The 111,471-nt window shown below is 69.0% G+C and carries 106 protein-coding genes and 2 pseudogenes (1 of these 108 only partly in view); 28 read left to right on the top strand and 80 right to left on the bottom strand.

The features are described 5' to 3' along the window. Positions 1–436 precede the first annotated feature (436 nt). Complete coding sequence (locus CRT23_RS07595) at positions 437–703, bottom strand: hypothetical protein (protein ID WP_103709225.1); 267 nt, start codon at positions 701–703, stop codon at positions 437–439. Between the two features lie 259 nt (positions 704–962). On the opposite strand from CRT23_RS07595, the gene CRT23_RS07600 reads away from it, so the two are divergent. Next, positions 963–1,796 carry a YdcF family protein gene (locus CRT23_RS07600; protein WP_103709226.1) on the top strand — a complete coding sequence of 278 codons (834 nt, stop codon included), beginning with the start codon at positions 963–965 and terminating at the stop codon, positions 1,794–1,796. Here the strand turns inward: CRT23_RS07600 and CRT23_RS29065 are convergent. The 13 genes from CRT23_RS29065 to CRT23_RS07665 all read right to left on the bottom strand — a co-directional run bounded on the left by CRT23_RS29065 (position 1,754) and on the right by CRT23_RS07665 (position 14,623). Then, positions 1,754–2,017: a DUF3253 domain-containing protein gene (locus tag CRT23_RS29065; protein ID WP_245436063.1), complete on the bottom strand. Its 264-nt coding sequence runs from the start codon at positions 2,015–2,017 to the stop codon at positions 1,754–1,756. The genes CRT23_RS07600 and CRT23_RS29065 overlap by 43 nt on opposite strands. 146 nt (positions 2,018–2,163) lie before the next feature. Further along, positions 2,164–2,886 carry a DUF599 domain-containing protein gene (locus tag CRT23_RS07610; protein ID WP_055953252.1) on the bottom strand — a complete coding sequence of 241 codons (723 nt, stop codon included), beginning with the start codon at positions 2,884–2,886 and terminating at the stop codon, positions 2,164–2,166. A 114-nt stretch (positions 2,887–3,000) separates the two neighbouring features. Beyond that, the gene (locus CRT23_RS07615) at positions 3,001–3,279 is read right to left on the bottom strand and encodes an acylphosphatase (RefSeq protein ID WP_103709228.1); all 279 of its coding nucleotides are present in this window, start codon (positions 3,277–3,279) and stop codon (positions 3,001–3,003) included. Positions 3,280–3,447: 168 nt separating this feature from the next. Next, positions 3,448–3,879 (bottom strand): gamma-glutamylcyclotransferase family protein, encoded by a 432-nt coding sequence (locus tag CRT23_RS07620; RefSeq protein WP_103709229.1) that lies wholly within the window; start codon positions 3,877–3,879, stop codon positions 3,448–3,450. 79 nt (positions 3,880–3,958) lie between these two features. After that, on the bottom strand, positions 3,959–5,962 hold the full coding sequence (locus CRT23_RS07625; RefSeq protein ID WP_103709230.1) for an acetyl/propionyl/methylcrotonyl-CoA carboxylase subunit alpha: 2,004 nt from the start codon (positions 5,960–5,962) through the stop codon (positions 3,959–3,961). Positions 5,963–6,161: 199 nt separating this feature from the next. Further along, complete coding sequence (locus CRT23_RS07630; protein WP_103709231.1) at positions 6,162–6,596, bottom strand: hypothetical protein; 435 nt, start codon at positions 6,594–6,596, stop codon at positions 6,162–6,164. A 258-nt stretch (positions 6,597–6,854) separates the two neighbouring features. Further along, positions 6,855–7,277: an aspartate 1-decarboxylase gene (locus tag CRT23_RS07635; RefSeq protein WP_055953239.1), complete on the bottom strand. Its 423-nt coding sequence runs from the start codon at positions 7,275–7,277 to the stop codon at positions 6,855–6,857. A gap of 163 nt (positions 7,278–7,440) precedes the next feature. After that, positions 7,441–7,785, bottom strand: coding sequence for an AraC family transcriptional regulator (locus CRT23_RS07640; protein ID WP_103709232.1), 345 nt, complete (start codon positions 7,783–7,785; stop codon positions 7,441–7,443). A gap of 131 nt (positions 7,786–7,916) precedes the next feature. Continuing rightward, positions 7,917–8,570, bottom strand: a complete 654-nt coding sequence (locus tag CRT23_RS07645; RefSeq protein WP_103709233.1) for a hypothetical protein — start codon at positions 8,568–8,570, stop codon at positions 7,917–7,919. Between the two features lie 238 nt (positions 8,571–8,808). Continuing rightward, positions 8,809–10,428 carry a porin gene (locus tag CRT23_RS07650; RefSeq protein WP_103709234.1) on the bottom strand — a complete coding sequence of 540 codons (1,620 nt, stop codon included), beginning with the start codon at positions 10,426–10,428 and terminating at the stop codon, positions 8,809–8,811. Positions 10,429–10,788: 360 nt separating this feature from the next. Then, positions 10,789–11,859 (bottom strand): ABC transporter ATP-binding protein, encoded by a 1,071-nt coding sequence (locus CRT23_RS07655; RefSeq protein ID WP_103709235.1) that lies wholly within the window; start codon positions 11,857–11,859, stop codon positions 10,789–10,791. Further along, entirely contained in the window at positions 11,852–13,522 is a 1,671-nt protein-coding gene (locus CRT23_RS07660; protein WP_103709236.1) for an iron ABC transporter permease, read from the bottom strand. Before CRT23_RS07660 ends, CRT23_RS07655 begins: the two co-directional genes overlap by 8 nt. 3 nt (positions 13,523–13,525) lie before the next feature. After that, entirely contained in the window at positions 13,526–14,623 is a 1,098-nt protein-coding gene (locus tag CRT23_RS07665) for an ABC transporter substrate-binding protein (protein WP_103709237.1), read from the bottom strand. Positions 14,624–14,776: 153 nt separating this feature from the next. Between CRT23_RS07665 and CRT23_RS07670 the strand changes: the two genes are divergently transcribed. The 3 genes and pseudogenes from CRT23_RS07670 to CRT23_RS07680 form a co-directional block, all read left to right on the top strand. Further along, positions 14,777–15,460, top strand: a complete 684-nt coding sequence (locus tag CRT23_RS07670) for a response regulator transcription factor (protein WP_055953220.1) — start codon at positions 14,777–14,779, stop codon at positions 15,458–15,460. Beyond that, complete coding sequence (locus CRT23_RS07675) at positions 15,457–16,896, top strand: sensor histidine kinase (protein WP_103709238.1); 1,440 nt, start codon at positions 15,457–15,459, stop codon at positions 16,894–16,896. The genes CRT23_RS07670 and CRT23_RS07675 overlap by 4 nt, the downstream gene beginning before the upstream one ends. Positions 16,897–17,354: 458 nt before the next feature. Beyond that, positions 17,355–20,573: pseudogene (locus CRT23_RS07680) on the top strand (5'-nucleotidase C-terminal domain-containing protein); the annotation flags it as partial. A gap of 226 nt (positions 20,574–20,799) precedes the next feature. Here CRT23_RS07680 and CRT23_RS07685 read toward each other — a convergent pair. Then, the gene (locus CRT23_RS07685) at positions 20,800–21,429 is read right to left on the bottom strand and encodes a L,D-transpeptidase (protein WP_181017285.1); all 630 of its coding nucleotides are present in this window, start codon (positions 21,427–21,429) and stop codon (positions 20,800–20,802) included. Positions 21,430–21,610: 181 nt separating this feature from the next. Here CRT23_RS07685 and CRT23_RS07690 point away from each other — a divergent pair, with 181 nt between their 5' ends. Continuing rightward, complete coding sequence (locus CRT23_RS07690) at positions 21,611–22,540, top strand: histone deacetylase family protein (RefSeq protein ID WP_103709355.1); 930 nt, start codon at positions 21,611–21,613, stop codon at positions 22,538–22,540. A gap of 29 nt (positions 22,541–22,569) precedes the next feature. Here CRT23_RS07690 and CRT23_RS07695 read toward each other — a convergent pair whose 3' ends face one another. From CRT23_RS07695 to CRT23_RS07710, 4 genes are all read right to left on the bottom strand, one after another. After that, complete coding sequence (locus CRT23_RS07695; protein ID WP_055953211.1) at positions 22,570–22,767, bottom strand: hypothetical protein; 198 nt, start codon at positions 22,765–22,767, stop codon at positions 22,570–22,572. Between the two features lie 23 nt (positions 22,768–22,790). After that, entirely contained in the window at positions 22,791–23,414 is a 624-nt protein-coding gene (locus CRT23_RS07700) for an acyl-homoserine-lactone synthase (RefSeq protein WP_103709240.1), read from the bottom strand. A 147-nt stretch (positions 23,415–23,561) separates the two neighbouring features. Continuing rightward, positions 23,562–24,296, bottom strand: a complete 735-nt coding sequence (locus tag CRT23_RS07705; protein WP_055953205.1) for an autoinducer binding domain-containing protein — start codon at positions 24,294–24,296, stop codon at positions 23,562–23,564. A gap of 96 nt (positions 24,297–24,392) precedes the next feature. Further along, positions 24,393–24,824, bottom strand: a complete 432-nt coding sequence (locus CRT23_RS07710; RefSeq protein ID WP_055953827.1) for a DUF488 domain-containing protein — start codon at positions 24,822–24,824, stop codon at positions 24,393–24,395. Positions 24,825–25,039: 215 nt separating this feature from the next. Between CRT23_RS07710 and CRT23_RS07715 the strand changes: the two genes are divergently transcribed. After that, the gene (locus CRT23_RS07715; protein WP_055953202.1) at positions 25,040–25,909 is read left to right on the top strand and encodes a GH25 family lysozyme; all 870 of its coding nucleotides are present in this window, start codon (positions 25,040–25,042) and stop codon (positions 25,907–25,909) included. Positions 25,910–25,980: 71 nt separating this feature from the next. Here the strand turns inward: CRT23_RS07715 and CRT23_RS07720 are convergent, their stop codons facing one another. From CRT23_RS07720 to CRT23_RS07745, 7 genes are all read right to left on the bottom strand, one after another. Next, a complete protein-coding gene (locus CRT23_RS07720) occupies positions 25,981–26,661 on the bottom strand; it encodes a hemolysin III family protein (protein WP_103709241.1) in 681 nt (226 codons plus the stop codon). A gap of 106 nt (positions 26,662–26,767) precedes the next feature. Next, positions 26,768–26,974, bottom strand: a complete 207-nt coding sequence (locus CRT23_RS07725; RefSeq protein ID WP_055953196.1) for a hypothetical protein — start codon at positions 26,972–26,974, stop codon at positions 26,768–26,770. 221 nt (positions 26,975–27,195) lie between these two features. Beyond that, positions 27,196–28,320 carry a COX15/CtaA family protein gene (locus CRT23_RS07730; protein WP_245436042.1) on the bottom strand — a complete coding sequence of 375 codons (1,125 nt, stop codon included), beginning with the start codon at positions 28,318–28,320 and terminating at the stop codon, positions 27,196–27,198. A 58-nt stretch (positions 28,321–28,378) separates the two neighbouring features. Further along, positions 28,379–28,531 (bottom strand): hypothetical protein, encoded by a 153-nt coding sequence (locus tag CRT23_RS28400; RefSeq protein ID WP_156375676.1) that lies wholly within the window; start codon positions 28,529–28,531, stop codon positions 28,379–28,381. A gap of 79 nt (positions 28,532–28,610) precedes the next feature. Beyond that, on the bottom strand, positions 28,611–28,892 hold the full coding sequence (locus CRT23_RS07735) for a hypothetical protein (protein WP_103709242.1): 282 nt from the start codon (positions 28,890–28,892) through the stop codon (positions 28,611–28,613). Then, positions 28,889–29,074 (bottom strand): hypothetical protein, encoded by a 186-nt coding sequence (locus CRT23_RS07740; protein WP_103709243.1) that lies wholly within the window; start codon positions 29,072–29,074, stop codon positions 28,889–28,891. The genes CRT23_RS07735 and CRT23_RS07740 overlap by 4 nt, the downstream gene beginning before the upstream one ends. 214 nt (positions 29,075–29,288) lie before the next feature. Continuing rightward, positions 29,289–31,097 carry an adenine deaminase C-terminal domain-containing protein gene (locus CRT23_RS07745; RefSeq protein ID WP_103709244.1) on the bottom strand — a complete coding sequence of 603 codons (1,809 nt, stop codon included), beginning with the start codon at positions 31,095–31,097 and terminating at the stop codon, positions 29,289–29,291. A 327-nt stretch (positions 31,098–31,424) separates the two neighbouring features. On the opposite strand from CRT23_RS07745, the gene CRT23_RS07750 reads away from it, so the two are divergent. Then, positions 31,425–31,679, top strand: a complete 255-nt coding sequence (locus tag CRT23_RS07750; protein ID WP_055953825.1) for a hypothetical protein — start codon at positions 31,425–31,427, stop codon at positions 31,677–31,679. 70 nt (positions 31,680–31,749) lie between these two features. On the opposite strand, the gene CRT23_RS07755 is transcribed toward CRT23_RS07750, so the two are convergent. The 9 genes from CRT23_RS07755 to CRT23_RS07795 form a co-directional block, all read right to left on the bottom strand. Then, complete coding sequence (locus tag CRT23_RS07755) at positions 31,750–31,965, bottom strand: alkylphosphonate utilization protein (protein WP_055953181.1); 216 nt, start codon at positions 31,963–31,965, stop codon at positions 31,750–31,752. A gap of 11 nt (positions 31,966–31,976) precedes the next feature. Continuing rightward, positions 31,977–32,180, bottom strand: a complete 204-nt coding sequence (locus CRT23_RS07760; protein ID WP_103709245.1) for a hypothetical protein — start codon at positions 32,178–32,180, stop codon at positions 31,977–31,979. Between the two features lie 93 nt (positions 32,181–32,273). Beyond that, positions 32,274–33,038, bottom strand: a complete 765-nt coding sequence (locus tag CRT23_RS07765; RefSeq protein WP_103709246.1) for an SOS response-associated peptidase — start codon at positions 33,036–33,038, stop codon at positions 32,274–32,276. A 142-nt stretch (positions 33,039–33,180) separates the two neighbouring features. Then, a complete protein-coding gene (locus CRT23_RS07770; RefSeq protein ID WP_103709247.1) occupies positions 33,181–34,869 on the bottom strand; it encodes a methyl-accepting chemotaxis protein in 1,689 nt (562 codons plus the stop codon). A 93-nt stretch (positions 34,870–34,962) separates the two neighbouring features. Then, entirely contained in the window at positions 34,963–35,967 is a 1,005-nt protein-coding gene (locus CRT23_RS07775) for a magnesium transporter CorA family protein (protein WP_055953169.1), read from the bottom strand. A gap of 10 nt (positions 35,968–35,977) precedes the next feature. Beyond that, positions 35,978–36,838, bottom strand: coding sequence for an NAD(P)-dependent oxidoreductase (locus CRT23_RS07780; protein ID WP_055953166.1), 861 nt, complete (start codon positions 36,836–36,838; stop codon positions 35,978–35,980). 3 nt (positions 36,839–36,841) lie between these two features. Continuing rightward, a complete protein-coding gene (locus tag CRT23_RS07785) occupies positions 36,842–37,660 on the bottom strand; it encodes an SDR family NAD(P)-dependent oxidoreductase (RefSeq protein ID WP_103709357.1) in 819 nt (272 codons plus the stop codon). A 53-nt stretch (positions 37,661–37,713) separates the two neighbouring features. Further along, positions 37,714–38,472: an enoyl-CoA hydratase-related protein gene (locus tag CRT23_RS07790; RefSeq protein ID WP_103709248.1), complete on the bottom strand. Its 759-nt coding sequence runs from the start codon at positions 38,470–38,472 to the stop codon at positions 37,714–37,716. Between the two features lie 61 nt (positions 38,473–38,533). Further along, on the bottom strand, positions 38,534–40,297 hold the full coding sequence (locus tag CRT23_RS07795; protein ID WP_103709249.1) for an acyl-CoA dehydrogenase: 1,764 nt from the start codon (positions 40,295–40,297) through the stop codon (positions 38,534–38,536). Between the two features lie 123 nt (positions 40,298–40,420). On the opposite strand from CRT23_RS07795, the gene CRT23_RS07800 reads away from it, so the two are divergent. Beyond that, complete coding sequence (locus tag CRT23_RS07800; protein ID WP_103709250.1) at positions 40,421–41,434, top strand: L-threonylcarbamoyladenylate synthase; 1,014 nt, start codon at positions 40,421–40,423, stop codon at positions 41,432–41,434. 199 nt (positions 41,435–41,633) lie between these two features. On the opposite strand, the gene greA is transcribed toward CRT23_RS07800, so the two are convergent. The 8 genes from greA to CRT23_RS07840 all read right to left on the bottom strand — a co-directional run bounded on the left by greA (position 41,634) and on the right by CRT23_RS07840 (position 49,344). Then, positions 41,634–42,095, bottom strand: a complete 462-nt coding sequence (gene greA / locus CRT23_RS07805) for a transcription elongation factor GreA (RefSeq protein ID WP_103709251.1) — start codon at positions 42,093–42,095, stop codon at positions 41,634–41,636. A 42-nt stretch (positions 42,096–42,137) separates the two neighbouring features. Beyond that, on the bottom strand, positions 42,138–43,124 hold the full coding sequence (locus CRT23_RS07810; protein WP_103709252.1) for an MDR family oxidoreductase: 987 nt from the start codon (positions 43,122–43,124) through the stop codon (positions 42,138–42,140). Between the two features lie 106 nt (positions 43,125–43,230). Continuing rightward, entirely contained in the window at positions 43,231–43,818 is a 588-nt protein-coding gene (locus CRT23_RS07815; protein WP_103709253.1) for a hypothetical protein, read from the bottom strand. Positions 43,819–44,011: 193 nt separating this feature from the next. Then, positions 44,012–45,019, bottom strand: a complete 1,008-nt coding sequence (locus CRT23_RS07820) for a cell wall hydrolase (protein WP_103709254.1) — start codon at positions 45,017–45,019, stop codon at positions 44,012–44,014. Positions 45,020–45,189: 170 nt separating this feature from the next. Then, the gene (locus CRT23_RS07825) at positions 45,190–45,453 is read right to left on the bottom strand and encodes a hypothetical protein (protein WP_055953142.1); all 264 of its coding nucleotides are present in this window, start codon (positions 45,451–45,453) and stop codon (positions 45,190–45,192) included. A gap of 227 nt (positions 45,454–45,680) precedes the next feature. Next, positions 45,681–48,353 carry a pyruvate, phosphate dikinase gene (gene ppdK, locus CRT23_RS07830; protein WP_103709255.1) on the bottom strand — a complete coding sequence of 891 codons (2,673 nt, stop codon included), beginning with the start codon at positions 48,351–48,353 and terminating at the stop codon, positions 45,681–45,683. A gap of 147 nt (positions 48,354–48,500) precedes the next feature. Then, positions 48,501–48,653, bottom strand: a complete 153-nt coding sequence (locus CRT23_RS07835; protein WP_103709256.1) for a DUF3096 domain-containing protein — start codon at positions 48,651–48,653, stop codon at positions 48,501–48,503. 49 nt (positions 48,654–48,702) lie between these two features. Beyond that, positions 48,703–49,344, bottom strand: a complete 642-nt coding sequence (locus tag CRT23_RS07840) for a L,D-transpeptidase (RefSeq protein WP_055953136.1) — start codon at positions 49,342–49,344, stop codon at positions 48,703–48,705. 247 nt (positions 49,345–49,591) lie between these two features. Here CRT23_RS07840 and CRT23_RS07845 point away from each other — a divergent pair, with 247 nt between their 5' ends. Then, positions 49,592–50,038, top strand: coding sequence for a VOC family protein (locus CRT23_RS07845; RefSeq protein WP_103709257.1), 447 nt, complete (start codon positions 49,592–49,594; stop codon positions 50,036–50,038). Positions 50,039–50,064: 26 nt separating this feature from the next. Here the strand turns inward: CRT23_RS07845 and CRT23_RS07850 are convergent, their stop codons facing one another. Further along, positions 50,065–50,508, bottom strand: a complete 444-nt coding sequence (locus tag CRT23_RS07850) for a cyclic nucleotide-binding domain-containing protein (protein WP_055953129.1) — start codon at positions 50,506–50,508, stop codon at positions 50,065–50,067. Positions 50,509–50,801: 293 nt separating this feature from the next. Between CRT23_RS07850 and CRT23_RS07855 the strand changes: the two genes are divergently transcribed. After that, positions 50,802–50,996 (top strand): KGG domain-containing protein, encoded by a 195-nt coding sequence (locus CRT23_RS07855; RefSeq protein WP_103709258.1) that lies wholly within the window; start codon positions 50,802–50,804, stop codon positions 50,994–50,996. Between the two features lie 126 nt (positions 50,997–51,122). Here CRT23_RS07855 and CRT23_RS07860 read toward each other — a convergent pair whose 3' ends face one another. Together CRT23_RS07860 and CRT23_RS07865 are read right to left on the bottom strand one after the other, a co-directional pair. Further along, positions 51,123–51,488 carry a hypothetical protein gene (locus tag CRT23_RS07860; protein WP_103709259.1) on the bottom strand — a complete coding sequence of 122 codons (366 nt, stop codon included), beginning with the start codon at positions 51,486–51,488 and terminating at the stop codon, positions 51,123–51,125. 455 nt (positions 51,489–51,943) lie between these two features. After that, a complete protein-coding gene (locus tag CRT23_RS07865) occupies positions 51,944–52,747 on the bottom strand; it encodes a response regulator (RefSeq protein WP_055953119.1) in 804 nt (267 codons plus the stop codon). 180 nt (positions 52,748–52,927) lie between these two features. Here CRT23_RS07865 and CRT23_RS07870 point away from each other — a divergent pair, with 180 nt between their 5' ends. Next, entirely contained in the window at positions 52,928–53,152 is a 225-nt protein-coding gene (locus CRT23_RS07870) for a NepR family anti-sigma factor (protein ID WP_146056345.1), read from the top strand. 143 nt (positions 53,153–53,295) lie between these two features. On the opposite strand, the gene CRT23_RS07875 is transcribed toward CRT23_RS07870, so the two are convergent. From CRT23_RS07875 to CRT23_RS07915, 9 genes are all read right to left on the bottom strand, one after another. Continuing rightward, positions 53,296–53,472 carry a DUF1328 domain-containing protein gene (locus CRT23_RS07875; protein ID WP_003599466.1) on the bottom strand — a complete coding sequence of 59 codons (177 nt, stop codon included), beginning with the start codon at positions 53,470–53,472 and terminating at the stop codon, positions 53,296–53,298. 180 nt (positions 53,473–53,652) lie between these two features. After that, positions 53,653–53,853 (bottom strand): hypothetical protein, encoded by a 201-nt coding sequence (locus CRT23_RS07880; protein ID WP_103709261.1) that lies wholly within the window; start codon positions 53,851–53,853, stop codon positions 53,653–53,655. 114 nt (positions 53,854–53,967) lie between these two features. Further along, entirely contained in the window at positions 53,968–55,164 is a 1,197-nt protein-coding gene (locus CRT23_RS07885; protein ID WP_103709262.1) for an alpha/beta hydrolase, read from the bottom strand. 139 nt (positions 55,165–55,303) lie between these two features. Continuing rightward, the gene (locus CRT23_RS07890; RefSeq protein ID WP_146056346.1) at positions 55,304–55,507 is read right to left on the bottom strand and encodes a hypothetical protein; all 204 of its coding nucleotides are present in this window, start codon (positions 55,505–55,507) and stop codon (positions 55,304–55,306) included. A 91-nt stretch (positions 55,508–55,598) separates the two neighbouring features. Beyond that, on the bottom strand, positions 55,599–56,039 hold the full coding sequence (locus CRT23_RS07895; protein WP_103709263.1) for a response regulator: 441 nt from the start codon (positions 56,037–56,039) through the stop codon (positions 55,599–55,601). Positions 56,040–56,193: 154 nt separating this feature from the next. After that, complete coding sequence (locus tag CRT23_RS07900; RefSeq protein WP_103709264.1) at positions 56,194–57,090, bottom strand: dienelactone hydrolase family protein; 897 nt, start codon at positions 57,088–57,090, stop codon at positions 56,194–56,196. A 97-nt stretch (positions 57,091–57,187) separates the two neighbouring features. After that, positions 57,188–57,718: a hypothetical protein gene (locus CRT23_RS07905; RefSeq protein WP_103709265.1), complete on the bottom strand. Its 531-nt coding sequence runs from the start codon at positions 57,716–57,718 to the stop codon at positions 57,188–57,190. A gap of 137 nt (positions 57,719–57,855) precedes the next feature. Next, positions 57,856–58,293 carry a DUF192 domain-containing protein gene (locus CRT23_RS07910; RefSeq protein ID WP_245436064.1) on the bottom strand — a complete coding sequence of 146 codons (438 nt, stop codon included), beginning with the start codon at positions 58,291–58,293 and terminating at the stop codon, positions 57,856–57,858. A gap of 71 nt (positions 58,294–58,364) precedes the next feature. After that, a complete protein-coding gene (locus CRT23_RS07915; protein WP_055953095.1) occupies positions 58,365–58,982 on the bottom strand; it encodes a cold-shock protein in 618 nt (205 codons plus the stop codon). 301 nt (positions 58,983–59,283) lie between these two features. Here CRT23_RS07915 and CRT23_RS07920 point away from each other — a divergent pair, with 301 nt between their 5' ends. Continuing rightward, complete coding sequence (locus CRT23_RS07920; protein ID WP_103709266.1) at positions 59,284–60,273, top strand: heparan-alpha-glucosaminide N-acetyltransferase; 990 nt, start codon at positions 59,284–59,286, stop codon at positions 60,271–60,273. A gap of 25 nt (positions 60,274–60,298) precedes the next feature. Here CRT23_RS07920 and efp read toward each other — a convergent pair whose 3' ends face one another. After that, a complete protein-coding gene (gene efp / locus CRT23_RS07925) occupies positions 60,299–60,865 on the bottom strand; it encodes an elongation factor P (protein WP_055953091.1) in 567 nt (188 codons plus the stop codon). Positions 60,866–61,047: 182 nt separating this feature from the next. On the opposite strand from efp, the gene epmA reads away from it, so the two are divergent. From epmA to CRT23_RS07940, 3 genes are all read left to right on the top strand, one after another. Beyond that, positions 61,048–62,100, top strand: coding sequence for an EF-P lysine aminoacylase EpmA (gene epmA, locus CRT23_RS07930; protein WP_103709267.1), 1,053 nt, complete (start codon positions 61,048–61,050; stop codon positions 62,098–62,100). Further along, positions 62,097–63,149: a lysine-2,3-aminomutase-like protein gene (locus CRT23_RS07935; protein ID WP_103709268.1), complete on the top strand. Its 1,053-nt coding sequence runs from the start codon at positions 62,097–62,099 to the stop codon at positions 63,147–63,149. The genes epmA and CRT23_RS07935 overlap by 4 nt, the downstream gene beginning before the upstream one ends. A 115-nt stretch (positions 63,150–63,264) precedes the next feature. Then, positions 63,265–63,714, top strand: coding sequence for a Tellurite resistance protein TerB (locus CRT23_RS07940; protein WP_103709269.1), 450 nt, complete (start codon positions 63,265–63,267; stop codon positions 63,712–63,714). 3 nt (positions 63,715–63,717) lie between these two features. Here CRT23_RS07940 and CRT23_RS07945 read toward each other — a convergent pair whose 3' ends face one another. Together CRT23_RS07945 and CRT23_RS07950 are read right to left on the bottom strand one after the other, a co-directional pair. Beyond that, positions 63,718–64,110, bottom strand: coding sequence for a phage holin family protein (locus CRT23_RS07945; protein WP_103709270.1), 393 nt, complete (start codon positions 64,108–64,110; stop codon positions 63,718–63,720). Between the two features lie 104 nt (positions 64,111–64,214). Continuing rightward, positions 64,215–65,639, bottom strand: a complete 1,425-nt coding sequence (locus CRT23_RS07950; protein WP_103709271.1) for a DEAD/DEAH box helicase family protein — start codon at positions 65,637–65,639, stop codon at positions 64,215–64,217. Positions 65,640–65,821: 182 nt separating this feature from the next. Here CRT23_RS07950 and CRT23_RS07955 point away from each other — a divergent pair, with 182 nt between their 5' ends. After that, complete coding sequence (locus CRT23_RS07955) at positions 65,822–66,463, top strand: hypothetical protein (protein ID WP_245436045.1); 642 nt, start codon at positions 65,822–65,824, stop codon at positions 66,461–66,463. 6 nt (positions 66,464–66,469) lie between these two features. On the opposite strand, the gene CRT23_RS07960 is transcribed toward CRT23_RS07955, so the two are convergent. After that, positions 66,470–68,524: a nitrate- and nitrite sensing domain-containing protein gene (locus CRT23_RS07960; protein WP_103709272.1), complete on the bottom strand. Its 2,055-nt coding sequence runs from the start codon at positions 68,522–68,524 to the stop codon at positions 66,470–66,472. A 506-nt stretch (positions 68,525–69,030) separates the two neighbouring features. On the opposite strand from CRT23_RS07960, the gene uvrA reads away from it, so the two are divergent. From uvrA to CRT23_RS07975, 3 genes are all read left to right on the top strand, one after another. Continuing rightward, a complete protein-coding gene (uvrA, locus tag CRT23_RS07965) occupies positions 69,031–72,006 on the top strand; it encodes an excinuclease ABC subunit UvrA (RefSeq protein WP_103709273.1) in 2,976 nt (991 codons plus the stop codon). A gap of 511 nt (positions 72,007–72,517) precedes the next feature. Next, complete coding sequence (locus CRT23_RS07970) at positions 72,518–73,477, top strand: transporter (protein WP_055953068.1); 960 nt, start codon at positions 72,518–72,520, stop codon at positions 73,475–73,477. 256 nt (positions 73,478–73,733) lie between these two features. Continuing rightward, positions 73,734–74,312, top strand: a complete 579-nt coding sequence (locus tag CRT23_RS07975) for a fasciclin domain-containing protein (protein ID WP_055953065.1) — start codon at positions 73,734–73,736, stop codon at positions 74,310–74,312. Between the two features lie 94 nt (positions 74,313–74,406). Here CRT23_RS07975 and hflX read toward each other — a convergent pair whose 3' ends face one another. The 4 genes from hflX to CRT23_RS07995 all read right to left on the bottom strand — a co-directional run bounded on the left by hflX (position 74,407) and on the right by CRT23_RS07995 (position 79,982). After that, entirely contained in the window at positions 74,407–75,822 is a 1,416-nt protein-coding gene (gene hflX, locus CRT23_RS07980; protein ID WP_055953062.1) for a GTPase HflX, read from the bottom strand. Between the two features lie 113 nt (positions 75,823–75,935). Further along, positions 75,936–76,190 (bottom strand): RNA chaperone Hfq, encoded by a 255-nt coding sequence (gene hfq, locus CRT23_RS07985; RefSeq protein WP_003600267.1) that lies wholly within the window; start codon positions 76,188–76,190, stop codon positions 75,936–75,938. Positions 76,191–76,344: 154 nt separating this feature from the next. Next, positions 76,345–77,715 (bottom strand): sigma-54 dependent transcriptional regulator, encoded by a 1,371-nt coding sequence (locus CRT23_RS07990; RefSeq protein ID WP_055953058.1) that lies wholly within the window; start codon positions 77,713–77,715, stop codon positions 76,345–76,347. Further along, on the bottom strand, positions 77,712–79,982 hold the full coding sequence (locus CRT23_RS07995) for a PAS domain-containing sensor histidine kinase (protein WP_245436046.1): 2,271 nt from the start codon (positions 79,980–79,982) through the stop codon (positions 77,712–77,714). The genes CRT23_RS07990 and CRT23_RS07995 overlap by 4 nt, the downstream gene beginning before the upstream one ends. A gap of 310 nt (positions 79,983–80,292) precedes the next feature. On the opposite strand from CRT23_RS07995, the gene CRT23_RS08000 reads away from it, so the two are divergent. Beyond that, a complete protein-coding gene (locus CRT23_RS08000) occupies positions 80,293–81,891 on the top strand; it encodes a gamma-glutamyltransferase family protein (RefSeq protein ID WP_103709275.1) in 1,599 nt (532 codons plus the stop codon). Positions 81,892–81,990: 99 nt separating this feature from the next. Continuing rightward, positions 81,991–83,265 (top strand): oxalate/formate MFS antiporter, encoded by a 1,275-nt coding sequence (oxlT, locus tag CRT23_RS08005; RefSeq protein ID WP_103709276.1) that lies wholly within the window; start codon positions 81,991–81,993, stop codon positions 83,263–83,265. Positions 83,266–83,463: 198 nt separating this feature from the next. Here oxlT and CRT23_RS08010 read toward each other — a convergent pair whose 3' ends face one another. Then, entirely contained in the window at positions 83,464–84,357 is an 894-nt protein-coding gene (locus tag CRT23_RS08010) for a LysR family transcriptional regulator (RefSeq protein WP_103709277.1), read from the bottom strand. 219 nt (positions 84,358–84,576) lie between these two features. Here CRT23_RS08010 and CRT23_RS08015 point away from each other — a divergent pair, with 219 nt between their 5' ends. Together CRT23_RS08015 and CRT23_RS08020 are read left to right on the top strand one after the other, a co-directional pair. After that, positions 84,577–85,047, top strand: a complete 471-nt coding sequence (locus tag CRT23_RS08015; protein WP_103709360.1) for a 2,4'-dihydroxyacetophenone dioxygenase family protein — start codon at positions 84,577–84,579, stop codon at positions 85,045–85,047. Positions 85,048–85,429: 382 nt separating this feature from the next. After that, positions 85,430–86,772, top strand: a pseudogene (locus CRT23_RS08020) (MFS transporter). A 5-nt stretch (positions 86,773–86,777) separates the two neighbouring features. Here the strand turns inward: CRT23_RS08020 and CRT23_RS08025 are convergent. From CRT23_RS08025 to dusB, 4 genes are read right to left on the bottom strand one after another with little or no spacing between them, the layout of a single operon-like run. After that, a complete protein-coding gene (locus tag CRT23_RS08025; protein ID WP_103709361.1) occupies positions 86,778–87,389 on the bottom strand; it encodes a DUF6886 family protein in 612 nt (203 codons plus the stop codon). 26 nt (positions 87,390–87,415) lie between these two features. Further along, positions 87,416–88,879, bottom strand: a complete 1,464-nt coding sequence (ntrC, locus tag CRT23_RS08030; RefSeq protein WP_103709278.1) for a nitrogen regulation protein NR(I) — start codon at positions 88,877–88,879, stop codon at positions 87,416–87,418. Positions 88,880–88,888: 9 nt separating this feature from the next. Further along, positions 88,889–90,043, bottom strand: coding sequence for an ATP-binding protein (locus CRT23_RS08035; RefSeq protein WP_245436047.1), 1,155 nt, complete (start codon positions 90,041–90,043; stop codon positions 88,889–88,891). Next, the gene (gene dusB, locus CRT23_RS08040) at positions 90,040–91,116 is read right to left on the bottom strand and encodes a tRNA dihydrouridine synthase DusB (protein ID WP_103709279.1); all 1,077 of its coding nucleotides are present in this window, start codon (positions 91,114–91,116) and stop codon (positions 90,040–90,042) included. Before dusB ends, CRT23_RS08035 begins: the two co-directional genes overlap by 4 nt. Before the next feature lie 182 nt (positions 91,117–91,298). Between dusB and CRT23_RS08045 the strand changes: the two genes are divergently transcribed. The 3 genes from CRT23_RS08045 (at position 91,299) to CRT23_RS08055 (ending at position 95,143) form a co-directional block, all read left to right on the top strand. Continuing rightward, positions 91,299–92,594 carry a bifunctional 2-C-methyl-D-erythritol 4-phosphate cytidylyltransferase/2-C-methyl-D-erythritol 2,4-cyclodiphosphate synthase gene (locus CRT23_RS08045; RefSeq protein WP_103709280.1) on the top strand — a complete coding sequence of 432 codons (1,296 nt, stop codon included), beginning with the start codon at positions 91,299–91,301 and terminating at the stop codon, positions 92,592–92,594. Next, positions 92,591–93,094 (top strand): CinA family protein, encoded by a 504-nt coding sequence (locus tag CRT23_RS08050; RefSeq protein WP_103709281.1) that lies wholly within the window; start codon positions 92,591–92,593, stop codon positions 93,092–93,094. The genes CRT23_RS08045 and CRT23_RS08050 overlap by 4 nt, the downstream gene beginning before the upstream one ends. A 261-nt stretch (positions 93,095–93,355) precedes the next feature. Beyond that, positions 93,356–95,143 (top strand): ABC transporter ATP-binding protein, encoded by a 1,788-nt coding sequence (locus tag CRT23_RS08055; RefSeq protein WP_103709282.1) that lies wholly within the window; start codon positions 93,356–93,358, stop codon positions 95,141–95,143. Between the two features lie 18 nt (positions 95,144–95,161). Here CRT23_RS08055 and CRT23_RS08060 read toward each other — a convergent pair whose 3' ends face one another. The 9 genes from CRT23_RS08060 to CRT23_RS08100 form a co-directional block, all read right to left on the bottom strand. Further along, complete coding sequence (locus CRT23_RS08060; protein ID WP_055953030.1) at positions 95,162–95,617, bottom strand: type II toxin-antitoxin system RatA family toxin; 456 nt, start codon at positions 95,615–95,617, stop codon at positions 95,162–95,164. Between the two features lie 7 nt (positions 95,618–95,624). Next, positions 95,625–96,587, bottom strand: coding sequence for a lipoyl synthase (gene lipA / locus CRT23_RS08065; protein WP_055953027.1), 963 nt, complete (start codon positions 96,585–96,587; stop codon positions 95,625–95,627). A gap of 130 nt (positions 96,588–96,717) precedes the next feature. Next, positions 96,718–97,002, bottom strand: coding sequence for a GlsB/YeaQ/YmgE family stress response membrane protein (locus tag CRT23_RS08070; protein ID WP_103709283.1), 285 nt, complete (start codon positions 97,000–97,002; stop codon positions 96,718–96,720). A 137-nt stretch (positions 97,003–97,139) separates the two neighbouring features. Beyond that, positions 97,140–98,579, bottom strand: coding sequence for a dihydrolipoyl dehydrogenase (lpdA, locus tag CRT23_RS08075; protein ID WP_103709284.1), 1,440 nt, complete (start codon positions 98,577–98,579; stop codon positions 97,140–97,142). 86 nt (positions 98,580–98,665) lie between these two features. Beyond that, positions 98,666–100,102: a pyruvate dehydrogenase complex dihydrolipoamide acetyltransferase gene (locus CRT23_RS08080; RefSeq protein ID WP_103709285.1), complete on the bottom strand. Its 1,437-nt coding sequence runs from the start codon at positions 100,100–100,102 to the stop codon at positions 98,666–98,668. Between the two features lie 46 nt (positions 100,103–100,148). After that, a complete protein-coding gene (locus CRT23_RS08085; protein ID WP_103709362.1) occupies positions 100,149–100,445 on the bottom strand; it encodes a DUF5076 domain-containing protein in 297 nt (98 codons plus the stop codon). Positions 100,446–100,504: 59 nt separating this feature from the next. Beyond that, on the bottom strand, positions 100,505–101,947 hold the full coding sequence (locus CRT23_RS08090; protein WP_103709363.1) for a pyruvate dehydrogenase complex E1 component subunit beta: 1,443 nt from the start codon (positions 101,945–101,947) through the stop codon (positions 100,505–100,507). A 100-nt stretch (positions 101,948–102,047) separates the two neighbouring features. Then, complete coding sequence (pdhA, locus tag CRT23_RS08095) at positions 102,048–103,142, bottom strand: pyruvate dehydrogenase (acetyl-transferring) E1 component subunit alpha (RefSeq protein ID WP_103709286.1); 1,095 nt, start codon at positions 103,140–103,142, stop codon at positions 102,048–102,050. A 143-nt stretch (positions 103,143–103,285) separates the two neighbouring features. Next, positions 103,286–103,597, bottom strand: a complete 312-nt coding sequence (locus tag CRT23_RS08100; protein WP_055953008.1) for a septum formation initiator family protein — start codon at positions 103,595–103,597, stop codon at positions 103,286–103,288. Positions 103,598–103,677: 80 nt separating this feature from the next. Here CRT23_RS08100 and CRT23_RS08105 point away from each other — a divergent pair, with 80 nt between their 5' ends. After that, on the top strand, positions 103,678–104,565 hold the full coding sequence (locus CRT23_RS08105) for a LysR substrate-binding domain-containing protein (protein ID WP_245436049.1): 888 nt from the start codon (positions 103,678–103,680) through the stop codon (positions 104,563–104,565). 106 nt (positions 104,566–104,671) lie between these two features. Continuing rightward, positions 104,672–105,124 (top strand): manganese-binding transcriptional regulator MntR, encoded by a 453-nt coding sequence (gene mntR, locus CRT23_RS08110; RefSeq protein ID WP_055953004.1) that lies wholly within the window; start codon positions 104,672–104,674, stop codon positions 105,122–105,124. 28 nt (positions 105,125–105,152) lie between these two features. On the opposite strand, the gene CRT23_RS08115 is transcribed toward mntR, so the two are convergent. The 3 genes in view from CRT23_RS08115 to CRT23_RS08125 are tightly spaced (each overlapping or abutting the next) and all read right to left on the bottom strand, a layout consistent with a single transcriptional unit that may run on beyond the window. Continuing rightward, entirely contained in the window at positions 105,153–106,070 is a 918-nt protein-coding gene (locus CRT23_RS08115; protein ID WP_103709287.1) for a transglutaminase family protein, read from the bottom strand. Further along, on the bottom strand, positions 106,067–108,586 hold the full coding sequence (locus tag CRT23_RS08120) for a circularly permuted type 2 ATP-grasp protein (RefSeq protein ID WP_103709288.1): 2,520 nt from the start codon (positions 108,584–108,586) through the stop codon (positions 106,067–106,069). The genes CRT23_RS08115 and CRT23_RS08120 overlap by 4 nt, the downstream gene beginning before the upstream one ends. Next, positions 108,583–111,471 carry the 3' portion of a transglutaminase family protein gene (locus CRT23_RS08125; protein ID WP_181017287.1) on the bottom strand. It continues 396 nt past the right edge of the window, so only the last 2,889 of its 3,285 coding nucleotides appear in the window; the start codon falls outside the window, past its right edge; it ends in the stop codon at positions 108,583–108,585. Before CRT23_RS08125 ends, CRT23_RS08120 begins: the two co-directional genes overlap by 4 nt.

The raw sequence follows: 111,471 nt of genomic DNA on the forward strand, positions 1-111,471 counted from the left end.
TCATCGAGGTGCAGGTCGGCTCCTACACCGGCGAGGACGACATCATCCGCGTCGAAGATGTCTACGGACGGTGAGACACGGGCGTTTCCCTGCAAGGCTCCCGAAGAGACTCTGGAACGCACACAAGGCAAGTGATCGCCTCCAACGGCGATGCGCCGCCGGCGTATCTTGACCGTCTGCGACGACAAAGCCGCCGAGAAGGGTAGTTCGGGGAGACGGACGCTAGGGCCCGATTATCCGGGGGCCTGTCGATCACGCAGGGCCTGACGCACACGCGATCGCGCGAGCAGGACGGTGCAGGGGATAATGATACACGTTATGGTCGTGAAAACGTCTTCAGGCGGCGAACCTTTGAGGGGCGCTCCGCTGGCTCAGCAGGAAGGCCACTCGTTCCTCGCCGGCTCGAGATGAGCGATTTCCGGCGTGTCGAACGTCTTCAGGTCTCGTCCGAGATGACCTCGACGGTACCCTCGACCCGCTCGATATCGAGCGAGAGATGCGCCCGGAAAAGGACCTGCGCTTCGTCGCCACGCACGATCGCCAGATAGTCCTGTCGCTCGGTCTCGATGCTGAATTCCTGTGCAATCTTGGCCATGATGCGCACGAGCTTCGTGCGCACCGCATCTTCGTCGGACAATTCGAATCCGACCTTGTCCTTGACGAAGTTGGCTCCGTCGTGGAGGTCGATGAAAAAGCGTGGCATTGACAACATTACCCGTGGGAATTTATCCCACTCCATGGAATTAAACTAGGCCGTTCGCGGACCGAGTGCAATCGGTGGTCCCTGCTTAGGTCTGCTACGAGACAGATTTGTCAGCCTCGTGGCCTGCGCGACCGAATGACAGTGTCTTGACCAGCGTCTGTCCGCTGCGAAGGTTCGTGTCATTGAGCAACGCGCGGGACAAGGCGGCGACCGTTGCGGTATCACGCCTCACCTGCCCACCCGCTCAAGTTGCCCGCGCATGTTCTTTCCCCTGTCGAAGCTGCTCTATTTTCTCGTGACGCCTTCGAACGCCCTTGCCCTCCTGGTGCTTCTCGGGATCGGATTGGCGGCAGGAGGATGGCTTCGGAGCGGCCTCTGGATCGGCGGCCTGGCTGCCCTGTTCCTTCTCATTGCCGGTCTGTCACCCTTGCCCGTCCTCATCGCCCTTCCCCTCGAGGAGCGATTTCCCGCCTTCGTCGACGATGGTGCGCCGGTGACCGGGATCATCGTTCTCGGCGGTGCCATCGAGACCCGGCTGTCGGCGGATCGCGGACAGCTCCTTCTCAATGACGCGGCCGAGCGACAGGTCGCGATGGCGGATCTGGCCCGCCGCTATCCGCAGAGCCGCCTCGTCTTCACCGGCGGCAGTGGCAGCCTCGCCGGAAGCAAAGCCTCGGAATCTGAGATTGTCGGTCGCTACGCCGACACGATGGGCCTGCCGCGCACGCGCCTGATCCTCGAGGATCGTTCGCGCAACACGCGCGAGAACGCACGCTTCACCGCCGACATGGTCAAGCCGCAGCCGGGGGAGCGCTGGCTTCTCGTCACGTCGGCTTGGCACATGCCCCGGGCGATCGGCTGTTTCCGCGAGGCCGGCTTCGGCGTCACCGCCTATCCGGTGGATTATCGCACCGGCGGTTGGGGCGACATCCTGCACGTTAACGCCTTCGCGTCCGAGGGGTTGGCTCTCCTGGACATCGTCACGAAGGAGTGGTTCGGCCTCGTCGCCTACCGGCTCAGCGGCTACACCGATGCCCTGTTGCCGGCGCCTCAGGCCTCGTCCGGCGTCGAGGCTGCGGCGCCGAGCCGGTAGATACCGCGGAAGTCATCGGGGTCCTCGACCGGCTTTCCCTTGCGCAGGATCGCCACTTCGCCGGCCTTGGTCATCCGTACGGCAATCCGACGGATCGGCTGCATCAGAGGGCTCCAGTCGTCCGGCTGCGGTCCCCCGAGTTCCCGGGCGACCTCCGACGGGCAGATGGTCTTGCCGGGGTCGCGGGCCGCGAGAAGACGCAGGATCGTCTCCGCGATCAGCGCTTCGGACGGCCCCTTGCGTTCGGGGCGACCCGTGGATTTCGGTTCCGGCTTCGCCGCGGCCTTTGGGGGAGGCGCCGGGGGCACCTTCGAGGCGGGGATCTTCGGGGAGGAGGTGCGCTGGCGCGTGGGTTTCTTGGGAATCGTCATGGCTGCCATCCCTGCCCTGTCCCGTCGTCTTCCGCCAGCAGGGCGGCGCGAATTCGCGAGGCGAATTGCCGTCGCCACATGACCAGCACCACCGCCGTGGTCGTCAGCATAAGGAGCCAGGGGCTGACGAACCAGCCGAGATAGGCCAGCGCGAAGAAGAAGGCGCGCTGGCCGCGTGCGAAGTGGCTCCCGGCGGCGATGTTCATCGCAGCCGCCTTGCGCGCCGCGCGCAGCATCTGCTCCGGCGTCGCATCCGAACCTTTCGGCGGCACCGCGCCGAGGAGGATCGCGCCGTAATTGAACAGCCGGTAAGCCCAGGAGAACTTGAAGAAGGCGTAGACGAAGACGACCGCGAGGCCCGCCACCTTGATCTCCCAGGTCAGGCGCGTGGCGATGGCGCCGAAGGGAAGCGTGCCGAACAAGGTGAGGACGTCGTCGCCTGAGCGCGACAGGGTCAGCACGCCACCGAGGGCGATGAGCGAAGTCGAGGCGAAGAAGGCGGTGCCGTTCTGGAGCGAGGCGTTGATCGTGGTGTCGACGACGCGGTTGTCGCGCCCGATGAGCTGGCGCGTCCACTCCGCCCGCTGCGCGTTCATGATCTGGCTGAGGCTGGTACGGCGCCCGCGCATGCGCGCCACTGCGATGCCGTAGCCGGCCCAGGCCGCTACGAAGTAGCTGAGGGCCGCGAGGTCGAGGTAGGAGAAGTCGGCGGTCAGCATCGCGTCCGGTCTCTCGACGACCGATCGCCGGGCGTCCCGCCCGGGCGCTAGCGCGGATGCCGACGCGCTGTCCAGACGACGAGGCATCGGACGTGTCTCACTCGGGACGAAGCGTCAGTGGATCGCGAAACCGGCCTCCTGCGGTAGACCCGTATCCTCCGTCACGGCGATATTTGTGACGCGGGCGCCGGGCGGGCCCTGCCGGCAGGCTTCGAGCATGCGCGCCACGGCGTCGGGGGCTCCGGAGAACAGCGCCTGCACGGACCCGTCCGGCCGGTTGCGGACATGCCCGGCGAGGCCCAGGCGATCCGCCTCGCCGCGTGTCCAGAACCGGTAGCCGACGCCCTGGACCCGGCCCTGGATGATCACTGCGACGGTTCGGATCTCGGGCATCGCAGTCTTCTCCTCGGTGGCATCGGTGATGGCGGGGGGGTGCGAAAGACGAGATCGCACGCCGCCGATGGAGAGGGACCTGCGCGCGCCGCATCCCGTGCGGATCCGGCCGGTGTTCGGAACTCAAAGCCGAGCCCGGGCGATCGAAGACCATCCCGGGACCGGACCTCAACCGGCGCGCCCGCGCTGCCAGGTCTGCAACTCCGCGCGATAGGCGGCCGGCAACTGTGCGGCGGAGGCGGCGGCCAGGACGGCTTCGAGGTAGCCCGGACGCGGCGCCCCCGTGGTGCTGGAGCCGCCGAGATAGATCAGCGCCCGCTTCGACCCGCCCGGCACCGAGACCGGCTGCATCGCCTTGACGTAGAGGCCGGAGGCGACGCCCTCGTAGCGGTCGAGGGCCGGGACGTCCCCGAGGGCCAAATCCCACAGTATACCATGCACGGTCGCGCGTGGGTCGCGCACCACCGAGGCGTAGCCCTCGCGCATGATGATGAACCGGTGCCGGTTGAGGCGGCCCTGCCCGATCAGGGTCGAGCGCGGGCAGCGCGCGGCCATGGCGACGGCATCCATGTTCGCGCCGTAGGCGAAGTACAGGGGCATCGGCCGGGTCCCGGGAGGCCGACCCGGAGCGCTCCGCGTCCCGGGACAGGACGCGGAGCGCTCCGGGGCCGGCGGCGCGTCAAGCGAATTCGAGGATGACCGCGTCGACCGCGAGGCTGTCGCCCTCCTTGGCGGCGATCTTGGCGACGGTGGCGTCGCGCTCGGCCCGGAGCACGTTCTCCATCTTCATCGCCTCGACGATGGCCAGGGGCTCGCCGTTCTTCACCTCCTGGCCTTCCTTGACCAGGATCGCCTTGACGAGGCCGGGCATCGGGCAGAGCACCTGCTTGCCGGAACCCACATCCTCCTTGATCGGCATCAGGGCGGCCAGGGCCGCCTCGCGCTGGGTGTAGACGCGGGCCTCGGCCGCGGCACCGGCATGCTGCAGGGCGACGCCGTTGAGGAGGCCGCGGACCTGCATCGCCACGCGGGTCCCGCCGATCTCACCCTGCCAGACGGGCTCGCCCGGGCGCCAGTCGGAGGAGACCGGCCAGGTGGTGCCGTCCGCGCCCGTGACGATCAGGGTCCCGCCGACGGCGTCGACGGTGACCGGGTAGGACTCGCCCGCCAGGACCACGACGCGGTCGCGCTCGAAATGCAGCAGGGCCGGATCGCGCATCTGGCCCGAGATGCCGCGCTTGCGCTGGTTCATCTTGTGGTCGATGGCGGCGGCGGCGGCCGCCATGCGCTGGGCGATCGCGCCCTTCGGCTCGGGGGCGACGAAGCCCTCCGGGAACTCCTCGGCGATGAAGCCGGTGGAGAGGTTGCCCGAGCGCCAGCGCGGATGCGCCATCAGGGCGGCGAGGAACGGGATGTTGTGGCGGATGCCCTCGATGGCGAAGGCGTCCAGGGCCTCGCCCTGGGATTCGATGGCCTCGGCCCGGGTCGGGGCCCAGGTGACGAGCTTGGCGATCATCGGGTCGTAGTGGATCGCGATCTCGCCGCCCTCCTCCACGCCGGTGTCGTTGCGCACGGTGGCGCCGCCGAACTGGCCCTCGGCCGGCGGCCGGTAGGTGGTGAGGCGCCCGATCGAGGGCAGGAAGTTGCGGGTCGGGTCCTCGGCGTAGACGCGGCTCTCGACGGCCCAGCCGTTCAGCCTCACGTCCGCCTGGCCGAGCGGCAGGGCCTCGCCGGCCGCGACCCGGATCATCAGCTCGACGAGATCGAGGCCGGTGATCATCTCTGTGACCGGATGCTCCACCTGCAGGCGGGTGTTCATCTCGAGGAAGTAGAACGACTTGTCCTGGCCGGCCACGAACTCGACGGTGCCGGCGGAGTCGTAGTTCACGGCCTTCGCCAGCGCGACGGCCTGCTCGCCCATCTTGCGGCGGGTGGCCTCGTCGAGGAGCGGCGACGGCGCCTCCTCGATGACCTTCTGGTTGCGGCGCTGGATCGAGCACTCGCGCTCGCCGAGATAGATCACGTTGCCGTGCTTGTCGCCGATCACCTGGATCTCGATGTGGCGCGGGTCGGTGATGAACTTCTCCACGAAGACGCGGTCGTCGCCGAAGGACGAGGCCGCCTCGGACTTGGCGCGGGCGAAGCCCTCGGCGACCTCGCCGGACGAGTGGGCGATGCGCATGCCCTTGCCGCCGCCGCCGGCGGAGGCCTTGATCATCACCGGGTAGCCGATCTCGTCCGCGATGGTGACCGCGTGTTCGGGGCTCTCGATGACGCCGAGGAAGCCCGGCACGGTGGAGACCTTCGCGGCCGAGGCGGCTTTCTTCGATTCGATCTTGTCGCCCATCGCCGCGATGGCGCCGGGGTTGGGACCGATGAAGACGATGCCGGCCGCTTCCAGGGCGCGGGGGAAGGATTCGCGCTCGGACAGGAAGCCGTAGCCCGGATGCACGGCCTGGGCGCCAGTCTGCTTGCAGGCGTCGATGATCTTGTCGATCAGAAGGTAGGACTGCGCCGCCGGGGCCGGACCGATATGCACGGCCTCGTCGGCCATGGCGACGTGCACGGCGTCGCGGTCGGCATCCGAATAGACCGCCACGGTCTTGATGCCCATGCGCCGGGCGGTCTTGATGATGCGACAGGCGATTTCGCCACGGTTCGCGATCAGGATCTTGTCGAACATCTTTCCGCGCACTCTGGTCCGTCAGGGAACATGCGGCGTCTTACAAACGCCCAAGCTCGTTCCCGTTAAAGCAGTTATGCGGCTTCGGGAAGCTGATGGATCCAGGCCAGAGGCCTGTTTATGCACGGGCACGGGGCACAATCTTACGGTGCGATGCACCATATGATTTTGAATGCGAAATATCAGGGATTGGCGGCTCTCAGGCCGCCAGCAATTCGCGGATCCGGTCGGTCTCGGCGGTGGCGCGGTTGGCCGCCAGCGCGAAGGCGATGAGGGCCTCGTCGCTGGCCTGGGCCTCGCGCACGATCTCGCGGGCGAGGCGAGCGGCAAGACGGGTCGGGCCGCTGCCGGCGCGCAGGGTGCTGACCAGCCAGGAGGCCACGCCCGCATCGATGTAGCCGGTGGGGCGCTCGCCCCAGACGGCGAAATCCACCACCGCCGCGACGAGGTAGTCGCCGAAGCTCGTATCCGCGAAGGTGACGATGCGGTCGAGGGCGATCAGCATGTCGGCCTCGTCGCGGCAAACGAAGCCGTCGGGGAGGACATCGCGCGCCAGGAACCGGACATCCTCGGCGGTGATGCAATCGGCGGCCACGATACGGTTACAGAAAACCTGAAGCGAAAGGTTGATCATCTCTTGATGCCTCCCCGGCTTTGTCTTGGCCGGTCTGTGTCTCTGTCGATGGTTCGACTATGCAGGACAGCATCGTTCAAGCGGTTAACGGGCAAATCTGAATCAATGTTCAGGTTAAAGCCTGCTCACGAATGAGCCTTTCGAAATCATGACGGTCCGGGGCCGGCAAACCCGTTCAGCGCCGCCCTCCCTGCCCCGCCCCTCCTGCCCCGCCTCGCCTCCCCGCCTCCCCGCCCGAGGGGCGAAGCGGGTGTCCGGTCAGCCCGCGAGTCCGGGCCCGAGGATCCGCATGTCGAGGCGTCCCTCGGCGTCGCGGAAGACGTCGTAGGTCACGCGATCGCTGATCGTGTTGTCGGCGCCGAAGATCAGCACCTTCGGCTTGCGCGCGATCACGTCGTCGATCGCGCCGTAGGTCGCTGAGGCGATGATGACCTCGTCGCCCACCTGGCAGGTGCGGGCGGCGGCTCCGTTCAGGATGCAGCAGCGCGATCCCGCCGCGCCGTAGAGCACGTAGGTGCTGATCCGGGCGCCCGACATCTTGTTCCAGATCTCGACGAATTCGAGGGGATCGAGTCCGACCTCCCGGCAGAACTCCGCGTCGAGGGTGATCGAGCCGTGATAGTTCAGGTCGGCACCCGTCACCCTGAGGCCGTGCAATTTGGCGCGGACGAAACTCTGCATCGGTCTGGCTCTCCCTCGTGCGGCCGCGTTGTTAGGCGGGGCCGTGCCGGGATGCCAGTTCAATTTGGGGACGTCCGGAAGGCGACGGGCGCGGGCTCGGAGCGCGGGCGCTCCCCACCCCGGTGCGCCGACCCCGCCGGAGGGCGGACCGGCCCCGGGCCGCTCAGGAGAGCCGGGACGATTCGTTCAGGCCCCGGATCCAGCCCCGCAGGCGTTCGGCTTCGAGATCCGCCCGGGGACGACCCTCCGGGGCCCGGATCTCGGCGCGAAGCTGGCCCGGCGCGAGGCCGTAAGCGTCCTTGAAGGCCCGTGAGCCGTGGCTCGGCGTGGCGAACCCGAGGGTCCAGACCAGGGTCGAGATCCGCACGTCCCCGCGACTCCGCAGGATGGCCGAGCGCAGGCGGGCCACCCGGCGGCGTACGATCTCGCGCCCGACCCCGCCGACCGGGGCGAAGGCCCGGTAGAGGGAGCTGCGGGACATGCCGGAGCCGGAGGCGACCGCGTGCACGTCGAGGTCGCGCCGCCCGAGATGCGCGTCGATGAAGAGCAGTGCACGCAGGCGCCGGGCCGCGCCTCCCGCGTCGTCGTCGCCGGCCAGCCAGGCCGGCAGGTCGCTGGCCGGGCGCAGCAGGCCGGCGATCAGACGGCTCCCGCCCCGAAGGGCCTCCGGGGTGCCCGATGCCCCCGGGCCAGCGACAGCACCGCCGCGGCGAGGGCCGGGAAGGCATCCCGCGGGAGCACCCGCCCGTGCAGGTCGCGCAGGTTCGGCACCGCCGCTTCCACCACGTCGCGCGGCAGCGAGACCGTGACGTAGTCCGCATCGTACAGGACCGTGCGCTGTGGACGCGTCGTGTCGAACAGGACGGCGTCGCCCGCGGCCAGGAGGCGCTCGGCGCCGGGAGCGCCCGCCAGCATGCGGCCCGAGCGCAGCACCTGCAGGTTGACGTGCTCGAGCGCGTCGCGCCGGACGCGCGGGGCTTCGCGCTGGTGGATGGCGCCGGCGACCTGCCGGTCGAACAGGAGCAATCCGGCGGCGCGACGGAGCCTCACGGCGGCCTGGAAGTGGTCGCCGATCCGCGAGACCGTCGAGCCGATCGCGTAGAGGTCGTGGTAGGCCGCGAAGCGGTCCGGCGCATCCCGGGTCAGCGCACTTTGGGCCAGCGCCTCTTGGGGCGGCGCCTCTTGGAGGAAGACGGCCTCGCCGACGGCAGTCCGCTCCGCGTTCGAAGCGTCGACCGGGGGCCTCCGGTGCTCCGGGGGAGGCGGCAGGCGCTCCGATGATCCTGCCCGCATCGCCCACTCCGGGCGCTCCGCGCCTGCCTTGCAGGCCGGGAGTGGCACACCTGAGGGTCGCAGGCACGCCACGTGTTCGTGATCGTCCCGGGCGGCGTCGCGTCATCCCCTTTGCGCCGAGGCAGGGGGATCGTGCGCAGGCGCGGCGGCCGCCCCGGCGCCGTCGCGGCATCCGGGACGGCCTCCGCGGCCGCGGCGCCTTCGAGGACGGCGGGGCCCGGAGGCCCCGGGGACGGCGTCAGAAGTCGCGCTGGACCCGGGCCCGGACCTGGACGGTGTCCTCGCTGGTCTTCGTCCGGATCGCGTTGACCGGATTGTTGACGAAGGCCGCGTTCTGCGCGGGGAACCGGCTCAGGTCGAGCACGCGCCCGGCGGTGACGCCGTACTGGGTGTAGATCGTCTCGACGCCGATATCGAGGTTGCGGACCGGCGACCAGATCAGGCTTCCGCCGACCACGAAGCGGTAGGTGTCCCGGAGGACCTGGCTCACCTCGAAGAATCGCGTGCCCGGGACGCCGGGTCCGGCCGCGGTGATGCCGTAAGCGGCGCCCTGCCGCGCGCGGGCGCCGTCGGCGAAGTTGATTTCGCCGTAGGAGGTGAAGAGGGCGGAGCGGAGTTCGGGCGTCCAGTAATGGAGGAACGAGGCGACGGCCGTGAACGTCGTCGAGAGTTCGAGACGGTTCGAGAATGGGTTCAGGACGGCATCGTTGAAGGACTGGTTGAAGCCCGAGCCTTGGATCGACGACGTGTTGCCGATGTAGGAGCCGGTATACGACGAGAACCCGGTATACATCCCCGCACCGTTGCCGTAGGCGGCCTGGAGGTAGAGGGCGTCGCCCGGCGCGATGAACGGCGCGTTGACCTTCACGCCGCCCTGGACGGCCCAGCCATAGGCGGTGGCGAGGCCGGGGCCGGCGACGCTGTTGGCGGCCGTCACGGCGGTGCCGAGGTTGGAGCCGGCGAAGGCCCCGGCGATCGGGTTGCCGTAGTTCAGCTCGTGGACGGCGGCCGAGAGCTGGGCCGAGCCCCAGCTCGAATCGTAGCGCAGGACGCCGACGAAATCGGGCATGCGGTTGCGCTGGACGACGTCGATGAAACCGACCCCCGTGGGCGTCCCGTTGCCGGCGAAGCCGATGAAGAGCGGGCTCGCGGCCAAGCTCGTGCCGGGCGCGTTCGCCGCCGTGAAGAGTGGGCTGCGCCGGAAGGTCGGGTCTTCCATCGACAGGGTCGCGGAGAAGCCGGTGCCGCCGAGCTTGGTGGTGTAGGCCGCAAGATTGGTCGCGTTCACGTCGGAACTCATCGAGGAGGCGATGATCTCGAAGTCGTGAGCGTAGAAATCGTAGAAGGACGAGGCCCGGCCGGCCGTGAAGCCGGCGAACTGGATGAAGGCCTTGTCGGTGTTGAAGAACTGCTGCGCGCGTCCGGCCTGGTCCTGCCCGGTCGCCGGGAAGGCGTTGCCGATGCGCTCCGTGGTCCCCGACCGCATCGTCGGGATGCCGGTGCGGCTCGCGGCCTCGAGGCGCAGGAAGGCCCGCAGGGTGCCGTAGCTGGTCTGGGTGCGCGCATCGACGTTGATGCGGGCGAGGCCGCGATAGCCCACCAGGTCGCCGGGGGTCGAGCTGCCGCTCGACGACCGGCTGTAGCTGGTCTGGTAACCGGTCTCGAAGCGGGCCCGCCCGGAGAGGCGGATGCAGGTGTCCGTGCCGGGGATGTAGAAGAAGCCGCTGCCGTAGGCGTTGCAGACGCGGACGAATTCGATCGGCGCAGACGCCTTGGCCGGAAGATCGGCCGCCCCCGCTGACGAGCAGGCGACGAGACCTGCCGCAGACGCCATCAGTGTTCGATTGAGATCTTTCATGGTGTCACCCCCCAAAGACTCGAGATGCCGTTTCGGCATGCGCCCGCGTTGCGTGCTGAGCCGAGGCTCGGCACGGACGGGCGGTTTGATTGTTTGATCAAGTCGGGATCCAGCGTTTATCCGAGCTGCATTGTCGAATTCCGGATCAATGCGATTTTTTATCAGTCTATCTCAGGAAGAGTCCAGGCTATTAGACTGATCTTCCGTGATCTCATCATAAATGCCACAGTGCAGGCGGGGATCGGATGCGGCATCGGCAGGACGCGCCGATCCGCGTCGGCGGTGCCGGCGGGTCGGTCGGATGGCAGCGTGGGGGCGCGCCGGCGTTTCCGCCGCCGCATGCCGGTGCCGTTCAGGTCATCAGAACACCCAGAGGCGGTCCGGCGGACATTCGAGCCAGTGCGTGCCGGGCGCCACCCGCTGGTGGGAGAGCACCCGCAGGCTCTGGCCCTCGCAGCGGAACAGGTGCTCGAACTGGTTGCCGAGATAGATCGAGGTCTCGTACTCGACCGGGATCCGGTTCTCGCCGGCCCCGTCGACGAGGCGCACGGCCTCGATCCGGATCACGCCCTTCGCCGCGCCGGTGGGCGCTTCCGCCGGGGCGGCGCCCGCTATCCGGTCGGTGCCCCAGAGGGCGTGCGGGCCCAGGGTGACGCGGGTGCGTCCGCTCCGGCGCTCCCTCACCCCGAGGGTCAGGGTGTTGTTGGTGCCCATGAACTCCGAGGCGAACAGCGTGGCGGGCCGCTCGTAGAGCTCCTCCGGCGCGCCGGACTGGACCAGCCGCCCGCCGTCGAGGAGCACGACCTGGTCGGCGATGGCGAGGGCCTCGCTCTGGTCGTGGGTGACGAAGACCGCGGTGATGCCCAGCCGCTTGATCAGGGCGCGGATCCAGATCCGGGCCTCCTCGCGCAGCTTGGCGTCGAGGTTCGAGAGCGGCTCGTCGAGGAGGATCACCGGCGGCTCGTAGACGAGGGCCCGGGCGATGGCGACGCGCTGCTGCTGGCCGCCCGAGAGCTGGGACGGGTAGCGCTCCCCCAGGGCGCCGAGCCCGACGCCGTCGAGGGCCGCCCGCACCTTCGTGCCGATCCCCGCCTTGCCCTCTCCGCGCAGGCGCAGGCCGTAGGCGACGTTCTCGAACACCGTGCGGTGCGGCCAGAGGGCGTAGGATTGGAACACGAAGCCGAGGTCGCGCCGCTCCGGCGGCAGGTTCACCCGGGCGGCCGCGTCGAAGACCGGGCGGCCGTCGATGCGGATCGCCCCGCGGGACGGCTCCTCCAGGCCGGCGATGGAGCGCAGCAGGGTGGTCTTGCCGCTGCCCGAGCGTCCGAGGAGGCAGACCACGGAGCCTTCCTCGGAGCGGGCGTCGATGCCCTTCAACACCTCGACGGAGCCGTAGCGGAGGTGGAGGTCTTCGATGACGAGCTTAGGCATGACGCTTGTTCCCGAGTGCGAACATCAGGCCGAGGCCGACGAGGATCAGGGCGAGGTTGACGGTGGAGAGGGCGGTGACGAGGTCGACGGCGCCGGTGCCCCAGAGGGAGACCAGGAGCGAGCCGATGACCTCCGTGCCGGGGCTGAGCAGGTAGACGCCGGTGGAGTACTCGCGCACGAAGGTCACGAAGATCAGCACCCAGGAGCCGATCAGGCCGGCCTTGATCAGCGGCAGGGTGATGTCGCGGCTGACCTGGGCGGGGCGCGCGCCCGAGACCCGGCCCGCCTCCTCCAGTTCGGGGCCGATCTGCAGCAGGGACGCGCTGACGAGGCGCATGCCGTAGGCGAGCCAGACCAGCGTGTAGGCGAGCCACAGGCTGAACAGGGTCTGGCGGAAGGGCTGCAGGACCGGCGTGAACAGGAACAGCCAGAACATCGCCAGGCCGGCGATGAGCCCCGGCATGGCCCGCGGCACCAGCACCAGGTAGTCGAGCACCGCCGTCCAGCGCGAGCGCCAGCGGTGCAGGGCGAGGTTGACGAGGGCGTAGAAGCTCACCGAGAGCGCGCCGCCGACCGTGGCGATGAGCAGGGTGTTGACGATGCCCCGGACGAGGTTGGGGTACGCCATCAGCTCGCGGAAATGCGCGGTGGTCAGGTTCTCCCAGATGCCGACGCCCTCGCCCCAGGAGGCCAGGAAGGAGCGCAGCACCAGCGCGGTCACGGGGATCACCACGGTGACGCCGAGCCAGGCCACGATCAGCCCCAGGGCCGGCCAGCGCCAGGCGCCGATGGCCAGGGGGCGCTGGGCGCTGGCCTTGCCCTTCACCGCCACGTAGCGGCTGGCGGCGGCCAGCAGCTTGCGCTGGGTGTAGACCAGGGGCAGCGTCACGAAGATGATCGCGACCACCACCACCGCCATCAGGTCGTAGGACGGCGTGCCGAGCTTGTTCGTCAGCTTGTAGAGGTAGGTCGCCAGCACGAGGATGCGCTCGGGATCGCCCAGCACCAGGGGCAGGCCGAACAGCTCGAAGCCGAGGAAGAACACCAGCGCCGAGGCGTAGAGGATGCTCGGCATGATCATGGGCAGGCTCACCGTCAGGGCGACCCGCAGGGGGCCGGCCCCGGCGGAGCGGGCCGCCTCCTCCACGTCGGAGCCGAGCGAGCGCAGGGCGGAGGACGCGTAGAGGAAGACGTGCGGGACGTGGGTGAGGCCCGCGATCAGGATCAGCGAGGTCTTGGAGTAGAGGTACCAGGGGATGCTGCCCACGAGGCCCTTCACCCAGAGGCTGACGAGCCCGACGGGGCCGAGGGCCACCACGAAGCCGAAGGCCAGCACCACCGAGGAGACGAACATCGGCACCAGAACCAGGGGCTCGATGAAGCGCTTGCCCGGCAGGTCGGTCCGCACCAGCAGGAAGGCCATCAGGCAGCCGAGCGGCACCGCGATCGCGGTCATGCCCACGGCGATGATCGCCGAGTTCAGGAAGGCCTCGCGAAAATCCTCCTCCTCGAAGAGGACGAACTCGTAGGCCTGGGTCGTCAGCGTGCTGTTCGGCTGGAAGAACGGCCCGCTGAGGAAGCTCTGGTAGACCACCAGGCTTACGGGGCCGAGGATCAGGAGCGCGGTGATCAGGACCACCGCGATGCGGAAGGCGCGCGGCATCGCTCAGTTCGCCGCCAGGGCGCGCTGCCACTGCTTCAGGAAGCGCAGACGGGTGATCTGGTCGAGATAGGTCAGGAGCTCGGGCCCGACCCGGATCGGCTTCAGGGTCACCTCGCCGGCGCCCGGGAGGCTTCTGATGCCGTGGCTCTCCTGCAGGTCGTCGCGCACCGAGGTCATGGCGTGGCGGGCGAGCTCGACCTGGCCGGCCTTCGACAGGATGAAGTCGAGGAACAGCTTGGCGCTCGCCGGGTGCCGGGCCTTGGCCGAGACGAAGGCGATGCGCGACATCACCAGGGTGTAGTCCTTCGGCAGGACGAAGCTGAGGTTCGGGTCCTTCCGGTTCCGCTGGAGGACGTAGGAGCCGATCATGTTGTAGGCGAGCGTGTGCTCGCCCGAGACCACGCGCTCGATCATCGCCCCGGTGGAGGTGTAGAACTTGGCGCTGGCCTTCCCCATCGCCTTGACCGTGTCCCAAGTCGTCGAGGGGCTGATCTGCACGTCCTGCGTGACGTAGAGGAAGCCGACGCCGGAGCGCTCCGGATCGTAGGAGGTCACCTTGCCCTTCAAGGCGTCCGGCTGCGCGGCGAGGAGCTTGGCGAAGTCCGCGTGGCTGCGCGGCACGTCCGCCTCGGGCACCAGGCGCTTGTTGTAGGCGAAGACGATCGGCTCGGCGGTGGTGCCGTAGGCCTGGTCCTTCCACTTCGCCCAGTCGGGCAGCGCGCCCTTCTCCGGCGAGGCGTAGGTCATCGCGTAGCCGTCGTTGACGAGCTTGATCTGCAGGTCCATCGCCGAAGACCAGATCAGGTCGGCAGTCGCGCCGGCGGCCGCCTCCGCCACGTAACGGCTATAGAGTTCGGTAGAATTCTGGTCGGCATACTCGACTTTCAGCTTCGGATAGAGCGCCCGAAACTGGGTGAGTAGCTCGGAAACCTCGGCTGCATCCGCCGTCGAATAGATCGACAGCGCACCTTCCTTGTTGGCGGCCTCGATCAACTCGGCATAAGCCGCCGGATAACCGGACGGGACTGTCGTCTGTGCCTGCGCCTCAGCGACGAGGCCAAGTATCGACAGCGCGAGCGACAATGCGAGCCGCTTGTTCATGGTGTGCTCCCTGGCGATGGTGCGTCTCGTTGCGCACCTGTCGACAGTTAAGGTAACCACGGGAGCTTGCATCATCCTGACACGGCCCGGCGCCGCGTCGCGAAACATAGTTCATGGCGGTCGTCGCGGCCGTCGGGGAGGTCGGGGCACTCCATGCGGATCCTCATCGTCGAGGATGACGCCGCGCTGGCCCGCGGGATCGTCTCGGCCCTGCGCCTCAGCGGCTTCGCCGTCGACCACGCGGCCCGCGGCGCGGAGGTGCTGCCCTGGCTGCGCCAGGAGGCCTACGCCCTGGTGGTGCTCGATCTCGGCCTGCCCGACCGCTCCGGCTTCGACGTCCTGCGCGAGATCCGCCGGGCCGGCCTCGCGGTCCCGGTCATGATCCTGACGGCTCGGGCGGCGGTGGCCGACCGGGTGGTGGGCCTCGATCTCGGCGCCGACGACTACCTCGCCAAGCCGTTCGATCCGGCCGAGCTCGAGGCGCGGGTCCGGGCCCTCGTCCGGCGCGGGATCGGCCAGCCCGATCCGATCCTCACTTGCGCCGACCTGGTCTACGACCGCTCGGGCCAGATCGCGACCCTCGCGGGCCGGGTCCTCCCCCTGCGCAAGCGCGAGATCGCGATCCTCGAATCGCTGATGACCCGGGTGGGCCGCGTCGTCTCCAAGGAACGCCTGACCGCGGAGGTGTTCGGCTTCGACGAGGAGATCACGCCCAACGCCGTGGAGGTCTACGTGGCGCGCCTGCGCCGGCATCTCGGCGAGACCGGTCCGCGCATCGTCACCCTGCGCGGCCTCGGCTACCTGATGGAGCCCGGGCCGCCCGGGGATGCGCGGTGAGCATCCGCTCGCTGCGCCTGCGGGTCGCCGCCTACCTCCTGATCCCGATGGCGGCCCTCGCACTGACGCTCGCGGCCGGCTCCACCTGGTTCGTGGATGCCTTCGTCACCCGCGCCTACGACCGGGTGCTGGCCGGTTCGATCCTGTCGATCGCGGAGCGGCTCTCGGTGCAGGACGGGCACGTGACCGTCGACGTGCCGGCGGCGGCCTTCGGCATGCTCTCCAACTCCGAGCGCGACAGCATCTTCTACAGCGTCACCGCCGACGGGGACTTGGTGACGGGCTACAAGGACCTGGGCCTGCCCGCGACGCTCCCGCCCCCGGAGACGCTGGCCTATCGCGACGGCATCTTCCTCGGCCAGCGCGTGCGCATCGGCCTGATGGTCAAGCCGATCTACGTCACCCGGCACACGGCCCTGGTCCAGGTCGCCGAGACCACCCACGGTCGCGACCTCCTGGTGCGCCGGATGCTCACCGCCCTGACGATCCTGGGCTCGACCCTGGCCGCCATCGGCCTCCTGCTGGTCTGGTTCGCGGTGCAGATGGGGCTGACCCCCCTCGACCGCCTGCGCCGGGAGGTGGAGCAGCGCCGCTTCGACGGCCGTGGCGCGGTGCCGGCCTTCACCGTCGCGGGGGTCCCGCAGGAGGCGCTGCCCCTGGTCGGCGCCCTCAACGAGCTCCTGCGCCAGCTCAACCACGCGCTCGCGGTGATGCGCGAGTTCACCGCCGACGCCTCGCACCAGCTGCGCACCCCCCTGGCGATCCTGAAGACGCATCTGAGCCTCCTCGACCGGCAGCCTCCGGCGAGCGCGGCCTGGTCCGCGTCGCGGGCCGATATCGACGCCGCCGTGGACCGCCTCGACCACCTCATCGCGCAGCTGCTGACCCTGGCGGCCGTGGAGGAGGGTGCGGCTCGCCGCCCCAAGCCGGACACGGTCGACGTGGCGGCCCTGGCACGCGACACCGCCGCCGACTTTGCCGGCCTGGCGCTCCGGCGGGACATCGACCTGTCCTTCGAGGCGCAGGGCCGGACCCGCGTCACCCTCGAACCGCTCCTGCTCGCGGAGCTCCTGCGCAACCTGATCGACAATGCCCTGCGCTACACCGAACCCGGCGGGCAGGTCGCCGTGACCGTCGCCACGGTGGAGGCGCGGGACGGCACCGAGATCCGCATCGCCGTAACGGATGACGGTCCCGGTATCCCGGAGGCGGAGCGCGAACGGGTCTTCGAACGCTTCCACCGCCTCGACGAGGGACGCGACACGGAGGGCAGCGGCCTCGGCCTCGCCATCGTCCGCGCGTTCTCCCGGCAACTCGGCGCCACGGTCACGCTCGGCAGCGGCCCGAACGGGCGCGGCCTGCGCGCCGACATCGCCCTGCGGTGCGCGCCCGAGCGGGACCCGCCCCTCGCGGCGACGGCGGCGAGCGGGGCGTGACCGGCGGGTCGGCTCAGGCCGGCCCACCCCGCCGTCGGTCTCGGACGCTTCCGCAGGCTGCCCGCGCAAGACCGATCGGTGTCCGGGGATGAAGGCCCGATGACCGGCCGGGATTACGGCCGGCCATGCTGTGGCGCGCGCCGGACAACCGACCCCACGATGGATCGCTGTGTTTCATCGCCCTGTCATGGGGCGGATCTATGGGCTGCCTGAGCCTGAACTGTCCCGATGCGGTCGAGCGGTTTGTCGTCCGATGCCGCCCAGCGGCAGGAGGGCGGAGCGTCGACCGTATTGCCGACGGGTCATGCGGGCTCGCGAACAGGGCGTCGGTTCCCGGCGCTTCCCTCTCCGCAGAGCGCCCGCATGCATCCGACGCCGCCGGCCTTCGCGAACGGTTCCCCGGCCCCCGCGCCGGATTGCGACCCGCTCCGCGTCGGCCCACGCCCCGGCCGGACGGCATCCCCCAGGACCAGCCCGATTTCACGACGGAGACCCCGCCGGCCATGACCTACACGCTCCAGATCCTGCACGCCTCCGACTGGGAGGCCGGCCTCCTCGCCACGCAGCGCGCGGCGAACTTCGCCGCCATCGTGGACAAGCTCGAGGACGCGACGCCGAACTCGATCACGCTCTCCACCGGCGACGGCTGGATCCCGAGCCCGTTCTTCATCGCGGGCGCCGACCCGCAGCTCGCCGCCACCTACAACGGCGTCTACAACCAGGTCTACGGTCTCACCGGCGCGGCCGCCTACACCAAGCTCGCGGCCTCGGTCGGCCGGGCGGACATCACCATCCAGAACATCATCGGCGTCCAGGCGGCGGTGTTCGGCAACCACGAGTTCGATTCCGGCCCGACCGAGGTGGCCAACATCATCGGCGCCAATCTCGGCACGGCGGCGGGCAGTGCCGACGACAGCTGGGTCGGCGCCCAGTTCCCCTACCTCTCCGCAAACCTGAATTTCTCGCGCGAGGCCGCGCTCTCGGGGCTGGTCAACCCGAACGTCTCGAACGCTACCTTCGCGCAGACGGGGCCGGCCTCGACCCAGACCGGCACCGGGGCGGACAAGATCGCCAAATCCACGATCCTGGTGGAGAACGGTGAGAAGATCGCCTTCGTGGGCGCCACCACCCAGCTCGAGCCGCTGCTGACGACCCTCGGCAACGTCACGCTGGACGGCTTCAACGGCCAGGACGACATCGCCCTGCTGGCAAGCCAGATCAACGCCGAGATCGACCGGGTGCTCGCCGCCAACCCGGACGTGAACAAGGTCATCGTCGGGACCCACCTGCAGCAACTCGCCAACGAGCAGGCCCTGGCGCCGCTCCTGCGCAACGTCGACGTGCTCATCGGCGGCGGCTCGCACACCCTGCTCGCCGATAGCGGCGACCGCCTGCTGCCCGGCGATACGGCCGGCGGCGGCTACCCGCAATTCTTCACCAATGCCAGCGGCCAGACCCTCGCCCTGGTGAACACCGCCTCCGAGTATTCCTACGTAGGCCGTCTCACCGTCACCTTCGACGACCGGGGCAACATCATCCGTGACTCGGTGAACCCGGCCACCAGCGGCGCCGTCGCGGTGGACGACACGAGCGTGGCGGGGCTCTACGGCTCGATGGCCGCCGCCTTCACGCCCGGCAGCAAGGGCTTCCTCGTCCGTGAGGTGATCGAGGGGCTCGACGCCGACAACGACGGCGTCCAGGAGACCGCCGGCATCGCCGACGTGATCCGCCAGCAGGACGGCAACATCCTCGGCCGCACCAGCGTGTACCTGGAGGGGCGGCGCGGCGAGGTCCGCACCGAGGAGACCAATCTCGGCGACCTCTCGTCGGATGCGAACCTCTGGTATGCCCAGCGGTTCGATGCCGGCGTCACCGTCTCGATCAAGAACGGGGGCGGCATCCGCGACTCGATCGGCTCCTTCTCGACCACGGGCGGCACCACCGCCGAGCTGCCCCCGGCGGCCAACCCCTCCGCGGGCAAGCAGGCCGGCGACATCTCGCAGCTCGACGTCACCAACTCCCTGCGCTTCAACAACAACCTGGCGATCACCACCGTGACGGCCGCCGAGCTGGAGCGCATCCTCGAGCACGGCGTCGCCGCGGTGGCGCCGGGAGCGACTCCGGGCCAGTTCGCCCAGGTCGGCGGGATCTCCTACAGCTTCGACGCCACGAAGCAGGCCCAGACCCTCGACGTGAACGGCGCGGTCACCCGCGAGGGCCAGCGCATCGTCAATGCGGCGATCCTCGACGCCGACGGCCGCATCCTCGACACCCTGGTACAGAACGGCCAGATCGTCGGCGATGCCGGCCGCGCCATCAAGGTCGTGACCCTCGACTTCCTCGCCACCGGCACCGCCTCGGCGCCGGGCCTCGGCGGCGACAACTATCCCTTCCCGGCCTACGGCGAGAACAAGGTCGCCCTGCGCGACGCCGCCGCGGTCTCCCTGCCCGACACCGAGACCTTCGCGGTCAAGGGCTCCGAGCAGGATGCCCTGGCCGAGTACCTGAAGGCCTTCCACGCCGTCACGCCCTACGGCACCGCCGATACCGGACCGGCCGGCGACCTGCGCATCCAGAACCTCTCCGCCCGGGCCGACACGGTGTTCCAGCGCGGAGTCGTGAAGATCGGCACGGACGGTGCCGACATCCTCCAGGGCACGCCCTTCGGCGACGTGCTGCAGGGCGGGGCCGGCGACGACACCGTGTTCAACAGCCTCGGCGACGACATCCTGATGGGCGGCGGCAAGGCCGGTGCGGTCGGCAACGACACCCTGATCTTCCAGTCGCGCCTCGCCGACGCGCAGGTGACGCAGGACGGGGCCGTCACCCTCGTCACCGGACCGGAGGGCCGCGACACGATCGGCGGCTTCGAGCGCATCCTGTTCTCGGACACGACCATCGTCCTTAACGACGGCAATCCCCTGGTGAACGACCTCTACTACCTCGCCCGGTACAAGGACGTGCTGGCGTCCGGCATGGACGCGGACGACCACTATGCCCAGTTCGGAGCCCAGGAGGGCCGCGACCCGAATGCCGTCTTCTCGACGAAGGGCTACCGCGCCGCCAACCCGGACGTGGCCGCCGCCGGCATCAACCCGCTGACGCAATACGCCGAGGCCGGCTGGAAGCAGGGCCGTGACCCGGGCGTGTCCTTCGACGACGAGGCCTATCTCGCCCGCAATCCCGACGTGAAGGCGGCCGGCGTCAACCCGCTGGCGCACTACCTCGAATTCGGTCAGGCGGAAGGCCGCGCCACCTTCGCGGCGGTGGGACGGCCCACCGACATCCAGGGTGGCTTCGACCCGGAATACTACTTCCTGGCCAACGCGGACGTGGCCGCCGCGGCGTCGGCGGCGGGCGGGGACGCCTTCGCGTTCGCCCGCCAGCACTTCGCGGCGTCGGGCTGGACGGAGGGGCGCGACCCCAACGCGATCTTCGACACCAAGGGCTACCTGGCCGCCTACGGCGACGTGGCCCGCTCAGGCATGAACCCGCTCGTCCATTACGAGACCTTCGGGTGGAAGGAAGGCCGCGACCCGGCCGCCGACTTCGACACCAAGGCGTACCTCAAGGCCTACGCGGACGTCGCCCGGGAGGGCATCGACCCGATGCAGCACTTCCTCCAGTTCGGCTTGGTGGAGAACCGCGTGGTCGTGGACGACGGCCATTTCGGCTGACGCGCGGGTCCGCCCGGAGGGGCCCATCGACAGGCGCTGCGGCCGGGCCTCGGCCGCGGCGTGGATCGCTTGGGGATGAGGCCCCGGGCGGGGAAGGCCGGACGGGCTGGCATCCTCCCCGCCCCGGCTCGGTCGCGTACCCGGTCCGGGTTCGCATCGGCCTGTGGCCGGGGGAGCGGCACGCGTCGTCGCCTGAGACCGGCGCGCGGCATGCCCCTGCGGGGTGTCAGCGCACCACCACCTTCGCGCCGATCGGCACCCGGTCGTAGAGGTCGACCACGTCGTCGTTGAGCATGCGGATGCAGCCCGAGGACACCGCCTGGCCGATCTTCTCCGGCTCGTTGGTGCCGTGGATGCGGAACAGCGTGTCCTTCTTGCCCTCCGCGAGATACAGCGCGCGGGCGCCGATCGGGCTGGTGGGGCCGCCCTCCAGGCGCTTCGGCAGGTCGGGCCGGCGGGCCAGCATCTCCGGCGGCGGGTTCCAGTCCGGCCATTCGCCCTTGCGATCGACCTCGGCCGTCCCGGCCCAGGCCATGCCGGCATGGCCGACGGCCACGGGATAGCGCACGGCCTTGCCGTCGGGCAGCACGTAGTAGAGTCGCCGCTCCTTGGTGACCACGATGACGGTTCCGGGCGCTTCCCGCGTCGGGTAGTCGACGGTGGCGCGGGCGATCTTCGGATCGACGGGGGCGGTGGGCGCGAGCTTCATCCAGGCCTTGTCGCGCTCCGGCCCGGCCAGGGGAGCGGCGGCGAGCGGTCCGATCGCCGGTCCCGTCGCCCCGGAATTGGTCTGGGTGTTGCAGGCGCCGAGCGGCAGCAACGCGCCGATCAGGAGCAGGAGGGCGGGCGCGCGCATGGGTCAGGGCCTGTCTCGACCCGCCCGTCATCGGGCGCGGTCTGATCGATTCGTGTTCAGACAGGTCTTGCACAACCCGAGCCGAGCGCGCATCCCAGCAACGTGATCACGCGTAAGATGTGATACATTGGCATCATCTGTTGTATCGAAGCGACAGGTCGGCGGCCGCAAGGGGATGATCGTGACGACGCTGTACGTGAGCCATCCGTCCGCCCTGGATCACGCGATGCCGGAGGGACATCCCGAACGCGCCGACCGGATCCGGGCGGTGGAGCGGGCCCTCGAGGACGAGCGCTTCGCCGGTCTTCTCCGGGGCCAGGCCCCGAAGGCCGAACCCTCGGTGCCCACCCTGGTCCATCCCGTACCCTACGTGCAGGCGCTCATCGAGGCGTCTCCGACGGACGGCTATGTCCAGATCGACGGCGACACCCTGCTCTCCCCCGGAACCATCGAGGCGGCCCTGCGCGGGGTCGGCGGCGCCGTGCACGCGATCGATGCCGTGATGGCGGGCGAGTGCGCCAATGCCTTCGTGGCCATGCGGCCGCCGGGCCATCATGCCGAGCGCATGACCGCGATGGGGTTCTGCGTCTTCAACAACGCCGCCATCGCGGCGCGCCACGCCCGCGAAGCCCACGGGGCGAGCCGGGTGGCGATCGTCGATTGGGACGTCCACCACGGCAACGGCACGCAGGACATCTTCTGGGACGACCGCGCGGTGATGTACGCCTCCACCCACGAGATGCCGCTGTTTCCGGGCACCGGCACGACGTCGGAGCGGGGCAACCACGACACCATCGTCAACGTGCCCCTGCGGGCGGGCGACGACGGCCCCGTCTTTCGCGAGGCCTTCGAGGCCGGCATCCTGCGCCGCCTCGACGCCTTTGCCCCCGACCTCATCATCATCTCGGCCGGCTTCGATGCCCATCACCTCGATCCGCTCGGCCATGTCGAACTCACGGAAGCGGATTTCGGCTGGGCGACCCGCCGCCTGATGGAGCTGGCCCATCGCCACGCCGGCGGGCGCGTCGTCTCGGTGCTGGAGGGCGGCTACAGCCTCAAGGGGCTCGGCCTCTCCGTCGCCGCCCACGTGGATGCCCTGATGGGGCGCTGAGCTTCCGGCGCAGGTCCACCCGTTCGCTCTCAGGCGACCGGCTCCAGGGTGAGGGCCGGATTGTCCGACGGATCCGCCATGGCGACGGCGATCTCGAACAGCAGAAGGTCGATCAGCCGCCGCATCACCGGCGTCCCGGTCTCCTCGATGACGGCGCGTGCCGCGATGCAATGGGCGGCGAGCACGTCGAGGGCTTCGCCCTTCGGCGGCGGGATCAGGGTGAGCATGGCAGGTCCTTTGCGGCCGCGCGTCAGGCGGCGAGGTAGGGGTAGGTCGGGGCGAGCACGGAGTCCGTGCGCCCCGTAAGGGTGCGCAGGCGCGCGAGGGTCCGGTCGTCGAACTCCGCGGTGGCCGCGATGATGTCCTCGCCGCTGATCGATTGCGGCAGGCCCAGCGGCCGGGCCCGGAAATGGAGCTGCACCACGTGCAGCAGGTAGAGGGTCGGCATCTGCAGCACGAGCTGGCGTACGCCGTTGGAGAGGCCCCACTCGACGATGCCCGAGAGCAGGGCGAGCGAGACCGGATTGACCGCCTTGCCGCGTCCGCGATGGGACCGGGCGACGGCCTGGCGCGTCCATTCCCAGGTGTCGTGGCCGCGGGGCAGCGCCCCCTCGCAGAGCTGGGGCAGCACGTCCGAGAGGAGGTGCGGTCGGGTCGTCGGCAGGAGCCGGCTGTAGCCGATGACCCGCCCCGCCTCGATGGCGAGGAAGTGCATCGCGTGGGCCGTGTCGAACTGGTCGATCTCGCGCCCATCGGGACGAGCGAGGTCGAGCCAGCGCTTTTCCTCCACGAAGATCTCGTGCCTCAGGCGCCAGACCTGTTCCATCTCTTCGCGGAAGCAGTATTCATTCGCGGGTGTCACGATCTGGATCATGTCGAAACCTCCGTTCCGAGGTCGCTTCTGACATGAGCGTGACAGTCACAAACCTACGGGAACCCGTAGGTGGACGCGGTGCGGCGTGCGGGATCGGCGCGGCGGACCGTGCGTGTCTCGTCGCGATGGTGCCCCGAAGGGGCCGTGTCAGGTGATCAGCCCGCGCCGCAACGCCACCGCGACCGCCTGGGTCCGGTTGGTCGTGCCGAGCTTCGTCCGGGCCGAGCGCAGGTGGAAGTCCACCCCGTGGGTCGAGATGCCCATGACCTCGCCGATCTCCCAGTCGGTCTTGCCCTCCGCCGCCCATTGCAGGGCCTCGCGCTCCCGCGGCGCAAGCTTGGCGGCCCGCGCCGCTCCGGCCGGGCCGCGCAGGCGCAGCAGGTGGCCGAAGGCGTAGGTGGCGATCAGGTGGAGCATGGGCCGATCGCCGGGATTCAGCCCGAGGCGCTCGCCCGAGAGGCTGAACCCGGCCATATCGCCGTCGAGGGTCATCAGCGGGACCGTGATCCCGTCGCGCAGCCGGAATTCGCCCGCCTCCGCCATCACGCGGCGGGCGCCGGCATCGTCGCGGAACCGCTCGCCCAGCTCGCTCCAGGCGAAGGGCGCCGTGCTGTCAACCAGGTGGCGGACCGTGGGATCGTGGAAGGCGTAGCCGCGCGTCAGGTAGCGCCGGCCCCATTCCTCCGGGAAGGTGTTGACGAGGATGTGCCCGTGCTGCTGCCGCGCCGGCGTCCCCTTCCGGGGAATGGTCCCCGCCATGGCATGGGACACGCCATGGGCGGCGAATTCCGTGACCAGCAGCCGACCCACATCGTCGGTGCTCGCGGTCCGGTCGAGCGCCCGGAGGAAGCCCAACGTCTGGTCCAGCGCCTTGCGCGTCATCGCAAATCCGACATCGTCACCCCACCGCAAGTGAAAACCGGATAACTCTAGATTGTCAACGCGCCGGTGGTGTGCGCGTGGCGAGAGCGATCGGCCTCAGCCGAACAGGTCCACGGTCGTGAAGCCCCGCGCCTGCATCCGCTCGGCGAGGACGCGGCGATGGCAGCGTGCCGGCTCACGCTCGAAGCAGAGCAGGCAGATCGGCGTGCGGTCGGCCAGGGTACAGAGTTCGTCGAGGGCGAGTCCGCCATCGGCGGTGTCGAGCACCTCCTCGCAATAAATGCGCCGCATCAGGGCCGCGTCGTCGGCGCGTGCCGCCTGCCGCCCGGCCTTCGGCGTACCGAGGCTGCGGGCATGGGCGTAGCCGATGCCGGCGTCCTCCAGGCTGGTGCGCAGGGCATTCTTGGAAAAGCCGCGCTTGCGGGAATTCGCCACGGCGCGGACATCCGCCAGGGTCCCCACCTGCGCATCCCGCAGGGCGGCGATCAGGCGCTCGGAATCGAGGCCTTCGTACCCGATGGTGAACAGAACCTTCACGGCACTCTCCTGTGTCCCAAACCCGCAGGCACGGCCTGCACTTAGGGGGTGGAGACCGTGGGGGCCAGGGTGGGCGTCCACCGGCTATGTGGCGCGCCCGACACGGCTTCCGGAAATCCGCCGCATTGCCGTCAAAGGTCTGTTAACCGCGCCCGGGCCATCCCTTAGCCATTGGTAGCGCGTAGAAGCTGGTGGGTCGGGCAACGATGCGGCTGTGGAACGGGACTGCCCCGGCACGTCAGAACGAGCGTGCGCCGCTGACCGCTTGGCGCGCCGGATTGCGGCGCGGCGCAGCGGTCGCCGTGCTATCCGCCCTGGCGGCCTGCTCGGGCACCACGGATTTCTATCCGACCAAGGGCGATGCCAAGCCCCATCCCGGCGTCGCGCGGGCCAAGCAGCACCCGGTCCAGGGCATCGACATCTCGAAGTGGCAGGGTCCCGTCGATTGGATGTCGGTGCGCGCGGCCGGCACCCAGTTCGCCTTCATCAAGGCGACCGAGGGGGGCGACCACGTCGATGAGCGGTTCCGCACGAACTGGGATGGGGCCGCGCAGGCCGGCGTGCCGCGGGGCGCCTATCACTTCGTGTTCTGGTGCCGCTCGCCGCAGGACCAGATGGCCTGGTTCAAGAAGAACGTCCCCAACGACCCGACCGCCCTCCCCCCCGTGCTCGACGTCGAGTGGAACGGCCATTCGCAGCTCTGCCCGAAGAAGCTGCCCAAGGCCCAGGCCCTGTCGATGATCCGCTACATGCTCGACGAGATGGAGCGCTACACCGGCAAGCGGCCGATCATCTACACCGACATCACCTTCCACAAGGACGTCCTCGAGGACGAACTGCCGGACTACCCGCACTGGGTCCGCTCCACGGCCGCCGAGCCGGAGCAGCGCTACGTCAAGCGCAAGTGGATGCTGTGGCAGTTCACCTCCACCGGGCGGGTGCCGGGCGTGCGCGGCGACGTCGACCGCAACGCCTTCTACGGCACCCCCGCCGAGTGGGCCTCGTTCCTGTCGACGGATTGTGACCCGCGCGAGCACCGCAACCTCGCCGACCGTGGCCTCTGCACGGACAAGTGAGGCGCAGCGATAGGGCGCGCCGGCCGTGTCCCGTCGACGCGCGATGCCCCTGCCCCGGACCGGGGCGCCCCTCAGGCGCCCGCGTTCATCACGGTGGCCATCACCGTTCCATAGTGACAGGCCGTGGCGGCGAGCACGAACGCGTGCCAGATCGCATTCTGGTACGGCAGGCTGCGCCAGACGTGGAAGATCACCCCGAGGGAGTAGAGGATGCCGCCGAACGCGAGCATCCAGAGCGCATCGCTGCTGAGCCGGCCGATCACCGCGTCGTAGGCGACGACCCCGCTCCAGCCGAGGGTGAGGTAGAGCCCGATCGACGCCCGATCGTAGCGGCCGGGCAGAAGCAGCTTGAGGGCGATGCCGATCGCCGCCACCAGCCAGACCGTGCCGAGCAGGCTCCAGGCCGGGAGACCGTCCCCGACCAGGGCCACCAGGGGCGTGTAGGTGCCGGCGATCATCAGGTAGATCAGGGCGTGGTCGGCCCGCCGCAGCAGCCACTTGCGCCGCGAGACCGGCCACATGTTGTAGGTGGCCGAGACGCCGAGCATCGAGACGAGGCCGGCCGCGTAGATCGTGACGCCGGCGCGCTCGAGAAGCGAGAGCGGCGAGAGCGCGGCGATCACCACGATGGCGATGGCACCCGCGACGCCGAGGGCGACGCCCACGACGTGCACGGCGCCATCCGCCAGGATTTCTTTCCGGGTATAGTTCCAGGTCACTCCCGATGGGCGTCCGTCGTCCGCTAAAAGCATCGCCGACCTCCGGTATTTCCGTAGAGGCTACGCTTCAACCTGTTGCCGCGTTCCCCGCGACAACTACCGAGTTGGAGCCATCAACAGGAATCTCTTCGGGCGAGGACTAGCCCGGAAGGATGTGCGGATAGCGGTTGGCGATGGCGACGGCCCAGACGGCGCCGAGCAATCCCGTCAGGCCGAGGGCCAGCCAGGCATGCTTGCCGTGGCGGCGCGTCGCAGGGGTCGGGTTCGGACGGGCGGCGGGGGGTATCCGGGTCTCGGGGGTGGTCCGCTCGGATGCGGGCGTGCGCCGGGTCTCGGTATCCTGCATGCAGGGGTCGTCCTCTCGCGGTTCAGGGGCGCCAGACACGGGGAGGCCGAGAGCCTCCGGCCGCGTCGTGACGGGGGTCGAACGTGCGGGGACCAGAGTGGTTCGTTGCAGTGCGGTCGCGATGTGGTGATCCGCACATGGCGGGCCGCGACGGCGGACGGGGCACCGGCGCGAGGCGCCGAGCCGGTCGCGCGCTCCGCCCGATCAGGCCGCCGCGTCGATCACGCCGTCCTGCCGGACAGAGATTCGTAGCCGAAGGGGGTCGACGGGCGCCCGAGGGGCGCCGCGACGTCGGAATGGGCCGCCCGCCGGGCATGAACCGTCGCCATCGTCAGCACCGCCATGGCGAAGACCTGATGGGCGAGCGCGGCCCAGAGGGGCACGGCCAGCAACAGGGTGGTGATGCCGAGGACGGCCTGGGTGAGGACGAGGGCGGCGATTCCGGTCGCCCGGCGGGCCATGCCGGAGCCCGGGCGCGCCCGGCGGGCATCGAACGCATGAACGAAGGCGACCGCCAGGAGCAGGTAGGCGGTGAGGCGGTGGTTCAGCTGTACCAGGGCGAGGTTGTCGACGAAATTCTCGATCCAGGGCGTTCCGGCGAAGAGGTCCGCGACCGGAGGGATGAGGTGCCCGTCCATGGTCGGCCAGGTGTTGTAGAGGAGGCCGGCCTTCGAGCCCGCCACGAGGCCGCCGAGGAAGATCTGCACGACGACGAGGGCCATGATGGCCAGGGCCGTCCGGCGCAGGCGGGATGGATCAGCTTCGACGGCGGTGTCCGGCGCCCGCAATCCGGCCGCGAGCCAGACCAGGCCAGCCAGGATCAGGCTCGCGGTGGTGAGATGCAGGGCGAGCTTGAGGGGCGCCACGGCCGTCATGCCGGGCTGCAGGCCGGAGGCGACCATGATCCAGCCGATCGCGCCCTGGAGGCCGCCCAGGACGCCGAGCCCGAGGAGGCCGAGGCCGAGGCGCCGGGTCAGGGCGCCGCGCCACCAGAACCAGAGCAGCGGCAGGAAGAAGACCAGGCCGACGACACGGCCCAGGAGGCGGTGGCCCCATTCCCAGGCGTACAGGACCTTGAAGTCCGACAGCCCCATGCCCTGGTTCAGGATGCGGTACTGGGGCGTATCGCGGTATTTCTCGAACTCCGCCGCCCAGGCCTCGGGCGAGACGGGCGGGATCGCCCCGGTGACCGGCCGCCACTCGGTGATGGAGAGCCCGGAACCGGTGAGGCGCGTGGCGCCGCCGACGGCCACCATGCCGACGACGAGGGCGGCCAGGACGTAGAGCCAGATCCGCACGCCCCGTTGTCCGGGAAACACGCCGGTCGCCTGTTCGCCTGCTCGCACCACGTCGTTCCTCGCATCCCGCACGGGCGCCGGACGGCGCGCCTCGGATGGATGCGGGTTAAGCGAGGTAGGCGCTGTGGGCAACGCTCAGCGACGACGCACCGCCGGGGGCCAGGGTCTCGGCATCCAGGTCGCGCTGGCGGCTGAGCGACAGCATCTCGAGCACGGCGATGACGATCCAGGGCCCCGCGATCCCGATGAAGAACGACATGCCTGCGAATCCTCCTGCGCGCCGCGCGCCACACCGAGAATAGGTGACGCACGGGGTTCGGCAAGACGAAACGCTGCCGTCAGAGGGCGGTGCGCGCCAGCTTCCAGACCAAGAAGGCCAGGACGCCCGCGCCGAGGCAGCGCCGCCAGGGATTCACGCCGCGCACGATCTCGTCGACGGCCCACCACGCCAGGGCTGCCGCACCGAGCACGCGGAGGTAGGGGCCGATCCGGCCGCCGGGACCGTCGAGCCACCCGAGCACCGCGCAGCCGATGAAGATCAGCAGCGGGGCGTTCGGCCATTGCCCGATGGTGATCGCACCGGTTCGCCGGTCGCGAAAAAACCAGTCGATCGCGTTCAGGTCGGCACCCCGCTCTCGGCCTTGCGGGCCGGGGCGCAGATCTGCGGCGACACCTTGTCGAGATGCTCGCAGGCATTGCGCAGGTACCAGGCCCGCAGGTCGGGCTGGCCCGGAGCCACGTACATGCCGACGAGCACGAAGGCGACCGCGCCGACGATGATGAGGGTGAGAAGACTACGCATCGGGGCAACTCCCAGGAGCGGTCTGGCGCCCCTTCCGTCCACCCCGCCGTCTGGGCGATCCCCGGATCGGGTGAGCCCTGGACAAAGAAACAGCCCGCGCGCCGATCACGGCATGCAGGCTGTGTAAGCTTGGGAGGATCGAGAGGCTGTTGAGACCTGCCTGACAACGGGCGGATCCCGCCGGGGTTCCCGTCCTCGGAATCGGAAAAAAGCGTCAGGCCGCCTCGAACAGCGGCACGATCCGCATTCCCGGCACCAGGACGAGCCCCTTGTCGGTGATGCGGATCTCCGGGATCACCGAGAGCGGGATCAGGTTGAAGCCCATATACGGGATGGTGCAGCCCGCCCGCATCCAGGCCTCCTTCAGAACCCGCACCTCCTCGGCCACGGCGGTGACGCGCTTGTCCGACAGCAGCCCCGCCACCGGCAGCGGCACCAGGGCGACCACGGCTCCGTCCTCGACCACGCAGACACCGCCCTGGATCGCACTGAGCGCATCGAGAGCGACGCGCATGTCGGCCTCGTTCAGACCTGCGACGATGACGTTGTGCGAATCGTGGCCGACGCTGCTCGCCACCGCGCCCCGCTTCAGTCCGAAGGCCCGCAGCAGCCCGTGGGCGACGTTGCCGGCGCGGCCGTGGCGCTCGATTACCGTCACGAAACAGAGGTCGTTGGCCGCCAGCGTCGCGGGCCAGTCGGGCCCGGGCACGAGGTCGACGACCTCGTGGGTGAGCTCGATGCCCGGCAGCGTGGTGCGGATCGCATTGATCCGACAGGGGCCCGTCGGGAGGTCCGGGGTCAGGGCCGGCAGCGGATCGGGCAGGTGCATGGTGGCGTAGGCCGGCGCCGGATAGCGGTAGGGACGCGACAGGGCGGCGTCGAGCAGGGGCGTGATCCGGCGGTTCTCGACCACGAGCGCGCCGCCGTACCAGGTGGACTGGGGGACGAGGTCGTCGTCGAGGAGGACGAGGTCGGCCCGGCGCCCGCCACCGAAGCCGCCGATCTCGCCGTCGAGGCCGTAGCGGGTGGCGGGGTGCAGCGAGCCCATCGACCAAGCCTGGACCTTCGGAATGCCCATGCGCACCGCCTCGCGCACGACCCAGTCGAGGCCGAAGGCGAGGAGGTCCTGCGCGTCGCGATCGTCGGTGCAGACGCAGATCCTCTTGGCCGCGGCGCCGTAGTCCAGGATGGTGCCGATGGCTTTCGGCAGGCTGTGCCAGGGCGTGGTCGGCGGGCCGCCGCGCAGGTAGATCCAGACGCCGGCCTCCAGCAGGTCGTCGGCGATGTCGCGATCGATCGCCTCATGGGTATCGGTGACACCGCTGGCGGCGTAGGCCGCCACGAAGTCGCGCCCGTAGATGTGCCCCGAGACCGGGCGTCCGCGCTCCAGGGCGGCCCGGATGATGGCGTGGGCACGGGGATCGCCCTCGCAGACCGCGACGAAGTCCATCTTCTCGCCGAGGCCGATCGCCTCCGGCCAGGCATCGAACAGGCTTGCAATCTTGGCGGCATCGAGGTCGCCGCCCGCGGTCTCCAGCTCGGGCGAGGTCGCCGGCACCGTGCTGGGCACCGTCAGGTAGATGTTCAGGGGCGCCGCGCGGGCATCCTCCAGCATCCAGGCGATGCCGTCGGTGTCGAGGACGTTGCCGATCTCGTGGCTGTCGCAGACGATCGTGGTGGTGCCGTTGAGGAGCGCGGCCTCGGCATAGGCACAGGCCGTGACCATGCTGCTCTCGATGTGTAGGTGCGGGTCGACGAGGCCCGGGGCCAGGAGGCCCCTGCCGAGGTCGTGCCGCGGCGCGCCGCCCCGGTAGGTCCCGGCCGGCTTCACCGCCGCGATCCGCCCGCCGGCGATCCAGACTTCGCGATCCGGCAGGATGCGCTCCGAGTAGGTCGAGAGCAGGCGGGCGCCGGTGAGGACACGGTCGGGTTCCGCCCGGCCCGAGGCCACCGCGGAGAGGTGTCGCGTCATCCGGCTCAACGGTTCGACGGAGAAGCGCGTCAGCGGTCGCGTGTCGGTCATGCGATCTCCCGGGTCCTGGGACTTGGCGTGCACCGGCGCCGCTCTGCCGGCCCAGCCGCCACGGCGGCGCACGCATCGTGCCAGACGGCGGGCGTGCCGGACAGGCGCCGCGGCTCGGCAAACAGGCGCCGCGCCTCGGTGAAACGGGTTGCCAAGCGGGAGCGGTGGCACCATCTAGGAGGCATACCGATCGCGACCCCGCGTCGCTCGATCGGAGACGGCCACGAGGCCGGGCCTGGGTGACGCCGGATGTACGCGCACCTGCCCCGCCCATTCGTGGCTGTCGGCGTCTCTTCCCCACCCCTGCAGTTCGAGCATCGTCCCGTCATGGCCAAGCGTACCAAGTCGAAACCGCAGGAGCGTGGCTCCGTCCTGTTCGACGTCGTCTATGACGACGAGTCCCGCGCCTCCAACCGGCGCGTCCCCATGGAGATCCTCGGCGGCCTCGACGGCGACGAGCCGGCCCGCCAGCTCATCGAGGATCAGGACCGTGCCATCTCGGAGAAGTCCGGCCGGCCCCTGCGGGCGATCCGCAGCCTGACCCGCTCGCCCGCCCGCGTCTCCACGGCCACGGACGAGTAGGCCCGCGCCGCACCGGCCTGTGGCGCGGGGCCGGCGAGGCCCCGCCGCAGGCCGGCTTGAGCAACCCGCCTCAGGCCTTCTTGAGGAATTCAGCCCGCAGCACGAGGCCCTTCACCTTCTCGGCGTTGCACTCGATCTCGGACGGGTCGTCGGTCAAGCGGATGTTCTTGATCAGCGTGCCGCGTTTCAGGGTCGTCGAGGTGCCCTTCACCTTCAGGTCCTTGATCAGCGTCACCGCATCGCCCTCGGCGAGCTTGGTGCCGTTCGCGTCCCGGGTCTCGTCCATGGTCCGCGCCCTCAGTTCTCGGGACGCATGTAGGGCCGGCCGGCATCCACCAGGGCCCGGTCCACGGCCTCGATCGCGAGGAGGATCCGGGTGAGATCGTCTGCTGCCGAGGGGGCCGCGACCTCGCTGCTGCCGATCCGGCGGGCGAGCGCACCGCGCTGACGGGCCAGGCTGTCCCGCGCCCGGTTCATCTGGTCGATCTCTTCCGCCGTCATGCTGTGCTCCCCTGAACGGCCCGGCAGGGCCGCGGGAGCGATGCGACCTTTGGGAGCCGAACGCAAGACGCCGTCGTCCCGCGGGGTCCGTCCTCAGAACAGAGCGCCCTGTGCATCCTCGTCGCTGGAACGCGGCTGCTCGGCGGGCGGCGCCGATCGCTCCGCCTCGCCCCTCTGCGGTCGGGCCAGAGGTTCGATCAGGTCCGGCGCGTCGATGCGGGCGTTGTTGACCCGCGCGCTGACGGGATCGAGGGTGAGCCAGTCGTCGGCACAGGGACGACACAGCCTCATCGCCTCGTCCGGCTCGGTGCCGCGTGTGTCGAGCCAGGGGCCGATCTGATCCGGCGCCAGGATCACGGGCATGCGGTCGTGCACGGCGGCCATGGTGCCGTTGGCGTCGGTGGTGACGATGGCGGCGGTGTCGACCTCCGAGCCGTCGGCGCCGAGCCAGTCCTCCCAGAGGCCCGCGAGTGCCATCGGCGCCCGGTCGGCACGGCGGATCATGAAGGGGGTCTTCGTTGCGGCCTTGCCCGTTCCCTCCCGGCGCCACTCGTAGAAGCCGTCGGCGAGGAAGACGCAGCGGCGGTGGCGCAGGGCGCCGCGGAAGGTCGGCTTCTCCCGCAGGGTTTCGGACCGGGCGTTGATGACGAGGGGGAAGTCCTTCGGGTCCTTGACCCAGCTCGGCCAGAGGCCCCAGCGCACCAGCCGGAACTGGCGTCGGCCGCCCGCGGACAAGACCACCGGTACCGGCTGCATCGGTGCCACGTTGTACCGGGGCGGAAAGTTCGGCACCTCGGGATAGCCGTAGAAGGCCCGGAAGATCTCCGGGGCCTGGGCGATGAAGAAGCGTCCACACATCCGCGGACGATCCGCAAATTCGACCCGATGGGCAAGGGACTCGTGCGGCGCGAGGGGCCTGCCGGGGTCGATGGCTCGGCGGGCCGCGGGTCCTGGGGTCGAGGCCCTCGGGAGACGGATCCCCCGGGGTGTGACGCCGGTCTCAGGCGGCGCGGACGCTCGCGAGGAAGCGGCTGACCTCCTGGCCGAGATGGTCGGACTGGCGCGAGAGGGCCGAGGCGGAGGCGAGGACCTGGCTCGCCGCGGCACCGGTCTCCTCGGCCGCCCCCGCCACACCGGCGATGTTGGCCGTGACCTCGCCCGTACCGGTAGAGGCCTGCGCGACGTTGCGGACGATCTCCTGGGTCGCCGCGCCCTGCTCCTCGACGGCCGCCGCGATGGTGGTCGCCACGGCGCTGATCTCGTCGATCCGTCCGCGGATGGCGTCGATGGCATGCACGCTCTCGGCGGTGGCGCCCTGGATCCGGGCGATCTGCGTGCTGATCTCGTCGGTGGCCCGGGCCGTCTGCCCGGCGAGTTCCTTCACCTCCGTCGCCACCACGGCGAAGCCGCGCCCCGCCTCGCCGGCGCGGGCCGCCTCGATGGTGGCGTTGAGGGCGAGGAGGTTGGTCTGGCCTGCGATATCGGAGATCAGCTTGACCACGTCGCCGATCCGCGCCGTCGCGCCGCTGAGTTCCTGCACCAGGGCGGCGGTCGTGCCGGCCTCGCGCACGGCGGCGCCGGCGAGCTCGGCCGAGCCCTGAACCTGGCGGCCGATCTCCTGCACGGAGGAGCCGAGCTCCTCGGCCGCCGCCGCCACCGTCTCGACGTTCGAGGCTGCCTCCTCGGCGGCGGCCGCCACCGATATGGAACGCCCGGCGGTCTCGCTCGCGGTGCCGCTCATGGCCTGGGCGGTGGCCTGCAACTCGCCCGCGGCCTTGCCCACGGAGGCGACGATGCCGCCCACGGCACGTTCGAAGCCATCGGCCATCTCCTGCATCGCCCGTCGGCGCTGGGCCTCGGCCCCGGCCCGGGCCAAGGCGGTGTCGTCCTCCAGGGCCTTCATGCGGACCAGGCTCTCCTTGAAGACCTGGACGGCGTCGGCGATGCGGCCGATCTCGGTGCCGGTGCCCTGGTGCGGGACCGTGACGGCGAGATCGCCGGCGGTGAGCGCCGTCATGGGTCGCACGACCGAGTCGATGCCGCGGGTGACGCTGCGGATGATCAGGGTCGCCAGCAGGACCGCGAGCACGACAGCCAGGGCGAGGGCCGCCAGAGCGATCGCTTGCGTCCGGGCCGTGAGGGCGACGCCCTCCGCCTCGGCCTGCGCAGCACCCGCGTCGTTGATCTCGATGAGCTTCTCCAGGGCGGTGGAGGCCCGCCGCCGCGGCTCGACGCCGTCGGAGAGGTAGAGTTTGTAGGCCTCGCCCTTCGGGGCCGTGTGCGCGGTGGAGACGATCCGGTCGGCCATGCCGAAGAAGGTGGTCACCTCCCGCTGGAAGACCTGAAAATGGCCACGCTCCGCGTCCGAACTGATCAGGCGCTCGTAGGCTTTCGACAGGGCCCCGATCTGCTCCCGCCGCTTGGTCATGTCGGCTTCGATCTTGGCCTGGTCGGCGGCATCCGTGGTCTGCGTCACGCGCAGCAGGCTCGTGGTGTAACGGGCCAGGGCGACGTCGATGCGACCGCTCGCCTGCACGCTTGGAAGCCAATTGTTCTGGACGGCGGTCAGTAGATCATTGATCCGTCCGACACCGGACATTCCGAGCCAGCCGATTGCGACGATGAAGACTGTAATGATCGCGAAGCTGGCTACCAACCGAGTGCGGATGGTCATGGTCTTCAAGGTCATGGAACCGCTCCAAGAGCATGCATCCGCCTTCCGGATCATGCCAAGCGCGGTTACATTGCATGAGCATCCTTAACAGGTTGCATCGAATACTCGCTACAGCCAGCGTTTCCAGCGGAAGAAAACGTACGGTAGCACGGCCGCGACGACCATCATGACGACCGCCATCGGGTATCCGAACCCCCAATCCAGTTCGGGCATGGCCTTGAAGTTCATGCCGTAGATCGAGGCGATCAGGGTCGGCGGCATGAAGACCACCGCCATGACCGAGAACAGCTTGATGATGTTGTTCTGCTCCAGGTTCACCAGCCCGAGGGTGGCGTCGAGGAGGAACTGGATCTTCGAGGACAGGAAGGTGGCGTGCTCCTCCAGGGACTGCAGGTCGCGCAGGGTGGAGCGGACATCCTCGCGCAGTTCGCGCGGTGCCTTGGCGGTGCGGTAGGTCGCCGAGAGGGAGAGCAGGATGCGCTCCATCGAGACCAGGCTCTCGCGCTGCTTCGAGATGAGGTCGCCGTGGCGCCCCAGGGCCCGGAGGGTGTCCTGCAGGGCGGTGTTGCGGGCGCTCGGGTCCTCCTTCTCCTCGAAGATCTTGCCGGAGAGGCGATCGATGCGCTCGCCCTGGAGCTGGAGCACGTCGGCCGCGCGGTCGATCACCGTCTCGATCAACCCGGCCAGGATGGTCTCGCCCGAGGGTACCGCCGACGGGCCGTTGCCCGTGGAGCGGCCGGCCCGCTGGGTATACATCCGGAAGGCCTGCGGCTCCTCGTAGCGCACCGTCACGAGGCGGTTGCCGCGCAGGATGAAGGTGATGCCGGCGAGGCCCGGCTCCTCGGACTCGCTGACCTTGCTCAGCACCCGGCCGGTCATGTAGCGCGCCCCGTCCTCGACGTAGAGGAGTTCGGAGGGCTCGATGTCCTTCATCTCCTCGCGGGTCGGCACCGAGATGCCCATGAAGACCTCGACCTTCAGGTCCTCCTCCCGGCTCGGCCGCACCATGTCGAGCCAGACGGTGTCGTCGGGGATCGGCTCCTGCAATTCGAGGGAACGGCGCTCGAGCAGGGTCTGCCCGGCGCCGGCGACCGGCTGGTGGATGAAGATCACGCGGGATGTCTCAGGCGAAGGCCCCGGGAGGCGGTGTGCTCGCATCCGGCACGAAGAAGTCCGGCGCAAGAGGGATGCCGGGTGTGACGCGGTATTTTGAAAAGTCCGTGACACCCTGCTCCGCCAGGAAGCTGTCGTCGATGAGGAAGCGGCCGGACACCGCCCGGGCGGGCAGGCAGAACAGCGCGTGGGCGGCATCGGCCAGGATCTCGGGCGTGCGGCTCGCCTGCATCAGCGCCTCGCCGCCCAGCAGGTTCTTCACCGCCGCCGTGGCGATGGTGGTGCGAGGCCAGAGGGCGTTCACCGCGATGCCCTGGCGCCGCAACTCGCCGGCGAGCCCGAGCACGCAGAGCGACATGCCGTACTTGGCGATGGAATAGGCCAAGTGCGGGGCGAACCACTGCTCGGTCATGTCGAGGGGCGGCGAGAGCATGACGATGTGCGGGTTCTCGGCCTTGGCGAGGTGCGGGATCGCGTACTTGCTGACCATGTAGGTCCCGCGCGTGTTGATGCCGTGCATCAGGTCGAAGCGCTTCATCTCGGTCTCGGGCGTCCGGGTCAGCGAGATCGCGCTGGCGTTGTTCACCACGATGTCGATGCCGCCGAAGGTCTCGGCCGTGCGGGCGATCGCCGAGGCGACGCTGTCCTCGTCGCGGACATCCACCAGGAGCGGCAGGGCCCGGCCGCCCGCCGCCTCGACGGCGGCGGCGGCGGTGTGGATCGTGCCCTCCAGCTTCGGATGCGGCGTGTCCGTCTTGGCGGCGATGGCGATGTTCGCGCCGTCGCGGGCCGCCCGCAGGGCGATCGCGAGGCCGATCCCGCGGGAGGCCCCGGTGATGAACAGGGTCTTACCGTTCAGCGATCCGCTCATGTCTCAGGTCTCCTCGGCGTTGATCTGGAACCGGGGCGGCTGCGTGCCGTCCGCATCGGTGAAGCCGTACGCGGCGGCAAGATCGCCCGCATGGAGGATCTGCCCGGCCCGGGCCGCGACCGCGGGGTCGGCGGCCAGGGCGGCGAGGGCCCGGCCGGCATAGAGCGGGCTCTCCGTCGCCCGGTCGGCGTGGCCGATGTCGATGGCGCGCTCGGTGCGCACGAAGCCGGGCGAGAGGCCCAGCGCCGTGACGCCGTGCGGCGCCAGTTCCTGGGCGCAGGCGAAGGCGAGCCGGTTCGTGGCCGCCTTGGTCAGGTCGTAGAAGATGTCGCCGAGATAGCCCGGCGCGGTGTCGAAGGAGACGAAGGCGACGAGCCCGGATCTCGCCGAGACCATCGCGGGGGCGATGGCGCGGGCGAGCAGCAGGGCCGGATAGGGGCCGCTCCCGAAGAACTCCGAGAACGGCTCGGCCGAGCGGCGCCAGAACGGCGTGCCCCAGGCGGCACCGTCGGCGTAGCGCTCGCCGTCATAGCCCTCGTTGCCGCCCCAGACGCCGGCGACGGCGACGTCGATGCGCCCGAACCGGCGCAGGATCCAGTGGACCAACGCGTCCACCGCGCGCTCGCTGGTGTGGTCGCAGAGATAGTGGTGGCCCTCGCCCCCGGCGGCATCGACGGCGCGGGCCGTGTCCTCCACGACCTCCGGCCGTCCCTCCGTGCGCGGCCCCGTCTCGCTGGACCGGGCCGTGACGATGACGGTGGCGCCCGCCTCGCCCAGGCCCCGGGCGATCCCCCGCCCCACCCCGCGCGAGGCTCCGGCCACGAGGCAGATCTTTCCGCGCAGATCGGGGTTCGGCGCGAGAACCGGGCCCGCACTCACGCCGGTTTGGCCCGGCCGAGAAAGCGCGCGAAGGCCGCCTGGGCTTCGGGCGCCCGCAGGCGCTCCTCGAAGGCGACGGCCTCGGCCTCGAGAGCGGCTTCCAGGGCGGCCTGGTCACCGCGGATCAGCGCCCGCGTCGCCTGCACGGCTCCCCGCGGAAGCCCGGAGAGGCGCGCACCCTGGGCCTGGGCATGCTCGAGGAGCAGGCCGGCCGGCATCACCGCGTTGACGAGGCCGAGGCCGAGCGCGTCGTCGGCGTCGAAGCCTTGGCTGAGGAGCAGCATCTCGGTGGCCTTCAGGAGCCCGACCCGGCGCGGGAGCAGGTAGCTCGACGCCGCCTCCGGTACGAGGCCGAGCTCTACGAAGGGCATGCGGAAGCGGGCGGCCGGGCTGGCATAGACGAGGTCGCAATGCAGGGTCAGCGTGGTGCCGATCCCCACCGCGATCCCGTCCACGGCCGCGATCATCGGCGTGCGGGTGCGGGCGAGCTGGCGGATAAATTGCAGGGCGGGCGCCTCGCGGAACGGCTTGCCGGCGCCCGCGACGAAGTCGGCGAGGTCGTTGCCGGCGCTGAAGGCGCCCGGAACCCCGGCGAACACCACGGCCCCGATCGCATCCTGCTCGTCGGCCTCCGCCAGGGCGGCGCGCATGGCATCGTACATGGCGCCCGTCAGCGCGTTCTTCTTCTCGGGCCGATCGATGCGGATGAGGCGGACGCCGTCGGCCGTATCCGCGATGGCGATGTGCTCGCTCATGGTGCCCTCCCCCCGATGATGGTCGATCGTTACGCGGCGGCCTGTCCGCAAGCCGCCCTCCTCAGCTCGCCAGGGCGAGCGCGGCGTCCTCGGTAAAGTGCCCGCCCGCCAGGATGCTCGCCTCCAGCCCCTCGGCCGCGGTGAGCAGGTTGTCGGCGAAGAAGCGCGCCAGGGCGATCCGGCCGGCATGGGCCGGGTCGGTCTCCCCCGTCTTCAGGGCCGCGTTGGCGGCGAGCGCCTGGCGGCCGAGGCAGGCGCCGCCCTGGACGAGGCCGAACAGGCGCAGGTAGGGCGTCGCCCCGGCCAGCGCCGCCTCGGGCCGGTTCGAAGCCAGGACCTTGAGCTGGAAGCTCGTCGCCCGGTCCAGGCTCGCGATCCCCGCCCGCAGCCGGGCGCCGATGTTGCCGAAGGCCGGGTCGGGATCCTTGAGGAAGCCCTCGGCGGTCCGGCGCAGGCTGGCGATCTGTGCCCGCACCGTGGCGCCCCCGTTCAGCGGCAGCTTGCGCGCGACGAGGTCGATGGCCTGGATGCCGTTGGTGCCCTCGTAGATGCCGAGGATGCGGGCGTCGCGCATGTGCTGCGCGGCGCCGGTCTCCTCCACGAAGCCCATGCCGCCATGCACCTGGACGCCCAGCGAGGTCACCTCGTTGGCGATGTCGGTGGAGAAGGCCTTGGCGACGGGGGTCAGCAGGGAGGCGCGGTCGTGAGCCGCCTGCCCCTCCGGGCCCTCCGCTGCGTCCAGGGCCGCGGCGGTGAGGTAGCAGATGCCGCGGGCGGCCTGGGTGAAGGCCTTCATGGTCAGCAGCATGCGCTGCACGTCCGCATGGGCGAGGATGGGGCTCGTCTCGGGGGCGCCCGGGGCCTTGCCCTGGCGCCGGTCGCGGGCATAGCCCAGCGCCTGCTGGTAGGCGCGCTCCGCGATGCCGACACCCTGCAGGCCGACATTGAGCCGGGCCGAGTTCATCATCGTGAACATGCAGGCGAGGCCACGATTCTCTTCACCGATGAGCCAGCCGATGGCGCCACCGTCGTCGCCGAAGGCCATGGAGCAGGTGGGGGAGCCGTGGATGCCGAGCTTGTGCTCGATGCCGGAGCAACGCAGGTCGTTGCGGCTGCCGTCCGGCAACACCTTCGGAACGAGGAACAGCGAGATGCCGCGGGTGCCGGCCGGCGCATCCTTGAGCCGAGCCAGCACGAGGTGGACGATGTTGTCGGTCAGGTCGTGCTCGCCGTAGGTGATGTAGATCTTGGCGCCGACGATGCCGTAGCGGCCGTCCCCGAGGGGCTCGGCGCGGCTGCGCAAGATGGCCAGATCGGAGCCGGCCTGCGGCTCGGTCAGGTTCATGGTCGCGGTCCATTCCCCCGAGACCAGCTTGTCGAGGTAGCGCGTCTTGAGGTCGGCCGAGCCGTGCTGGGCCAGGGCCTCGATGCCGCCCGCCGTGAGGAGCGGGCAGAGACCGAAGGCGATGCTGGCCGCATTCCACATCTCGTTGCAGGCGGCGTTGAGCACGAGGGGCAGGCCCTGCCCACCATGGTCGGGGTCGGCGCTGAGCCCGTTCCAGCCGCCCGCGATCCAGGTCTGGTAGGCCTCGCGCCAGCCCGGCGGCGTCGTGATGGCACCGTCCCTGAGCGGCGTGCCGTGACGGTCGCCCACCCGGTTGAGCGGGGCGATGACCGATTCGGCGACCTTGCCGGCCTCGGCCAGGACGGCTTCCGCGTCGTCGACGGCGAGGTCGCCATGCAGGCCGGCCGCCAGGGCTGCGTCGAGCCCGGCCACGTGGCGCAGGGCGAACAGCATGTCAGCCACCGGAGCGCGATAGGTCATGATGCTTCCTCCCGCGCCTTGATTGAATCGACGCGTGTCGCCCCGTGTTTGACGCATGGCCCGGCCGGGCGCTAGGCCCAAGGCTCTCCCCGGCAAAGGGGTGCCAGCGCAGATAGTTTAGATATGAACGATCTCGGGTCAATCCCCGACGATGCGATCCCGGCCATAACGACCGCCCGGCTTTCCGAAGCGGCCGACGGGATCGCGGCGGCCGCCTCTCTGCTCTATGCCGGGCAGGTCGTGGCCTTCCCCACCGAGACGGTCTACGGCCTCGGGGCCGATGCCACCGATCCGGTGGCGGTGGCACGAATCTTTGCCGCCAAGCAGCGGCCGCGCTTCAACCCGCTGATCGCGCATCTCGCCGACACGGCGTCGGCCTTCGCCGAGGGCGTCTTCGATGCGGCGGCGCGCAGCCTCGCCGAAGCGTTCTGGCCCGGTCCCCTGACCCTGGTGGTGCCGGCCGCCCCGGACTGCCGCGTCTGCGACCTTGCACGGGCCGGCCTGCCGAGCGTCGCCCTGCGGGTGCCGGCGCCCGCCCTGACCCGGGCCCTGCTGGCGCGGGTCGGTCGGCCCGTCGCCGCGCCCTCCGCCAACCGTTCGGGACGCGTCAGCCCGACCAGCGCCGACCACGTCCTCGCGGATCTCGAGGGCCGGATCGCCGCGGTGCTGGATGGTGGCGAGACGCCGGTCGGCGTCGAATCCAGCGTGATTGCCTGCCTCGGCGGGCCGCCCCGGCTGCTGCGGCCGGGCGGTCTCACGCGCGAAGCGCTGGAGGCGCGCCTCGGCTACGCCCTGGCCGGCCCGGAGAGCGGGGACACCGCCCATCCGGTCGGTCCCGGACTGCTCGCGTCCCACTACGCCCCTCGGGCGCAAGTCCGCCTCGAGGCGACCTCCGCTTCATCGGAGGAGGCGGTGTTGTTGTTCGGCCCGGAAACCCTTCCGGGAGCGGATGCCGCGCGGGCGCGCCTCAACCTCAGTCCCGCGGGCGATCTTGCCGAAGCCGCGGCTCACCTGTTTTCCGCCCTGCGCCAACTCGACGGCGTCGGAGCGCGGGTGATCGCGGTGGCGTCCATTCCCGAGCGCGGTCTGGGCGAAGCCATCAACGACCGGCTTCGGAGAGCCGCGGCGCCGCGCTGAGAATTTTCTGAAATCGGTTGGAACCAAGCTGCCGGCGGCGAGTTCACCCTTTACGAAGGCCAGTTCAGCCCCCAATGGCCTTTTCCCTTCTCGGGCTCGGAGCAATCCGAGCCTTTTTTCTTGTTCGATCATCCCGTGTTGCCGATGATCGTTCCCGAGGCGTTCTGAAAGTCGCTGTCAGGGGACTCAGGAGCCCCAGTCAGGCGATCTCCAGAATCTCGCTCTCGTGTCCGTTCACCTCGACGACGTCGCCGACGACCTTGCCGGTCAGCGCGCGCGCCATCGGTGAGAGGTAGGAGATCGTGCCCTGGGCCGGATCGGCCTCGTCTTCGCCTACGATCCGGTAGGTCCGGCGGCTGTCGTCCTCGGCCAGGATCGTCACCGTCGAGCCGAAGCGGACTACATCGCCCGGTTCCGCCTCGACCAGCTGCGCCGAGCTGCGTCGCGCGGTCCAGTAAGCCAGGTCACGGTTCACCCGGGCGACGTCGGCCTGGGCCTCGGGCGTCAGGGCCGAGAACGCCGCCTGGAGGCGCGCAACCTCAGCCTCGATCTGGGCCAGGCCCTCCGGGGTGACGAAATTCGGGTGCGGCGAGAGCGTGCGTTCGGGAAGATCCTCGAACACCGCCTCACCCTCACGCTCGCGAACGAATGCTTGGCTCATGGAGGTCGAAACGCCCGGCTCCTGCCCGACGTTCCGTAAAGCTCAGGCGACCTCGACCACCGTCCGTCCGCGGACCCGACCTTCGAGGATCGCCTGCGCCACCGTATCGACGCCGGGTAGCGGCACCGTCTGGGTCATCGCCGCAAGCTTGTCGTGATCGAGGTCCCGGGCGAGCCGGTCCCAGGCCGCCCGGCGCTTGGGTTGCGGCGTCGTCACGCTGTTGATGCCGAGCAACGAGACTCCGCGCAGGATGAAGGGAGCGACGGAGGTCGGCAGGTCCATGCCCTGCGCCAGTCCGCAGGCCGCGACCGCGCCATCCGCCTTCGTTCCAGCCAGAACGTTGGCGAGGGTGACCGATCCGACGGCATCGACGGCCGCCGCCCAGCGCTCCTTGGCCAGGGGTTTGCCGGGCTGGCTCAGCTCCGCGCGGTCGAGGATCTCGGAGGCGCCGAGGCCGCGCAGGTAGTCGGCTTCTGAATCGCGACCGGTGGAGGCGATGACGTGCCAGCCGGCCCGCGCCAGCAGGGCCACCGCCACGGACCCGACCCCGCCGGAGGCGCCGGTGACCAGAACCGGCCCCTGCGCGGGGGCCACGCCGTGATGCTCGAGCGCCATCAGGCAGAGCATCGCGGTGTAGCCGGCGGTGCCGATCGCCATGGCCTGGGCGGCGCTCAGGCCCTTGGGGAGCGGTACGAGCCAGTCGCCCTTGACCCGTGCGCGCTGCGCGTAGGCCCCCAGATGGGTCTCGCCGACGCCCCAGCCGGTCAGAACCACCGCGTCGCCCGCCTTGTAGTCGGGATGGTACGAGCTCTCGACGATGCCGGCGAAATCGATGCCGGGGATCATGGGGAAGCGCCGCACCACCGGCGATTGGCCGGTCATCGCCAGCCCGTCCTTGTAGTTCACGGTGGAGTGGGTGATCCGGACCGTGACGTCGCCGGGCATCAGGTCGGCGTCGTCGAAATCCTTGAAGGTGAGCGATTGCCCCGTCTCGGTCTTCTCGACGACCCAAGCCTTGAACTGACCCATGGCATACCTCCGCTGACCGGTCTGAGGTGTGGCACGGACGGTCCGAATCAAGCGGCCCCGGACGCGGCGGGCGTCCGGGGCCGGAGACGGGGCCGCGCCGAAGGGCTCAGTAGCCGTCGTAGATGCTGCCGGAGGAGAAGCCGAGGCCGACGCCGATATCGGCCGAACTGGCCCCCGTGACGCCGAAGGCGTCCGGGATCGAGCCGACGGCGAGGCTGGGGCCGAAGGCACCCGGATAGCCGCCCTGGCCGTAATTGGCCGGCACCCAGCCCGACCGGGCGGGCTGCACCAGCACCCGGCGGCGGACGCTGGCGTATTGCGGCGGGATGGTCTCCGGAACTGTCTGCGCGGGCTGCACGAGGACGCGGCGGCGGCGGACGGCGTATTGCGGCGGCACGTCCACCCAGCACCCGATCAACGCGCCATAGGCATCCCGACGGGTCTGCCAGACCCGGCCGCCGGGCGCCACGAGAACGCGCTCCGAGACGGTCTCGTAGACGGGGGGAATGGTGCGGTAGACGGTCTCGGCCGGGCGGACGAGGACCTGCTCGGAGACCGCGCCGTAAACCGGAGGGGTGTTGACGTGGCGGTAGCACTCGGCGCCACCGCAGCCACCGGCCTGGGCGGAGGACAGGGTGATGACGGCGCCGGCGATGGCGGCGAGACTGATACGGGCTGCGACCGGCGTGGTCATGACGGGTTCCTCGGCTCGAGACGCTGTACAGGACGGGATGGCGCGCGAAGTCCGCGCGCATCTCGACGTTCCAGAGGCCGCCAAGTTGCCGCTCGATCAAGCTGTATCGAGACTCAAGGTAAAATTAACCCAAGCTTAGGACTACTTAGAAGTTTCACTGCTTAGGTAAAAACGCAGGGAACTGCTTAGAACGTCAGGTCTGACCGCGCTTGAGCTGGTAGAAGATGTGCCGTCCGATGACGTCCATCTTCTTCAAGCGCCGAGACCAGCCGGGTTTCACGTAATCCGCATGGTAATGGGTCGCCCCCCCGACTTCGCTGAGGTAGGTGCGCCCGTCGATGACCGCGCTGGCGATCCGGGTGGCGGTCTGCCAGGACGGCCCGTCTGCGATGCGCAGGGACTTGCCTTCGCAGGCGAAGGAGAACTGGCAGCCCATGTAGCGGTGGCGGTTCTGATAGACGACGCCGCAGACGTTGCTGGGATAGAGGCCGCTCTTCACCCGATTGAGGACGACTTGGGCGACGGCCGCCTGGCCCTCCTCGGATTCGCTGCGCGCCTCGAAGTACACGGCTTCGGCCAGGCAGCGCTGCTCGCGGTCCATGGCGTCGGGCCCGATCAGGTCGGCGTAGCGGTGGCGTGCGACGTCCGGGGGCGCCGCCGCACCCGGCGTAGCACCATCCACCTGGGATCCCCGCGGCGACAGGCCCGGGAAGACGAGGCTCGCCGCGGCGATCTCGATCGGGGTCGCGTCGGCCGGCGCCGGGGTGGTCGACGAGAGGGCCTCCGCGCGGGGAATGGCGGGGGTCGCCCCGTCCTCCACGACGATCACCGATCCCTCGCCCTCCCCGCTCGGATCGAGGCCGAGGTCCGGCGCGGGCACGAAGCCGGCATCGAGGTCGGGATTCCAGGCGGCTGAGCCGGCCTGCAGCAATCCGCTCGCGGGCTCGGAGAGGCTGGTCCTGACGACCAGGGCATCGCCCCGGCCCTCGATCCCGGACAGGCCTTCGGGGGTGCCGCGGCTGTAGACTCGGTGCGAGTTATGCGAGCGGGTCTCGGTTCCGGCAAGGCGGGCGCCCGGCGAGGCCGTCGCCAGGAGACGGTCCGTGCCCGTCGCCCGTCCGACGGCACCCGGCGCCATGTCCGTACCGGCCGTGGCGGTAAAGGAGACGAGCAGGCCGATACCGGCCGCCCAGGGAGTCATCGCAGCGCTGAGCCAGCGCAGATGCGACGCGCGCCGTACCTGTTTCCTACCCACGCAACCGACTCGCACCAGGATGCCAAACGCTCAGACCGCCGGTCCCGGGAGGACACCGAACGGCCGTTGCGTTCAACTATCGTGCGGTATGGTTGCGGAGCGGTTAAGCCCGGCGGTCAGAGGGCGCCAGGGCGCCCATGCATCGCCGCCAAGGTGCCGACCAGCGTCGAGAGGCTCGAGCGTCCGCTCTCCTGGGCACCCGCGATCCGCTCGGCATCGGCTCCGCTTTGCGTGGCGATGGCGAAGACGAACAGCGCGACGGTGGCAAGGCCGCCGAGGCCTGCCACGACCCAGAGATAGGCCTGCTGCATCACGCGGGGCAGCGGGACGGCGACGGGATTTTCATTGAGAAACAGAGGGGGTGGGCTGGTGTCGTTCATGCCGGCGATCCCACGCGTTGGCTGCCGCCCTTGTGAGCAGGGTTGCCTGCGCGCAACGGTTTGGCACTAGCACTGAACGTGCCCGCGCGGAATCGGTTCGCCGCGTTTTCGACAATTTGTTGAACGGTTCGTTTATCGGGTGGACCGGGACGGCGCGTGGCCGTCCCGGTCCATGAGCGTTGGGGCGCGGCGACCCCGCTGGAGTCGCCGCCGTCCTCGACGCGCTCCTACTTGGCGGCCTTGGCGGCGAGGGCCGCCTGGGCAGCCGCGAGGCGGGCGATCGGCACCCGGTAGGGTGAGCACGACACGTAGTCGAGGCCGACCTCCTGGCAGAATGCCACCGAAGCCGGGTCGCCGCCGTGCTCGCCGCAGATGCCGAGCTTGATGTCGGGACGCACTGCCCGGCCACGCTCGACGCCGATGCGCACGAGCTCGCCGACGCCCTCCTGGTCGATGCTGATGAACGGATCGGCCGCCAGGATGCCCTTCTGGGTGTAGGCGCCCAGGAAGGTCGCGGCATCGTCGCGGGAGATGCCGAGGGCGGTCTGCGTCAGGTCGTTGGTGCCGAAGGAGAAGAACTCCGCCGTTTCGGCGATGTCGCCGGCCCGGAGCGCGGCCCGGGGCAGCTCGATCATCGTGCCGACCTGATAATCAACCGTGCTGCCCGTTTCAGCAGCGACGGCCTTCGCCATGGCATCGATGCGCGCCTTGACGATGTCGAACTCCATCTTCGTGAAGACGAGCGGCACCATCACCTCGGGGGTGACGGGCGATCCCGTCTCCTTGGCGGCCTGGACGGCCGCCTCGAAGATCGCCCGGGCCTGCATCTCGGCGATCTCCGGGAAGGCGATCGCGAGGCGGCAGCCGCGGAAGCCGAGCATCGGGTTGAACTCGTGCAGCTCCGTCATGCGGCGGCGCAGCTTGTCCTCGGAGACGCCCGTGCTGGTGGCGACGTCGCGGACCTCCTCGTCGGTGTGCGGCAGGAATTCGTGCAGCGGCGGATCGAGCAGGCGGATCGTGACGGGCAGGCCCGACATGATCGTGAACAGCTCGACGAAGTCCTGACGCTGGTAGGGCAGGATCTTGGCGAGCGCCGCGCGGCGGCCCTCGACGTCGTCGGCGAGGATCATCTCGCGCACGGCGACGATGCGGTCACCCTCGAAGAACATGTGCTCGGTGCGGCACAGGCCGATGCCCTCGGCGCCGAAGTTCCGGGCAGCCCGGGCGTCGGTCGGGGTGTCGGCGTTGGTGCGGACCTTCATGGTGCGCACCTTGTCGGCCCAGCCCATCAGGGTGGCGAACTCGCCCGACAGGGACGGCTCCAGCATCGCCACCTCGCCGAGGAGCACTTGGCCCGTCGAGCCGTCGATGGTGATCTTGTCGCCGGCCTTCAGGGTGGTTCCGGCCACGGAGAGGGTGCCGGCCTTGTAGTCGACGCGGATCGAGCCGACGCCGGAGACGCAGGGCTTGCCCATGCCGCGGGCCACCACGGCCGCGTGACTGGTCATGCCGCCGCGTGTGGTGAGGATCCCCTCGGAGGCGTGCATGCCGTGGATGTCTTCCGGCGAGGTCTCCACGCGCACCAGGATACACTTGCGCTCGGCCTTGCGGGCGGCCTCGGCATCCTCGGAATTGAAGACGATCTCGCCGGTGGCGGCGCCCGGCGAAGCGGGCAGGCCGGCGGCGATGACCTTGCGCTCGGCCTTCGGGTCGATAGTCGGATGCAGAAGCTGGTCGAGGGCGGCGGGTTCGACGCGGCCGATGGCCTCCTCCTCGGTGATCAGGCCTTCGGCGGCGAGATCGACGGCGATCCGCAGGGCGGCCTTCGCGGTGCGCTTGCCGTTGCGGGTCTGGAGCATCCAGAGCTTTCCGCTCTCGATGGTGAACTCCATGTCCTGCATGTCGCGGTAGTGGTTCTCGAGGAGGCCGTAGATCCGTACCAGCTCGGCGTAGGAGTCGGGCATGGCCAGCTCCATCGACGGACGATCGGACTTGGCCTCGATGCGGGCCTTCTCGGTGATGTCCTGCGGGGTGCGGATGCCCGCCACCACGTCCTCGCCCTGGGCGTTGATCAGGAACTCGCCGTAGAGGGCGCGCTCACCGGTGGACGGGTTGCGGGTGAAGGCGACGCCGGTGGCCGAGGTATCGCCCATGTTGCCGAACACCATGGCCTGAACGTTGACGGCCGTGCCCCAGCTCTCCGGAATGCTGTTCAGCTCACGGTACTTCTTGGCGCGCGGGATCATCCAGGAATCGAACACCGCACCGATGGCGCCCCAGAGCTGATCTTCGGGAGCCTGCGGGAAGTCGGAGCCGTGCTCGGCCTTCACGATGGCCTTGTACTTCCCGACGAGGTGCTTCCAGTCCTCGGCCCCGAGTTCGGTGTCGAGGCTGACGCCCTTGCCTTCCTTGTAGTGCTCCAGCGCCTCCTCGAAGGCGTGATGCTCCACGCCGAGGACGACGTTCGAGTACATGGTGATGAAGCGGCGGTAGGAATCGTAGGCGAAGCGCGGATCGCCGGCGCCCTGCGCCAGGGCCTCGACGGTGCGGTCATTGAGGCCGAGGTTGAGCACCGTGTCCATCATGCCCGGCATCGAAGCGCGGGCGCCCGAGCGGACCGAAACGAGGAGCGGGTTCTCCGGATCGCCGAAGCCGCGTCCGGTGAGCGCACCGACGGCGTCAAGGGCGGCCTTGACCTGGCCCTTCAGCTCTTCCGGATACTGCTGTCCGTGATCGTAGTAGTAGGTACAGACTTCAGTCGTGATGGTGAAACCGGGTGGCACCGGAAGACCGAGATTCGACATCTCCGCGAGGTTCGCGCCCTTCCCGCCCAGCAGGTTGCGCATGGACGACTGGCCCTCGGCCTTGCCGTCACCGAAGGAGTAGACCCACTTGCCCATCTGTATCCGTCCGCTTGCAGGAGTGAAAACTGCCCCATGCCTAACACGGCGGGTTGGACCATCTTCTGCTGCAACGCAAGATGAACGGCTCGTCCAGGCGATGACAGCGTGACGCTTCGGGCCCGCTGTAACGGAGCCGTTGCCGGATCAGCCGAGCGACCGGAAGACACCGAAGCCGATCAAGCCGACCAGGATCAGGTAGATCGCCACGATGTAGTTCAGCAGCCGCGGGACGATCAGGATCAGCACGCCGGCGGCTAGGGCGATGACGGGCTGAAGGCTGGAAATCGTAATGGTCATGGGTCGCGCTCCGGCACGCCATTGGGACTTGTCTGCGCCGCCCGGGACCTCAGACGCGGTACTTTCCGTTGCGCTTGATCAGCACCTGCGTGCCCACCGGTACCCGCTCGTAGAGGTCGACGATGTCCTCGTTGAGCATGCGCACGCAGCCGGACGACATCTGCTCGCCGATGCTCCAGGGCTCGTTGGTGCCATGAATGCGGAAGAGGATGTCGCGGTTGCCCTGGTAGAGATACAGGGCACGGGCGCCGAGGGGGTTGTCGACGCCACCCTTCCGGGTGCGCGGCAGGTCGGGGTTGAGGGAGACCATGGTGGTGGTGGGGCTCCAGTCCGGCCAGACGCCCTTGCGTCCGACCCGCGCCTGGCCCTTCCAGGAGAAGCCGAGCTTGCCGACGCCGACGCCGTACTGCACCGCCGTCCCGTCCTCCTGCACCAGGGCGAGCTGCCGGTTGTCGATATCGACGACGATCGTGCCGGGTTTCTCGGGCCCGGTGTAGCGCACCACCTGCCGGCGATACTTCGGATCGAGCCGGGACTTGTCGACCAGGGGGACGTCGTAGGGCTTGTCCGGCATCGTGCCGGTGTACCAAGCTGCCTCGTCGTCCTGCGCCAGATTCACGGGGCCACGGGACTGGCACGCCGCGAGGGGCGCGATCAGGATCAGGCCGAGGATGAGACGGCGGGACGGCATGGACAGCTCCACGTTTCGACGCGTCGGAGGACGGCTCTGTCCCATGACTACCGCTCTCGGACCTCCGACGTTGTGTCATTCCCGCCGCAGGTCGGACGTTGCGTGCGCGGTTCATCGTGCGGCGGAGGGGTCCGAGGCCGGACGAGGCCGGGCCGCCCGGGCGGCCTTGCGCCCCGCGCATTGCATCGCGCGTACGAGACTTTCATGATGGCTCCGGGCTGCCGCCGGCCCCGGAGCACAGGTGACGATGGTCGAGACGCAGGTGCTTTCCGAGATCGATGCCGACGCTCCACTGGCCGACCTCGCCCCCGCCGTTCATCTCGATCACTGCGTCATCCACGTCACGGACTGGGAGCGCTCGAACGCGTTTTATCGGGATGTGATGGGGGCCGAGATCATTCCGCGCGGCTCGGCCTTCGCGTATCGCTTCGGCGGCGTTCAGCTGAACGTGCACGGGCCGGGCGTGGACGCGACGCCGTTGGCCAGGATTCCCGTGCAGCCGGGAAACAGTGACCTGTGCTTTCGCTGGTCGGGCTCGATCGAGCAGGCCGCCGACCATCTCGCCTCGCTGGGCGTGACGGTCGAGCTCGGACCCGTGGAGCGCAACGGCGCCGCCGGCGCCGGGGTCAGTCTCTATTTTCGAGACCCTGACGGATCCCTGATGGAGTTCATCACCTATCCGCCCTCTCCGTAGGACGCGGTCCGACACCACCGTCGGCTTCAGCCTCGACTTTGGGCGAGCTGTTGGTTGGTCTGTTCGAGGCGGAGTGCCAATTCACGCATCACCGCGATGGCGATGGGCGGGAACTGTGCCAGCAACTCCAGGAAGACGGTCCGGTCGATTCGCAGGACGGTGGCTGGATCGACGGCGGCGACGGTCGCCGAGCGTGGCTGGTCGGCGAGGATGCCCATCTCGCCCACGAGGGCGTTCGCCCCCAGCAACGCCAAGCGAAAGGGCCCCTGCGGTCCGTCGATCGAGACCTCCGCCGAGCCTTCCAGAAGGAGATAAGCCGCATCGGCCGCGTCGCCCTGGGCGAAGAGCTGCTGGCCCGCTTCGAAATGGACGCGCTCGCTGGTGAAGGCGAGGAGCTTCAGGCGCGACGGCTCGACACCACGGAACAAGGGCACCTGGCGAAGAGACGAAACCTCGGTCTCGAGGGTCATTGAGTCAGGCTCCCGTGACGCGACGTCCCTCCTGGGGCGGCACGATCCTGGCGCATCCAATGCGGCTCCGTGCCAATTTGTCCAGACCCCGTCGCCCCACGGACCGCGACGCCCCCAGCGGACGCGATTCGTGCTGCGCCACCGCCCACCAGTCCAACCGTTCCGTCTAACGGTTAAGCTTAAATTAATCGCCAATCCTTGGCGCATGGACTGCTCACGCCGTGATCAGATGAGGAACCATCGATATTGGCAAAGGTTGTCCTGGCAGTGAACGCAAAGCTGAGGAGGCGCTGATGGCATCAGGAAATTCCACCTCGAAGCGAGGTTTCGCATCGATGGACCTCGAACGGCAGCGGGAAATCGCGAGCAAGGGTGGCCGCAGCGTGCCGGCCGAGAAGCGCTCGTTCTCGCAGGATCGCGAGCTGGCCTCGAATGCAGGTCGCAAGGGCGGACAGTCGAGCGGCTCCGGTCGTCCTGGCGAAGAGTAAGACGCCTTATGGCGCGTGGCCCTCAAGGGTCGCGCGCCTTTTTCTTTGCTTTGCACCTACCAATACAAACGCCCCGTCCAGATGGAACGGGGCGTTTGTGTTGGACCATAAATGTCCAGCGTCTCGTCAGGTCATGCAGCGGCCCGGAACCATGCGGCGCGCTTCCGGTCCGGCCAGTGAGCTGATCGCCCGCTCGCAGCCTTCTTGAAGCGGCTTGCGCAAGCGAGGCATCTCCTTGTCGCTGGCGGTGCGACCCAGGGCGGGTGCGACCGGCTCCGAGCGCGGGGCGGTATTCGGGACGGAAGCAAGATGGATCTGTCCAGCGGTCGCCGGAACGACACGGATCTCGGGGATCTCCTGCTGCACCATCGACAGGACCGGCTTGGCGGATGGCGCCCACTGATCGGCGGCCTGACGGACGGTCGGTTGGATCAGCAACGCCAGGACAGCGGCCGGTCCACTCACGCTGAGGAAGAAGCCAGACCGAGACATTGCCGTAATCTCCGCGCAGAGCTTGACAGGTTGTCAGTTCAACGCAGTTCGAAAACAACGGTTCCTTAACCCTTTTGATCTGGATATCCAGTCCTTAAGGCGATGCATCGCATTGTCTTAATTGCCACCGGCTCGGCTCCCTGCCTTTCTCTTCCCGTGGCGATTTTGCATCGACGTCGAGAAAAATCACACGTCGCAGACCGGGGTCGGAACCCTCGCGGTCGAACTTCGTTGTTCCAGCACCCGGCCGCCTGGTCCTCCCCCGCATTCCCCTTGTGCATTGGCCGGAACCTTTCGACGGGTCGGAGTTAATCCGACCCGTTTTTTTATGTCCGTACGGCGGGCTGCAGAGACCTTTGGCGAACGGCATGAAAAAACCCCGGTCGTTCGACCGGGGTTCGTTCAGCTGTTTCCGCAGGAGTTCAGAGCGCAACCGGCGCTCCCATGCAGAGCGATCAGGCCGACTTCGCCTCGCGGCGACGGGCGCTCTGCTGGAAGAACAGGGCCTGGCTGATCACCGCCGAGACGTTGGCAGGCTGGAAGGGCTTGGCGATCAGGAACGCCGGCTCGGGGCGCTCGCCGGTGAGGAAGCGCTCGGGGTAGGCCGTGATGAAGATCACCGGAACCTCGAAGGTCTTCAGGAGATCGTTCACGGCGTCGAGGCCGGAGCTACCATCGGCGAGCTGGATATCGGCCAGGATCAGGCCCGGACGCGTACCCCCGGAGGCGATCTTGATCGCCTCGGTGCGGGTGCGCGCAACGCCGATCACGTTGTGTCCGAGGCCTTCCACGAGCGCCTCGAGATCCATCGCGATCAGCGGCTCGTCCTCGATGATGAGGATCTCGGTGGCCATGTCGGCTGCAAGCTCGCGTCCGGCTTCATCGACCAGGTCGCGGACCTGGCTGACGTCGACGTCAAGGATGATCGCGGCATCCTCCTCCGAGAAGCCCTCGAGGCAGGAGAGCAGGAAGGCTTGGCGCGGCAGCGGCGTGATCTGGCCGAGGCGGACTTCCGCCGGCAGATCGTGCTGAACCTGCTCGCTCTGGCCATTCACCGACAGCGAATTCCAGATGCGGGTGAAGACGCGGAACAGATCGGCCTTCACGTTGGAGCTGCGACCGAGCGTCTCCGGCTCGTTCACGAGAGTTTCCAGGGTGGCGGCCACGTAGGCGTCGCCAGCAACCTGGCTGCCGGTCAGCGCCCGCGCGTAACGGCGCAGGTACGGCAGATGCTGAACGACGAGTTGAGCTGTCGACATTATATCCCCTTGGCTTTGCCGTTCTATCGGGCGCCTCCGCCACAACGCGGAATGCAGGGCTCCGTTCCGCTGGGCGGGAACCGATTGTTCACACCAGCGTTGCAGGTGCAGCCATGGCCTATGTGAAGCCGCAAAACAATCGCGGCGATGTCGCTTGTCGACATCCAAGGGGACCGACGTATGGACGATAACGGACCGGGTGCCGGCCCCTCACCCGAGGGAGTCGACCCGAAGACAGGCGACGCTGTGCCCGGACAGGGCCTGAGTGATCATACCCAGAAGCGGATCGGGCATCACCTCCGGGCCATGTACGATACCATCGTGCAGCAACCGGTCCCCGATCGATTCCGCGACCTCATCGCCAAGCTCGACGCGTCGACCCCCAATTCGGACACTCAGGGCTGAAGCCACCCGCGTCGCAGCTGCGAGAGATCGTCGGAAACGAAGGCCCGGGTCGTGAACTCTCACCCGTCGCGAAAAAGGGCCGCTCGTTGCGAGCGGCCCTTTTCACGTCTTTCGGTGCTCCGGCGCCACCGCGCCGAGAGGCATCAGAGCGTCGGCGAACGACCGCGCATCAGGCCGATCACGGCCGAGATGGCGAACAGCACGATGGCGACGAAGAACACGAGCTTCGCGGCTTCCATCGCCGTGCCGGCGATTCCACCGAAGCCGAGCAGCGCCGCGACGAGGGCGACGACCAAGAACGTAACGGCCCATCCGAGCATGTGACTCTACCCTTCATCAAGTACGGTGCAGCATCGGCTGCGACCTCATGACAGCATAACGCCAAGTTAGCAGGACGGTTCCTGGGTTCGCCACAGGTTCGCCACGTTTTCCACCGGTGGCGCGCAAAGCCTTTCACGCGGTTCTTCGGTGCTGCCGATGCACGGACACACCGAACGCCGTCACAGAGCGTTGCGGCGAACCGCACGGCACCAAACGATGCCGGATACGACGAGCGCGAGGCCGTATTGGCCGAAGCCGTTCTCCGCGAGATCGCCGACGGAGCCATGGATTTGAAGCAGAAGGTGCGTCAGGCCGTTCAGCACGATGACGGTGGCACAAAACAACGCGGACGCGGCAAGGACAGCGATGAAGTCGGGCATGGCGGTGCATCCGGTTGACCCGGATGTCCTCACGCAAAGCTTGCGCCAGCCCGTAGCGTCCGCACGACGGAGGGGGTGCGCCGTTCGCCGGACCAGCGGGACTGTCAGCGCGCGTCAGGGACGCCGCGATGCGGCCGGCTTGGGACGGGCGCCCGTCGACGCCGGGGCCGGCGTGGCGACGGCCGGCTGGACCGCCGGCGGACGGGGTGTTTCCACCACGAGGCGCTTGACCGGCCAGCCGTCGGCCCACCGCTCCATGTCGCTGAAGCGCGGATTGGCCTTGAGGCCCGCGGCGTCCGTTCCGCCGAACGCCGCAGCGGCAGCGAGGTCGAAGGTCTTCCAGTAGGCCAGATAGTCGAGGCTGTCGGCGCGAGAATTGTTGATCTGAGAAACCAGCGTGGTCTGCTCGCCCGTGAGGGCCATATCGGGCGTCCATTTGAACGGCGGAGCCGGCTGCTTCGGGTCGCGCGGCGGCTCCGGCGGCAGCTTGATGGCCGATCCGTCATAGGCGGCATCCACGCCGGCCGGCGACGTGAGCGTGGCGGCCAGAGCGGGAAACCCGTGGTCGTCCGAGAGCGCGCGCACGAACAGCTTGCGCTCGCTCGGCACGGCACTGGCCTCCCGCAGGAGGCGTCGTCCGGCCAAATCGGCGGCCCGCGCGTCGCGGTCGCCGATCACCGTGATGACCAGGGTCTCAGGGGCGATCCGGGCGAGATCGTGCAGGACGATCCCTCGGGCGCGCGCGTCGCTGGCGATACCGCCCGGCATGATTGCGAACACGAGGCGCGGAATGGGCAGTCCCTGCTCGGCCGCGTCGGCGGCGATGTTGGCGGCGATCGGTGCGCCGGCGAGGTGCCCGATCACCGCGACCCGCTTCGGGTCGGGTTTTGCGTCGGGATCACCGGCGAGGTCGGACAGCGTGGACTTCAGGATGCGCTGGGCGATCGCGCTCGCCTCCGATGGACGCGTTCGGTTGAGGTCCTGGAAGCGTGGAAAGACGACGAGGGAGCCGGTCCGGGCGAGGTGATCGATCCAGCTGCCGTAGGCCTGCGGATTGGGGGCACCCCAGGCATGCAGGAAGACGACGACGGGGCGGCCCTCCGCCGGGGCGGCGCCTGCCTTGTAGAAGACGAAGCTGCCGGAGCCGGCCTTGCCGAGACCGCGCTTCACGATGGTCGCGGCGCGATCGCCGATCCCGCCCGGGCCCTCTGCGGGCTGGTTCGGCGGGGCGGCGGCGATGACCGGAGCGGCCGCCGCCAGCAGCGCGGCGAGACCCAGAGCGGCGACGCCGAGGCTCAGTGTGGAACGCATGGACAGTCCGATGACGCAGCCCGTGAGCCTCGAAGGCCAGTCCTCGCGAAGCACGGATCAAATGTGGGCCGAACCATACGGCAATCCGTACCGCCTGAGTGCGGTATTCCCGCCGCACTCGCTCAGCGGAATTTGCGGCTCAGCGCTTGGTCTGGCCGCGTCGGTCGTCGATCATTGCGGCGAGCCGCATCAGATCGCTGGGCTGAACTGCGTCGGTGACCGCCTGATAGACGTCGCGAAGATTGCTTCCGAGTGTCGCCATCAGGCGATCTTCGGGCAAGCCGGTCAGGGACGACCACGCTTCATCCGGACGCTGGGCGCTGACCGATTGGGCAAAGTTCATCGTCGGCTTCCGGGCCATCGCGCGGCCTCTCGATTGCGGGAACCCGTTCAACGGCCTCGCGACCCGATGTTTCCGTTGATCTATGATAAATTTAGTTGCCGCGCAGGGGGGAGCCGATGACGTCCGGCCCGGCAGCGGAGCCGTCGGTGCGTCCGGCCGCCTCCTCGACCCAGGCCAGGATGTCGGCGGCGCGCCAAGGCTTCGGGATGAAGGTCGCCGAGACACGCAGGTCACTGGGCTGGTCACCGGCATCGCCGGAGGTCAACAGCACCCGGACGCGCGGCCAGGTGACGCCGATAATGCGGGCCAGTTCGAAACCGCCGATCGGCCCCGGTGTCCTAACGTCGGAGAAGACGACGCTGACCTCGTCGCCCCGATCGTTGAGAATCGCCAGGGCGCGTTCGGCCGTCTCGGCTTCGATGACCCGGAAGCCGGTCTCTTCGAGAAGCTCGGCCGCAAGGAACCGCTCATCTGGCTCGTCCTCGACGACGAGGATCACGGGACGTGCGTCAGATGGGGTCACAGCACTCATGGGTCCGGTACGCTCTTCGGGCCAGAACGGCGGGCCAAGTGCAATCTTGCGCCACGGAGGCGCGAAGCTGTCAATGTGGCGGAACCGACCAATAACCCTGGATGCGCGCCGCGTGGGCCCGTTGTGCTTTCAATGCCACGCTTTCGCGAGGTTTTTAGCCAACACCGTGAGATTTGAGAAAGGCTAGAGCGCGCGCCCAACCATCTTTCGCATCCGCTTCATGATAGCTCGGCCGATAATCCGCGTGGAATCCGTGCGGGGCATCCGGATACACGACGAGTTCTACCGACTTGCCGGCGGCCTTGGCCTTGTCCCGCGCTGCCTCCACGGCCGCGACGGGAATGCCGGTATCTGCACCGCCGTAGAGGCACAGGAGCGGTGCATTGAGCTCGGCCGCCAGGTCGGTGGCCGTGCGTGGCTGGATCTCCGTACGCTCGCCGCCGACGGGACCGTACCACGCGACACCCGCCTTCAGATCCTTCCGGTGAGCGGCATAGAGCCAGACGCCGCGCCCACCGCGGCACCAGCCCATCGTTCCGATCCGTGACGGATCCCCATGCGAGGCCGAAACCGCCCAGCTTGCGGCGGCATCCAGATCGGCGATCCATTGGGCGTCCGGGGTCTTCGAGATGATGTCGCGGATGATCACCTTCGCATCCGTCATCGTCGAGAGATCGCCCTGGCGGGCATAGAGCTCGGGTGCCACCGCGCAGTACCCGACCTTGGCGAGCCGGCGGCAGATATCCTTGATGTAGTCGTGCACGCCGAAGATTTCCTCGATGACGAGGATGATCGGAAACGGCCCCTCCCCCTTCGGCATGGCCCGATATCCGGGCATCGGACCATCGGCGGCGGGGATCTTGACCTCACCCGCTTCGATGCCCTCGACATCGGTCCTGATCACCTGGGCCTCGACGGAACTCGTTGCCAGGGTCAGTCCCGTCATTAGGCTCGTCATGACGAAGCCACGTCGGGAAAAGGGCGGCGTCAGGAGGCCGTCGAGACCCTCGAGCGGCGTGGCGTCTGCGCGGTGATCCGACGTGTTCGACATGATGGTCCCGGGGCGATCTGGGAGAAGCGATCTCGTCGGACGAAGACATCCTGGATCGCAGCCGAGAAGTTAGGGCTCGACGCCGGGCCGAACAGTCTCAGAGCGCGATGCGCTGGCGTGCCGCCTCGCCCGTTCGCGAATCCACCGGCGCGCCAACGCGCCGCGTCGCCAGCCGAGCCTCGCCGGTCGGGTTGCGCTTCCGGGCCGCCCCGGCGCCCGCGGGCTTCGGCCGAACGAGATCGCCCAGCGCCACGAAGCCCGCCTCGCCCCGTCGCGTTCCGGTGCCGGCGACCAGCCCGAAGGCCATGGCGAAGGATTGCGGGAGGCCCGAGTCCGTCTCGATCCCGAACGCCGTTACGGCGGCAAGGAACGCCTCACGGAAGCTGCGCGGCGTGCACCAGCTCTTCTCGGCGAGATGCATCGGCCATTCCCAGAGATCGCCCCGCCGTTGGGCAAGGGTTTCCCGCGCGATGAAGTAGCCGGTCCCGCGATGCTCCAGGCCGTCGGCGGCGACACGCCAGTCGGCGTTCTCGAACAGGACCGCGACCGGCTTGCACCCAGCACTGGGCGACAGGTCGTCCTGGGTGAAGTCGTCTAGAGGCAAGTCGTCCAAAGGCAGGTCGAACATGATGTCCCCTCGTCGCCAGGTTCGGAGCCGCCGCGTGGCCGTCCCGAAATGGATCAGAACATTGAGGGAACAGTGGGGATAAATCGCCCAGGCGTCAAGCCTTTGTTCTTGGTGTGTTCGGGTGGGCGACGATAACCCTAGCGTGGCTTCCGCGCGAACAGCGCGTGCTCCACGCGATCGCCGGCATGGATCCTGAGGCGCGCGGCCGTACCGGCATTCAGCTCCAGCACGGAGAGGACAGCCTCGTTCGAGGGGATCACCTTGGTGGAAAGCGGCTCTGTATCGGCCGCAATCTTCGCGATGGTGCCGTCGGCACGAATGAACAGCATGTCGAGCGGCAGGTAGGTGTTCTTCATCCACATCGCCACGGGCGCAGAGGCTTCGAAATCGAACAGCATGCCGTGATCGGGCGCCATCGTGCGCCGGTACATCAACCCTCGCGAGCGCTCCGCGTCCGTTCGCATCACCTCGACCGTGAAGACGTGCCGTCCCTCGCGACCGACGATGCTGAGCGGTTCTGCCGGCCCGGAGGCCGCATCCTGCGCGGCTGCGTGACCGAGGATCAGCCCGAACAGGGCAAGGGCGAGGAGCGCGCGAAACCCATCGCGCCAATCGATCAAACGTCGCGTGACCACCGGACCATCCGTCAGTGTGAGGCGGGCAGCGCACCGTCGAGCAGCCGGACTTCGGCGGCCATCTTGCCCTTGGAACCATCGCCGTAGCGGACGAGAACGGTCTCGCCCGGCTTGAGTTCGGCGATTCCGTAACGGCGGAGCGTCTCCATGTGAACGAAGATGTCCGGCGTCCCGTCGCCGCGGCTGAGGAATCCGAAGCCGCGCAGGCGGTTGAACCACTTCACCACGGCGGTTTCGAGGCCGCTGGTCGGCGTGACCGTGACGTGGGTGCGCGGCAGGGGCAATTCGGAGGGGTGAAGCGCGGTCGACTGATCGAGGGAGATGACCCGAAAGGCCTGCCAGCCGCGAGGCCGCTCCGTAGCCTCCACCACCACGCGGGCGCCCTCGCTGGCACTCTGATGCCCGTCCCGGCGCAGGCAGGTGATGTGGAGGAGCACGTCGGCCGAGCCGTCGTCCGGCACGATGAAGCCGAAGCCCTTCGCCACGTCGAACCACTTGATCCGGCCCGAGACCTCCGTGAGGTCGAGCGGTCGCTGCGCCTCGGCGCCCTGACCCTCGAGGGCGCGGGTGTCGTCCTGCTCGCCCGACGAACGCTGCCCGAAGGGGCCTGAACCGAAATCGTCAGACATGTAAGCAACCCACACCGAATCACGTCTCGCGACCCGCACCAGAGATTAACAAAGTCATGACTCGGCGGAAGCCCGTTTGGCGATCCGCGCTGGACTTCAATGCCGCATTGTTCGGCAGGGCGGTGCGGAGGCAACAGCCCACCCCCACCGACTGAACCCTAAGCCCTGGCCAAGCTTTAGTATTTTTAGGCTTTGCGTGTGGGTGATCAAAATTTGTTAAGCACCGGAGCGGAAGAGCATAGAGTCTGTGATCCAGGCCCGGCCGTCGCGACCGTGCGGGATCGATGCTAGGGCCTGCGCGATGATGCGCCCGCTTCCTTCTTCCGTTTCACCCCGGTTCCGGTACGCGGCCCTCGACGTCGCGCGTGGCATCGCCCTCGTGGCGATGGCGCTCTATCACGCCACCTGGGATCTCGGGGCTCTGCGGCTCACGCCCGAAAACTACGCGTTGACACCGTCGGGCAGGCTCGCCGCGCACGGGATCGCCGGAAGCTTCCTGATTCTGGTCGGGATCGGTCTCGTGCTGATGAACGACGAGCGCTTCGCGGCGCGGCCGTTCGTCCTGCGGCTGGCTCGGATCGCCGGTGCGGCGCTGCTCGTGACCGTCGCGACCCTCATCACCGATCCGTCGAGCTACATCTTCTTCGGTATCCTGCACTGCATCGCCGTCTCAAGCGTGCTGGCGCTTCCCTTCGTCAGGAGACTGCCACGCTGGGCTTCGGTACTTGCCGCGGCGCTCGTCCTCGCGGGACCGCACCTGATCGCGGGGGAGATCCTCGACACGCCGTTGCTGTCCTTCCTCGGCCTCGGTCGCACCATGCCGCAGACCAACGATTACGTGCCGCTGTTTCCCTGGTTCGGGATGGTTCTCGCCGGTGTCGCGATGGCCCTGTACGGGCTGGCCACCGTCCGCCGCTCGCGGCTCGCGACCTGGAAGGCCTCCGGCCGCCTCGCGCGAGGGCTGGCCTGGGCCGGGCGTCACAGCCTGGCGATCTACCTGATCCACCAGCCGATCCTGATGGGACTCTTCACGGGCATCGTCAGCGTGACGGGCCCGCACCCGCAGGCGGGGGTGGCGGAGTTCCGGGCGCTCTACGTGCGCAACTGCCTCGCGACGGGGGGCCAGACCCAAGCCTGTACCCGGGCGGCGGCCTGCGTCTCGGACGCGTTTCGCCGGGAAAACCTCTGGGCGGACCGGCCGCGCAGCTTCACCGCCGAGGAGCGCCTGCGGGCCCAGGGGCTGTCGCAGGGCTGCTACGAGGCGGCGGAGGGATCGGCGCCGGCTCCGTGAGGCCGGCGCGCGATCCCGGGGGCGCTCAGTCCTTGGCACGCTCCACGTAGGAGCCGTCCTCGGTCATGATCACCACGCGGGTGCCGACGGCGATGTGCGGCGGCACGGCGGTGCGGACGCCGTTGGAGAGGATCGCGGGCTTGTAGGACGAGGAGGCTGTCTGACCCTTCATCGCCGGCTCGGTCTCGGTGACTTCGAGGACGACGCGCTGCGGCAGGTCGAGGGTCAGCGCCACACCGTTATGGGTGGAGACCATGACGGCCATGCCTTCCTGCAGGTACGGCGCGGCGCTGCCGACGACGTCCTTGGGGATCGCGACCTGGTCGTAATTCTCGGGGTTCATGAAGTGGAAGCCCTCGCCGTCCTCGTAGAGGAAGGTGTGCTCCCGGTCCTCGACGAAGGCGCGCTCGACCGATTCCGTGGTGCGGTAGCGCTCGGACACCTTCACGCCGTCGGTGATACGGCGCATGTCGAGCTGGGTCACCGGGGTCCCCTTGCCGGGGTGGATGTTCTCGACCGTCAGGATGACGTAGAGCTTGCCATCCTTGTCGACGACGTTGCCCTTGCGGAGCGTAGAGGCGATCACCTTCACGGGGTCTGGTCCTACTGTGTTCGTTGAGAGAAACGACTCGGCGCCCCGACGCGGATCTCTCCGCGGGAGCGACATCTTGGCTCCGCCACTAACCTATCCGCGCCACCGTTGCCAGTCGCTCCGCGAGACGCCACTCCCGGGATGTCGATTTCAGATCTGAAGCAGGTCGCAAAGCTCGCCGCATGAACACCCCCTCCCCCTGGTGGGCGCCCCATCGCCACGCCGACCGCCGGCCGGCCCTGATGGTGCGCAACCGTATCGTCGCGGCGTTCCGGGCGCATTTCGCGGCGGCCGACTTCGTCGAGGTCGAGGCCGCCGCGCTGCAGGTGTCGCCCGGCAACGAGGCCCACCTCTCGGCCTTCGCCACCGAGTCCCTGGGGCCGGACGGCGCGCGGCGGGCGCTCTACCTGCACACCTCGCCGGAATTCGCCTGCAAGAAGCTCCTGGCCGCCGGCGAGCCGCGCCTCGTCAGCTTCGCCCGCGTCTATCGCAACCGCGAGCGCGGGCCCCTGCACCACCCGGAATTCACGATGCTCGAATGGTACCGGGCCGGGGCGGACTATACCGCGCTGATGCGCGACGGGGCCGAGCTCCTGGCGCTCGCCGCCGAGACGGCGGGGGTCCCGACGCTGCGCCATCGCGGCCGCGCGGCCGATCCCTTCGCGGAGCCCGATCGCGTCACCCTGGCGGAGGCCTTCGCCGCGCGTGCCGGCATCGACCTCCTCGCCACCATCGATACCGACGGGACCACCGACCGGGCGGCGCTCGCGGCGGCCGTGGCCGGGGCGGGGCTTCGAGTCGCCGAGGACGACACCTGGGCCGACCTGTTCAGCCGGGTCCTGGTGGCGCGGATCGAACCGCATCTCGGGCTCGGGCGCCCGACGATCCTGTGCGAGTACCCCGTCAGCGAGGCCGCCCTGGCCCGGCCGAGCCCGCGCGACCCGCGCGTGGCCGAGCGCTTCGAGCTCTATGCCTGCGGCGTCGAACTCGCCAACGCCTTCGGCGAACTCACCGATGCCGACGAGCAGCGCCGGCGTTTCACCGTGGAAATGACCGAGAAGGCGCGCGTCTACGGCGAGACCTACCCGATCGACGAGGACTTCCTCGACGCCCTGGCGATCATGCCGGAGGCGAGCGGAATCGCCCTCGGCCTCGACCGCCTCGTCATGCTGGCGACCGATGCCCGCCACATCGAGGACGTGCTCTGGACGCCGGTGGCGGGGCCGGCGCGATGAGCGCGTCCCTGCGCCGGCCGGCCGACCTCGCCCGGGCGGGGCTCGTGGCCCCCGCCGACCTTCCGGCCCTGGAGGCCGTGGCGGCCCGCTATGCCGTTTCCGTTACGGCCGACATGGCCGACTTGATCGACCCGCACGATCCGGCGGATCCGATCGCCCGCCAGTTCCTGCCCCGGGCCGAGGAGTTGGACACGCAGGCCCAGGAGGAGGTCGATCCCATCGGCGACGGGGCCCACAGCCCTTTGCCCGGCCTTGTCCATCGCTACCCGGACCGGGTGCTCCTGAAGCCGCTGCACGTCTGCCCGGTCTATTGTCGCTTCTGTTTCCGGCGCGAGATGGTCGGGCCGGAAGGGCTCGGCACCTTGAGCGAGGCCGATCTCGCCCGGGCCTTCGCCTATATCGCGGAACGGCCCGAGATCTGGGAGGTGGTGGTCACCGGCGGCGACCCCTTCGCCCTGGCGCCGCGCCGGCTCGCCCAGATCGCCGCGTCCCTTGCGGCAATCCCGCACGTGCGGGTGCTGCGCTTCCACACCCGGGTCCCGGTCGTGGAGCCGGGCACCGTCGGCCCCGACCTCATCGCGGCCCTGAAGCGCTTCGACGGCGCGGTCTTCGTCGCCCTGCACGCCAACCACCCCCGCGAGTTCACCCCGGCGGCCTGCGCGGCGGTGGCGCGCCTCGTCGATGCCGGCATCCCGACGGTGAGCCAGACCGTGCTGCTTGCCGGGATCAACGACGATCCGGAGACGCTCGCCCTCTTGATGCGCCGTTTCGTCGAGAATCGGATCAAGCCGTACTACCTGCATCACGGCGACCTCGCGCCCGGGACCGGGCACCTCCGGACCGAGCTCGCCGCGGGACGCGACCTCGTCCAGTCCTTGCGGGGACGCCTCTCGGGCCTCGCCCAGCCCCTCTACGTCCTCGATATCCCGGGCGGGCACGGCAAGGTCCCGGCCGGGCCCGATTATCTCGCCGCAAGCGGCACCGGGTGGCGGGTGACCGATCCGCAGGGGGACGTCCACGATTATCCGCCCAAGGCGCGCAAGCCGTGAGGCAGGAACTGCGTTGACACGCCTCCGGCGCCAAGCTCTTGATGCAAAAATCTTGTCATGGGATGGCCCGGCCGGATCCGGGTGGCGCCCAGTGTGAACGTCTTCGGGGAAGCGGATGGGTGTGTTTCAGGACTTCGTCGGACGCTTTTCCCAGACCATGGGCGCCTATCTCGGCGACCGTGCGCTGATGGAGGCGGCGGTCTCGGCCTCGGCCAACGTCATCCTGGCGGATTACGAGATCGACGAGGAGGAGATCGAGGTCGCACTCGCCGGTATGCGGGCCAACCCGATCCTCGAGCGGGGCTACGACACCCTGAAGCTGGAGGCCGAGCTGTTCGAGGGGATCGCCCGCGCCCGCACTCGCGCCGGACGCGCCGAGAACCTGCGCTTCGTCGCCGCCATCGCCGAGCGCGAGATTGCGCAGCGCACCAGCGTGTTCCTGATTGCCGCGGACGTCGCCGATCAGGCGGGGATCAGCGAGCCTGAGCACGCTGCCCTGGCCGAGATCGCGGCGGCGCTCGGCGTCGACAAGGACGCGTTGCTCGGCACCATCCAGAAGGCCTGAGGCTCAGTCGGCGACGCGGCCGGTCACCAGGGCGGCGTCCTTCTCGACCTGGCGCTCGAAGCGGCGCGGCAGCAGGTTGGAACGGTCCATCCGTCGCAGGCCGAGCACCATCAGGACGAGGGCGATCCCGGCGAAAGGCGCCCCGACGATCAGCGCCGCCAGGATTTCGGATCCGATCAGGGCGGCGATCCCTTTCACCAGCGCGACGAACAGCATCACCAGGGCGGCGACCACGAGGGTGAGCGCGGTGCCGAACCGGGCGACGAGGCCGAGGATCGCGCGGATGTTCCCATCCGTCTCGCGCCGCATCAGCTCGAGTTCCTGGCCGACGAGATCGCCGCCATGGCGCAGGCCCTCGCTGATCAGGCGGGCAAGGCTCGGCGTCGGTCGTGCCATCGGGGCGGTCCTCGTTTCGTCGCGTGCGGGTCGTCTGCGGAGACGGGACCCTGATGGCCACAACCGTGGCGGTTCGATCCCGTTCCAGCGAAAGGCGGTCGCGCTCAGGCGGCCGCGCCGCTCTGCACCTCGGCGATGGCCTGGGCGATCGCGTCGATGAGCGCGGTGTCCTCGCCGGCCATGGCGTCCATCGAGGCCATGCGCCCGACGACGGTCGCGGCGATGCTCTCCTCCACCGTGCCCTCGGCCAGGGCGTAGTAGATCGTCGCCTGCTGTCCATCCCGATGGCAGCGGCCCTCGATCTGCGTCAGCTGGATCGCGCTGTGACGCAGGTCGTGGACGATGAGTGCGCGGGGCTTCTCGCCCCCCGGCATCTCGTGGGCGTGCAGCGAGATCGATTCCGTCACCGTGAAGACGACGGCGTCGAGCGCGCCGGTCTGAAAGGCGAGCCGCACCGCCTCGTTCGCCTCGCCGGACTGCGTGCCGGTGATCGCGTCGGCTCGCCAGCCCGCCGCCCGGAGGGCCTCCACCAGCGCGGCGGCCGTCTCCAGGAAAGCCACCGAGATCGCAACCGCGTGGCCGTCCTCCATCAGGAGATCGGCGAAGGCGGTGGTACCCGAGACCCGGAGCAGGCTCGCCTTCTGGCGGAAGCGCAGGTCCGCCGCCCATCCGGCCGGCTTGCGGGTGCTGCCGCCGAGGAGGCCCCATTCCCGGCGGAACTCGCGCCAGGTGGCGTCGTAGAGGCGGCGTTCGGACGGTGTGAGAGCGACCGCACTGAGGGCGCGTTGCACCTCAGGCCAGCCGGCGATGTCGCCGGGGCGCCGACGCAGGCCGATCGCCCGATCCCCTTTGAACAGCAGATCGGCCATCACCGTACAATCGCGCGGGTTCGCGTCCCAGGACCAGTTGGTCCAGCGGCCCTTGGCCCGGCCGATGCCGAGACGCTGCATGAGCCCCCGGAATTCTGCCAGGGTCGTGGTGGGCTGGCCCGCGGCCTCCCCCAGCAGGCGCCCGAGATAGGAGAGCTCGTGCGGGGCCTGTCCGGCCGTGGCGCTGAGATAAATCGTGAAGGCGGCCGTCTCCGCGATCTGCCGACAGACGAGGCTCTGCTGGGCGTACGGGTTCCGGATGCGGTGGCTTTCGTCGAAGATCACGAGGGGCCAGGTCCGCTTCGGTGTGCCGTGCCGGGCGAGCGCATTGTTCTTCGCGCGGGTCGAGCGTCTGTTGCTGGGGGGTGGCGGTGCCATCAGCGCCTTGGTGCGCTCGTAGTTGGTCAGCGTCACCGCCTTCTCGCCCAGACCCGACAAAGCGATCGTGCGCCGCCACTGGGGCATCGCGCCCTTGGGGCAGACGATCAGCACCTCGCGCTCGGGCATGGCCGCGACCGCACTCCAGACCGACAGGGTCTTGCCGAGGCCGGTCGTGTCGCCGAGCAGAAATCCCGTCCGGCCTGCCGCGCGGGCAGCCAGCATCGCATCGCGTGCCGATCGCTGATGCGGCCGTGGAATCAGATGTTCGCTGGCGACCATCAGGCGGTCGGTCCGAGGACGCGGTCCGCAGCGGATTTTATTCTCTTCGCGGCTCCGAAAGCATGCTCGCGAAGTCTTGGCGCAGCCCTCACCATCTTTTGAAAACCTTGGAACTGTTCAGGTTGTGCTTTTGTTAAGGGGTCATCTCGACGCGCAGTCGGGCGCCCCACTCGGAGACATCGATGCCGACGATTCCGCTCTCCGCAGCCTCGCGCGCTGTGGCCGCCCCCGTTTTCGGACTGATGATGCTCACGGTGCCGGCGAGCGCCCAGAGCGCCGATGGGAACCTGTTCGACCTGCTCTTTGCGCCCGCACGGCCGGCGCAGCAAGTGGCACCCACGCCGACGGCCGATCCCGGCTTCGACTACCAGCAGGCCCGGCGCTCGATCCGGAAGGCCACGCGTCAGCGTCCGAAGATCCGCTACGCTGCGCTTCCGAAGTCCGAGCCCCTGCAGATCAAGGTCACCGATCGCCAGACGCCCCTCGATATGAAGGCCGGGCCCGCGGCCGCCTTCATGAAGGACGAGACCCTGCGACCGGGCGACATCGTGGTGATGAAGGACGGTCCGAAAGTCTTCACCGGGCGGCGTGACGACCAGCACACCGCCCGCGATTTCGAGAGCATCGGCCGCTCCGACTTCGTCGATCGGCGAACCCGCAACCAGCTTACCGCGATGATGCTCCCCATCGGCGCCCTCCCCGCCGATCAGGCCCGCAAGGTCATGGTGCAGGCGCGTAAGGTGATGCCCGCCAGCGTCGACTCGTCCGTGAAACCGGAGCAGACGGCGATGCGCATCATCAATCCTTGGAAGACCACTCCGTAGGGCAGATCAGGCGGCCCGGACCGTCACCAGGAAGCCGTCGACTTCCCGGCGCAGGGCCGTCGCCTGACGGGCGAGATCGCTCGCGGCATTGAGCACCTGGGCCGATCCGCTCCGGGCGGATTCCGCCGCGTCACGGACACCGACGATGTGGCCGGATACCGCCCGGGTGCCCTCGGACGTCAGCACGGTATTCCGAGCGATCTCCTGCGTCGCGGCTTCCTGTTGGTCCACGGCCGCCGAGATGTCCCCCGAGATCCGGCTCAGGCGCTGGATGACATCGGTGATGCCGCCGATGGCCGTGACGGACGCGTCGGTCGATTGGGCGATCTCGCCGACCTTCGCGGCGATTTCCTCGGTTGCCCGAGCCGTCTGGGTTGCCAGGCTCTTCACCTCCGCGGCGACGACCGCGAAGCCGCGCCCCGCCTCGCCGGCCCGGGCCGCCTCGATGGTGGCGTTCAGGGCCAGAAGGTTGGTCTGTGCCGCGATGCTGGTGATCAGGCCGACGATCTCGCCGATGCTGTTCGCTGCCTGGGCGAGACGATGGACATCCCCCGCCATCCGCGCCGCGTCGCGCTCCGCTTCGCTGGCGACCGCGGTCGAGGCTTCGACGCGGTTGCCGATCTCCCGCACCGAGGCGCTCAGCTCCTCCGTCGCCGCCGCGACGGTGTCGGCCGTGGCCGCGGTTTCTGCTGAGGCGGCGGCGACGGACCCGCTCAGGGATGAGGTGTCGCTCGCGGCCTGGGTCAGGGCATAGGCCGCCGTCTCGAGCTGGCTCGCGGCGGCCGAGACCGCCTCGACGATCCCGCTGGCTTGCGCCTCGAAGCGATCGGCCAACGCCACCATCTCGGCACGGCGGGCAGCCGCGGCATTGGCGGTGAGATGGTCGGCCTCCGCGGCGATGCGCCGGCGCTCGGCGACGCTGGCCTGGAAGTCGACGGCCGCCGCCGCGATGGCGCGGACCTCGCGGGCGCCGTGCTGCGGAATCGGCCCGGACTCCTCGCCCCGGCCGATGGCCGTGAGGGAGGCGGCGATGCGGGTGAGCGGACGGGCGATGGCGGTGCCGAAGGCGAAGGCCAGGCCGCAGGAGAGGCCCAAGGTCGCGAGGCCGACGGCCATCCAGACCATGACGCTCTGTTCGGCGTCGGCCCGGGCGGCACCGGCCGCGGCGCCGAGATCCGCGGTGAGCCGGTCCTCGATCGTCTTCAGGGTATCGATGCGTTGGGTGGCGAGGCCGAACCAGGCGGGCGCATCGGTGAAGGCGAGCGGAGTGCCCGGGGGCGTGTCGAGGACGAGGCGGCGCAGACGATCGACCTCCCGGGCCGCGGGCGCCGCCTTGGCGGCATCGAGAAGGGCGGCTTGCTCCGGTACGGCCCCGAGCCGGAACAGGGATTCGTAGGTGCTCTGGCCCGCGCTGAGACCGGCCAGACGCTCGTGGCCGGCGAGATCGATCTGACCGGCACCGAAGATCGCCGAGGCCGCCGCCCGCTCCTGGCCCGCCAACTCCTTGAGCGCGAGGAACGACGAGTAGGAATTGATGCGGGCGGCGAGATCCGCGCTGGCCGCGACTTGGGAGACCTCGCGCACGAGGTCGAGCGCGTTGGCGATCAAGCCCGAATACAGCGCCATGTTCTGGGCCGGCGTACGACCGAGCCCGTCGACGGCCGTGCGGTGGGGGTCGATCGACGCCAATTGCTCGGTCAGGGTCGCATTCCGACGAGCGACGCCGGCCCCGAAGGCGGCGAGGTCGAGGCCGGTCCGGCCCGCGTCCAGGGCCGCCCGGGCCACATCGGTCCGCGCACGCTGCGCATCCAGCTCGGACCGGAACTTGTTCCCCTTGGCGGCCAGATACAGGCTCGATGCCCCGCGCTCGCGCTGGGCTTCGTGCACCAGGGCACTGATCTGGCCCGCCATGCCGACAAGCTCCTGCACATGGACCATCCGGGTCCGAGCGCCCATCCGCTCAGTAATGGCAAGTCCAACAACCATCGCAAATGCAAGGCACGGAGCGAGCGCAACTAAGAGAATCCGAAAGCGCAGCGATGAGAAGAGACCGGCGGACATCACATGAAACCTGCTTCGAAACGTTGCAGCACTGTGAGAGCAGCCGGTAAAGGTTGTGTTTCAAAATTAGCCTATGATCAATTTTTAATCATTGTCTGTCATTTTTAAGCTGGATAGGCGAGGAGTTTTCCTGGAACGTCCAGTTGTTCCGCGCTGCTGCTTCCGTCGCGGCTCCCCGTGCCGGGACGCATGATTGGTGCACGACAACGCTGCGTTCCGCATTGGAGGGAGCGGCAGGCACATGCCCAATCGCGAGGCAGGATCCGCGTAGCGCCATCGCTTCCACCCATCAGCGTCAGTTCCCGCCAGATCAATCGGCGAGGCCCCAGGTTCTGAAACCTCGGCCGAGCGCCCACGATATTGTCCGCGTACGCTTTTTGTTCTAGCTGAGGAGCGGATATGCGTGGCGCGTGCCTTGCCCGATGCGATGGCGCGCCCGACATGCCGCGGGGGGCTCTGGTCGAGTCCTGCCGCGTTCCGCGCTGAAGACGTTCCGAAGAGACTCCATGGCCAAAGCCAAAGCCGCTGCCAAGAAATCGCAAGCCGAGGCCGAGCGGGTCGAAGCCAAGATCGAGGCGTTGTTCGATGGCGCACGCGATGCCCGGGTCATCTCGGTGCGCGGTGCGCGCGAGCACAACCTGAAGAACATCGACCTGACGATTCCCCGCGATCGCCTCGTGGTCTTCACGGGTCTGTCCGGCTCCGGCAAATCGTCGCTCGCCTTCGACACCATCTACGCCGAGGGCCAGCGCCGCTACGTCGAATCCCTCTCGGCCTACGCGCGCCAGTTCCTCGAGATGATGTCGAAGCCCGACGTCGACCAGATCGACGGGCTCTCGCCGGCGATTTCGATCGAGCAGAAGACCACCTCGAAGAACCCGCGCTCGACGGTGGGCACCGTCACCGAGATCTACGACTACATGCGCCTGCTCTGGGCGCGGGTGGGCATACCCTACTCGCCCGCGACCGGACTGCCGATCGAGAGCCAGACGGTCAGCCAGATGGTGGACCGTGTACTCGCCCTGCCGGAGAAGAGCCGGCTCTACCTCCTGGCCCCTGTGATCCGCGGCCGGAAGGGCGAGTACCGCAAGGAGATCGCCGAGTTCCAGAAGAAGGGCTTCCAGCGCCTGCGGATCGACGGCGAGTACTATGCCATCGACGACGTGCCGAAGCTCGACAAGAAGCTGAAGCACGACATCGACGTGGTGGTGGACCGGATCGTAGTGCGGGCGGACATCGCGGCGCGGCTGGCGGATTCCTTCGAGACCGCCCTGGAGCTCGCCGACGGCATCGCCCTGATCGAGTTCGCCGATACGCCCGAGGGCGAGGCGCCGCGCGAGGCCATCACCTTCTCGTCGCGCTTCGCCTGCCCCGTCTCCGGTTTCACCATCGCGGAGATCGAGCCGCGGCTCTTCTCGTTCAACAATCCCTTCGGCGCCTGTCCGACCTGCGGTGGCATTAGCCACGAGATGCGGATCGACCCCGAACTCGTGATCTCGGATGCCAAGCTCAGCCTGAAGCGCGGGGCCGTCGGTCCCTGGGCGAAGTCGACCTCCCCGTATTATGGCCAGACTCTCGACGCCCTCGCCCGCCACTACGGCTTCAAGACGACCGTTGCGTGGTCCGACCTGCCCGCGAAGGCCCGGGACGTCGTCCTGTACGGAACCGGCCCGGACGCGGTCCGCTTCGCCTACGACGATGGAATGCGCGCTTACGAGGTGAACAAGCCCTTCGAGGGCGTCATCCCGAACTTGGAGCGGCGCTACAAGGAGACGGAGAGCGACAGCTCCCGCGAGGAGATTGCCCGCTTCATGAGCGAGACGCCCTGCGCCAGCTGTGGCGGCAAGCGCCTGAAGCTCGAAGCGCTCTCGGTCAAGGTCGCGATGGAGGATGTGGGCGAGATTACCGCCCTCTCGGTCCGGGACGCCCATGCGTGGTTCTCGGCGCTTCCGGGCAAGCTCACCGACAAGCAGAACGAGATCGCCTACCGGATCCTCAAGGAGATCCGCGACCGGCTGACCTTCCTGATCGATGTGGGGCTCGAGTACCTGACGCTGGCGCGCGGCTCCGGCTCACTCTCGGGCGGCGAGAGCCAGCGCATCCGCCTCGCCTCGCAGATCGGTTCCGGGCTGACGGGCGTGCTCTACGTCCTCGACGAGCCGTCCATCGGCCTGCACCAGCGCGACAACGAGCGCCTGCTCGGTACGCTGAAGCGCCTGCGCGACCTCGGGAACTCGGTGATCGTGGTCGAGCACGACGAGGACGCGATCCTGCAGGCTGACTACGTCGTCGACGTCGGCCCCGGTGCGGGCATTCATGGCGGGCAGATCATTGCCCAGGGCACCCCGGAAGAGGTGCTGAAGAACCCGGCCTCGCTCACTGCCAAGTACCTCACCGGCGAGATGAGCGTTCGGGTCCCGACCGCCCGCCGCAAGGGCCGCAAGGGCAAGCTCAGCCTCGTCGGTGCCCGAGGCAACAACCTCAAGAACGTGTCGGTGGATATCCCGCTCGGGACTTTCACCTGCATCTCGGGCGTCTCCGGCGGTGGCAAGTCGACCCTGATCATCGACACGCTCTACAAGGCGGTGGCGAAATCCCTGAACGGCGCCCTGGAGCACCCGGCGCCCTTCGAGCGGCTCGACGGGCTGGAGCATCTCGACAAGGTCATCGACATCGACCAGTCGCCGATCGGACGAACCCCGCGCTCCAACCCCGCGACCTATACCGGTGCCTTCACGCCGATCCGCGACTGGTTCGCCGGGCTTCCCGAGGCCAAGGCCCGTGGCTATCAGGCGGGCCGGTTCTCGTTCAACGTGAAGGGCGGTCGCTGCGAGGCCTGCTCGGGCGACGGCGTCATCAAGATCGAGATGCACTTCCTGCCGGACGTCTACGTCACTTGCGACGTTTGCAAGGGGCGTCGCTACGACCGCGAGACCCTGGAGGTGAAGTACCGCGAGCACTCCATCGCCGACGTCCTCGACATGACCGTCGAGGAGGCCGCCGACCTGTTCAAGGCGGTGCCCACCATTCGGGAGAAGATGGAGACCCTGGCCCGGGTCGGCCTCGGCTACGTCAAGGTCGGGCAGCAGGCGACCACCCTGTCGGGTGGCGAGGCGCAGCGGGTGAAGCTCTCGAAAGAACTTTCGAAGCGTGCCACCGGTCGCACGCTCTACATCCTCGACGAGCCGACCACTGGCCTTCACTTCCACGACGTCGCCAAGCTCATGGAGGTGCTCCACGAGCTCGTCGACCAGGGCAACACCGTGGTGGTGATCGAGCACAACCTCGAAGTCATCAAGACCGCCGACTGGGTGATCGATATGGGTCCCGAAGGCGGCGACGGCGGTGGTGTCGTCGTGGCCGAAGGAACCCCGGAGCAGATCGCCAAGTCACGCGCGAGCCATACCGGCCGATTCCTGCGCGACGTCCTCGCGCGACGGCCGGCTTCGGCGCCTGCCAAGGGCCGCGCCGCAGCCGAATAGCGCCTCGCGGGGTTGCGATACCCGGCGATTCGCCGGGTGGTGCGCTCCGAGCGTGTGGCGCGGCGCATCAACATGCCGACCGGGAGCCCGATCCGGCCCGGTCGAGAGCGCCGGACTGCGCAATGGTCCGAGGGCGCTTGCCGGATCGTCCCAGAGCGGAACCGTAACCATAACAGCTTGAGTGTTCAGCGGTATTTTGCCGTTCTGCTGCGTGGTCGGGGCGCAAAGACGCCCGCCAACCTGCTCAAAAGGTTAACAAATCCTTCCGCTGCACTGCACCAAAAATGCGACTTTTGCGCAACGGTCGGATCCGAACTGCCCCGTTTCCAAGCATTCCGCTGTCCTTCCGCGGCGTCCTGTAGAATAGTTCTCGACGTTGAGACTTGAGAACGGGCCGCAAGGGGGGCCGCCGAACCAACTGCAAACAAGCTGCGAACAAGCGGCGCATCGGCAGAATGGTTCGGACGGCTGCGTGGCGGACGCCTGAAATCCTTGGGAAGGAAGAGTAAAAATGTCGAAGAACTGGCTCGTTGCCGGAGCGCTCGCGCTCACGGTCGGCATGACCGCCACCGCATCCTACGCGCAGACCACGACGGTTCCGGGCGAGCAGGTCGGCCTGGCCACCGGCGCCCCGCTGCCCGAGGGCATCTACGCGCTGAACACGTTCGTCTATCAAAATCGCGACCGGCCGTCGGCTGTCGATGTGGGCATCAACGTTCCGGTGCTGGTCTGGTCGACCCCGTTCGTCCCCTTCGGCGGCCGCGTCGAGCTCCTCGTCGCTCCCCCGACCGTGTTCGTCTTCGGTAAGAGCGGCGGCCCCACCGGCGTGCGTGATCTGTCGATCAACGTCGGTACCTTCGTCGGCGGCATCTGGGCCTTCGATCTGGGCGGCGGCTTCGGCGTCAGCTTGCTCGGCGGTGTCTACCTGAACGAGCTGAACGGCGACCGCGGCGTTCTGGTGCAGAACAACGGTGTCCTCGGCGGCGGCGCCGTGCTGCCCCAGCTCTCGTCGAACACCTACCGCGCCGGCATCGCTGCTAGCTACACGGCCGACGGCTATAACATCACGGCTAATCTGACCGGAAACTTCTACGATTCGCCGTCGTCGTTCGGTGGTGGCCGGAACTTCGGTCAGGTCTACACCCTGTCGGACTCGCTCAACCTCGACCTGACCGCGACCAAGAAGTTCGGCAAGTTCGAGATCGGCGCCATTGCCTACGGCACGGTTAACCTCAACACCGGCCTGGGTCGTGCTGGTACTATCAACGCCGCCTTCAACGATCGTGGCCGGTTCCTGATGGGCGGCCTCGTCGGCTACGACTTCGGGCCCGTCACCGCGCAGGTCTACGTCGCCCGCACCGTCGCGACCACCAGCTTCGACAGCACCGAGATCTCGGGCCGCCTGATCGTGCCGCTGTACTCGCCGACCCCGGTCGCCGCTGCTCCCGCGCCGATCATCCGCAAGTACTGATCTGACATTCGGCGGCGGGGCCTTGTCCCGCCGCAGATGGGATCAAGCAAAGCCCGTCCGACCACGTGTCGGGCGGGCTTTCGCATGTTTGGCCGCCCGCGCGTTCCGGGGGTGGATCCGGTTCGGTGCCTCGCGGGCGAGAGCCGCCGCGTTCGCCCCCACACGCAATCCGCCTGCCGCTGAAACTTTTCCCGAACATCCTCCGTAACGGACGATGACCCCCACGAAGGGGCAATCGTTCCTAAGGATGCGCTCCATGATCACTCGTCACGCCCGTCGCCCGGTGGCTTCCAAGATCGCCGCCGTCGTCCTCGCCTTCTCCGTCGGCGCCGCCTTCCCGGTCGCGGCCTTCGCCAAGAACCCGATGGTCGGCGGTGCGCCGATGTACGCCTCGAAGAACATCGTCGAGAACGCGGTGAACTCGAAGGATCACACCACCCTCGTCGCCGCCGTGAAGGCCGCCGGCCTCGTCGACACCCTCGCCAGCCCCGGCCCGTTCACGGTGTTCGCACCCACCAACGCCGCCTTCGCCAAGCTGCCGGCCGGTACGGTCGAGACCCTGGTGAAGCCCGAGAACAAGGCGACCCTCACCAAGATCCTGACCTACCACGTGGTCCCCGGCACCTACACGGCCAAGGACCTGATGAAGCTCGCCAAGGACGGCGGCGGCGAAGCGCAGCTGAAGACGGTCGAGGGCGAGCCGCTGACCGTTCAGACCAAGGGCAAGAAGGTCTACGTGACCGATGCCAAGGGCAGCACCGCCACGGTCACCACGGCCAACGTGATGCAGTCGAACGGCGTCATCCACGTCATCAACGGCGTGCTCCAGCCCTGATCGTATCGGGCCCTTCGCTCGGCTTACGGAAACGCCCGCGATCCTGCAGGATCGCGGGCGTCACGCGTTTCGGGCCAAGCGATCGTCGCGGTCGTCAGCTCACCCGGTTGAGGCGGCGCGCGCCCTCGAATCGGTTCAGGAAGCGTGGCTCCTTCTCCGGGGCGATGCGAATGGCAAGGTGCATCGTGCCCCCCTCCTCCTCACGCCTGTCGAGCACCTCGGCGTTTTCATAGAGCCAGTGCAGCGCGGCGCCGTCCTCCGGCGGCAGGATCACCGCGAAGGTCGAGCGCTGGCGCGCGATCCGCGCCTCGATCCGTGCCGTCAGGACTCCGAGTCCCTCACCCGTCACGGCCGAGACCAGCACCGGAGCATCGCTGTCCCGATCGCTGCGCCCCTGCCCGCTGAGGTTGAGGAGGCGCGTGCGCTCATCCGCATCGAGGAGATCGGCCTTGTTCCAGACCTCGATGATGCGCGAGGCCGAGGTCTCGATCCCGAGCTCACGCAGCACCGAACCCACATCCTCGGCCTGGGCGGCACTGTCAACGTGAGACACGTCGCGGACATGGAGCAGGATATCGGCGTGGATCACGTCCTCCAGGGTCGCCCGGAAGGCGGCGATCAGGGAGGTCGGCAGCTCCGAGATGAAGCCTACCGTGTCGGAGAGGATGACGGTCTCGCCGTGCGGCAGCTTCGTCGCCCGCGCCGTCGGATCCAGGGTGGCGAACAGCATGTCCTGCGCCATCACCTGGGCCTTGGTGAGGGTGTTGAACAGCGTCGACTTGCCGGCATTGGTGTAGCCTACGAGGGCGACGATCGGGTACGGCACCCGCGCCCGGCTCTGTCGGTGCAGGCCGCGGGTGCGGGTGACGCTGTCGAGCTCGCGCTCGATCTTCGTCATCCGCTCCTGGATCATGCGCCGGTCGGCCTCGATCTGCGTCTCGCCGGGACCGCCGAGGAAGCCGAAGCCGCCGCGCTGACGCTCCAGGTGGGTCCAGGACCGGACAAGACGGCTCTTCTGGTAGGCGAGATGCGCGTGCTCGACCTGCAGCGTGCCCTCGCGGGTCGAGGCGCGGCGTCCGAAGATTTCCAGGATGAGGCCGGTGCGGTCGATGACCTTGCAGCCGAAGGCCTTCTCGAGGTTGCGCTGCTGCACCGGAGACAGGGCACAGTCCATCACCACGAGACCGATCTCGCGGGCGCGAATCACACCGGCCAGCTCCTCGACGCGTCCCTTGCCGAGATAGGTGGACGGGCGGATCCGCTGCACCGGCGCGACGATGGCCTCGACCACGTCGAGCTCGATGGCGGCCGCGAGGCCGGCAGCCTCGTCGAGCCGCGCCTCGGTGGACCGCAAGGCCTCGGGGCTGCCGTTGGTGTTGCCTCTGGCCGCAGCGGCAGCGCGGCCGAGATAGGGTCCGACGACGAGGGTGTGGGTTGCCGCCGCGATGTCACCCTCGGGGGCGGCCATCGCTTGGAGCCGGGCTTCGCCGGGCGTCATCGGTTCAGTCATGAAGTTCTTTGTTCAACCCTGTCCTGCGTGTCCCCAGGACAATGGGCGCTTGCCGGCCCTAGACAAGGGCGCGGCAAACCTTTCCCGCCGGTCCGACGCAGTTTTCCGGGTGCTCAGGCCTTTTCCGGCGCAGTCTCGTCGGGTTCGAACAGCTGGACCGGGTGCCCTGGCATGATCGTCGAGATCGCATGCTTGTAGACGAGCTGCGAATGGCCATCCCGCCGCAGAAGCACGCAGAAATTGTCGAACCACGTCACGACGCCCTGGAGCTTGACGCCATTGACGAGGAAGATCGTGAGCGGAATCTTGTTCTTGCGAACATGGTTCAGGAACGTGTCCTGGAGGTTCTGAGCGCGCTCGCCCGCCATTTTTTCTTATCCTTGGTTCGCATCGCCGCCCGCCGTGATGACGGGTTCTCGTCCGTTGGTCTCGCATGCCCCGGCGCACTGCGCCGTAGGGCACCGGGACGGGAACATTACACGTGCATCGCGGCCGCGATGCAAGTGCATCGCCGCCGTGTTCTCAGGGGCCGATACCGAGCGACTTGAGTTTTCGGTGGAGCGCCGAGCGCTCCATGCCGATGAACTCCGCCGTGCGGGAGATGTTGCCGGAGAACCGGGCGATCTGCGCAATCAGGTACTCGCGCTCGAAGATCTCGCGGGCCTCGCGGAGCGCCAGGCTCATCAGCTTCTCGCCGCCCGAGCCGTTCGGCGTGGTCGGCACCAGGGCGCCGATCTCGGTCGGGAGCATCTCGGAGGTCACGTCCTGATCCGGATCCGTGTGGGTCAGGATCATCAGGCGCTCGACGTTGTTGCGCAGCTGGCGGACGTTGCCGGGCCAGTCGTGGGACTGGAGGACCGCCATGGCGTCCTCGGCGATGCGCCGGCGCGGCAGTCCGGTGGCGCCCGAGATCTGCTCCATGAAGAAGGTGATCAGCTCGGGCACGTCCTCCCGCCGCTCGGACAGGGACGGCACCCGGATCGGAACCACCGAGAGACGGTGGAACAGGTCCTCCCGGAAGCGGCCCGCGGCGATTTCCTCCGCGAGATCGCGCGACGAGGACGAGATGATGCGGACATCCACGTGCACCCGCGTGGTCCCGCCGACCCGCTGGAAGTTCTGATCGACGAGGACCCGCAGGATGCGGTTCTGCGTCTCGCGCGGCATGTCGGCGACTTCATCGATGTAGAGCGAGCCGCCATGAGCCTCCTCGAGGGCACCGACCCGGCGCGCCCGGCCTTCGCCGGCCTCGACGCCGAACAGCTCGGCCTCCATCGTGTCCGGCGTGATGGTGGCGGCATTGATGACCACGAAGGGCCCGTTCGCCCGGGCCGACATGGCGTGCAGGGTGCGCGCCGAGAGCTCCTTGCCCGAGCCCGGTGCCCCGAGAATCATGACGCGGGCATTGGTCGGCGCCACCCGCTCCACGGTCTGGCGCAGCTGGTTGACCACCACCGAGGCGCCGACGAGCCGGCTCGCCTGGCCCGACCGGGCCTTGAGGTCGCGGACCTCGCGCTTGAGGCGCGACGCTTCGAGGGCACGCTCGGCCACGAGGATCAGGCGATCGGCCTTGAACGGCTTCTCGATGAAGTCGTAGGCGCCGGCCTTGATCGCCGCGACGGCCGTCTCGATGTTGCCGTGTCCCGAGATCATCACCACCGGAAGGTCCGGGTGTCCGGCCTTGATCTGGTCGAGCACCTGCAGGCCGTCGAGGCGCGAGCCCTGAAGCCAGATGTCGAGGAAGACGAGGTGGGGCCGGCGCGACTCGATGGCCGCCAGGGCTTCGTCCGAGCCGCCGGCCGTGCGGGTGCGATGGCCCTCGTCGTCGAGGATGCCGGCCACGAGGTCGCGGATGTCGGCTTCGTCGTCGACGATCAGGATGTCGGCGCTCATGAATGGATCTCCGCGATTGGGGGGGCCGTCCGCGCGGCGCCCTTCTCGTCCTGCGCAGAGGGTTTGCCCTCCGGCGGCGTGTGGTTGGCTGAGTCTCGGACGGGGGCGACGCTGGTGTCGCGCGGGACGCGCAGACGCACGCGCCCTCCCCGACCTTCCGGATTGTCGTTCAATTCGATCCCGCCGCCATGCTCTTCGAGGACTTTGCTGACGATGGCCAGCCCCAGGCCGGTGCCACCCTCGCGCGTGGTCATATAGGGCTCCAGCAGCCGCTGGCGCCCCTCGGTGGGAAATCCCTTGCCGTTATCCGTGACTTCGATAATCACGAATCCCTCTTCGAGGACGAGGCGCACGTCGACCTTCCCCTTGCCAAGCTCGGCCTCCGGGACCGCCTGCACCGCCTCGACGGCGTTCTTCAGGATGTTGGTGATCGCCTGGGACAGGAGGCGGATGTCGAACGCCGCCAGGATTCGCTGATCGCCGTCCTCGCCGAACGAGAAGTCCATGTCGGGATGCGCCACCCGCATCATGAACAGGTTCTGGCGGGTGATCTCGCTGAGGTCGTTCTGCGCGATGGCGGGCTTGGGCATCCGCGCGAAGGATGAGAACTCGTCGACCATGCGCTTGATCTCGTCGACCTGGCGCACGATCGTCGCCGTACACTGATCGAACACCTCCTTGTCGGTGGTGATGACCTTGCCGTACTTGCGCCGGATGCGCTCGGCCGAGAGCTGGATCGGCGTCAGCGGGTTCTTGATCTCGTGCGCGATGCGCCGGGCCACATCCGCCCAGGCCGAGGTGCGCTGGGCCGAGACGAGGTCGGTGATGTCGTCGAGAGTGACCACGAAGCCGCGGGCGCCGCCCTGGGCCTGCTCGCTCGTCACCCGAACGGTCACGGTGCGCTCGCGGCCATCCCGCGTGAGCTGGATCTGCTGCTGCATCGTGCGCAGGCGCGCCTCGCCGCCTTCCGGGAACAAGGCCTGTAACTCGGGCACCACCTGGGTGAGGGGTTTGCCGACGATCTCGTCGGCCGCGAGTCCGAGGGTCCGCTCCACCGACGGATTGGCGATGGTGACGTGCCCCGCCGCGTCGACGCCGAGGACGCCGGGCGAGACACCGGCCAGCACGGCCTCGGTGAACCGACGGCGCCGGTCGATGAGGTCGCTGGCCGCCGTCAGCCCGTCATGCTGGCGGCGCAACTCCTGCGTCATCTTGTTGAAGCTCTCCGACAGGTGCGCAAGGTCGCCGTCGCTCTTTCGGGCCGGGACCTGGGCGTAGAAGTTGCCCGAGGCAACCTGGTCGGCGGCATTGATCAGGCGCCGGATCGGCGCGACGAAGCGGTTGGCGAAGTTGAGCCCGAACCACACCGCAGAGAGCAGGGCGATCAGGGCGATCAGCACGAAGACCGAGGCGAAGCTGATCTGGATCGAGCGCTTCAGCGAGTCGTAGGTCAGGTACTCGGCGGCGGCCGCCCGCGACACACCCGGGAACTCCACCGCCAACTGGCTGACCTCCCGCTGCACCAGCAGCACGGCGCCGTCATAGGCGGGCATGCGCAGGAGAGCGGCGAAGATGCGGCCCTCGCTCGGCACCAGGCAGATCGGATCGGTCGATTTCGCCGCGTCCTCGAAGGCGGCCGCCGAGGGCAGGCGGCGCTCCTTCAGGGCGTCGATCTTGGCCCGCGCCACCACCTCGTTGGGGCCGCGCATGATCTCGGCCACGGGCAGGCCGAGGGCGGTGGCGCGGGTGGTGAGGAAGCTCTCGAACCAGATCCGGTTGATGTCGAAGTTGGGCCGCGCCCGCGTGAGGTCGTCCGTGAGGATGCGGATCTCGCGGGCGAGGCTCTGGCACTGGTTCTCCTGGTAGGCGTCGGCGACCTCCACCGATTTGAGCACCACGTCCCGGACCCGGTCGGTGAAGCCGAGTGAGAGGGCCAGATTGATGGTCATCGCCGCCACCACCGCCAGCAGCAGCGTGGGCAGGATGGCGATGAGGCTGAACAGGCCGACGATACGGGTGTGCAGGCGCGCCACCGCCGCGTTGGTGCGGCGGGCGTGGAGGAAAACCCGCGCCTCCCAGACGATGATCACGACGAGGGCCAGCACCAGGAAGACATTGATGCCGAGCAGCGTCAGGCCGACCGTGGGCGTCTTCATCACCCGGATCACGCCGGCCAGGATCAGGAACGTGGTGATGGCCGAGACCAGCGCCGTGATGACCACCAGCGCACCGACGAGGCCCGGGCCTCGGGGCGGCGGACGCACCATCGGCACCCTCACGGGCGCTGGGCCGGCCCCAGCGGTCTCCGACTCATCGGCGGAGCGTGAACCCTCCTGGGAGGCCTTGGAGGTGTCGGACGAGCGGAGCCACGGCATCGCTGATGCGTCGCCACAACAGTGTGGCGAAATTAATACGAATCGGTCACGGGCCTGCGTCGGAACCACGTCGCATGCCGAGTGCGGTGGGGACCTGCCGACATCGTTTTGGCCGCTCGTTCCGGTGCCCCAGCGGTCCGGGATCGATCGACGCGACGAGAAAATACATTATCCTTCCGCCCATCCTCACGCAGAGATCAACATGTCCAACACCCCCGTCTTCGCCTCGGCCGCCGTCGCGGCGCCCCACCGCCTCGCCGCCCAGGCCGGGCAGCACGTCCTGGCGCAGGGGGGCAACGCGATCGAGGCAATGACGGCCATGGCGGCGGCCATCGCGGTGGTCTACCCGCACATGAACGGCATCGGCGGCGACGGCTTCTGGCTGGTGCGCGAGCGCGGCGGGCGGGTACGCGGCATCGAGGCCTGCGGCCCGGCAGGACGGAACGCCACGATCCAGCGCTATCGGGAGAAGGGCTACGAGGTCCTCCCATCGCGGGGCCCGGATGCGGCGCTCACCGTCGCGGGCGCCATCGGCGGCTGGCGCCTCGCCCTCGAGCTGTCGAAGGCGCTGGGTGGCCGTCTGCCCCTCTCGACCCTGCTCGCCGATGCGATCCGCCATGCCCGCGACGGCGTCGCGGTCTCGCCCTCGGAGGCGCGCTACGTTCCGAAGGAGCTCGATACGCTCCATGACCAGCCGCACTTCGCAGAGACCTTCCTCGACGGCGGCAGGCCCTTCGCGGCCGGCGCCCTCCGCAAGCTGCCGGCGCTCGCCGGTACCCTGGAGCAACTGGCCCATGCGGGCCTCGACGACTTCTACACGGGCGATCTCGGGCGCGAGATCGCCGCCGACCTCGACCGCCTGGGAACGCCCGTCACTCGGGCCGACCTCGAAGCCTATGCGCCCCGCGAGCGCGCGCCGCTCTCGATCCGCCGGCGGGATGCCACGCTCTACAACTTCCCGCCGCCCACCCAGGGCATCGCGGCACTGCTGATCCTCGGCATCTTCGACCGCCTCAGGATCAACCGGCCCGAGACCACCGCGCACTACCATGGGTTGATCGAAGCGACGAAGCGCGCCTTCGCGATCCGCGACCGGATCGTGACCGACTACGATCGGCTGGCGGTCGATCCCGCCAGCTTCCTGACGCCGGAGCGCCTGGACCGCGAGGCGGCACAGATCGACATGCGTCGGGCCGCGAGCGTTCCCTTACGCAACCCCGGCGAGGGCGACACCGTCTGGATGGGTGCCATCGATCGCGACGGCCTCGCGGTGTCCTACATCCAGTCGATCTACTGGGAATACGGCTCCGGCATCGTGCTGCCGAAGACCGGTATTCACTGGCAGAACCGCGGGACTTCGTTCTCTCTCGACGCCAAGGCGGTGAACCCACTGGAGCCCGGCCGCCGGCCGTTCCACACGCTGATTCCGGCACTGGCTTGCTTCGACGACGGCCGTGTGATGTCCTACGGCAGCATGGGCGGCGACGGGCAGCCGCAGTTCCAGTCGCAGATCTTCGCGCGCTACGCCGATTACGGCATGGACCCGGCGGCGGCCGTCGATGCCCCGCGCCTGCTCTACGGCCGAACCTGGGGTGCCGAATCCCTCACCGTGAAGGTCGAGGACCGCTTCGATCCCGCCTGCATCGCCGAACTGCGCAAGCTCGGTCACGAGATCGAGGAACTCGGCGGCGCCTACATCGACTCCCTCGGTCATGCGGGTATGCTCATCCGCCACCCAAGCAACGGCGCCATTGCGGCAGTCCATGATCCGCGATCCGACGGTGGTTCGGAGGGGCTGTAACTTGGCCTGATCTTCGCGGCAGAGTTGCGCGATTAGGACAGGCGGAACAACGACTTGGCACCATCCTTGCGACGGCCGTTCCGCCGCAAGGAGCGAATAATGGATACGACCCTCTCCCGCCAACGTTGGCTGCAACTCGGCCTCGGGCTGATCGCCATGATGGCGATCTCCAGTCCGCAATACGTCTGGACGCTCTTCACCAAACCGCTGATCGCGACGACCGGCTCGACGCTGCCGCAGATCCAGTGGACCTTCACGATCCTGATCGTGCTGCAGACCTTCTTCTCGCCGGTCCAGGGCTACCTGATCGACCGGTTCAGCCCCAAGCTGATGATCGCGCTGGGCGCTGCCCTTTCCGGCCTCGGCTGGGTTCTGGCTGCTCGGGTGGACACCCTGCTGGGCGTCTATGCGACCTACGGGCTGTTCTGCGGCCTCGGTACCGGCATCGTCTATGTCGGCATCGTCGGCCTGATGGTGAAGTGGTTTCCCGACCGGCGCGGCTTCGCCGTCGGCGTGGTTGCCGCCGGCTACGGCATGGGCGCCATGCTGAGCACCTTCCCGATCAGCGACATGCTCGCGGCCGACGGCTACCGCCATACGCTCACGGTGTTCGGCATCGTGCTCGGGGTGATCGGCGCCCTGGCGGCCCTTGGCCTGCGCGCGCCCCGGGCCGGCGAGGTGCTGCCGGTACCGGCCGTCAACCTCTCGACCTGCGTGCACGACACGCCCCCGAAGGTGATGCTGCGGACGCCGCTGTTCTGGCTGATGTTCGTCATGATGACGATGATGTCGACGGGCGGCCTGATGGTGGTGGCCAACTTCGCCTCCTTCGCCCGTGACTTCGGTGTCGCCGACGCGATCATCTTCGGCTTCGTCGCCCTGCCCTTCGCCCTCACGTTCGATCGCATCACCAATGGCCTGACCCGTCCGTTCTTCGGCTGGGTCTCCGACAAGATCGGACGCGAGAACACGATGGGCATCGCCTTCGCGGCGGAGGCGGCGGCGATCGCGCTGCTCCTCGTCTTCCGCGAGAACGCCTACGCCTTCGCCCTCCTCTCCGGCGTGGTGTTCTTCGCCTGGGGCGAGATCTTCTCGCTGTTCCCCTCGATCCTCACGGACACGTTCGGGACCAAGCACGCGACGACGAACTACGGCTTCCTCTACATGGCCCAGGGTATCGGTTCGCTGTTCGGCGGTCCGATCGCGGCCTGGATCTACGCCGCGCAGGGCTCCTGGCTGCCGGTCTTCGCGATCATCATCACCCTCGACGTGCTGACCGCGATCCTCGCCTACTTCGTGCTGAAGCCGATGCGTCGGCGCTGGCTCGACGGAAGCACCGAACCAGTCCTCATGACCAAGCCGGCCATGGCCTGACGAGCGACGCAGCGCTCGTGCGCCGGCGACGCGGACGGGGCAACCCGTCCGCGTTTCGCTTTGAAGCGGCACCAATCCGGGGTTGGGAGTTCGGCCCTCGGACAGCCTCGCGCCAGTACGACCTGCCTGGACATGCTGGCAGCGGGCGATGCCCCGGTGCCGCCCGCGACCCCCCAGGATGGCCGTCCCGCGGGCCGCTCAGGCCGGACGGGACCCGTACCGCCACGGCGTGTCCGCGAAGGCGCGTTCCACGAAATCGACGAACGCCCGGATCCGCGGGCTGAGGTTCCGCCGCTCCTGGTAAAGGACGTAGATCGGCTCCTCGGTCTGATCCTGCTCGTCCGGGAAGAGCTGAACGAGGCGTCCGGACCGCAGGTCTTCGCTGATATGGAACTCGGCGAGGCGTACGATCCCGGCTCCCGCTCGCGCCAGGGCCAGCAGCATGTCGCCCTGATTGGCCACGATGCCGCCCTCGGCGTTGGGTGTGCCAACGACCGACGACCACGAATTCCATTTCGTCTGCATCGAAAAGTTGAGGCACTCGTGACGTTCGAGATCCGCCGGCGATGCCGGGGAACCCCGCTCGGCGAGATACGCGGGAGACGCGCAGATGACCCAGCGGCTGCTGGCGATGCGCCGGGCAATCAGGCTCGAATTCGGAAGGTCGCCACTCGCGATCGCCACATCCGCCTGATCGTCCAGGGATGCGGTTCGCTCGTTGCTGAGAACGAACGCGATGCGCAGGCGCGGGTAGAGGCGACGGAACGCCGGGATGATTGGGGCGAGTTGGTAGCGCGCAAAGGTCGGCACGCACCGGATCCGCAGCGTGCCGGCCGGGATCGCGGAGCCGATGGCTTTTGCCTCCTCCACCGCGCCGAGAACCCGGCGAGCCGCCTCCAGGAAGTTCTCGCCCTCCGGCGTCAAGCGCATCGCGCGCGAGGAGCGCTGCAGCAGGCGCCGGCCAAGGCCATCTTCGAGGCGCGCGATCGTCTTGCTGACCCCCGAGGGCGTCAGGCCCAGGCTACGTGCCGCCGCCGAAAAATCGCCCTCCTCGGCGACCCTCACGAAGGTCGCCAGATCCTTGAACTCCACGTTGCGGTCCGCCTCATCTGTGAACCGTGGTCATAGGAACTCTGAATCCAGCTGCATAGATCCGAGGCCAGTATTCGGCACATTATCTCCGGACCGAAGCCAAGCAATCCGGAGTTCAGGATGACCGTTCTCGATCAGGTCCGGCCGCAGGTCGCCATGATGGAAAAGCCCCGGCTGGATACCAGCAAGATCGCCTTCCAGCTGCCCCAACCCACCGGCATGATGGACGACATCTTCATCGGAGGGGCCCTCGATCTTGACACCGACGAGCGTCACTGGATCCCCCAGTCCGACGATGTCGCGTTCAAGCCGCTCGTCCTCAGCGTGAGCCAGGGCTACTACGTCAATATCCTGCGCGTCCGCTCATCCGGCATCCTGTCCCGCCACCGCCACAACGGGCCGGTGCATGCCCTGACGCTGCGCGGGAAGTGGCACTACCTCGAGCATGACTGGGTGGCGACCGCCGGGGACTACGCCTTCGAGCCGCCGGGGGAGACCCACACGCTGGTGGTGCCCGAGGACGTGACCGAGATGGCGACACTCTTCCATGTCACCGGCGGCTACGTCTACGTGGATCCCTACGGCAAACCCCTGGGCTACGAGGACGTCTTCACCAAGCTCGAGAACGTTCGTCAGCACTACGAGCGGATTGGCCTCGGCGCGAGTTACGCCGATCGCTTCCTGCGCTGACGGTTCGGCCGCGCCGCCGCCATCGATCCCACGAACCACTTGGATCCTTCGCAACGGTCGGCGCACGGGCGCCGAAGGGCTCGCTCACGCCTTCGAGGCCTCAAGGGTCGCCGGGACATCCAGCTGGGACCGGCCGCCTGCGAAGGCGGTGACGGCCCGATGCGAGCGGATCGACGATGGGTCGGCCTGCACAGACCGGGCGTGACGGCTGCGCGGCCGTCCGCCCCGCGATCCGCCTTGCGTCATGGGACAGCATGCCTGCGCCCAGGTGCACGCCGGCCGGAGTCGATCAGTGTATCGGCCGCGGGAAAGCTTACGGTCAGACCGTAAAAATCAGCATTCATACAAGAATCAAAAATGAAAAATCGTTGGAGGAAAAGTCATGCATGCAACAGCTCTCGATACCGATCATGAGGTGAGTGACCGGATCTCATCGAAACCGGCGGACGTCTATGCCAAAATTACCTGGCGACTGGTTCCCATCCTGTTCGTCTGCTACGTCCTGGCATATCTGGACCGGATCAACGTCGGCTTCGCCCAGCTCCAGATGAAAAGCGATCTCGGGTTCAGCGACGCGGTTTACGGGCTCGGAGCCGGGATCTTCTTCCTCGGCTACTTCGCGTTCGAAGTGCCGAGCAATCTGCTTCTCGAAAAGATCGGAGCCCGGAGGACGATCACCCGGATCATGGTCATCTGGGGCATGGTCTCCGCCCTCATGGCCTTCGTCCACGCGCCCTGGGCCTTCTATGGCCTGCGCTTTCTCCTGGCGTCTTCGAGGCCGGCTTCTTCCCGGGGATCATCCTGTATTTCACCTACTGGTATCCCGGCGCGTACCGGGCGCGCATCATCGCCATCTTCATGAGCGGTATCGCCGTCGCCGGCGCCCTCGGCGGCCCGATCTCCGGTTGGATCATGAACGACATGGCGGGGATCTGGGGTCTGAAGGGCTGGCAGTGGATGTTCGTCCTCGAGGGCCTGCCCACCACCCTCCTCGGGCTGGTGATCTTCCTTTACCTCGACGACAAACCCGACACGGCGAAGTGGCTCTCCTCCGATGAGAAGGCCCTGATCCGCCAGAACCTCGCCCTGGAGCGGAACGGCTCCGATGCGGAGCCGCACGGTCTGCACGCCTTCTTCGCCGCCTTCCGGGATCCCCGGATCTACGTCCTGTCCTTCGCCTATTTCTGCTTCATCGCCGGCACCTACCTGATCACCTTCTGGCTGCCGACGATGATCAAGGAAATGGGCTACGCGAACCCGCTCCAGATCGGCCTCCTGGCCGCGATCCCTTACGGGATAACCGCTGTCGGCATGGTGGTCATTGGGGCCCACTCGGACCGGACCCTGGAGCGGCGCTGGCACCTGGCGCTGACAGCTTTCGGTTCGGCCCTGGCGCTGATCGGCTTGATCTATTCGAGCGGAAGCGTGGTGCTGTCCTTCGTCTTCATCACCCTGGCGGCGCTCGGCATCATCACCACGATGCCGTTGTTCTGGTCGATCCCCACCGGTTACATCAAAGGGTCGGCCGCCGCCGGGGGGATCGCCTTGATCAACAGCCTGGGCCTGACCGGCGGCTTCGTCAGCCCCTTCGTCCTCGGCTGGATCAAGACCAGCACGGGCAGCCTGACCCTCGGTTTCTGGCTGATCGCCGCGGCGATGGCGGCCGGAGGGCTGGTCATCCTCCTGACGGTACGGCCGGAGATGCTGCGCGAGACGCAGGTCTGAGCCCGTCAGAGCCGGCGCTGCCGTTGCGGCGCCGGTTTGGTATCCGAGACCGCGTACGGCCTCGGTGGGCCGCCGGCCGGCGTCACCCAGTCCCGCGCATTGCGCAGGCGCAGACCGCTGGCCTGGAGCGTCGATCGCCAGACCGGTGCGAGGGGGGTGAGGCGCGGCAGGGCGCGGAGTTCCAGACCCTCCGCGGCCATCGCGCCGGGCAGATCCTTGAGCGTGTCGCGGCCTGAGGGAACGACGGAATAGCGCGAGACCCAGGCTCCCGGCTCGCCGATGGCCTCGAAGGTCTCCGGCGGCATGCCATAGCGGTGGAGCGTTCCCGATCGGATCCGGTCCATCCAGGCCTCCTCCACATAGGCGACGGCCCGGCCCGTGACATCACCGAACCAGGTCCGCCGGTCCTTCGGCGAGGTCTCACCAGTCGGCCAGATCACGATCCGGGGGCAGTCGCGCGGGAAGAGGTAGAGCCGACTGTGAACGGCATCGATCGCCCAGACCAGGGGGTCGTTCAGCCAGGCGCGGTCCGGGCCGCGATCGATGGCGACCCGGACGGGCCGCGGGACGAAGACCCGGATCGCCGGATCTTCGCTGAAGTGGAACAGCCCTGACACGCACGCCTCGGCGTCGCCCGCGACGGTCACCGCGCGTTGCGGAAGACCTGCAGGTCGAGGTCGCGGACCTTCTTGCGCAGGGTGTTGCGGTTCACGCCCAGCAGCTCCGCCGCCCGGATCTGGTTGCCGCGCGTGGCGGCGAGGGCCGCGCCGATCAGTGGCCCTTCGATCTCGCGCAGGATCCGGTGATACAGGCCCGGCGGAGGCAGCGTATCGCGATACCCACCGAAATACTCAGCGAGGTGGCGCTCCACCGCCCCCGACAGGGTCTCGGCCTCGCCCCCCGCCTTGCGGGCGCCGGTAGCGCCGGACGGCTGGTTCTGCGCCAACGGCAGGGTGTCGAGTTCGGCCTCGATGACCGGTCCGGTGATCGTCTCCTGCGGGTAGAGCGCGGCAAGCCGCCGGACGAGGTTCTCCAACTCGCGGACATTGCCGGGCCAGCGATAGCGCTTCAATCGCTCCATCGCTTCGCCGTCGAGCTGCTTGCGGCTCAGGCCCTCGCGCTCCACCAGGATGAAGAAGTGGCGGATGAGGTCAGGCACGTCCTCGGAGCGCTCGCGCAGGGCGGGCAGGCGCAGGGGTACCACGTTCAGGCGGAAGAACAGGTCCTCGCGGAAGATACCCTGCTGGATCGAGACCCGCAGGTCCTTGTTCGTCGCCGCGATGATGCGGACATTGGTCTTGATCGGAACCCGGCCGCCGACGGTGGTGTACTCGCCCTGCTGCAGCACGCGCAGGAGGCGGGTCTGCGCCTCCATCGGCATGTCGCCGATCTCGTCGAGGAACAGCGTACCGCCCTCGGCCTGCTCGAACCGGCCGGCCGAGCGCGACAGTGCCCCTGTAAACGCCCCCTTCTCGTGGCCGAACAACTCGGATTCGATGAGGTCGCGCGGGATGGCGGCCATGTTCACGGGCACGAACGGGCCGGTCCGGCGCCGGCCGTAATCGTGCAGGGCCCGGGCCACCAGCTCCTTGCCGGTGCCGGACTCGCCGGTGATCATCACGGTGAGATCGGTCGGCATCAGCCGGGCCAGGGCCCGGTAGATCTCCTGCATGGCCGGCGAGCGTCCGACCAGGGGGATGTCCTCGTTGCCCGGGTCCGTCCCGGTGGGCGCGGTGCCGCGTGGGCGGGACAGGGCGCGCCCAACGATGGCGATCAGCTCCTTCAGGTCGAAGGGCTTGGGCAGGTACTCGTAGGCCCCGCGCTCGGAAGCGCGGATCGCCGTCATGAAGGTGTTCTGCGCACTCATGACGATGATCGGCAGCTCCGGCCGCACGCGCTTGATGCGCGGCAGCAGGTCGAAGACGTTCTCGTCGGGCATCACCACGTCGGTGATGACGAGGTCCCCCGCGCCCTCGGCGACCCAGCGCCAGAGGGTGGCGCAGTTGCCGGTCGAGCGGACCTCGTACCCAGCCCGCGACAGCGCCTGGTTGAGGACGGTGCGGATGGCGGCGTCGTCATCTGCGACGATGATGTGTCCGTTGGGCATGACGCGACTCTACAGTTCCGCGGACGATTCGCGCCCGTCGCGGGCGCTCGACATGGGGAGAAGAAGGCGGAAGGTGGTTCGGCGGGGGACCGGATCGCACTCGACGATTCCACCATGGTCGCCGATGATCTTGGCGACCAATGCAAGTCCGAGGCCGGAGCCCTGCGCCTTCGTGGTGACGAAGGGATCGAACAGGTCGGGCAGCAGGTCTGCCGAGACGCCGGGGCCGTTGTCCCGTACCGCCACCTCGATCGGCAGGCTGACGCGCTCACGCGAGCCGGGGACCTGCAGGCGCAGGCCGGTGCGGAAGGCCGTCGACAGCGTGATTTCCCCGTCGACCGCGTCGGCACCGATGGCCTCGGAGGCGTTCTTCACGAGGTTCAGGATCACCTGCACGAGCTGATCGCGGTTGCCCAGCACGGGTGGCAGGGATGGATCGTAGGTCTCGACGAAGCGGATGTGGCGGGCGAACCCCGACTGCGCCGAGCGCTTCACCTGGTCGAGCACACCGTGCACGTTGACCGAGCCGCGCTCCACCGGGCGCTCGTCGCCGAACAGCTCCATGCGCTCGACGATGCGCACGATCCGGTCGGATTCATCGCAGATCAGCCGGGTCAGGAGACGGTCGTCCTCATTGCCTGACTGCTCGAGAAGCTGGGCCGCGCCGCGGATGCCCGCGAGGGGGTTCTTGATCTCGTGGGCCAGCATGGCGCCCAGCGCCACCATGGAGCGGGCGGCGCCCCGGTGCGTCAGCTGGCGGTTCATCTTGTCGGCGATGGTGCGTTCCTGGAGCATCAGGACCACGGCCTCCTCGTCGTCGCCCAGCGGCGTCGCGAAGACGTCGACGCTGCGCTCCAGGCCCGAGCGCGGCTGCACCAGCTCCACTCCGTACTCGCTGACGCTCGCGCGGCGGCGCCGCACCTCCGCCACCAGGGCGATGATCGGCGAGGCGAAGGGGATGATGTCCGAGAGACGCCGCCGCTGCATCAGTCGGGCGGAATGGTCGAAGAAGGTCTCGCCAGCATGGTTGACGTGGAGGATGTGGTCGTCCGCCCCAACCGTCAGGACCGGCAGCGGCAGGGCGTTGATCACCGCCTCGTTGGTCGGAATGGCGTCGGGTCGCGGTGCGCTGCTACGGCCCGATATCGGCTTGTCCGAGCTCATGCGGCCTCCCCGATGGCGTGCGGCAGCGCCTCGCCGATGTCCTCGCCCATGTCCTCGCCGATGTTTTCGCCGAAGGCTTGGGCCAGGAGCGCGGCGGCGATTGCCGGGTCCGTGGTGGTGAGGAGACGCATCCGGTCCTCGGCCGAGAGGCCGCCGCCGGCCTCCGCATAGGCTGCCAAGTGCTTGCGGGCGTGGCGCACGCCCATGCACAGGCCGTAGAGGGCGAGGAGCCCCTGGTAATGTTCCACCGCCAGGGCGGCCTTCTCGGCTCCCGACAGCACGGGGACGGCTCGGCCCGCGAGACCGGCCGCGAGGGCGCCGACGAGCCAGGGCCGACCCACCGCCGCCCGCCCGACCATCAGGCCGGCGGCGCCGGAGCGCGCGAGGCAGGTTTGCGCCTGGGCCAGGGTGGCGATGTCGCCGTTCGCGATGACGGGGATCGCCACCGCCTCGACGACGGCGCGGATCGCGCCCCAATCGGCTTGGTCCTTGTAAAATTGCTGCCGGGTCCGGCCATGCACCGTCACGGCGTTCAGCCCGAGTCCTTCGGCCCGGCGCGCCAGGTCCGGGGCGTTGAGATTGGCGTGGTCCCAGCCGAGGCGCATCTTCACCGTGACGGGGATCTGCACGGCTCCTCGCACCGCGGCGAGGATGCGGGTCGCCCCCTCGATGTCGCGCATCAGCGCCGAGCCCGAGGCGACGCCGGTCACGACCTTGGCCGGACACCCCATGTTGATGTCGATCACGTCCGCCCCGTTCGCCTCGGCGATGCGCGCGGCTTCCGCCATCGGCTCCGGCGCACAGCCGGCGAGCTGAACGATGTGCGGATCGACGCCGCTGCCCTCGGCGCGCAGCTGAGCTTCCTGGTCGCCGCGGGCGAGTTCGGCGGCGGCCACCATCTCGGAGACGACCGCGCTCGCCCCCAGGCGTCGCGCGATGCGTCGCACATGCAGATCGGTGACGCCGGACAGCGGCGCCAGAAGAACCGGTACAGGCCTCGTGCCACCCCGAGCTGCGGGGCCGCCATCGGTCTCCGTCCGAAGGAGAAAGCTCAAATAATCATCAGCGCACATTGTGCTCAACAAATAGACAAAACCGCCCGGGGCGCAAGCGATTTGACGGATTTGATTTCAGCTTCTCCCGCGCTTAAACGACAAACCGCCCATCGGTGGGTCGCCGAGGCCTTCGCATCGCGGACGCGCGGTGACTGGCGGGTGCGCGGAATCTCACACCCCCGAAGCGCGGGAGCATACGCATGTCCGGCACCGCGTGGAATGCGGCAGCGGTGGTCGTCGCCGCCGGTCGCGGCATCCGCATCGGGGGCGACACCCCGAAGCAGTACCGCCGCGTCGGCGGTCAGGCCGTGTTGACCCGGACATTGGCGGCCCTCGCGGCCCATCCGGGCATCGCCCGCATCCAGCCCGTGATCGCGCCGGACGCCGCCGACTTCTATCGGGCCTGCCTCGACGACCTTGACGCCGCCACCCGGGGCAAGCTTGCTGAGCCCGTGCCCGGCGGCGCGACCCGCCAGCAATCGGTCCGTGCCGGACTCGAGGCCCTGGACGGCGCCGACGCACCGGACCTCGTTCTCGTTCACGACGCCGCCCGTCCGCACGTGGACGTGGCCCTGATCGAACGCGCCCTCAAGGCGGGGCGTGACCACCGCGCCGCCGTTCCGGGCATTGCGGTGACCGACACGATCAAGGTGGTGGAGGACCTCGGCGACGGCACGGGTCGGGTCCGCGAGACGCCGCAGCGCGAGGGCCTGCGCGCCGTGCAGACGCCCCAATCCTTCGCCTACGGGCCCTTGCGCGACGCCCATCGCCGCGCGGCCGAGGCCGACCTGCACGCCTTTACCGACGACGGAGCCCTCGCCGAGTGGGCCGGCCTGGCCGTCGTCGTCTTCGAGGGCGACCCGCGCAATCGCAAGATCACCCAGCCGGCCGACCTGATCGAGGCCGATCGCGGCTTCTCCGGCCAACACCCAACCGCCCAGAGCGAGGCTCATCCCATGACCACCTACGTCACCCGCCTCGGCACCGGCTTCGATGTCCACGCCTTCACGGACGGCGACCATGTCTGGCTCGGCGGCGTGAAGATCCCCGCCGACCGTGGCGTCCTCGCGCACTCGGACGGCGACGTCGCCCTCCACGCCCTCACCGATGCGCTCCTGGGCGCGATCGCCGACGGCGACATCGGCACCCACTTCCCGCCGAGCGACGAGCAGTGGCGCGGCGCCGCGTCCGACCGCTTCCTCGCCCATGCGGTGGACCTGGTGCGGGAGCGCGGCGGAAAGATCGACCACCTGGATATCACCGTCCTGGCTGAGGCCCCCCGCATCGGCGCCCATCGCGACGCCATCCGCGCCCGCATCGCCGAGATCGCGGGCGTGCCGCTGAGTTCCGTCTCGATCAAGGCGACCACCACCGAGAAGCTCGGCTTCGTCGGTCGCGCCGAGGGCCTCGCCGCGCAGGCCGCCGCCACCGTGCGGCTGCCCGAGGTGACGGCCGAACTCGACGCCGCCGACGAGACGGCCGAGCGCCGCTCGTGATCGACGATCCCGCCCTGCTGGCCCGGGCGGAGGCGCTCGTCGCCGCCTACGCAGCGGCGGGGCTGACGGTCGCCACGGCCGAATCCTGCACCGGCGGCCTCGTCGCCGGGCTGCTCACCGCGATCCCTGGCTCCTCGGCCGTGGTGGAGCGCGGCTTCGTCACCTACTCGAACGCGGCGAAGTCGGAGAGCATCGGCGTACCGGCCGACCTCATCGCCGCCCACGGCGCAGTGAGTTTGCCGGTGGCCCGGGCCATGGCCGAGGGCGCCCTCGCGCAGGCCCGCACCAGCGTCGCCGTCGCGATCACCGGCATCGCCGGACCCGGTGGCGGCAGCGCCGACAAACCGGTCGGCCTCGTGCATTTCGGCCTCGCTGCCGCGGGTGGCGCTGTCCGTCACCTGGAGCGGCGCTACGGCGATCTCGGCCGCACCGAGATCCGCCGTCAGGCGGTGGGCGATGCGATGGGCCTCCTCGAATCGGTCCTCGCACCGACGTCTTGAAACCGACACGCTCGCCTGAGAGGGTACGGCTCGCGGGGCATTCGCGCCGCGTTCGACCGCGAACCCATGGGGAGGCTGCATGATATCGGTATCGTTCGCCGCCCCGGCCCGCCCGCGCCGCGTGCGCCTGCCGGTCTGACGTCGCCGCGCGCCTGAGCGCGCCATCGCGTCCCCGTCTCGTCCTCTTCCTTCTCAGGCCGGTCGCTGCGGCGCCCGTGCCGTCCACGGAGTCGGCGCACGTCCCGCGCCGTGATCGCGTCCATGATCCTCGACCGCCTCAAAGGCGCGGAGGCCTATCGGGCCGTCCTCGCGTTCCTCGTCCGCCAATGGCGCAGCCGACTCCCCCTCCTCGGCGGCGTCGTCGCGGCGATCGTCGGCTCGACTCTGGCCGACGTGTTCCTGCCCCTGTTCGCCGGCCGGCTGGTCGATGCGCTCTCGGCCGTCGACCGCGCGGCGGCCCGCTGGGATGCCCTCGTCGCTTTCGCGGCGATGGGTGCCCTGGGGCTCGTCACCCTGGGGCTACGCCACGTGGCCTGGTCGCTGGTGGTGCCGCTGACCCTCTCGACCATGCAGGCCGTGGCGCAGGCGGGTTTCCACCGGGTCCAGCGCCTTTCCACCGACTGGCACGCCAACAGCTTCTCGGGCTCCACCGTGCGCAAAGTCTCTCGGGGGATGTGGGCCCTCGAGGGGCTGAACGACACGCTGTTGCTGGAACTGCTGCCGGCTTTCGTGGTGCTCGTCGGCACCATGCTGCTCCTCGGCCTGCAATGGCCCGTGATGGGGCTGGTGATCGGCCTCGGCTCACTGGTTTATCTCGGTATCGTCGTGACCCTGGCCACGCGGATCATCGCGCCGGCGGCGCAGCTCTCGAACGTGTGGGATTCCCGGCTCGGCGGCGCCCTGAGCGATGCCGTCGGGGCCAACGCGGTGGTGAAAGCCTTCGGTGCCGAGGCCCGCGAGGATGCGCGTCTCGCGCGGCTCCTCGGCAAGTGGAACCGACGGACGCACCGCACCTGGATGCGGATCACCTGGAGCATCACGGCGCAGTTCGCGCTGCTGCTCCTGCTGCGCACGGCGATCGTCGGCACGGCCCTGTGGCTGTGGTGGACGGGGGCGGCAACCCCCGGCGACGTGGCCTACGTGCTGACCACCTACTTCGTGGTGCACGGCTACCTGCGGGACATCGGCGGTCACATCAATCGGGTGCAGCGGGGCGTGAACGAGATGGAGGAACTCGTCGCCCTCGAGGTCGAACCCTACGGCGTGGCGGACCGGCCAGATGCCGCGGCGCTGGTCGCACAGCGCGGCGACCTGCGCTTCGACCGCGTCACCTTCCACTATGCGGGACACGCGACGCCGCTCTACCGCGACCTCTCCCTGCAGATCCCCGCCGGGCAGCGGGTCGGCCTCGTCGGCCGCTCGGGCTCCGGGAAGACGACCTTCGTCAAGCTGGTGCAGCGCCTCTACGATGTCACCGGCGGCCGCGTCTGCATCGACGGGCAGGACGTTGCCGGTGTGACGCAGGCGTCCCTGCGCGCGCACATCGCCATCGTGCCGCAGGAGCCGGTCCTGTTCCACCGGTCCCTGGCGGAGAACATCGCCTATGCGCGACCGGGGGCCTCCGCGGATGAGATCGCCCGCGCGGCGCGCCTCGCCAATGCGCACGACTTCATCGCCCGCTTGCCCCAGGGCTACGCCACCCTGGTGGGCGAGCGCGGCGTCAAGCTCTCGGGCGGCGAACGCCAGCGCGTGGCGCTGGCCCGCGCCTTCCTGGCCGACGCGCCGATCCTCATCCTCGACGAGGCCACGTCCAGCCTCGACTCGGAATCGGAGGCGCTGATCCAGGAGGCGATGGAGCGGCTGATGCGCGGGCGCACGGCCATCGTGATCGCGCACCGGCTCTCCACCGTGCGGTCTCTCGACCGCATCCTTGTCTTCGACGGCGGTCGCATCGTCGAGGACGGCACCCACGACGATCTGCGGGTTCGCCCGGAGGGACGCTATCGTGCCTTGTTCGAGCGTCAGGCCGGTGGTGTGGTGGCGGCGTGATCGTGGATCTCGGCGGGATCAGGCCGCGCCGTAGACCCGGTTCGCCCGTGCCTCGAAGGCGTCGGTGAACTTGCGGAAGGCGCGGTCGAACATCGTGCCCATGAGCATCCCGAGCGTCCGGCTCTTGAACTCGTAAGTGATGAAGAAGTCGACCGTGCAGCCACCGCCCTCGGCCTCCTTGAAGACCCAGCGGTTCTCGAGGTGGCGGAACGGGCCGTCGATGTACTCGGCGACGATGCGCCGGTTCTCGGGATCCAGGGTGACGCGCGTGGTGAAGCGCTCACGGATCGCCTTGTAGCCGACCCCCATCTCGGCCACGAGCACCTCCGTGCCGTCCGCTCCCGGCTGACGCCGGAGGACTCGCAGGGATTCGCAGAGGGGCAGGAAGTCCGGGTAGCGCTCCACGTCGGCCACGAGGTCGTACATCTGACGCGGTGAGTGCCGCACCGCGCGGTTGATCCGGAATGAGGGCATCGAGACTCTAGGCGTTGGCGATGCGGGCGAGACGGGCCGCCTTCAGCTTTGCGAAATCCTCTCCGGCGTGATGGGAGGAGCGGGTCAGGGGCGTCGCCGAGACGAGGAGGAAGCCCTTGGTGTAGGCGGTGGTCTCCAGACCCTTGAATTCGTCCGGCGGCACGAAGCGCACCACCTCGTGGTGCTTCTTGGTGGGCTGGAGGTACTGGCCGATGGTGAGGAAGTCGACATCGGCCGAGCGCAGGTCGTCCATGAGCTGGACCACTTCGTTCCGCTCCTCGCCGAGGCCGACCATGATGCCGGATTTGGTGAAGATGGTCGGGTCGAGCTCCTTCACCCGCTGCAGCAGGCGCACCGAGTGGAAGTAGCGCGCGCCGGGGCGGACTGTGAGGTAGTTGCCCGGCACGGTTTCCATGTTGTGGTTGAATACGTCGGGCCGGGCCGCGACCACGACCTCGAGGGCCCCGGCTTTCCGCAGGAAGTCCGGGGTCAGCACCTCGATGGTGGTGGCGGGGCTGCGCGCGCGGATCGCCCGGATGGTGCGGGCGAAGTGCTCGGCGCCGCCGTCTGCGAGATCGTCGCGGTCGACCGAGGTGATGACCACGTGGTGGAGGCCGAGCTTGGCGACGGAATCCGCAACCTTGTCGGGTTCGCCCGCGTCGAGGCCCTCCGGCAGGCCGGTGCGCACGTTGCAGAAGGCGCAGGCCCGCGTGCAGGTGTCGCCCATGATCATGAAGGTGGCGTGCTTCTTCTCCCAGCACTCACCGATGTTCGGGCAGCCGGCTTCCTCGCAGACCGTGACGAGGCCGTGCTCGTGGACGATCTTGCGGGTGTCCTCCCAGCCCTTGGAACCGGGTGCCTTCACGCGGATCCAGTCCGGCTTGCGCTGGATCGGCTTATCGGGCCGGTGCGCCTTCTCGGGGTGGCGCGGGCGCTGATCGTTGCGAAGGAGGTCGAGGACGACGGCCATGACAATCCACGGGATTCGCCCGCGAGACGCCGGCGCGTGTCCCGGACTTAAGGTGTGACGCCTCCGACCGCAAACCCGCCGCGGCGGAACGGCGCGACAGGGGCCGTCGTTCGTCAGCAGCGCCGCCGGCTCAATACCGGCGGCCGGCCACCGCCCGGTAGATCGTGATGATGAGGATGGCGCCGAGCGTCGCCGAGATCAGGTTGCGCCAGAACCCGAAGATCGGAATGTGGAACTTGTGGGCGAGGTAGTTGCCCAGCAGGCCCCCGAGAATGCCCATCACGATATTGGCGATGAGACCCATATTCGCCGCGGTGAACCGCTCGGCGAGCCATCCCGCCAGCGCCCCGATGACGATCGCCATGAGCAACCCGACGCCGGGCTGCCCCAGGGCGCCGTACACGTGTCCGTCCATCGTAGGTCTTCCTCCCCGCGCCACGCCAACCGTTCCCGTCGACGGGCGCTCAGGTGCCAGTCCGGCAAGCGGCTTTCAAGCCGGGCGTTCGGCTGTCAGCGACATCGCCGCCTTGCCGCCCGGGCTGCGGCGCCGGATCAGGTGTGGATCACCTTCCCATACGCATCCAGCACGCTCTCGTGCATCATCTCGCTGAGCGTCGGGTGCGGGAAGACCGTGTGCATCAGGTCTTCCTCGGTGGTCTCCAGGTTCATGGCGACGACGTAGCCCTGGATCAGCTCGGTGACTTCGGCGCCGACCATGTGGGCGCCGAGGAGCTGGCCCGTCTTGGCGTCGAACACGGTCTTCACGAGGCCGTCCGGCTCGCCGAGGGCGATGGCCTTGCCATTGCCTGCGAAGGGGAAGCGGCCGACCTTCACGGCAAAGCCCAGTTCCTTGGCCTTGGCCTCGGTGAGGCCCACTGAGGCGATCTGCGGCTGGCAGTAGGTGCAGCCGGGGATCTTGGCCTTGTCCATGGCGTGGGTGTGCAGGCCCTTGATCGTCTCCACGCAGAGCACGCCCTCGTGCTCGGCCTTGTGGGCGAGCATGGGCGGCCCGGCGACGTCCCCGATGGCGTAGACGCCAGGCACGTTGGTGCGGCCGAGGCCGTCGGTGACCACGATGCCGCGTTCAATGGCGACGCCGAGCTTGTCGAGGCCGATACCCTCGATGTTGCCGACGACGCCCACCGCGGAGATCAGCTTCTCCGCCGTCAGCTGCTGGGTCTTGCCGTCCCCCGTCTCGATCGTCGCCGTGACGGCGTCGGTCGATTTCTCCACCTTCGTCACCTTGGCGCCGGTGAGGATCTTGATGCCCTGCTTCTCGAAGCGCTTGCGGGCGAGGCCGGCGATCTCGGCATCCTCCACGGGCAGGATCTGCGGCAGGAGCTCGATCACCGTGACCTCGGCGCCCATGGTGCGGTAGAACGAGGCGAACTCGATGCCGATGGCGCCCGAGCCCATGACGAGAAGGCTTTTGGGCATCGTCTCCGGCACCATGGCCTCGTAGTAGGTCCAGATCTGCTTCTTGTCGGGCTCGATGCCCGGGATCGCGCGGGGCCGCGCGCCCGTGGCGACGATGATGTGCTTGGCGGTGTAGGATCCCGCCGCCAGGGCGCCCTTCGGGGCCGGCGCGCGGGCGGTTTCCGTCACGGTCACCTCGCCCGGCCGGTTGCCCTTGGCGGCCGCCGTGATGGTCGCCTCGCCCCAGATCACGTCGACCTTGTTCTTCTTCAGCAGCATGCCGACGCCGCCGTTCAGCCGAGTCGAGACCCCGCGCGAGCGCTTGACGATGGCGGCCGTGTCGAAGCCGACCTTCTCGGCCGACAGGCCGTAATCGGCGGCGTGCTGCATGTAGTGGTAGATCTCGGCCGAGCGCAGCAGCGCCTTGGTGGGGATGCAGCCCCAGTTCAGGCAGATGCCACCGAGATGTTCGCGGTCGACCACGGCGGTCTTGAAGCCGAGCTGCGCCGCCCGGATCGCCGCCACATAGCCCCCGGGGCCGGCGCCGATGATGAGGATGTCATAGGTGTCGGCCATGTGAGGGCTCCTGCTGCCCTCCCGGATCTGGGGAGGGGCCGGGTGTGGGGACTTGCCGGGCTCGGGGACGGGTCAACGCGCTCCGGTCAGACCAGCATCCCCATGGGGTTCTCGATCAGCGCTTTGAAGGCCGAGATCAGCTCGGCGCCCAGCGCCCCGTCGAGGACGCGGTGGTCGCAGGACAGGGTGGTTGTCATCACCTGGGCGACGGCCGGAGCGCCGTCGCGCACCACGATGCGCTTCTCGCCGGCGCCCACGGCGAGGATCGAGGATTGGGGCGGGTTGATCACCGCCGTGAAGTGCTTGATGCCGAACATGCCGAGGTTCGAGACCGACGTGACGCCGCCCTGGTATTCCTCGGGCTTCAACTTCTTGGCCCGCGCCCGCGCGGCGAAGTCTTTCATCTCGTTGGAGATGGTGGAGAGCGTCTTCTGGTCGGCCCGGCGGATCACGGGCGTGTACAGGCCACCGTCGATGGCCACCGCCACGCCGACCTCGGCGTTGTCGAAGCGCAGGATCCGATCCTCGGCCCAGACGGCATTGGCCGTCGGCACCCGCATCAGGGCGAGGCCCATCGCCTTGATGACGAAGTCGTTCACCGAGAGCTTGAACAGCGGCTTGCCGTCCTTGGTTGTGCCCGCGCTCTTGTTGAGCTGCTCGCGTAGGGCCATCAGCGCGTCGAGTTCGCAATCCACCGTGAGGTAGAAGTGCGGTGCCACCTGCATCGCCTCGGTCAGGCGCTTGGCGATGGTCTTGCGCATGCCGTCGAGGGGCACCTCCTCGAAGGTGCCCTTCGGGTAGAAGCCGCGCACTTGGTCCGCGGTGAGGCCGGCGGGTGCCGCTGCCTTGGCGGAGGTCGGTGCGGCCTGGGCGGGCGCCGCCTGCGGGGCCTCGGCGGGCTTCGCCGCGGGGGCTGAGGCAGCCTTGCCGGTGCCGTCTGCCAGCGCCGCGCGGACATCGCGCTCGATCACCCGGCCGCGGGGACCGGAGCCCATCACCGCCGCGAGCTCGACGCCCTCCTGCTTGGCGATGCGGCGGGCCAGCGGCGAGGCGAAGACGCGTCCGCCCTCGGCCGAGGGCGCGGCGCCGGTGCTCGCGCTCGCACGCGTGCCTCCCGCGGGCGTCGCACCGTCGGGAGCCTCGTTGACGCGGGCGTAGGACATCGTTCCGCCGCCGGGCGTGGCATTCTCGGCGGGTGCCGCGGGCTTGGCCTCGGCCTGAGGCGCTTCCGTCTTCGGCGCCGCATCACCGCCGGGGGCCTGGACGCTGGTCGGGTCCTCGCCGTCCGCCGCGATGATGGCGATGAGGTCGTTCACCGGCACGTCGGCGGTGCCCTCGGCCACCAGGATCTTGGCGAGCACGCCCTCGTCGATGGCCTCGACCTCCATGGTCGCCTTGTCGGTCTCGATCTCGGCGAGCACGTCGCCGGATTTCACCGCGTCCCCTTCCTTCTTCAGCCACTTGGCGAGGTTGCCCTTCTCCATCGTGGGCGACAGGGCGGGCATCAGGACGTTGATCGGCATGGGGAAAAATCCTGATCGTCAGCGGGCGATATCGGGGGAGCGGCGGTCAGTTCAGAATCGGCGCGTCGGGGTCGAGGCTCTCGGCTTCGAAGCCGGCACGTTCGAAGCCGGCACGGATGCGCGCGAAGGCGTCTTCCTCCGGCATCTCGGTCTCCAACGCGTAGACCCGCGCCGCCTGGCGGGCGAGGTCGGCGAGGAGGCGGCCCCAGGTGGCCGCGTCGTCGAAGGAGCGCCGCAGGGCGATGCTCACGGCCCCGTCGACGACGCTGGCGCGAAGGACCTTGATGCCACCGTTCTCGATGGCATCCGGTGGGGCGGACAGTTCTTCGAATTTGTCGGTCATCATCTCGTCTCCGATCTCTCCCCGGGCCGGGGAGAGTGGGAGGTGAACGCGCGCGGCCCTCAGCGGTAGCAGACCGCCTTCACGGCCTCGATCACCTCGGCGACGTTGGGAAGCGCCAGCTTCTCGAGATTGGCGGCGTAGGGCATCGGCACGTCCTTGCCGGTGACGCGCAGGACGGGGGCGTCGAGGTAGTCGAAGGCATCGACCATCAGGCGGGCCGAGATCTCGGCGCCGATGCCCGATTGCGGGAAGCCTTCCTCCACGGTGACGCAACGGCCGGTCTTCTTCACCGATTCCACCACCGTGTCGGTGTCCATCGGGCGCAAAGTCCGGAGATCGATCACCTCGGCCTCGATGCCCTCCTCCGCCAGCGCCTGCGCTGCCTTCAGGGCGTAGGTCATGCCGATGGAGAACGACACGATGGTCACGTCGGTGCCGGGGCGGTGGATTCGTGCCTTGCCGATGGGCAGCACGAAGTCGTCGAGCTTCGGCACCGGGAAGGTTTGGCCGTAGAGGATCTCGTTCTCGAGGAAGATGATCGGGTTGGGGTCGCGGATGGCCGCCTTGAGCAGGCCCTTGGCATCCGATGCGGTGTAGGGCGCGATGACCTTCAGGCCGGGCACGTTGGAGTACCAGGCCGAGTAGTCGTGGCTGTGCTGGGCACCGACGCGGGCGGCCGCGCCGTTGGGACCGCGGAACACGATCGGGCAGCCGAGCTGGCCGCCGGACATGTAGAGGGTCTTGGCCGCCGAGTTGATGATGTGGTCGATCGCCTGCATGGCGAAGTTGAAGGTCATGAACTCGACGATGGGGCGCAGGCCCGTGAAGGCGGCGCCGACGCCGATGCCGGCGAAGCCGTGCTCGGTGATCGGGGTGTCGACCACCCGGCGGGCGCCGAACTCCTGCAGCAGCCCTTGCGTGATCTTGTAGGCGCCCTGGTATTCGGCGACCTCCTCACCCATCACGAAGACGGCGTCGTCCTTGCGCATCTCCTCGGCCATGGCATCGCGCAGGGCTTCCCGGACGGTCGTGGAGACCATCTCGGTGCCCTCGGGGAATTCCTCCATCACGGGCGCGGGCGCCTTGTTGGTGATGGTAGCGGGGGCGGCCGGGGCCTTCGGCGCGTCGTCGCCGGTCTTGGCGCTGGGGGCCGGCGTGTCGGCCTGGCCTTCGGCCTGCATGTCGGGCGCCGGAGCGGGCTGAGCGGAAGCCTCAGGCTTCGAAGCGCCGCCACCTGCGGCGGCGGCCGAAACGTCCTCGCCCTCGGCGGCGATGATGGCGATCGGCGTGTTGACCTTCACGCCCTCGGTGCCCTCCTCGACGAGGATCTTGGCGAGCACGCCCTCATCGATGGCCTCGACCTCCATGGTCGCCTTGTCGGTCTCGATCTCGGCCAGCACGTCGCCGGATTTGACCGGATCACCCGCCTTCTTCAGCCACTTCGAGAGCTTGCCCTCTTCCATGGTCGGGGAGAGGGCGGGCATCAGGATGTCGGTCGCCATGAAATACTCGTCGATCGAGGATGAGGCGGTCAGCCCTTCGAAGGCAGGGACGCGGCCGCGGGCGCGGCGTGCGGCCCCCGTCTCCGGCACAGGAGAGGGGTCAGGCGCGGGCTTCCAGCAGGATATCGGTCCACAGCTCGGCGGGATCCGGCTCCGGATCGTGCGTCGCGAACTCGGCGGATTCGTTCACGGTCTCGCGCACCTTTGCGTCGGTGGCCTTGAGCTCGGCCTCGGGCACCCCGTGCATCTCGATCAGGCGCTTGCGCACCATCTCGATCGGATCGTGCTCCTCGCGCATCTTCGAGACCTCGTCCTTCGTCCGGTACTTGGCCGGGTCGGACATCGAGTGGCCGCGGTAGCGGTAGGTCTGCATCTCGAGGATGTAGGGGCCCTCGCCCGAGCGGGCGTGCTCGATCGCCCGGGTCGCGGCCTCCCGCACGGTGCGGACGTCCATGCCATCCACCTGCTCGCCGGGAATGCCGAAGGAGATGCCACGTTTGGAGAAGTCGGTCTGCGCGGAGGCGCGGGCTACCGAGGTGCCCATGGCGTAGCGGTTGTTCTCGATCACGTAGACCACGGGCAGCTTCCACAGCTGCGCCATGTTGAAGCTCTCGTAGACCTGGCCCTGGTTGGCCGCGCCGTCACCCATGTAGGTCAGGCTGACATTGCCGTTCTTCTTGTAGGCGTCGGCGAAGGCCAGGCCGGTGCCGAGGCTGACCTGGGCGCCGACGATGCCGTGCCCGCCGAAGAACTGCTTCTCGCGGGAGAACATGTGCATCGAGCCGCCCTTGCCGCGGCTGTAGCCGCCGCGGCGACCGGTGAGCTCGGCCATCACGCCCTTTGGATCCATGCCGCAGGCGAGCATGTGGCCGTGGTCGCGATAACCGGTGATCACCTGGTCGCCGTCGACCGAGGCCATCTGCATGCCGATGACGACGGCTTCCTGGCCGATATAGAGGTGGCAGAAGCCGCCGATCAGGCCCATGCCGTAGAGCTGACCGGCCTTCTCCTCGAAGCGCCGGATCAGCAGCATCTCGTGATAGGCGTGGAGGTCTTCCTCGCGGGTGAACTGCGGCGCGTTCGGGGCCGGCGCGTGGGTCTCGGCCGCGCCCGTGGGCATCGCCCCCCCGGATCGCTGAGCCTCCGCCCGGCTTGTGTCGGAGGCGGCTTGGCCTGCATCCTTCGCGGCATCCATCGGCAACTCCCCGGGACCATCTGTTCACCCGGGGTTCTAGGGCACGCCCGGAGTGAAAGCGAGGCCGCCGACCCGACAGAAGCGGGAAGTTGTCAGCGACGAAGCGCCTGCGCAGGCGAAAGGTTTCGCGGTTCCGCGACCGCTCAGGGATCGATGATCACCACGTCGTTGGCGTGGACACGGCCGAGCATGACGCGGGCGCGCTCCTCCAGCAGATCGCGATCGATCTGGTCGCTGCGCAGGAGGGCAACCCGGTGTTCCCAGATCGCCCGGTCCGCCTTGGCGGCGTTGAGCTCCTGGTTGAGCGCCCGGGCCTGGACCTTGAGGGCGCGCTTGGCCTCGAGGCCGCGGTTGCCGCTCTCGGCCTGATGCACGAAGAAGCCCACGACGAGGCCCGACACGGCGTAGAGGCCGAGGGGCATCAGAACAGCACGGACGCGACGACGGACCACCATGCGGGCACGATGCGCGCACAGGGTTAAGGAAGTCCTGACGCTCCGACGAAGATCACCATGCGGAGGGAGCCGCACAGCCGATGATGCGCTTCGATCTGGTCGATCTCTCGCTGTTCCGGCACGTGGTCGAGGCGGGCTCGATCACCCACGGCGCGGCGCGCGCCAACCTCGCCCTCGCCGCCGCCTCCGTGCGCATCCGCGCCATGGAGGAGACCCTCGGGGCCGCGCTGCTGACGCGGGGGCGCCAGGGCGTGGTGCCGACGCCCGCGGGGCGGTCGCTCCTCGCCCATGCCCGTGGGCTCCTCGACCGGATCGAGCGGATGCAGGAGGACCTCGCCGCCTTCTCGGGCGGTACGGTCGGCCAGATCCGCCTCGTCTCGAACACCAACGCCCTCACCGAATTCCTGCCCGAGGTCCTGAGTGCCTTCCTGGCCCGCCAGACCGGCGTCAGCGTCGACATCGAGGAGCGGACCTCGGACGAGATCGTCGGGCTGGTGGCCGAAGGCTCGGCCGATCTCGGCATCGTCGCCGGCACCGTCGATACCGGCGCCCTGGAGACCTATCCGTTCCGGCAGGACCGCTTCGTCATGGTGGCGGCCACCGCGCACCCCCTGGCGGCGCGGGCCTCCGTCGCCTTCGCGGAGGTGATCGAGCATCCCCTGGTCGGCCTGGACCGGACCAGCGCCCTCACCCGCTTCCTCGCCGACAAGGCCGCGCGCACCGGCCGGCCGCCGATGCGCCTCCGCGTGCAATTGCGCAGCTTCGACGCGATCTGCCGGCTGGTCGCCTGCGATGTCGGGCTCGGCATCGTGCCCGAGACCACCGCGGCCCGGGCCGCCCGCACCATGGCCCTCGCGATCGTGCCCCTGGAGGATGCCTGGGCCCTCCGCGACCTCACAATCTGCCTGCGCTCGCTGGCCGATCTGCCCCGGTTCACGCGGGATTTTGTGGCCCACCTGCGCGGTTGAGGCGGCTTTCGGACCCCGGGGGCTCCCATCCGGGGCGCGGCTTCGGTACAAACCGGCTTGGGCCCCCATTCGGGAGCACCATCGTTCGGGGGAGTTCGCCGGCCACATGCAGGATTCGACGTCCTCCGCGCCCGACACCTCCCTGGTCGATCCCGACGTCCACGTGGAGAGCTTCCGGCAGGCCCGCGAGGCCCGCCGGCTGGAACTCGTGGAGGATTACGTGGAGCTCATCGCCGACCTGATCGGCGATGGCGGCGAGGCGCGGCAGGTGGATATTGCCGCGCGCCTCGGCGTGGCCCAGCCGACGGTCGCCAAGATGCTGAAGCGCCTCGCCGAGGACGGCCTCGTGCAGCAGCGCCCCTATCGGGGCGTTTTCCTCACGGAAGCCGGGCAGGCCCTGGCCGTGCAGAGCCGCGAGCGCCACCGGATCGTCGAGCAGTTCCTCTGCGCGCTCGGGGTGAGCCCCGAGATCGCCCGCCGCGACGCCGAGGGCATCGAGCATCACGTCAGCGCCGAGACCCTGGAAGCCTTCCGCCTGTTCACGGCCCGATCCGCCTAGGGCCACCCTCGGAATCCGGTGCGACCGGTCAGGCCGGGGTGGCCTGGAGCGGGGCCGCAGGCTCGGGCATCGGCTCGCCGTCCGGCACCACGTCCACCTCGACCTTGAGCTTCTGCGGGCCCGAGGAAGACACGATGCCGTCGATGGGGGAGACGTCGGTGTAGTCGCGGCCGCGGGCCACGACGATGTGATCGTCGCACATGCCGATGCCGTTGGTGGGATCCAGGCCGATCCAGCCGTCCCCGCACCAGACAGAGACCCAGGCATGGCTCGCATCGGCGCCGCGCAGGCGCGGGCGCCCGACGGGCGGGATCGTCCGGAGGTAGCCGCTGACATAGGCGGCCGGCAGGCCGAGGCCGCGCAGGGCCGCGATCATGATGTGGGTGAAGTCCTGGCAGACGCCGGCCCGGAGCGCGAAGGCCTCGGCGAGGGGCGTGTGCACGGTGGTGGCCTTGGCGTCGAAGGTGAAGTCCGCCCGGATGCGCTGCATCAGGTCGAAGGCACCGCCAAAGGCGCTCCGGCCCGGGGGAAAGCTCGCCCGGGCATAATCCGTCACCTCCGGCACCAGCGGCACCCGCAGGCTCGGAAACTGGAAGTGAACCGGCCGCTCCGGACTGAGGCCGCGCCCGTTTACCGCCTCGTCGCGCACCTGCTCCCAAGGGAGACCGGATTCCGGCGCCGGCAGCGGATCGCGCTCGACCCGGACCCGCGACAGGGCCTCGACCCGCAACTCGGTATGGGGCGTGTCGATCGTGACCGCAGTGGCGTCGAGGCCGAAATAGTCGCGCCGGACGATGCGGGTTCGCGGATCGGGCGTGATCGTGAGGCCGCTCTCCAACACCGTCTGACCCTCCCCGTCGCGCGGGCGCAGGCGCAGGGTGCAGCGCGCGAAGCGCACGGGGCGGGCATAGCGGTAGGTGGTGAGGTGGCGCAGCGTATAGATCACGCGAGCCCCACGAGCTTTTCCGGCCGCAGGGCATGCGGCCCGTTGGGGAAGTAGCGGGTGGCCACGGCGTCGGCCAGGCCCTCGACCTCGTTCTCCAGGCGCATCAGCGCGGCGCCGTCGAACTCCGCCGCCTCACCGGTGGCGAACTCGGCCGCGAGCCTGGCGGCGATGCGCTGGTGCGGCTCCGGCAATCCGTCGGCCCGCAGAACGGGAAGCTGGCCGAGATGCCGGGTGATCGCCTCCAGCTGGAAGGCGACCGAGCGCGGATTGAACGGATCGAGGAGCACCATGTCGCGCACGGGGTCGAGGGCCACCCCCTGAAGATAGCGCGCGCCGAACGAGACGTGCGAATCGCACAGGGACAGCATCACGCCGAGGTCCTCGGCGGTGGCGCCGTCCCCGGCGAAGCGGGTGGCGAAGGTCAGGGTGTTGATGGCGCGCTCGATCCGGCGACCGAGATCGACGAAGTGCCAGCCGGTGGTGCGGTTCATGTTCTCCTGGGCGAGACCCGAAAGCGCCGCGATGTGGCTGAGGGCGCGCTCGGCGAGGCCGAGGAGGTGCGCCTCCGGCAGGGCCCGCCCGGCCTCGATCTCCAGGACCTCCTTCAGGTCCGCGAGCGCCCGCCAGGCCTCGCCGGAGAGACGCTCGCGCAGGGTCGCGGCGTTGATCCGCGCGGACAGGCTGTGGCGCAGGGCCGAGCCGTAAGTCTCCTGCCCGCCGAGGGCCTGCTGGGCCAGGGCGGCGGTGGGCAGGTCGGGCGCCGCGATCGCCCCCCACTCGTCGAGGAGCGCCCGGATCCGCAGCGCCGTGGGCGCCTTCGCGTCGCCCGCCCGGTCGGCGATCACCCCGGACCCGACATTGCCGAGATGCGCCAGGACGAGACGGATCACCGCCTCAGCCCGCTCGACGTAGCGCCCGAACCAGAACAGGTTGTCGGCGGCCCGCGACGGCAGGTGACCGGCGATCCGGCGCACCCGCGCCGGCCCGGTCTGGATCAGGGAGACCGCCTCCACCGGATCGCGCGACAGGATCCAGACATCGGCCGACTTGATGCCGGCGCGCATCTCCAGAGGCTCGACGTCGGGCCGCTCCGAGATGCGGCAGAAGCCGCCCGGCATCACGCGCCAGCCCTCCGGCGTCGCTGCCGCGAAGACCCGCAGCACGAAGGGACGCGGCACTAGGCGCAGGGAGCCGCCGGTGGATTCCCAGCCCGGCATGGTGGCGAGGGGCATCGTCTCCTGGGCGACGTAGTCGAAGGGCCGGTCGCGCAGGGCCGCACCGAGGCGATCACGCGCGGCATCGAGAGCGTGCGGGGCCAGGATCGCGTCGCGCACAGCCCCTTTCGGCGGCGTCGCCACCGGGCGCAGGCTCAGGCCGTCGAGGCTGTCGCGGATCCCGGCCAGGGCCTGCGGATCGCCGCACCACCAGGTCTTCGGCCCGTCGAGTTTGAGGCCACGCCCGAGGAAATGCCGCGCGATACCGGGCAGGTAGGCCGCGAGCGCGCCGGATTCGAGGATGCCGGAGCCCGGCATGTTGCCGACCACGAGGTTGCCGTTGCGCAGGGCTTCCACCAGGCCCGGGACGCCGAGGCGCGAGGCCGGGTTGAGCTCCAGGGGGTCGAGGTAATCGGAGTCGATGCGCCGCCAGAGTACGTCCGCCCGCTTGAGGCCGGAGACCGTGCGGATGTGCAGGGCCCCGTCCTGCATCACGAGGTCGTCGCCCTCCACCAGGAGCAGACCGAGGTAGCGGGCGAGCGCGGCCTGCTCGACGTAGGTCGAGCTGAAGACGCCCGAGGTCAGCAGGCAGATGCGCGGATCGCTGCGCTGCGCACCCACCGCGAGACCATCGCGAAAAGCCTGGAAGAACGAGGCCAGCCGCTCGACCTGCAGGTCGGCGTGAAGGTCCGGGAAGGCGCGGGTGAGGACGAGCCGGTTCTCCAGGGCGTAGCCGGGCCCGGAGGGCGATTGCGTCCGGTCGGCCAGCACCCGCCAGCGCCCGTCGGGTCCGCGCGTCACGTCGGCGGCATAGAGCTTGAGGAAGCGGCCGCCGGGCGGCGTGACGCCGACCAGGGGACGCATGAATTCCGGGCTGCCCGCTACCACCGCGGCCGGCAGCAGGCCTTCGGCCACGAGGCGCTCCGGCCCGTAGAGGTCGGCGAGGATCGTCTCCATGAGATCGGCACGCTCGACGATGCCGGCGCTCAGTGTCTCCCAGTCCGCCTGCTCCAAGACGAGCGGGAGCGAGCCCAGCGGCCAGGCATGCTCGCGCTTGTCGCCGTAGATCCGGTAGGAGATTCCGGTGTCGCGGATGCGCCGGACCGCCGAGATGAAGCGGGCGCCGATCTCGACCTCGTCCATGCCGCCGAGCTGGTCGAGGAACCGCGGCCAGGCTCCCTTCGGGCGTCCGTCCGCGTCCATCAGCTCGTCGGGAACGCCCTGGTGCGGCCGGTATGCGGAGGTCCAGCGCGCGAGGCGCTCGGCCCGTCCCTGACTCTCCGCTGCGGCCGCTGCGCTCATGGGGACGTGAAGCCCGGGGGTGCGGGAGTCCGGAGATCGAGCGTCATCGGGAACTCGCGGTTGGTTTCCTCGGGTGGCATCGCGATCTTGCCCGGCGTGTGGCCGTGGGCCTGGAAGCGCGCGAGGCGACGCCCCTCCGCCTCGTAGGTGTTCACCGGGAAGGTCTCGTAGTTGCGTCCGCCCGGGTGGCTGACATGGTAGCGGCAGCCGCCCAGCGACCGGCCGCTCCAGGCATCGAGGATGTCGAGGGTGAGCGGCGAGTGCGCCGGAATCGTCGGATGCATCGACGAGGCCGGCTGCCAGGCCTTGAAGCGCAGGCCCGCCACCGCCTCACCGGCGGTCCCGGTGCCGGTCATGGGCAGGCGCCGGCCGTTGCAGGCGATGATGTGCCGGCCGGGCACGTAGCCCTCGACCTTCACCTGCAGCCGCTCCACCGACGAGTCCACGTACCGCACCGTTCCCCCGATCGCGCCCTCCTCGCCCAGCACGTGCCAGGGTTCGAGGGCCTGGCGGAGCTCCAGCTTCACGCCGCCCTGCTCCACCGTCCCGAAGACCGGGAAGCGGAACTCGCGCTGCGCCACGAAGGCCGCCGGATCGAAGTCGTAGCCGGCTGCCCGAAGGTCTTCCAGCACGCCGAGGAAGTCGGCCCACAGGAAGTGGGGCAGCATGAATCGATCGTGCAGGCCCGTGCCCCAGCGGACACAGCCGCCCTCCTGCGGTTCGCGCCAGAGCCAGGCGACGATCGCCCGCAGCAGCAGTTGCTGCGCCAGGCTCATGCGCGGATCCGGCGGCATCTCGAACGAACGAAACTCGAGGAGCCCGAGGCGGCCGGTCGGTCCGTCCGGCGAGTAGAGCTTGTCGATGCAGATCTCGGAGCGATGGGTGTTGCCCGTGACGTCCACGAGGATGTTGCGGAAGATGCGGTCCACGAGCCAGCGCGGGATGTTGGGCTCCTCGGGCTTGGGCACCTGCGCCATCGCGATCTCGAGCTCGTAGAGTCCGTCGTGGCGCGCCTCGTCCATGCGCGGCGCCTGGCTCGTCGGGCCGATATAGAGGCCGGAGAACAGGTAGGACATCGCCGGGTGGCGCTGCCAGTACAGCACCAGGCTCTTCAGGAGGTCGGGCCGCCGGAGGAACGGCGAGTCGTCGGGTGTCGCACCGCCCAGCACCACGTGGTTGCCGCCGCCGGTACCGGTGTGGCGGCCGTCGGTCATGAACTTCTGCGCGCCGAGGCGGATCTGCCGGGCATCCTCGTAGAGGTCCGTCGTGATCCGCACGGCGTCGCGCCAGCCCGCGGCGGGATGCACGTTGACCTCGATCACGCCCGGATCGGGCGTGACCTTAATGACGTTCAGGCGCGGATCGAAGGGCGGCTCGTAGCCTTCGATGTGGAGCGGCTGCTTCAGCTCGGCGGCCGTCGACTCGAGATGGCCCAGGAGCTCCAGGTACTCGTCCACCCGCTGCAGCGGCGGCATGAAGACGTGCAGGATGCCGTCGCGCGGCTCCACCGCGAAGGCGGTGCGCACGGCGACGCCCATCACGCCAGAGCCGTTGACGGTCTTGGTGCCGGGATGACCCTCGGGGAGCGGATCGCGGGCCTCCAGCGTGTCCTGCGGCTGGTAGTAGGGGTAGTGCTCCGGCGGCACCAACGGCAGCGAGGACAGGGGCAGGCGGTAGCCCACGGGCGAGTCGCCCGGCGTCAGGAAGGCGTGGCCGCGGCGGAACTCCCAGGGCTCCGAGATCCAGAGCCGGTCGGAATCGCTCTCCTTGCCGGTGGGCAGGCTTGCCAGCGGCAAGGCGTAGCCCGCGGCCTCGCCGAGACCGCGCGCGAAGACCCGCGCCATGCGGGCATTGGTTTCCGGGTTCGGATAGTGCGGCTCCGCCGTCGTGACGTTGGGGGGCAGCTCGTCGCGCTTGTCGGACCAGTAGACCGGGTCCTCGAAGGCGGGGAAGACGTAGGCCCCGAGGCCCAGGCGCTTGGCGACGCCGTCGATGAGGGCCTTGGCCCTGTGGATGTTGGCGTCGCGCGGGCCGTCCTCTGGGGCGATCAGGCCGGCATCCTTCCAGATCGGCACGCCGTCCCGGCGCCAGTACAGGGCGAAGGCCCAGCGCGGCAGGCTCTCGCCGGGATACCACTTGCCCTGGCCGTAATGCAGCATTCCGCCGGCGGCGAAGCGATCCCGCAGGCGGCGGATCAGCTTGTCGGCGAGGCCACGCTTGGTCGGGCCGACGGCGGCGGCGTTCCACTCGGGCGATTCGAAGTCGTCGATAGAGACGAAGGTCGGCTCTCCGCCCATGGTCAGGCGCACGTCCTGCTCGGCGAGGTCGGCGTCGATGCGGTCGCCGAGGGCGTCCATCGCCGACCAGACCTCTTCAGAGAACGGCTTGGTGATGCGGGGCGCCTCGGCCACGCGGGTCACCGTCATCTCGAAGCCGAACTCGACGCCCGCGGGCTCGGCCAGGCCGGAGATCGGCGCCGCGGAGGCGTAGTGCGGGGTTGCTGCCAGCGGGATGTGGCCCTCGCCGCAGAGGAGACCGGAGGTGGCGTCGAGTCCGATCCATCCGGCGCCGGGCAGATACACCTCGGCCCAGGCGTGCAGGTCGGTGAAATCCGTGGTGGTGCCGGCCGGCCCGTCGACCGCGGTGGTGTCGGGGATGAGCTGGATCAGGTAGCCGGAGACGAAGCGGGCCGCCATGCCGAGGCGGCGCAGGATCTGCACCATCAGCCAGGCCGAGTCGCGGCAGGAGCCGCTCTTCAGGGTCAGGGTCTCGGCGGCGGTCTGGACGCCGGGCTCCATGCGGACGCCGTAGGTGATCGCCTGCGCCACCTGATCGTTCAGGGCGACGAGGAACAGAACCGTGTTCTGCTCGGCCGGCAGGTGCTC

Source organism: Methylobacterium sp. V23 (genome assembly GCF_002917135.1).
Taxonomy (GTDB): Bacteria; Pseudomonadota; Alphaproteobacteria; order Rhizobiales; family Beijerinckiaceae; genus Methylobacterium.

Excerpts from the sequence above, each read along its gene's own strand:
- CRT23_RS07595 (WP_103709225.1), bottom strand. The coding sequence starts at position 703 with ATGCCACGCTTTTTCATCGACCTCCACGACGGAGCCAACTTCGTCAAG.
- CRT23_RS07600 (WP_103709226.1), top strand. The coding sequence starts at position 963 with ATGTTCTTTCCCCTGTCGAAGCTGCTCTATTTTCTCGTGACGCCTTCG.
- CRT23_RS07610 (WP_055953252.1), bottom strand. The coding sequence starts at position 2,886 with ATGCTGACCGCCGACTTCTCCTACCTCGACCTCGCGGCCCTCAGCTAC.
- CRT23_RS07615 (WP_103709228.1), bottom strand. The coding sequence starts at position 3,279 with ATGCCCGAGATCCGAACCGTCGCAGTGATCATCCAGGGCCGGGTCCAG.
- CRT23_RS07620 (WP_103709229.1), bottom strand. The coding sequence starts at position 3,879 with ATGCCCCTGTACTTCGCCTACGGCGCGAACATGGATGCCGTCGCCATG.
- CRT23_RS07625 (WP_103709230.1), bottom strand. The coding sequence starts at position 5,962 with ATGTTCGACAAGATCCTGATCGCGAACCGTGGCGAAATCGCCTGTCGC.
- CRT23_RS07630 (WP_103709231.1), bottom strand. The coding sequence starts at position 6,596 with ATGATCAACCTTTCGCTTCAGGTTTTCTGTAACCGTATCGTGGCCGCC.
- CRT23_RS07635 (WP_055953239.1), bottom strand. The coding sequence starts at position 7,277 with ATGCAGAGTTTCGTCCGCGCCAAATTGCACGGCCTCAGGGTGACGGGT.
- CRT23_RS07645 (WP_103709233.1), bottom strand. The coding sequence starts at position 8,570 with ATGCGGGCAGGATCATCGGAGCGCCTGCCGCCTCCCCCGGAGCACCGG.
- CRT23_RS07650 (WP_103709234.1), bottom strand. The coding sequence starts at position 10,428 with ATGAAAGATCTCAATCGAACACTGATGGCGTCTGCGGCAGGTCTCGTC.
- CRT23_RS07655 (WP_103709235.1), bottom strand. The coding sequence starts at position 11,859 with ATGCCTAAGCTCGTCATCGAAGACCTCCACCTCCGCTACGGCTCCGTC.
- CRT23_RS07660 (WP_103709236.1), bottom strand. The coding sequence starts at position 13,522 with ATGCCGCGCGCCTTCCGCATCGCGGTGGTCCTGATCACCGCGCTCCTG.
- CRT23_RS07665 (WP_103709237.1), bottom strand. The coding sequence starts at position 14,623 with ATGAACAAGCGGCTCGCATTGTCGCTCGCGCTGTCGATACTTGGCCTC.
- CRT23_RS07670 (WP_055953220.1), top strand. The coding sequence starts at position 14,777 with ATGCGGATCCTCATCGTCGAGGATGACGCCGCGCTGGCCCGCGGGATC.
- CRT23_RS07685 (WP_181017285.1), bottom strand. The coding sequence starts at position 21,429 with ATGCGCGCGCCCGCCCTCCTGCTCCTGATCGGCGCGTTGCTGCCGCTC.
- CRT23_RS07695 (WP_055953211.1), bottom strand. The coding sequence starts at position 22,767 with ATGCTCACCCTGATCCCGCCGCCGAAGGGCGAAGCCCTCGACGTGCTC.
- CRT23_RS07700 (WP_103709240.1), bottom strand. The coding sequence starts at position 23,414 with ATGATCCAGATCGTGACACCCGCGAATGAATACTGCTTCCGCGAAGAG.
- CRT23_RS07705 (WP_055953205.1), bottom strand. The coding sequence starts at position 24,296 with ATGACGCGCAAGGCGCTGGACCAGACGTTGGGCTTCCTCCGGGCGCTC.
- CRT23_RS07715 (WP_055953202.1), top strand. The coding sequence starts at position 25,040 with ATGCGGCTGTGGAACGGGACTGCCCCGGCACGTCAGAACGAGCGTGCG.
- CRT23_RS07720 (WP_103709241.1), bottom strand. The coding sequence starts at position 26,661 with ATGCTTTTAGCGGACGACGGACGCCCATCGGGAGTGACCTGGAACTAT.
- CRT23_RS07725 (WP_055953196.1), bottom strand. The coding sequence starts at position 26,974 with ATGCAGGATACCGAGACCCGGCGCACGCCCGCATCCGAGCGGACCACC.
- CRT23_RS28400 (WP_156375676.1), bottom strand. The coding sequence starts at position 28,531 with ATGTCGTTCTTCATCGGGATCGCGGGGCCCTGGATCGTCATCGCCGTG.
- CRT23_RS07740 (WP_103709243.1), bottom strand. The coding sequence starts at position 29,074 with ATGCGTAGTCTTCTCACCCTCATCATCGTCGGCGCGGTCGCCTTCGTG.
- CRT23_RS07745 (WP_103709244.1), bottom strand. The coding sequence starts at position 31,097 with ATGACCGACACGCGACCGCTGACGCGCTTCTCCGTCGAACCGTTGAGC.
- CRT23_RS07750 (WP_055953825.1), top strand. The coding sequence starts at position 31,425 with ATGGCCAAGCGTACCAAGTCGAAACCGCAGGAGCGTGGCTCCGTCCTG.
- CRT23_RS07755 (WP_055953181.1), bottom strand. The coding sequence starts at position 31,965 with ATGGACGAGACCCGGGACGCGAACGGCACCAAGCTCGCCGAGGGCGAT.
- CRT23_RS07760 (WP_103709245.1), bottom strand. The coding sequence starts at position 32,180 with ATGACGGCGGAAGAGATCGACCAGATGAACCGGGCGCGGGACAGCCTG.
- CRT23_RS07765 (WP_103709246.1), bottom strand. The coding sequence starts at position 33,038 with ATGTGTGGACGCTTCTTCATCGCCCAGGCCCCGGAGATCTTCCGGGCC.
- CRT23_RS07770 (WP_103709247.1), bottom strand. The coding sequence starts at position 34,869 with ATGACCTTGAAGACCATGACCATCCGCACTCGGTTGGTAGCCAGCTTC.
- CRT23_RS07780 (WP_055953166.1), bottom strand. The coding sequence starts at position 36,838 with ATGAGCGGATCGCTGAACGGTAAGACCCTGTTCATCACCGGGGCCTCC.
- CRT23_RS07790 (WP_103709248.1), bottom strand. The coding sequence starts at position 38,472 with ATGAGCGAGCACATCGCCATCGCGGATACGGCCGACGGCGTCCGCCTC.
- CRT23_RS07795 (WP_103709249.1), bottom strand. The coding sequence starts at position 40,297 with ATGACCTATCGCGCTCCGGTGGCTGACATGCTGTTCGCCCTGCGCCAC.
- CRT23_RS07800 (WP_103709250.1), top strand. The coding sequence starts at position 40,421 with ATGAACGATCTCGGGTCAATCCCCGACGATGCGATCCCGGCCATAACG.
- greA (WP_103709251.1), bottom strand. The coding sequence starts at position 42,095 with ATGAGCCAAGCATTCGTTCGCGAGCGTGAGGGTGAGGCGGTGTTCGAG.
- CRT23_RS07810 (WP_103709252.1), bottom strand. The coding sequence starts at position 43,124 with ATGGGTCAGTTCAAGGCTTGGGTCGTCGAGAAGACCGAGACGGGGCAA.
- CRT23_RS07815 (WP_103709253.1), bottom strand. The coding sequence starts at position 43,818 with ATGACCACGCCGGTCGCAGCCCGTATCAGTCTCGCCGCCATCGCCGGC.
- CRT23_RS07820 (WP_103709254.1), bottom strand. The coding sequence starts at position 45,019 with ATGACTCCCTGGGCGGCCGGTATCGGCCTGCTCGTCTCCTTTACCGCC.
- CRT23_RS07825 (WP_055953142.1), bottom strand. The coding sequence starts at position 45,453 with ATGAACGACACCAGCCCACCCCCTCTGTTTCTCAATGAAAATCCCGTC.
- ppdK (WP_103709255.1), bottom strand. The coding sequence starts at position 48,353 with ATGGGCAAGTGGGTCTACTCCTTCGGTGACGGCAAGGCCGAGGGCCAG.
- CRT23_RS07835 (WP_103709256.1), bottom strand. The coding sequence starts at position 48,653 with ATGACCATTACGATTTCCAGCCTTCAGCCCGTCATCGCCCTAGCCGCC.
- CRT23_RS07840 (WP_055953136.1), bottom strand. The coding sequence starts at position 49,344 with ATGCCGTCCCGCCGTCTCATCCTCGGCCTGATCCTGATCGCGCCCCTC.
- CRT23_RS07845 (WP_103709257.1), top strand. The coding sequence starts at position 49,592 with ATGGTCGAGACGCAGGTGCTTTCCGAGATCGATGCCGACGCTCCACTG.
- CRT23_RS07850 (WP_055953129.1), bottom strand. The coding sequence starts at position 50,508 with ATGACCCTCGAGACCGAGGTTTCGTCTCTTCGCCAGGTGCCCTTGTTC.
- CRT23_RS07855 (WP_103709258.1), top strand. The coding sequence starts at position 50,802 with ATGGCATCAGGAAATTCCACCTCGAAGCGAGGTTTCGCATCGATGGAC.
- CRT23_RS07860 (WP_103709259.1), bottom strand. The coding sequence starts at position 51,488 with ATGTCTCGGTCTGGCTTCTTCCTCAGCGTGAGTGGACCGGCCGCTGTC.
- CRT23_RS07865 (WP_055953119.1), bottom strand. The coding sequence starts at position 52,747 with ATGTCGACAGCTCAACTCGTCGTTCAGCATCTGCCGTACCTGCGCCGT.
- CRT23_RS07870 (WP_146056345.1), top strand. The coding sequence starts at position 52,928 with ATGGACGATAACGGACCGGGTGCCGGCCCCTCACCCGAGGGAGTCGAC.
- CRT23_RS07875 (WP_003599466.1), bottom strand. The coding sequence starts at position 53,472 with ATGCTCGGATGGGCCGTTACGTTCTTGGTCGTCGCCCTCGTCGCGGCG.
- CRT23_RS07880 (WP_103709261.1), bottom strand. The coding sequence starts at position 53,853 with ATGCCCGACTTCATCGCTGTCCTTGCCGCGTCCGCGTTGTTTTGTGCC.
- CRT23_RS07885 (WP_103709262.1), bottom strand. The coding sequence starts at position 55,164 with ATGCGTTCCACACTGAGCCTCGGCGTCGCCGCTCTGGGTCTCGCCGCG.
- CRT23_RS07890 (WP_146056346.1), bottom strand. The coding sequence starts at position 55,507 with ATGAACTTTGCCCAATCGGTCAGCGCCCAGCGTCCGGATGAAGCGTGG.
- CRT23_RS07895 (WP_103709263.1), bottom strand. The coding sequence starts at position 56,039 with ATGAGTGCTGTGACCCCATCTGACGCACGTCCCGTGATCCTCGTCGTC.
- CRT23_RS07900 (WP_103709264.1), bottom strand. The coding sequence starts at position 57,090 with ATGTCGAACACGTCGGATCACCGCGCAGACGCCACGCCGCTCGAGGGT.
- CRT23_RS07905 (WP_103709265.1), bottom strand. The coding sequence starts at position 57,718 with ATGTTCGACCTGCCTTTGGACGACTTGCCTCTAGACGACTTCACCCAG.
- CRT23_RS07915 (WP_055953095.1), bottom strand. The coding sequence starts at position 58,982 with ATGTCTGACGATTTCGGTTCAGGCCCCTTCGGGCAGCGTTCGTCGGGC.
- CRT23_RS07920 (WP_103709266.1), top strand. The coding sequence starts at position 59,284 with ATGATGCGCCCGCTTCCTTCTTCCGTTTCACCCCGGTTCCGGTACGCG.
- epmA (WP_103709267.1), top strand. The coding sequence starts at position 61,048 with ATGAACACCCCCTCCCCCTGGTGGGCGCCCCATCGCCACGCCGACCGC.
- CRT23_RS07935 (WP_103709268.1), top strand. The coding sequence starts at position 62,097 with ATGAGCGCGTCCCTGCGCCGGCCGGCCGACCTCGCCCGGGCGGGGCTC.
- CRT23_RS07940 (WP_103709269.1), top strand. The coding sequence starts at position 63,265 with ATGGGTGTGTTTCAGGACTTCGTCGGACGCTTTTCCCAGACCATGGGC.
- CRT23_RS07945 (WP_103709270.1), bottom strand. The coding sequence starts at position 64,110 with ATGGCACGACCGACGCCGAGCCTTGCCCGCCTGATCAGCGAGGGCCTG.
- CRT23_RS07950 (WP_103709271.1), bottom strand. The coding sequence starts at position 65,639 with ATGGTCGCCAGCGAACATCTGATTCCACGGCCGCATCAGCGATCGGCA.
- CRT23_RS07955 (WP_245436045.1), top strand. The coding sequence starts at position 65,822 with ATGCCGACGATTCCGCTCTCCGCAGCCTCGCGCGCTGTGGCCGCCCCC.
- CRT23_RS07960 (WP_103709272.1), bottom strand. The coding sequence starts at position 68,524 with ATGTCCGCCGGTCTCTTCTCATCGCTGCGCTTTCGGATTCTCTTAGTT.
- uvrA (WP_103709273.1), top strand. The coding sequence starts at position 69,031 with ATGGCCAAAGCCAAAGCCGCTGCCAAGAAATCGCAAGCCGAGGCCGAG.
- CRT23_RS07970 (WP_055953068.1), top strand. The coding sequence starts at position 72,518 with ATGTCGAAGAACTGGCTCGTTGCCGGAGCGCTCGCGCTCACGGTCGGC.
- CRT23_RS07975 (WP_055953065.1), top strand. The coding sequence starts at position 73,734 with ATGATCACTCGTCACGCCCGTCGCCCGGTGGCTTCCAAGATCGCCGCC.
- hflX (WP_055953062.1), bottom strand. The coding sequence starts at position 75,822 with ATGACTGAACCGATGACGCCCGGCGAAGCCCGGCTCCAAGCGATGGCC.
- hfq (WP_003600267.1), bottom strand. The coding sequence starts at position 76,190 with ATGGCGGGCGAGCGCGCTCAGAACCTCCAGGACACGTTCCTGAACCAT.
- CRT23_RS07990 (WP_055953058.1), bottom strand. The coding sequence starts at position 77,715 with ATGAGCGCCGACATCCTGATCGTCGACGACGAAGCCGACATCCGCGAC.
- CRT23_RS07995 (WP_245436046.1), bottom strand. The coding sequence starts at position 79,982 with ATGGTGCGTCCGCCGCCCCGAGGCCCGGGCCTCGTCGGTGCGCTGGTG.
- CRT23_RS08000 (WP_103709275.1), top strand. The coding sequence starts at position 80,293 with ATGTCCAACACCCCCGTCTTCGCCTCGGCCGCCGTCGCGGCGCCCCAC.
- oxlT (WP_103709276.1), top strand. The coding sequence starts at position 81,991 with ATGGATACGACCCTCTCCCGCCAACGTTGGCTGCAACTCGGCCTCGGG.
- CRT23_RS08015 (WP_103709360.1), top strand. The coding sequence starts at position 84,577 with ATGATGGACGACATCTTCATCGGAGGGGCCCTCGATCTTGACACCGAC.
- ntrC (WP_103709278.1), bottom strand. The coding sequence starts at position 88,879 with ATGCCCAACGGACACATCATCGTCGCAGATGACGACGCCGCCATCCGC.
- CRT23_RS08035 (WP_245436047.1), bottom strand. The coding sequence starts at position 90,043 with ATGAGCTCGGACAAGCCGATATCGGGCCGTAGCAGCGCACCGCGACCC.
- dusB (WP_103709279.1), bottom strand. The coding sequence starts at position 91,116 with ATGTGCGCTGATGATTATTTGAGCTTTCTCCTTCGGACGGAGACCGAT.
- CRT23_RS08045 (WP_103709280.1), top strand. The coding sequence starts at position 91,299 with ATGTCCGGCACCGCGTGGAATGCGGCAGCGGTGGTCGTCGCCGCCGGT.
- CRT23_RS08055 (WP_103709282.1), top strand. The coding sequence starts at position 93,356 with ATGATCCTCGACCGCCTCAAAGGCGCGGAGGCCTATCGGGCCGTCCTC.
- CRT23_RS08060 (WP_055953030.1), bottom strand. The coding sequence starts at position 95,617 with ATGCCCTCATTCCGGATCAACCGCGCGGTGCGGCACTCACCGCGTCAG.
- lipA (WP_055953027.1), bottom strand. The coding sequence starts at position 96,587 with ATGGCCGTCGTCCTCGACCTCCTTCGCAACGATCAGCGCCCGCGCCAC.
- CRT23_RS08070 (WP_103709283.1), bottom strand. The coding sequence starts at position 97,002 with ATGGACGGACACGTGTACGGCGCCCTGGGGCAGCCCGGCGTCGGGTTG.
- lpdA (WP_103709284.1), bottom strand. The coding sequence starts at position 98,579 with ATGGCCGACACCTATGACATCCTCATCATCGGCGCCGGCCCCGGGGGC.
- CRT23_RS08080 (WP_103709285.1), bottom strand. The coding sequence starts at position 100,102 with ATGCCGATCAACGTCCTGATGCCCGCCCTGTCGCCCACGATGGAGAAG.
- CRT23_RS08085 (WP_103709362.1), bottom strand. The coding sequence starts at position 100,445 with ATGACCGACAAATTCGAAGAACTGTCCGCCCCACCGGATGCCATCGAG.
- CRT23_RS08090 (WP_103709363.1), bottom strand. The coding sequence starts at position 101,947 with ATGGCGACCGACATCCTGATGCCCGCCCTCTCCCCGACCATGGAAGAG.
- pdhA (WP_103709286.1), bottom strand. The coding sequence starts at position 103,142 with ATGGATGCCGCGAAGGATGCAGGCCAAGCCGCCTCCGACACAAGCCGG.
- CRT23_RS08100 (WP_055953008.1), bottom strand. The coding sequence starts at position 103,597 with ATGGTGGTCCGTCGTCGCGTCCGTGCTGTTCTGATGCCCCTCGGCCTC.
- CRT23_RS08105 (WP_245436049.1), top strand. The coding sequence starts at position 103,678 with ATGATGCGCTTCGATCTGGTCGATCTCTCGCTGTTCCGGCACGTGGTC.
- mntR (WP_055953004.1), top strand. The coding sequence starts at position 104,672 with ATGCAGGATTCGACGTCCTCCGCGCCCGACACCTCCCTGGTCGATCCC.
- CRT23_RS08120 (WP_103709288.1), bottom strand. The coding sequence starts at position 108,586 with ATGAGCGCAGCGGCCGCAGCGGAGAGTCAGGGACGGGCCGAGCGCCTC.